The following is a 98,982-nucleotide window of genomic DNA, read 5'->3' on the forward strand; positions in this document are numbered from 1 at the left end:
TCCGGACGAGCAGCACGACGACGATCGGCACCTCGAACGTCACCCCGAACGCGATGAACATCCCCAGCACGAAGCTCAGGTAGTTGTCGATGTCGGTCGTCATCTCGGCCCCGAGCGGCGCGTTGTAGTGCGCCATCACGCGGAAGATCGTCGGGAACACGAGGAAGTACGCGAACGCCATCCCGCACAGGAACAGGAAGTAGCTGCTGCCGACGAGCGGCGCGACGAGCTTCTTCTCGTGCTGGTACAGCCCTGGCGCGACGAACGCCCAGATCTGGTACAGCACGACCGGCAGCGCGATCACGAGCGCGACGAGCATCGTGACCTTCATCGGCACGAAGAACGAGCCGGTGACGTCGGTGACGATCATCTTGCCGTCTTTCGGCAGGTTGTCCATCAGCGGCCGCGCGAGCAGCTTGAAGATGTCCGGCGCCCAGTAGACGAGCCCGAGGAACACGACGATCACCGCCAGCCCCGCGCGAATGATGCGATCGCGAAGCTCGACGAGATGGGAAATGAAAGTTTCTTCCGGGGCGTCGCCCGGGTTCTGCTGGGGGTCGCTCACACCGGCCCTCGGTAGGATTGACGAGCGAGCATGCGCTCGACTCAGAAGAAGCGCGTCGGCCGGCGCAGGCTGGCCGGCCGATGGCGCGCGACGCGCGCGGCGCCCGACTGCACGTGCGTGCGGCGGGTGGTCGCGCGCTTGTACCAGACAGGCGTGGCCGCCTGCTTGATGCGCCAGTTGCGACGCTTCGGCGCAAGCGCGGGCGTACTGCCGCGCCACGACGGCGCCGCGGGCGTATCGGAACCAAGGGCGCCGGCGTCGCCGGAAGCCCCGTCGAGACCGCCGACCGCGGAATGCCACGTGTCGTTCAGTTCCTTCTCGTGCTCGCGCAGGTTGTCGTGAATCGTCGTCTCGACATTGCGCGCGGCCGTTTCGAAATCGGTCTTCATCGTCCGCAGCGCGTCGAGTTCGATTTCGCGCGAGACCTCGGCCTTCACGTCGTTGATGTACCGCTGCGCGCGGCCGAACAGCGCGCCTGCCGTACGCGCGACGCGCGGCAGGCGCTCGGGGCCGAGCACCACGAGCGCGACGACGCCGATCAGCGCCATCTTCGAAAGACCGAGATCCAGCATCGCGAATGCCTGTCAGCGTGCCGGCGTTACGCCTTGTTCGAATCGGAACGCGTCGTTTCCTTCGCGTTGACGTCGACCGTGCCCGAACGCGGCAGTTGCTGCGCATCCGCCGGCGTTTCGCCTTCCTTCATGCCGTCCTTGAAACCCTTCACGGCGCTGCCGAGATCGTTGCCGATGTTGCGCAGCTTCTTCGTACCGAAAACCAGCGCGACGATCAGCAGCACGATCAGCCAGTGCCAAATGCTCAATCCACCCATGATGAAACCTCTCCTCAACCACGCCGCGTCGCGGCGCAAATCGCCGGCGGCGCGCCGGCTTCGACTATCGATGCGGGGAAACGCCCCGCTGCGTCAACCCATCCGCTGCCACGGGCGCGGGCCGGCCAGGATGTGCGCGTGCAGGTGGTAGACCTCCTGCCCGCCGCCGGGGCCCGTGTTGATCACCGTGCGAAAACCGGTTTCGCCGCCCGTGTACGCGACGCCCAACTGGTCGGCCAGACGCGCGACGAGCAGCATCAGCCGGCCGAGCATCGGCGCATCGGCGTCGTTCGCCGCCGACAGCGTCGGCACGTGCCGGCGCGGAATCACGAGCACGTGCGTCTCGGCCGCCGGGCGGATGTCGCGGAACGCGACGAATTCGTCGTCCTCGTGCACCTTGGTGCTCGGGATCTCGCCTGCCGCGATCTTGCAGAACAGGCAATTCGGATCGTGACTCATGTTGCTCCTGCGAAACGCCCGTGCGCGGCGATCAGAACCACGCCTGCGGATCGAGCGTCTTGTTGTCGTTCAGGTACAGCCAACCCTTGATGATACGGTACAGCGTCCAAATCCATGTGACAAACATCACGACGAATCCGATCGCGACGAACATCAGCGCGAAGCCGATCACGTAAGCGATCAGCGCGCGCCAGAACGTGCGGATCTGCCATTCGAAGTGATCGGCGTACGGCGTGCCGGCCACGTCGCCGCGCTTCACGTAGTTGATGATGATCGCGACGATGCCCGTGACGCCGCCCGTCAGCCAGTGAATCGCATAGAGGCCGTACAGCACGTGGGTCAGCGTGCGCAGCCCGTTCAGGCGTTCGGCATCCGCCGCGCCCGGTACCGCCGGCGTCGGGAACTGGTTCGACGTATCGTTCATGATGCTACCCCCGTCAGATGACAATTCTTACAGCTTACCGCACTGTTGCCACCGCGGCGGGCCTGCGTGTTACCCGCCGTTTTCCTCGCGCTCGCGGCGCTTGCGCAGCGCTTTTTCCTCGATGCCCGACAAGCCTTCGCGACGCTCGAGTTCGGCGATCACGTCGGCCGGGCTCAGGTCGAAATGCGACAGCATCACGAGGCAGTGGAACCACAGGTCGGCCACCTCGCCGACGAGCGCGGTCGGCGCGCCGCCCTGGCGCACGTCCTTCGCGGCCAGCACGACTTCCGTCGCCTCTTCGCCGATCTTCTTCAGCACCGCGTCGTCGCCCTTGTGGAACAGGCGCGACACGTACGATTGATCGGGATCGCCGCCCTTGCGGCTGTCGATCACGGCCGCGAGGCGCAGCAGCGTGTCTTCGGTCGATTGCGTCATTTGTAGATGTGTTCGGGGTCTTTCAGCACCGGCTCGACCGCGACCCAGTCGCCGTTGTCGACGGTGCCTTCGAATTTCTGGAAGAAGCACGAATGCCGGCCGGTGTGGCATGCGATGCCCGACACCTGCTCGACCTTCAGCAGCACGACGTCCTCGTCGCAGTCGAGCCGCACCTCGTGCACGTGCTGCACGTGGCCCGACTCCTCGCCCTTGAACCACAGGCGCTTGCGCGAACGCGAATAGTAGACCGCGCGCTGCGTCTCGATCGTCTTCGCGAGCGCGTCGCGGTTCATCCACGCGAACATCAGCACGTCGTTCGTCGACGCTTCCTGCGCGATCACCGGCACGAGGCCGTTGTCGTCCCAGCGGACCTTGTCGAGCCACGCGGGCAAGGATTTCGTTTCGGTATTCATCACAGCCTCACCGGGATGCCCTGGTCGGACATGAAGCGCTTCGCCTCGCCGACCGTGTGCTCGCCGTAGTGGAAGATGCTCGCGGCCAGCACCGCGTCGGCGCGGCCGTCCTTGATGCCGTCGGCCAGGTGCTGCAGCGAACCGACGCCGCCCGAGGCAATCACCGGCACCGGCACCGCGTCCGACACGCCGCGCGTGAGCGCGAGGTCGAAGCCCGACTTCGTGCCGTCGCGGTCCATGCTCGTGAGCAGGATCTCGCCGGCGCCGAGCTCGGCCATCTTGCGCGCCCATTCGATCGCGTCGAGGCCCGTGTTCTTGCGTCCGCCGTGCGTGAACACTTCCCAGCGCGGCGCTTCGCCGTCGGCCGACACGCGCTTCGCGTCGATCGCGACGACGATGCACTGCGAGCCGTACTTGTCGGCCGCGTCGCGCACGAGCTGCGGGTTCGCGACCGCCGACGAATTCATGCTGACCTTGTCCGCGCCCGCGTTCAGCAGGCGCCGCACGTCCTCGACGGCGCGCACGCCGCCGCCGACGGTCAGCGGAATGAACACCTGCGACGCAACGGCTTCGATGATCGGCAGGATCAGGTCGCGCTGGTCGGAGGTCGCGGTGATGTCGAGGAACGTGAGTTCGTCGGCACCTTGTTCGTCGTAGCGGCGGGCGATTTCGACGGGGTCGCCGGCGTCGCGCAGCTCGACGAAATTGACGCCCTTGACGACACGCCCGGCAGTCACGTCCAGGCAGGGGATGATGCGTTTAGCTAGAGCCATGATGTTGCGCCAAATGCCGCGCTGGGACGGCCGGTTGCGGAAGCCTCGCGCGAGGCTTCCGGTCGGGGCCGCCTGCTGGCAGCCCCGGCGAGCGGGACACCCGCGGTCACGCGTTGTCGAGCTCGCCGTTCAGTTCGTCCGCGCGCTTTTGCGCGGCCGCGAAATCGAGATCGCCGGAGTAGATCGCACGGCCGCAGATCACGCCTTCGACGCCGTGCTCTTCCACTTCGCACAGGCTCTCGATGTCCGTGAGGTTAGACAGGCCGCCGCTCGCGATCACCGGAATGCCGACCGCCTGCGCGAGCTTCACGGTCGCCTCGATGTTGATGCCCTGCAGCATCCCGTCGCGGCCGATGTCCGTGTAGACGATCGATTCGACACCGTAGTCCTCGAACTTCTTCGCGAGATCGATCACCTCGTGGCCGGTCAGCTTGCTCCAGCCATCGGTCGCGACCTTGCCGTCCTTCGCATCCAGCCCGACGATGATGTTGCCCGAGAACGCGGTGCATGCGTCCTGCAGGAAGCCCGGATTCTTCACGGCCGCGGTGCCGATGATCACGTAGGACAGGCCGGCGTCGAGATACTTCTCGATCGTCTCGAGGCTGCGGATGCCGCCGCCGAGCTGCACGGGAATTTCGTCGCCGACTTCGTCGAGGATCGCTTCGATCGCCTCGAGATTCTTCGGCTTGCCGGCGAATGCGCCGTTCAGGTCGACGAGATGGAGCCGCCGGGCGCCGAGATCGACCCACTTGCGGGCCATCGCCGCCGGGTCCTCGGAGAAAATCGTGGCCTGGTCCATATCGCCCTGTTTGAGGCGCACACACTGACCGTCTTTGAGATCGATGGCCGGAATCAGCAACATAGCAATCGGGTGTCGTCGTGGAAAATGAAAAGAATCAGGCGCGTACCGGCCAAACCGGTGCCGCGCCGTCTCGCTAGTTTAGTACAACTCTTTCGGCGCTTAGGCGGGAGCGCCCCGTGCGACAGGCCTTTCGGCCAGGTCGACTGTGGCTCGCGCACCACGTTTACGGTTTCCAGTGTACGAAGTTGCGATACAGACGCAACCCGACCCCCGCGCTTTTCTCCGGGTGGAATTGGGTCGCGAAGAGGTTGTCCCGCGCGACCGCGGACGTAAACGGCGCGCCGTAGGCCGTTTCGCCGACCGTGTGCGCCGGATTGTCCGGCGTGACGTAATAGCTGTGCACGAAGTAGAAATACGCGTCGTCGGGCACGCCGTCCCACAGCGGGTGCGGCTGCGCCTGGCGCACGCGGTTCCAGCCCATCTGCGGCACCTTGAAGCGCGAGCCGTCGTCCTGCAGCCGGCCGTCGAGCGCGAAGCGCACGACCTTGCCGGGCAGCAGGCCCAGGCCCTTCGTGTCGCCTTCCGCGCTCCAGTCGAACAGCATCTGCTCGCCGACGCACACGCCGAGCAACGGCTTCGTGCGCGACGCCTCGATCACGGCCTCCTGCAGGCCCGATTCGCCGAGGCAGCGCATGCAGTCGGGCATCGCGCCCTGGCCGGGCAGCACGACGCGATCGGCCGCGCGAATCGCGGCCGGCGTGTCGACGATCGCCACGTCGGCGGCCGGTTCGGCCTTCTTGAGCGCCTGCGCGACCGAGCGCAGGTTGCCCATCCCATAATCCACAATCGCAATCGAAGTTTTCATCTCAGTGCAGGCAGTAGCGCCCTCAGTCCATTGACGATGAATTCCACCGCCAGCGCCGACAGCATCAGACCCATCAGCCGCGTGGCGATGTTGATGCCGGTGCGGCCGATCCAGTTCGCGATCGGCTCGGCGAGCCGCATCGCGACGAAACACAGAAAAGCCAGGACCGCGCCGATCGCGACCAGTCCGGCCCGCTCATACCAGTGATGCGCGTTCGCCGCATAGATGATCACCGTGCTGATCGAGCCGGGGCCCGTGAGCAGCGGAATCGCCAGCGGCACGACCGCGATGTTGTCCTTCAGCTCGGCTTCGTCGCGCTCCTCGGGCGTCGATCGCGTGTTGCCGATCTGCGCGTTCAGCATGTTGATCGCCATCAGCAGCATGATGATCCCGCCGCCCACTTCGAGCGAGCCGACCGAAATGCCGAAGAAGTTGATGATCTGCTGCCCGAGCAGCGCGGTCACCGTCATCACGCAGAATACCGACACCGACGCGATCCGGATCGTGCGCCGCCGCTCGCCGTCCGTCTGCTGCGCCGTCAGGCTCAGGAAAAACGGCACCGCGCCGACCGGATTGATCAGCGCGAGCAGCGAAATGAACGATTTGAGCAGATCCATCGCACGCCGGCGCGCCGCGCCGAAGCCGTGAGGTTGTCCTTGGCGTCGCCCGTTCGGAAGTTAGAGGCTGCCCTTCGTCGACGGAATCTGCCCGGCCGCGCGCTCGTCGAGCTCCACCGCCGCGCGCAGTGCGCGGCCGAACGCCTTGAACACCGTTTCGAGCTGATGGTGCGCGTTGATCCCGCGCAGGTTGTCGACATGCAGCGTGACGCCCGCGTGGTTCACGAACCCGCGGAAGAATTCGATCGACAGGTCGACGTCGAACGTGCCGATCCGCGCGCGCGTGAACGGCACGTGGAATTCGAGGCCCGGCCGGCCCGAGAAGTCGATCACGACGCGCGACAGCGCCTCGTCGAGCGGCACGTACGAATGGCCGTAGCGGCGGATGCCCTTCTTGTCGCCGACAGCCTTCGCGACGGCCTGGCCAAGCGTGATGCCGACGTCCTCGACCGTGTGGTGATCGTCGATATGCGTATCGCCATGCGCTTCGACCTCGAGATCGATCAGACCATGCCGCGCGATCTGGTCGAGCATATGGTCGAGAAACGGCACGCCGGTGGCCAGCTTCTGCCGGCCCGTACCGTCGAGATCGAGCTTCACACGGATCTGCGTTTCGCTGGTATTGCGAACGACTTCCGCCACACGCATGGCAATTCCTTGATCGAGTCTGATGTAAATGGGGATTGATCGTCGCGCGCCGCCGCGCCCTGGGCTCAACCGGGCAGCGCGAGTTTCAAGGCGGCCAGCAGGCGGGCGTTTTCGTCGGGAGAACCGACGGTCAGCCGCACGCATTCGGCCAGTAATGGATGCATTTTACTCACGTTTTTGATCAGCACCCGCTCGGTGAGCAGCGCATCGAACACGGCAGCCGCGTCCGGCACGCGCACCAGCAGGAAATTGCCGGCGCTCGGGAACACCGTCGCGCCCGGCAGCGCGGCCACGGCCTGCGCGAGGCGCGCGCGTTCCGCGCGCAATTCGGCCGCCTGTGCGTCGAGCACGTCGAGGTGGTCGAGCAGGAAATCGGCGCTCGCCTGGGTCAGCACGTTGATGTTGTACGGCGGGCGCACCTTGTCGAATTCGTTCAGCCACGCGGGCGTGCCGACGAGATAGCCGAGGCGGATGCCCGCGAGGCCGAGCTTCGACACCGTGCGCATCACGACGACGTTGTCGAACTCGGCGGCGCGCGGTAGCCACGAACGCTCGGCGAACGGCTGGTACGCCTCGTCGATCACGACCAGGCTGTGCCGCGCGGCCGCGACGATCCGTTCGACGTCGGCATCGTCGTACAGCGTGCCGGTCGGGTTGTTCGGATACGCGAGATAGACGATCGCCGGCTGGTGCTCGGCGATCGCCGCGAGCAGCGCGTCGGCGTCGAGCGTCAGGTCCGCCTTCAGCGGCACGCCGACGAACTCGAGCTGCGCGAACTTCGCCGAGAGCTCGTACATCACGAAGCCCGGCACCGGTGCGAGCACCTTCGCGCCCGGCTTCGCGCATGCGACTGAGATCATGCTGATGATTTCGTCGGAGCCGTTGCCGAGCAGCACGTCGCAGCCGGCCGGCACGCCCATCGCACGACGCAGCTTGTCCAGCAGCGCGGCCGGGCGCGGCGCCGGATAGCGGTTCAGCGCGACCTGCGCGAGACGCTCGCCGAGCGCCGCGGCGAGCGGCTCCGGCAGCGGATACGGGTTCTCCATCGCGTCGAGCTTCACGAACCCGCTCGCGTCGGGCACCGGGTAGCTCGTCATCGCGAGCACGTCGCGGCGGATGATGTCTTGTGGCGTCGTCATGGTCTCAAGCCGGCGTGCATCGCGCCGGCATCAAATGGTCGGCAAGGCGGCGGCTGCCGCCCTGCCCTCGTCTCCTGCGTCGATCCGGGGTGCCGCCGTGGCGGTGCATCGGCGCCCGCCCCGGCCCCGCGCGAACCGCGCGGTCAACCCTTCATGCGGAACTCGGCGCTCCTGGCATGCGCCTGCAGCCCTTCGCCGTACGCGAGCTCGGACGCGATCTCGCCGAGCGTCTGCGCGCCTTCCGCGCTGACCTCGATCAGGCTCGAACGCTTGATGAAGTCGTACACGCCGAGCGGCGACGAGAAGCGCGCGGTGCGCGACGTCGGCAGCACGTGGTTCGGGCCCGCGCAGTAGTCGCCGAGGCTCTCGCTCGTGTAGCGGCCGAGGAAGATCGCGCCCGCGTGGCGGATCTGCTGGCCCCATTGCTGCGGCTCCAGCGCCGAGATTTCGAGGTGTTCCGGCGCGATGTCGTTCGCGATCCGGCACGCCTCGGCCATGTCGCGCACCTTGATCAGCGCGCCGCGGCCCTCGAGCGACGCACGGATCACGTCCTGGCGCGGCATCGTCGGCAGCAGCTCGTCGATCGCCTTTTCGACGCGATCGAGGAACGCGCCATCCGGGCACAGCAGGATCGACTGTGCGAGTTCGTCGTGCTCGGCCTGCGAGAACAGGTCCATCGCGACCCAGTTCGGATCGGTCGTGCCGTCGCACAGCACGAGGATTTCCGACGGCCCGGCGATCATGTCGATGCCCACCGTGCCGAACACGCGGCGCTTCGCCGACGCGACGTACGCGTTGCCGGGGCCGCAGATCTTGTCGACGGCCGGCACCGTCGCCGTGCCGTACGCGAGCGCGCCGACCGCCTGCGCGCCGCCGATCGTGAACACCCGATCGACGCCGCCGAGCAGCGCCGCGGCGAGCACGAGGTCGTTCTTCACGCCGTCCGGCGTCGGCACGACCATCACGATCTCGCCGACCCCCGCGACGCGCGCCGGAATCGCGTTCATCAGCACCGACGACGGATACGCGGCCTTGCCGCCCGGCACGTACAGGCCGACGCGGTCGAGCGGCGTGATCTTCTGGCCGAGCACCGTGCCGTCCGCCTCCGTGTACTGCCAGCTATGCGTGCCGCACTCGATCTTCTGCTTCTCGTGGTACGCGCGCACGCGGGCGGCGGCGGCTTCCAGCGCCGCGCGCGCCTTCGGCGCGAGGCCGTCGAGCGCGGTCTGCAGCGCGTCCTGCGGCAGCTCGAGCGCGGCGACGCTGTTCGCGCCCAGCCGGTCGAAGCGGTTCGTGTACTCGAGCACCGCGGCGTCGCCGCGCGACTTCACGTCGGCGAGAATCTTCGCGACCGACTGCTCGATCGCCTCGTCCTCGCTCGCCTCGAACGCGAGCAGCGCACGCAGCGCGGCGTCGAAGCCGTCGCTCGTCGAATCGAGTTTGCGGATGGTGATGGCCATGGGAGTTCCGTTACGGTGAGGCGCTCAACCGCCATTCTGCGACGCGCGTTCGAACGCGTCGAGGATCGGCTTGAGCGCGGCGCGCTTCAACTTCAGCGCGGCCTGGTTCACGACGAGGCGCGACGAGATCGCCATGATCTCCTCGACCTCGACCAGATTGTTCGCCTTCAGCGTGCCGCCCGAGCTGACGAGGTCGACGATCGCGTCGGCCAGCCCGACCAGCGGCGCGAGTTCCATCGAGCCGTACAGCTTGATCAGATCGACGTGCACGCCCTTCGCGGCGAAGTGCTCGCGCGCCGTTTCGACGTATTTCGTCGCGACCCGCAGGCGCGCGCCCTGGCGCACCGCGTTCGCGTAGTCGAAACCGGCCGGCACGGCCACCGACATCCGGCAGCGCGCAATGTTCAGATCGATCGGCTGGTACAGGCCCGAGCCGCCGTGCTCGACCAGCACGTCCTTGCCGGCCACGCCGAAATCGGCCGCGCCGTATTCCACGTAGGTCGGCACGTCGCTCGCGCGCACGATGATCACGCGCAGGTTCGGATCGGTCGTCGGCAGGATCAGCTTGCGCGACGTTTCGGGATCCTCGGCCACCTGCACGCCGGCGGCGGCCAGCAGCGGCAGGGTTTCCTCGAAAATCCGGCCCTTCGACAGGGCGAGGGTCAGCGGCGCGCTCATGCTTGGCTCCCGGAAAGGCGGCGCACGTTCGCGCCGACGGCGGTCAGTTTGGCTTCCATGCGGTCGTAGCCGCGGTCCAGGTGATAGATGCGGTCGACGAGCGTTTCGCCGTCGGCGCGCAGCCCGGCGATCACGAGGCTCGCCGACGCACGCAGGTCGGTCGCCATCACGTTCGCGCCCGACAGCTTCTCGACGCCCGTCACGAGCGCCGTGTTGCCGTCGATCGTGATGTTCGCGCCGAGCCGGTTCAGTTCCTGCACATGCATGAAGCGGTTCTCGAAAATGGTCTCGACGACCTGCGCGGTGCCCGTCGCGACCGTATTGAGGGCCATGAACTGCGCCTGCATGTCGGTCGGGAACGCCGGGTACTCGGACGTGCGGATCGTCACCGCCGACGGGCGGCGGTCCATCTTCACGCGCAGCCAGCTGTCACCTTCCTCGATCGACACGCCGGCTTCGCGCAGCTTGTCGATCACCGCGTCGAGGATGTGCGGGCGCACGCCCGTCAGCATCACGTCGCCGCCGGCCGCCGCGACCGCGCACAGGAACGTGCCGGCCTCGATACGGTCGGGAATCACCGAATGGCGCGCGCCGTGCAGCCGCTCGACGCCCTGGATCACGAGGCGGTCGGTGCCGATGCCGTCGATTTTCGCGCCCATCGCGACCAGCAAGTGTGCGAGATCGCTCACTTCCGGCTCGCGCGCGGCGTTTTCGATCACCGTCTCGCCGTCGGCGAGCGTCGCGGCCATCAGCAGGTTTTCGGTGCCCGTCACCGTGATCATGTCGGTCACGATGCGCGCGCCCTGCAGCCGCTTCGCGCGCGCCTCGATGAAGCCGTGTTCGATGCTGATCTCGGCGCCCATCGCCTGCAGGCCCTTGATGTGCTGGTCGACCGGCCGCGCGCCGATCGCGCAGCCGCCCGGCAGCGACACCTTCGCCTCGCCGAAGCGCGCGAGCAGCGGCCCGAGCACGAGGATCGACGCGCGCATCGTCTTCACGAGCTCGTACGGCGCGACGAGGTTGTCGACGCGCGACGCGTCGAGGTGCACGCGGCAGCCGTCGGTCTCGCTCTGCACGCCCATCTGGTTCAGCACCTTCAGCGTCGTGCGCACGTCCTTCAGGTTCGGTACGTTGTCGAGATCGACCGGCTCGGCGGTGAGCAGCCCCGCGCACAGGATCGGCAGCGCGGCGTTCTTCGCGCCCGACACGACGATCTCGCCGGACAGGCGGTTGCCGCCTTCGATCGCGAGCTTGTCCATCCCCTGCCCCTGCGCTTCCCCGTTGGCGGCCGGGTGTGCCGTGGCGACGCTCTGGACGGCGTCGCGCTCGTTGACGGTGACTTGCACTCAGTGATTTCCGTTTATGCGTTCTGCCATTCGGCGGGCGTCAGCGTCTTCATGCTGAGCGCGTGAATTTCCTGCTTCATGCGATCGCCGAGCGCCGCATAGACGAGCTGGTGCCGCTGGATCGGCCGCTTGCCCTCGAAGGCCGCCGACACGATCGTCGCGAAGAAATGCTGGCCGTCGCCTTCGACTTCCAGATGCGTGCAGGCGAGACCGCCGGCGATGTATTGCTTGACCTGTTCGGGAGTCGGCAACATGGTGTAAGGCTCCTGTCGGCGCGCGCCGCCTTGGGCGGCCGCGGCCTGTCGATATCAATGACGCAGTTTGTAGCCGGTCGCGAGCAGCCGCATCGCGATCAGCGCGAGCAGCACGAAGAAACCGGTGACGATCGCCAGGCTCGCGAACGGGTTGATGTCGGACGCGCCGAAGAACCCGAAACGAAAGCCGTCGATCATGTAGAAAAACGGGTTGAGACGCGACACTTCGCGCCATACGGGCGGCAGCGAATGCGTCGAATAGAACACGCCGGACAGGAACGTCAGCGGCATGATCAGGAAATTCTGGAACGCGGCGAGCTGGTCGAATTTCTCGGCCCAGATCCCGGCGATCAGGCCGAGCGTGCCGAGGATCGCCGAGCCGAGCAGCGCGAACGCCATGATGAACAGCGGCGCCGCGAAGTGCATCGGGATAAACCAGATCGTCACGACGAACACGCCGGCGCCGACCGCGAGCCCGCGCACGACGGACGCGAGCACGTACGCGCCGAAGATGTCGCGGTACGACAGCGGCGGCAGCAGCATGAACACGAGGTTGCCGGTGATCTTCGACTGGATCAGCGACGACGAGCTGTTCGCGAACGCGTTCTGCAGCACGCTCATCATCACGAGGCCCGGCACGAGGAAGCTCACGTACTCGACGCCCGGATACACCTCGACGCGGCCCGACAGCGCGTGGCCGAAGATCGTCAGATACAGCAGCGCCGTGACGATCGGCGCGAGCACCGTCTGGAACGACACTTTCCAGAAACGCAGCAGTTCCTTGTAGAACAGCGTTCGGAACCCGCTTCCCGGCACGCGCCGGGCCGTCCCCTCGGACGACAGCGAACGCAGTTCGCGTGGGGAGTGTTGATTCATGCCAGCCCCTCGATCACCTCGGCCCCGTTCATCACCTGGACGAACACATCCTCGAGGTCGGCCTTGCGGACCTCGATCTCGTCGAACGTGCAGCCCGCCGCGCGGCATTGCGCGAGGATGCGTTCGACCTCGTCGTAGCTCGCGAGGCGCAGCAGGTGCTCGCCCGGCGCGCGCGCGGCCGGGTCGGTCTCCAGCCCGCGCAGCTCGGCCGGCAGCGCGCCGGTCGCGAACCGCAGGTACAGCTGCAGCCCCGCGAAGCGGCGCAGCAGCGCGTCGGTGCGGTCGAGCGCGACGACTTCGCCCCGCCGCAGCATCGCGATGCGGTCGCACAGCGACTCGGCTTCCTCGAGGTAATGGGTGGTCAGCACGATCGTGTGACCCTCGCGGTTCAGCCGCGAGATGAATTTCCACAGCGTCTGGCGCAATTCGACGTCGACGCCGGCGGTCGGCTCGTCGAGCACGATCACGGGCGGCCGGTGCACGAGCGCCTGCGCGACGAGCACGCGGCGCTTCATCCCGCCCGACAGCGCGCGCATGTTCGCGTCAGCCTTCTCGGTCAGGTCGAGATTGGCCATCACTTCATCGATCCAGTCGTCGTTGCGGCGCAGCCCGAAATAGCCGGACTGGATCCGCAGCGTCTCGCGGACGGTGAAGAACGGGTCGAAAACGAGTTCCTGCGGAACGACGCCAAGCGCGCGGCGCGCGTTGCGGAAGTCCTGGACGACGTCGTGACCGCGCACCGAGATACTGCCTTCGTCGGCCCGGGCGAGCCCGGCGAGGATACTGATGAGCGTGGTCTTGCCTGCGCCGTTGGGGCCGAGCAGACCGAAAAACTCGCCTTCCTCGACCGACAGGCTGACGCCCTTGAGCGCCTGAAGCGACTTGTAGCGCTTCTTGACGTGACGGATTTCTATGGCTGACATGACTGTGCGCGACGCAAGGGCCGCGACGCCTATTCTGTGCTTGCTGCGAAAGAAAATGGGGGCCGGACGCCGATTGGCTGCCCCGCAAAACGCTTGATTATAGGGCAAACCGGCTGGTGGAGCCGGCGCCGGCGGCGCGCGGCCTGAAGCGTGCGCGCGCCGGCGGGCGCGGCAGGCTTCGGTCGGACAGGGTCAATGTCGCCCGGTGCCGTCGATGAGCGCGTCGACGCCGTAGGCGCGCGCGAGGCTGGCGAGCTTCGGGGGGAGATTGAGGATATCGAGGGCGGTGCCGCGCGCGTTGGCGGCACGTTGCCATGCGAGCAGCACGGCGAGCGCGGACGAGTCGAACTGCGTCAGCCCCGTGCAATCGACGGCGGTCGCGCCCGCGTCGATGCGTGCAAGACCGGCCGCGAGCGCGGACTTCGCGCTCGCGACGGTCAGCGAGGAACCGGCTTCGAAGCCGCTCACGACGCTTGCTTGCCGGCGGCAAGCTGCTGGTTGCGCTGCGTCAGGAACTGGATCAGGCCGTCCACGCCGCTTTGCTGGATCTTCTCGTTGAACTGCTGCTGGTACGTCTGGATCAGCCATGCGCCGAGCACGTTCAGGTCATACACCTTCCAGCCGTTCGCCGTCTTGTACAGGCGGTAATCGATCTGGACCGGCTGGCCGTTGTTCATCGCGACCGTCTTGACCACGACGTCGGTATCGGCCGGATCGGCGCGGAACGGCGGGTACTGGATCTGCTGGTCCGGCTTCAGCTGCGCGAGCGCGCCCGAATACGTACGGATCAGCAGCAGCTTGAACTGCTCCTGCACCTGCTGCTGCTGCTCGGGCGTCGCCGTGCGCCAGTTGCGGCCCATCGCGAGCTGCGTGGTACGGCGGAAATCGGTGTACGGCAGGATGTCCTTGTTGACGATCGAGATGATGCGGTTGGTGTCGCCCTGCTTGATCGTCTGCTGCTTGACTTCGTCGAGGACCTGCTGCGTCGCCGTCTTGATCAGCGCCTGCGGGTTCGACTGGTCGACTTGCGCGTGAGCTGCGCTGCCGAACGAGAACAGCGCCGCGAAAACGGGGATCAGGAACAGTTTTTTCATCATAGTGACCTGCATGAAGAGTCGATGCGAAGGTTGGAGCAGGTAGCTTACGCGCAAGTTCGCATACGCTACCGACTGAATCGTTTCCGGCTGTAACGAATGTAAATCCGTCAGTGCAGCCGGATGCTCGGGAACCGCAACCCGCCCGGCGACGGCGGCGCCACCTGCATCGCCGGCACGTTCGTCTCGCTGGCCGGGTTCGGCATGTCGGCCGCGCCCGAGGCCGGCGCAGCAACCGCCGCGCCCGATGCGCCCGCCGACGCCGCGCCGCCCACCGCGGCCGCACCCGCCGTCCCGGCCGCGCCGGCTGCCGCCGGTGCCGCGCCGTCTTCCGGCAGGTCGTACTTCGGCAGCGCGTCGTTGCTCGACGTCGTGGCAGCCTCGCCGCGCGCGTTGCTGATCAGCATCTGCCGACGCTGCAGGTACGCATTGCGCACGAACGAATACTTGTCGAGCGCCGCGGCGTCCAGCACGTCGCCCGCGCCGAGCAGGTTCGCGCGCGTGTTGACCAGATTCACGCCGAACAGGCCCCAGCTCAGGCCGTCCGGCTTCACGTAGGTGAGCGGGTTGCCGACGTAGTCGACGCCGAGGCCGGCCGTGTCGCGCAGCGTGCTCGGGCCGAGCAGCGGCAGCACGAGGTACGGGCCCGACGGCACGCCGTAGCGGCCCATCGTGATCCCGAAGTCGGCCGTGTGCTTCGGCAGCTTCGCGATCGTCGCGACGTCGAACAGGCCGCCGACGCCGAACACCGTGTTGATCACCACACGCATGATGTCGCCGACGCCGTCCGCGATCCGCAGCTGCACGATGTTGTTCGCCGCGATGTAGACGTCGCCGATGTTCGAGAAGAAGTTCGTCACGCTGTCGCGCACCGGCTGCGGCACCACGTACTGGTAGCCCTTCGCGACCGGCTTCAGCGCGTACGTGTCCACCGTGTCGTTGAACTTGTACATCGTCCGGTTGAAGCCTTCGAGCGGATCGCCCTTGGTCGGCGTCTGCACGGTCGCGCAGCCGCTCAACGCGGCGACTGCCGCTACCGCCAGCGCGGCGTGCCTGATGCGGATCGTGTGCATGTCATTACCCTCTTGTTTTCTCTCGTGTGGTTATTGGGCCGCCGAGCCGGACACCGCGGACGCCGGCACCGCCACCGGTGCGGGCGCGGCGGGTGCCGCCGATGCCCCGGATGCCGGCTTCGCACCGCCCGCATCGGCCGCCTTGCTGTACAGGAACTGGCCGATCAGGTTCTCGAGCACGATCGCCGACTGCGTCATCGTGATCGTGTCGCCGGCCTTCAGCATTTCGGTGTCGCCGCCCGGATCGAGGCCGATATATTGCTCGCCGAGCAGGCCCGACGTCAGGATCTTCGCCGACGAATCCTTCGGGAACTGGTACTGGCCGTCGACGTCGATCGTCACGACCGCCTGATAGGTGTTGGTGTCGAACCCGATCGATTTCACGCGGCCGACCACGACACCCGCGCTCTTCACGGCCGCGCGCGGCTTCAGCCCGCCGATGTTGTCGAATTTCATCCTGACCGAGTAGGTCGGCTGAAACGACAGCGAACTCATGTTGCCGACCTTGAGCGCCAGGAACAGCACCGCAAGGAAGCCTACCACCACGAACAGGCCGACCCAGAAGTCGAGAGCAGTCTTTTTCATCGTCATCCCAAAATTTGGCTTGGCTGAGGCTTAGCTGAACATCAGCGCGGTCAGCAGGAAATCGAGGCCGAGTACGGCGAGCGACGCGAACACGACCGTCTTGGTGGTCGCGCGCGACACGCCTTCGGGCGTGGGCTTCGCTTCATACCCCTGAAACAGTGCAATGAAGGTCACGGCGAAGCCGAACACGATGCTCTTGATCACGCCGTTGCCGACGTCGGCCCAGACCTGGACCCCGCCCTGCATCTGCGACCAGAACGCGCCCGGATCGACGCCGATCAGCACGACGCCGACGAAGTAACCGCCGAGCACGCCGACCGCGTTGAAGATCGCGGCCAGCAGCGGCATCGCGATGATGCCCGCCCACATGCGCGGCGCGATCACGTTCTTGATCGGGTCGACCGCCATCATCTCGAGCGCGGTGAGTTGCTCGCCGGCTTTCATCAGGCCGATCTCGGCCGTGAGCGACGTGCCCGCGCGGCCCGCGAACAGCAGCGCGGTGACGACGGGGCCGAGCTCGCGCACGAGCGACAGCGCGACCAGCAGGCCGAGCGCCTGCTCGGAACCGTAGCGGTTCAGCGTGTAATAGCCCTGCAGGCCGAGCACGAAGCCGACGAACAGCCCCGACACGGCGATGATCACGAACGAATAGTTGCCGAGGAAGTGGATCTGCTTCGTGACCAGCCGCGGCCGGCGCAGCAGCGGGAAGAATTCCAGCACGAGGCGCACGAACAGGCGCGTGCCGTAGCCCGCGCGCTCGAGGCCGCCGATGACGTAACGTCCGATCGCGCTGATCATGCGCGCCCTCCGCCGAGCCCGAAATCCGCTGCGAGCGGCGGGCTCGTGTAATGAAATTTGAACGGGCCGTCCGGCGCGCCGTCGATGAACTGTCGAACGCTCGGATCGGTCGACGCGCGCAGCTCGTCGGGCGTGCCCTGCGCGAGCACACCGCCATTGGCCAGAAAATACACGTAGTCGGCGATCGCGAACGATTCCGGCACGTCGTGCGTGACGAGGATCGACGTCGCGCCGAGCGCCTGGTTCAGCGTGCGGATCAGGTTCGCGGTGATGCCGAGCGAGATCGGATCGAGGCCCGCGAACGGCTCGTCGTACATGATGAGCTGCGGATCGAGCGCGATCGCGCGCGCGAGCGCGATGCGGCGCGCCATCCCGCCCGACACCTCGGACGGCATCAGGTCGCGCGCGCCGCGCAGCCCTACCGCGTTGAGCTTCATCAGCACGAGGTCGCGGATCAGGTCTTCGGGCAGGTCGGTATGCTCGCGCAGCGCGAACGCGACGTTCTCGAACACCGACATGTCGGTAAACAGCGCGCCGAACTGGAACAGCATGCCCATCTTGCGGCGCAGCGCGTACAGGCCGTCGCGCGTCTGCGCGCCGACATCGGCGCCGTCGAACAGCACCTGGCCGCGGCGCGCGCGCACGAGGCCGCCGATCAGGCGCAGCACGGTGGTCTTGCCGCAACCCGAGCCGCCCATGACCGCGACGACCTGCCCGCGCCCGAAGCGCAGGTTCAGGTTGGACAGGACGAGGCGGTCGCCGTAACCGAAGTCGACGTCGCGAAGTTCCAGCAGGGTCTCGGTAGGAGTGGGGCTCACGGAGCTGACAGTCCTTTTACGCAGAACGCCGAATTATAGGGCCTGCATGGGAATGATGTCGTGACGCCGTTCCGGGCCCTGCGGTCAATGATTGTCAAATTGTCCGGGAAAGCACTGCTGCAGTGCAATAAGCGCCGTCCGATAGTCGGCCGCGCCCGTGACCGCGCTGACCACCGCGACGCTGCCGACGCCCGTCGCCAGCACGGCCGGCAGCGTGTCGAGCCCCACCCCGCCGATCGCGACGAGCGGCGCCTGGCCGCCCGCGAAGCGCGCATAGCGGGCCATCCGCGCGAGGCCCTGCGGCGGCGCGGCGACGGCTTTGGTGGCGGTCGCGTACACGGGGCCGAGCGCGAGATAGCTCGGCCGCTCGTGCAGCGCCCGCAACATCTCGAAATAACCATGGCTCGAAAGTCCGAGCCGCAGGCCCGCGCGCGCGATCGCGGCCAGGTCGGCCGTTTCGAGATCCTCCTGGCCGAGATGTACGCCGTACGCCCCTTCTTCTGCGGCGATCTGCCAGTGATCGTTGATGAACACGCGCGCATCCGGATAGCGGCGCCCGGCCGCGACCGCCCGCGCGATTTCCCGGCGCAGCGCATCCGGTGTCGCATCTTTCACGCGCAATTGCACGGTTCGCGCGCCGCCGTCGAGCACGCGCTCGACCCATTCGGCACTCGGCACGACCGGATAGAGGCCGAGCCGCGCGGGGCATGGCGCAAACGCAGGCTCGGGCGCGGGCGGCAGCCCGGCGACGCGCGGGAATTGCGCGGCATCGACCGGCCATGCGTCGGCGGCGCGCGTCTCGTCGCCGTCGCGCCACGCCAGCGCGAGCACCAGCGCATCGACCGGCGCGAAACCGCAATCGAGGAATGCGGCGAGCGCCGCGATCCAGTCGTCCGCGAGCGGATGCGCGGCGTCGAGCGCGTGACGCACGCCGGCCGCATGCAGCACGGCGCCCTGCTCGTCGAATTCGATCGCCACCGCGTCCGGCGACGCGGGCCGCGACACGGCCGACGCGCGCGCCTGCGCGGCACGATCGCCGGCCGACACGATCAGCACGTCACCGTCGGCCGGTACGTCGGGCGCCGCCACGCAGAGCCGCCACGGCGCCGCGCCGTCCGGCCAGTCGCCGAGCCGCGCGCGGATCCGCTCGGCCGCTTCGGCCAGCTCGTCGGCCGGCGGCCAGAATGCATCGGCGAAGCGCGCGCTCATGCGCTGCCTCCGTCCTGATGCCAGAACGGCATCCCGACGACCGGCGTGCTCGCGTGCGCGGTTTCGCGCGCGTCCATCGGGCCGGCGAGGTAGGCCGCGCGGCCGGCCTCGACGCCCTGCGCGAACGCGCGCGCCATGATCTCCGGATGGGTGGCCTGCGACACGGCCGTGTTCAGCAGCACGCCGTCGAAGCCCCATTCCATCACCTGGCACGCATGCGACGGCACGCCGAGCCCCGCGTCGACGATCAGCGGCACGTCCGGCAGCCGTTCGCGCAGCACGCGCAGGCCGTACGGATTGACGACGCCCTTGCCGGTGCCGATCGGCGCGCCCCACGGCATCAGCGCCTCGCAGCCGACGTCGAGCAGGCGCCGGCCGATCACGAGATCCTCGGTGCAGTACGGCAGCACCTTGAAGCCGTCCTTGACCAGTTGCGCGGCGGCTTCGATCAACCCGACCGGGTCGGGCTGCAGCGTGTAGTCGTCGCCGATCAGCTCGAGCTTGATCCAGTCGGTGTCGAATACCTCGCGCGCCATGTGCGCGGTGGTCACCGCTTCGGCGACGGTCTGGCAGCCGGCCGTGTTCGGCAGCAGCGGCACCGCGTGACGCTTGAGCAGGTCGAAGAAGCCGGCTTCGGCCGTACCGCCCGTCATCTGGCGACGCAGCGCGACCGTCACCATCCCGGGGCGCGATGCGGCGATCGAATCGGACAGCGACTGCAGCGACGGATAGCGCGACGTGCCGAGCAGCACGCGGCTTGCGAACGTTACGCCGTACAGCGTGAGCGCGTCGGCGGAGGTGTGGGACGTCATGTCGTTTTCCTGAAAGAGCGGGGACGAACCGGCGGCGCTCAGCCGCCCGCGACGGGGTGCACGACGTCGAGCTTGTCGCCCGCCGCGAGCGCGCGCGCCGCATGCTGCGTGCGCGCGACGAAGCTGCCGTTCAGCGCGACCGCGTACGGCGGACGCGCGCCGTACGCGGCGAGCGCGTCGGCCACCGTCGCGCCGTCGGGCAGCGTCAGGGTCTGTTGATTGATCTGGATATCCATGAGACTGGGGCGGATTCGGTCGGCGGCGCGCGTCAGGCCGGCTGGCGCGCGTCGTGGTGGTGATGAAGCAGCGCCGGCCAGCGCGCGGCGTCGCGCCAGGCGGCGAACGCGTCGGCATCGCCGAGCGCGCCGCCGAGCGCGGCCTGCGCAACCTCGACGGCCGCCTGCGCGACTTCCGGCGCGATCATGAAGCCGTGCCGGTACAGGCCGTTGACGGCGAGCGTCGACGCGCCGTCCCAGATCACCGCCGGGCGATGATCGGGCAGCGTCGGGCGGCACTGCGCGTTGAGTTCGAGGATGCGCGCCTCGCCGAACGCCGGATGCACGGAAAACGCCGCGCTCAGCAGTTCGAGCGCCGAACGCACGCTGACGGGCGACATGTCCTCGCCCTCCACCTCGGTCGCGCCGATCACATAGAGATCGTCCTGCTTCGGCGCGATGTACAGCGGGTAGCGCGGATGCAGCAGCCGCACGGGCCGCGTGAGCCCGATGCCGGGCGCGTGCACGCGCGCGACTTCGCCGCGGATGCCGCGCAGCGCGGGCAGCGCGGGTTTCGCGCCGAGCCCGCGGCAATCGATCGTGACATGCGCGGCGGGCCGGTTCGCGTCGTCGATCGACGCGTGCCAGTGCAGCGCGACGCCGCGTTCGGCGAGGCCCGCCGCGAGCGCGCGCAGCGCCTGGCGGTTGTCGAGCTGCCCTTCGCGCGGCAGCATCAGCCCGCGCGCGAAGCGGCCCGCGAGCGCGGGTTCGGCCGCGTCGACCTGCGCGCCGGCGAGCGTCACGAAGCCGCCGTCGAACAGCTCGGCCGGCGCGTTCGCGCGGAGGCGCCGCTCGAACAGCGGCGCCTCCGCGCGGTCTGCGTGATGCCAGACGACGAGCGTGCCGCGATGCTGGAAGAAGACGGGTTCGGGCAGTTCCGCGAGCCATTGCGGCCAGCGCGCGAGCGATGCGGCGCCGAGCTCGGTGATCAGCAACTCCGCGCTCGCCGCTTCCGCGAGCGGCGCGAGCATCGCGGCCGCGACCCACGCGGCCGACTGCTCGCCGTCCGGGCCGCCGCGCTCGTAGAGCGCGACGCGATGCCCGTCGCCCGCGAGCCGCCACGCGATCAGGCGGCCGACGAGGCCGCCGCCGAGCACCGCGAAATCGGGCCGTGCATCCCGGACGTTCATCGCGTGCCCTCCGCGCGCTCACGCGCGACGAACGTCGACGCGCACGCGCCGCCGCAGGCGAACGCACGCGGCATCGGGCAGGCAACCGTGCAAAAGACTGAAGATTGTGCGGCCATCATTCCTTCCGTAACGCGCAACGCGCGTACCCAAAAGGACGAAACCGGCAGCAAAGGCCGGCCGGGCGGGACTCGGGCGCTGACCATGTGGGATGGCGGCCAGCGCGGCCCGGCGGGATCAGAAACTTCCCTCGCCGGTATTACCCGGATCGGGTGCGAAGGGTCTTTCTCAGCCTCGCCGCGCTGCCCGGAACATCCGCCGGCCGCACCACGAAGCACCCCTGTTTCGTCGTCGGCCATTAGACCATAAAAGCGGAAAGCGCCGCAAACTGTCCCCCTTGCGGCAAATTCGCCGGCGCGCCGCGCCGCTCTGGCACAATGCCCGCAGGCCGGCCGCGCGAGCGGCCGGTTGCCGCGTCACCGCCGGTTTTTAAGTGCCGTTTAAGACGCACGGGCGACCATCCGGACGCCCGCCGTCGGTCGGCACCGTCCCCGGCATGCCATATCGCGGCGCGCGCCCGGCTTCGCCCGGCCCGCGCGCCGGCTCATCATCAGGAAGCACATGACCCAATCGATCGATCCCGTCCGCTCCGCCTCCGACGCGCCGCAGGGCGAGCGCCCGGTATCCGCATGGAGCCTCATCAAGCCCTACTGGGTATCGTCCGAATGGAAAATCGCGTGGGGGTTGCTGGTCACGATTGTCGCGATCAACCTCTGCGTCGTCTGGATCAACGTCCGGCTGAACAAGTGGAACGCGCAGTTCTACAACGCGCTGCAGTCGAAGGACGTCCACGACTTCCCGAACCTGCTGATGCAGTTCTCCGCGCTCGCCTTCGCGTTCATCATCCTCGCCGTGTATGGCCGCTACCTGCGGCAGATGCTCGGTTTCCGCTGGCGCCAGTGGCTCACCGAACGCTTCCTCGGCCAGTGGCTCGGCGACCGCGCGTTCTACCGGATCGAGCGCGACCGCCTCGCGGACAACCCCGACCAGCGGATCACCGACGACCTCCAGTCGTTCGCGACCACGACGCTCGCGCTGTCGCTCGACCTGCTGTCGACGGTCGTCACGCTCGTGTCGTTCATCACGATCCTGTGGTCGCTCGCCGGCGCGCTGACGTTCACGCTCGGCGCGACGCCGATCGCGATTCCCGGCTACATGGTCTGGGCGGCCGCGCTGTACGCGGTGGTCGGCTCGCTGATCATCCAGAAGGTCGGCCATCCGCTCGTGTCGATCAACTACCAGCAGCAGCGCGTCGAGGCCGATTTCCGCTTCGGGCTGATCCGCGTGCGCGAGAACGCCGAGCAGATCGCGTTCTACGACGGCGAGAAGACCGAGACCGGCAACGCGCAGAACCTCTTCATGCGCATCCGCGACAACTGGTGGCGCGTGATGAAGTACACGAAGCGGCTCACGTTCGTGCTGAGCTTCTACGGACAGATCGCGATCATCTTCCCGCTCGTCGTCGCCGCACCGCGCTACTTTGCCGGCGCGTTCTCGTTCGGCGTGCTGATGCAGATCTCGTCCGCGTTCGGCACCGTCAGCGACTCGTTCTCGTGGTTCATCAACAGCTACTCGACCCTCGTCGAATGGCGCGCCACCGTCAATCGTCTGCGCGAATTCAAGCGCGTGATGAGCACGTCGCACCTGAAGGAAAGCCTGTCGCCCGCGACCGAGCACGGCGGCATCAACCTGCACTACATCGACGCCGCGAAGCTGTCCACGTCGTCACTCAAGCTCGCGCTGCCGAACGGCAACGCGCTCGCGAACATCGGCGACGTCACGATCGAGCCCGGCTCGCGCTGGCTCGTGGTCGGCAAGTCGGGCTCCGGCAAGAGCACGTTCATGCGCGCGCTCGCGGGCCTGTGGCCGTTCGGCGACGGCGCGATCGACGCACCCGTCGGCGCGCGGATGATGTTCGTGCCGCAAACCAGCTATTTGCCGATCGGCACGCTGAAGGCCGCGCTCACCTACCCGGCGACGCCCGACACGTTCAGCGACGAAGCGTGCCGCGATGCGCTGCGCGCGTGCCGCCTCGAGGATTACGTCGATCGCCTCGACGAAACCGCACACTGGACCCGCGTGCTGTCGCCGGGCGAGCAGCAGCGTCTGGCCGGCGCGCGCGTGCTGCTGCACAAGCCCGACTTCCTGTTCCTCGACGAAGCGACCAGCGCGCTCGACGCGGACAACGAAGCGCGCCTCTATCACCTGTTCGCCGAACGGCTGCCGAAGGCCGCGATCGTCAGCATCGCGCACCGCGAATCGCTGGCCGCGTTCCACGTCGGCACGATCAACGTCGAGCGCGTGAACGACGACGACAAGGTCGCCGCGTGAACGCACGCGCCGCGCACGTCGCCCGGATCGCGCTGATCACCGGCGCCGGGTCGGGGATCGGCGCGGCGCTCGCGCGGCGGCTCGCGGCGCCCGGTGCCGCGCTGGCGCTGCATGCGCGCGGCGCGGACGATGCGGCCCGCGCGCGGCTCGCCGACGTTGCGCAAGCATGCACGGCGGCCGGCGCGCAATGCCTGACGCTGACCGGCGATCTCGGCGAGCCGGGCGTGGCCGCCACGCTCGTCGATGCCGTCGCCACCCGCTTCGGCGCGCTCGACCAGCTCGTCGCGAACGCCGGCTTCGCCGCGCGGCAATCCTTTTCCGGTCTCTCAGCGGATGCGCTCGCGGCCGCCTTCACGGCCATGCCCGGTGCGTTCTCCGCGCTCGCGAGCCGCGCGCGGCCGCTGCTCGAAGCGTCGGCCGCGCCGCGGATCGTCGCGGTCAGTTCGTTCGTCGCGCACCGCTACCGCGCCGAGGCACCGTTCGCGGCGACCGCCGCCGCGAAGGCCGCGCTCGAATCGCTGGTGCGTACCGCCGCCGCCGAATTCGCCGCGCACGGTATCACCGTCAACGCGGTCGCACCGGGCTTCACGCGCAAGGACCACGGGCCGAGCGCCGGCAACGCCGCGGCGTGGGCGCAGGCCGAACAGGCGACGCCGCTCGGCCGGATCGCCGAGCCCGACGACGTCGCCGCGCTGATCGCGTTCCTGCTGTCGGACGCGGCGCGGCAGATCACCGGCCAGGTCATCCACGTCGACGGCGGCTTGACGCTCTGACGCGCCTTCCCGCCTTTCTGCTTCTCCTCACGAAGCCGCATCCGCCTTTTTGGCGGGCAGGATCGCGCCCGTAAAATAACCGCGGCGCGGCAGCGCGGGACGAGACAACACGAGAGGGGGCGGCAAGCATGCAGGCATTCCGGTGGTTCAACGCATTGTCGACGCGCGAGCGCCGGACGCTGTACGCCGGATTCGGCGGCTACGCGGTCGATGCGTTCGACTTCATGATGTATTCGTTCCTGATCCCGACGCTGATCGCCACCTGGGGCATGTCGAAGAGCGAGGCCGGGATGATCGCGACGAGCTCGCTGATCTCGTCGGCGATCGGCGGCTGGGTCGCCGGCATCCTCGCCGATCGCTACGGCCGCGTGCGCGTGCTGCAGTGGACCATCGCGACGTTCGCGCTGTTCACGTGCCTGTCGGGCTTCACGCATTCGTTCTGGCAGTTGCTCGCCACGCGCACGCTGCAGGGTTTCGGCTTCGGCGGCGAATGGTCGGTCGTGACGATCATGATGGCCGAGACGATCCGCTCGCCCGAGCATCGCGCGAAGGCCGTCGGCACCGTGCAGAGCAGCTGGTCGTTCGGCTGGGGCGCGGCCGCGATCCTCTACTGGGCGTTCTTCGCGCTGCTGCCCGAGCAACTCGCGTGGCGCGCGTGCTTCTGGATCGGCCTCGCGCCCGCGCTGTGGATTTTCTACATCCGCCGCAACGTAAGCGACCCCGACATCTACACGGCCACGCGCCGCGCCCGCGACGAAGGCCGCGTGTCGGGCCACTTCCTCGAGATCTTCTCGCCGCCGCACCTGCGCGCGACGCTGTTCGGCAGCGCGCTCTGCACCGGCATGCTCGGCGGCTACTACGCGATCACGACGTGGCTGCCCACCTACCTCAAAACCGTGCGCCACCTATCGGTGTTCAACACGAGCGGCTATCTCGTCGTGCTGATCGTCGGGTCGTTCGTCGGCTACGTGGTCGGCGCGATCCTGTCCGACCGGCTCGGCCGCCGCGCGTCGTTCATCCTGTTCGCGATCGGCTCGTTCTCGCTCGGCATGGCGTACACGATGCTGCCGATCACCGATACCGCGATGCTGCTGCTCGGCTTTCCGCTCGGCATCGTCGTGCAAGGGATCTTCGCGGGCGTCGGCGCGTATCTGTCGGAACTGTATCCGGGCGCGATCCGCGGCTCCGGCCAAGGTTTCTGCTACAACCTCGGCCGGGGGCTCGGCTCGTTCTTCCCGATCCTCGTCGGCGCGCTGTCGCAATCGATGTCGCTCGTGAAGGCGATCGGCCTCGTCGCGGGCGGCGGCTACCTGCTCGTGATCGTCGCGGCGCTCGTGCTGCCGGAAACGCGCGGCAAGTCGCTCGCCGACGATACGGCCGTCGCGTCGTGAGCCACCGCTTCGTCCCGGACACCGCATGCACGTGATCGTTCTCGGCGCCGGCGTGATCGGCGTCACCACTGCCTGGCACCTGCGCGAAGCAGGCTGCGACGTCACCGTGATCGAACGCGAGGCCGATGTCGCGCAAGCGACGAGCCTCGGCAACGCGGGCGTGATCGCGCCCGGCTACGTGACGCCGTGGGCCGCGCCCGGGATGCCCGGCAAGATCCTCAAATACCTGTTCAAACCCGCGTCGCCGCTGATCTTCCGGCCGACGCTCGACGCCGCGCAGTGGCGCTGGATCGCGCGCTGGCTGCGCGAATGCGAATTCGAGCGGTTCCGCGTGAACAAGCAGCGGATGCAGCGCATCGCGTATTACAGCCGCGCCTGCCTGCATGCGTTTCGCGAGCGTCATCCGTTCGACTACGGCGCGAGCCGCGGCTATCTGCAACTGCTGCGCGGCGCGTTCGACGTCGAGATGGTGCAACCCGCGCTGAAGGTGCTGCGCGATGCCGGCATCGCGTTTCGCGAACTCGACGCGGCCGGCTGCACCGCGATCGAACCGGGCCTGCGCTGGGCGCGGCAGGCGCCCGTCGGCGGCATCTACCTGCCCGACGATGAAGCCGGCGACTGCGCGCGCTTCACGCGCGAGCTGCGGGCGCTGTGCGAAGCGAACGGCGTGACGTTCCGGTTCCGCACCGCGATTCGCGCGCTCGACGTCGCAGGCGGCAAGGTGTGCGGCGTGCGGATCGAATCGCTCGAGGCAGGCGCCGCCGCCCGACGCGATACGCAGCTCGCCGCCGACGCGATCGTCGTCGCGCTCGGCGTCGACAGCGCAGGCCTGCTGCGGCCGCACGGCATCGACGTGCCGCTGTATCCGGTGAAGGGCTACTCGGCCACGCTCGCGATCGTCGACGAGGAAAAGGCGCCCTGCGCCGCACTGATGGACGAATCGCTGAAGACCGCGATCACGCGCTTCGGCCCGACGCTGCGCGTCGCCGGCACCGCGGAACTCGGCAACCGCCACGCGACGTTGCGGCAGCAGGCGCTCGACACGCTGATGAAGGTGCTCGACGACTGGTTCCCCCACGCGGCCGATCGCGCGTCGGCACGCTTCTGGGTCGGCCGCCGTCCGATGACGCCCGACGGGCCGCCGCTGCTCGGCGCGAGCGGGATCGACGGCCTCTGGCTCAACGTCGGCCACGGCTCGACGGGCTGGGCGATGTCGATGGGGTCGGGAAAAGTGATCGCGGACCTCGTCACCGGGCGCACGCCGGAGATCGATCTGGCCGGCCTGACGCTCGCGCGCTACGACGGGTAGTGCAGCCGGCGGGTCATACCGTCGAAGCGATGCGCGGTCGCGACCGGCGGCATGGCGCGCGGCCGTGTCGGCGCGTGTCGCTACCGCGGCGGCGTGCGGCCGTCGGCCGGGGCGATCGGCGCCGACACGATCGGCCGATGCGACACGCCTTCGTGCGACAGCCGGCTCTCGAACAACGTCAGCGCGTCGACGCGCACCTCGACGGGCCGCCCCGGCGCGCCGCCGTGCGCGGGCTGGCCAACCGCATCGTGCGGCAGCCGCGCGAGCGTCACGTGCGGCCGGAACGGCCGCCGGTCGGCCGGCACGCCGAGTTCGCGCAACAGCGCGGCCAGCCCCGCATTCAGCGCGACGCAAGCGGCGTCGGCCGCGAGCTCTGCGACGATCAGCCTTGCACGCGGCAGGCTCGGCCACCACGCGATCCGCTCGACCGGCAACGGCGGCCACGCGTGCGCGGCCGCGAGCGTGGGCAGGTGCGCGGCCAGCGCGTCGCACCGTTCCCGCTCGATAGCGCCGATGAACGCGAGCGTCATGTGCAGTTGCGCGGGCAGCGTGCGCCGCGCGCCGCGGGCGACCGGCAACGCGTGCAGCGCGTCGCGCGACGCCGCATCGGGCATCAGCGCGACGAACGCACGGAGCCGGTCGCCGTTCATGACTCGCGCACCGTCACGCGCACTTCGGCCACCGCGTCGGCCGACGGCGAACGCTGCGACAGCGGGCCGTGCTCGCCCCACACGTCGGCCGGCAGCACGCGCGCGAGTTCGGGGATCGTGTTGCGCGTGAACACCGGCTCGGCGACCCCTGCCGCGCGCTGGCGGCGATAGTCGGCCCAGGCGGCGTGCGCGTACTTGCCAAGCGCGAGGATCGCGACCAGGTTGATGATCGCCATCAGCCCCATGCTCGTATCGGCCATCGCCCACACGAGCGGCAGTTGCCCGACGCTGCCGAACATCACCATGCCGAGCACGGCGACGCGGAACAGCGGCAGCACGCCGCGCCGCTTCGTGACGAACTCGACATTGCCTTCCGCATACGCGTAGTTGCCGATCACCGACGAGTACGCGAAGAAGAAGATCGCGACGGCCATGTAGATCCCGCCCCAGTCGCCGACGTGGCTCGCGATCGCGCGTTGCGTGAGTGCCGCGCCTTCCATGCCGGTGCCGAGCGCGTACTGGCCCGACAGCAGGATCACGAACGCGGTCGCGCTGCAGATCACGATCGTGTCGACGAACACGCCGAGCATCTGGATCAGCCCCTGCACGACCGGATGCCGCACGCTCGCGGTCGCGGCCGCGTTCGGCGCGCTGCCCATGCCGGCCTCGTTCGAGAACAGCCCGCGCTTCACGCCCATCGCGACTGCCTGGCTGACCGCGTAGCCGGTCAGCCCGCCCGCCGCCTGCTCGAGGCCGAACGCGCTCTTCACGATCAGCGCGAGCACCTCGGGCACCAGCGCGATGTGCGTCGCGACCGCGTAGACCGCCAGCGCGAGGTAGCCGATCGCCATCACCGGCACGATCACCTGCGCGACCGACGCGATGCGGCGGATCCCGCCGAAGATGAGCGGCGCGGTGAGCAGCACGAGACCCAGGCCGACCGTCTCGCGGCGCCAGCCGAACGACGTATGGAATGCATCGGCGATCGCGTTGGCCTGCACCGCGTTGAACACGAAGCCGAACGCGAGGATCAGCGACAGCGAGAACAGCACGCCGAAGCCGCGCGAGCGCAGGCCCGTCTGGATGTAGTACGCGGGGCCGCCGCGATAGCTGCCGTCCGGGTGCGACACCTTGAAGATCTGCGCGAGCGTCGCTTCGACGAATGCGGACGACATCCCGACGAGCGCGGTCATCCACATCCAGAAGATCGCGCCCGGCCCGCCGACCGTCAGCGCGACCGCGACGCCGGCGATGTTGCCGGTGCCGACGCGGCTCGCGAGCCCGGTCGCGAACGCCTGGAACGACGAGATGCTGCCCGGCTCGCCCTTGCTGCCGACCAGCTTCATGCTGAGGAACAGTGCCTTCAGCTGGATCATCCGGAACCGCAACGTGAACCACGCACCGGCGCCGAGCAGCAGCGCGATCAGCACGTAGTTCCACAACACGCCGTTGACGGCGTCGATCAGCCCTTGCACGAATGCTTCCATCCAGAGTCCTTGTCAATAGGTCAGTCATGTGCGACGACCGCGAATGCGGCCCGAGGGGCGACATGATATGACAGTTTTCAAGAATTATTACAAACCGAAAGGATTTGAGATGATGAAAAATCGACGCCGGATGTCATCAGGTTAGACGACACTTCGCGAAAATGCGGCGGAAAGACGCGATGAGACTCCCGCGCCGAGCGACCGGACCGCACGCACCCGGCGTGAAAATCCGGACGTCGAGTGTCCGCCCGGGTTACTCCTCACGTCGTTCATCCCACATCGAGCGCCCCACGATTTCCAGCGTCATCCGCGGCTCGTTCCGGCTGCTTCTCTCGCCAGTGGTCGCAACGATCTGCATCTACGCATTGCTGTTCATCGTCGTCGCGACTTCCCGATATGAGCGGACCGAAGGCAGCTGCCCCGACATGTCTCTCGATGCGCTACGGGAAAAAGTCGAGGCCCGTCTTCTCGAAGCGCATGGAATACCGCCGGACAGCATCCGGTTCGACGGCGCGCCGCGGTATCACGCATGGAAACTCGGTGTGTGGGAATTCCCGCTACGCGTCGACGAAACGCGATACACCGCGATGATCGATTGCAACGGGCAGCTTGCGAGCTACGGGCGAACCATCGATCCGTTGGCCGCCCCAACCGGACGATCCCGCGATCGCCCGCCGCATCAGAAATAAAAAAACCGGGCGCCCTTTCGGACGCCCGGCTTTCGTCGAAACCCGCTCGCGCTTCAGCTCAGCGCGGCAGTTCCGAATGCCCCATCAGGTACGCATCGACCGAGCGCGCGCACTGGCGGCCTTCGCGGATCGCCCACACCACGAGCGACTGGCCGCGACGCATGTCGCCTGCCGCGAACACCTTGTCGACCGACGTGTAGTACGAGCGATCGCCTTCGGTCGCCGCGCGCGCATTGCCGCGCGCATCCTTCGCGACGCCGAACGCGTCGAGCACCGGCGCGGCCGGCTGCGTGAAGCCCATCGCGAGCAGCACGAGATCGGCTTTCATCTCGAACTCGGAACCCGGCACTTCCTGCATCTTGCCGTCCTTCCACTCGACACGCACCGCGATCAGCTTCTCGACCTTGCCGTTCTTGCCTTCGAGACGCTTCGTCGCGACCGCCCAGTCGCGCTCGCAGCCTTCCTCGTGCGACGACGACGTGCGCAGCTTGATCGGCCAGTACGGCCACACGAGCGGCTTGTTTTCCTCTTCCGGCGGCTGCGGCAGCAACTCGAACTGCGTGACCTGCTTCGCGCCGTGTCGGTTCGACGTGCCGACGCAGTCCGAACCCGTATCGCCGCCGCCGATCACGATCACGTGCTTGCCCTTCGCGAGCAGCTGGTCGGCGAGCTTGTCGCCCGCGTTCACGCGGTTCTGCTGCGGCAGGAAGTCCATCGCGAAATGAACGCCCGCGAGCTCGCGGCCCGGCACCGGCAGGTCGCGCGGCGTTTCCGAGCCGCCGGCGATCACGACCGCGTCGAATTCTTCCTTCAGCGTGTCCGGCGAGATCGTTTCCTTCGCGAGGCTGCCGATCGATTCGGGCAGCGGATCCTTGCCGATGAACACGCTGGTGCGGAACGTCACGCCTTCCGCTTCCATCTGGCGCATGCGGCGATCGATCAGCCACTTCTCGAGCTTGAAGTCGGGGATCCCGTAACGCAGCAGGCCGCCGATGCGGTCGTTCTTCTCGAACACCGTCACGTCGTGGCCCGCACGCGCGAGCTGCTGCGCGGCGGCGAGGCCCGCGGGGCCCGAACCGACGATCGCGACCTTCTTGCCCGTCTTGTGTTCGGCCGGCAGCGGTTTCACCCAGCCTTCCGCCCAGGCCTTGTCGATGATCGCGTGCTCGATCGACTTGATGCCGACCGGATCGTTGTTGATCCCGAGCGTGCAGGCCGCTTCGCACGGCGCCGGGCAGATGCGGCCCGTGAATTCCGGGAAGTTGTTGGTCGAGTGCAGGACTTCGATCGCCTGCTGCCAGTCCTGGCGGTAAACGAGATCGTTGAAATCCGGGATGATGTTGTTGACCGGGCAGCCGTTGTTGCAGAACGGGATGCCGCAATCCATGCAGCGCGCGCCCTGGACCTTCGCGTCCGCGTCGGTCAGCGCCGCGACGAATTCCTTGTAGTGCTTCACGCGCGTGAGCGGTGCTTCGTACGCCTCGTGGCGGCGTTCGAACTCCAGAAAACCGGTTGCCTTGCCCATAAGGTGCTCTTCTGTTCGGTGTATCGGGTGGGGGAGCCGCGCGCGGCCGTCAGGCGCGCGCGGCATTCGCTATGTCGTTCGTCGCTCAGGCGGCCAGCACTTCCTTCGCCGCCTTCTTCGCACCGATCTCGCCCAGCGCGCGCTTGTATTCGTGCGGGAACACCTTCACGAACTGGCGGCGCGCCGCGTCCCAGTTTTCCAGCAGCGACTTCGCGCGCGGCGAACCCGTGAACTGGAAATGACGCTCGACGAGCCCCTTGAGCAGCGCTTCGTCCGTCGTGCCGGCGTGCCAGAGTGCGCGGTCGACCGTGCGCTCCTGCTCGGCCTGCTGCAGCACCGGCTCGAGCGCGACCATCGACTTGTTGCACTTCGCCGCGAACGTGCCTTCCGGATCGTAGATGTACGCGAGGCCGCCCGACATGCCGGCCGCGAAGTTGCGCCCCGTCTCGCCGAGCACGACGACCGTGCCGCCCGTCATGTATTCGCAGCCGTGGTCGCCCGTGCCTTCGACGACCGCCGTCGCGCCCGAGTTGCGCACGCAGAAGCGCTCGCCCGCGACGCCGCGGAAGAAGGCTTCGCCTTCGATCGCGCCGTACATCACCGTGTTGCCGCAGATGATGTTTTCCTCGGACTTGCCGCGGAAGTCGTTGGTCGGACGGATGATGATCCGGCCGCCCGACAGGCCCTTGCCGACGTAGTCGTTGCCGTCGCCGACGAGGTCGAGCGTCACGCCCTTCGCGAGGAACGCGCCGAAGCTCTGGCCGGCCGTGCCCTTCAGCTGGATGTGCACCGCGTCGTCGGCCAGGCCGTCGTGGCCGTGCTTCTTCGCGATCACGCCCGACAGCATCGCGCCGACCGTCCGGTTCACGTTGCGCACCGGCTGGATGAACGACACATGCTCGCCGTTCTCGATCGCGGCCTTCGCCTTCTCGATCAGCACGTGGTCGAGCGCGCGTTCGAGGCCGTGATCCTGCACGTCGACGTGACGGCGCGCGACGTCCTCGCACTCTTCCGGCTGGTAGAACACGCGCGAGAAGTCGAGGCCCTTCGCCTTCCAGTGCTCGATGCCCTTGCGCGTATCGAGCAGGTCGGCGCGGCCGATCAGGTCGTCGAACTTCGCGACGCCGAGCTGCGCCATGATCTCGCGCACTTCCTCGGCGACGAAGAAGAAGTAGTTCACGACGTGCTCGGGCTGACCCTTGAACTTCGCACGCAGCACCGGGTCCTGCGTCGCGACGCCGACCGGGCACGTGTTCAGGTGGCACTTGCGCATCATGATGCAGCCCTCGACGACAAGCGGCGCCGTCGCGAAACCGAATTCGTCCGCGCCGAGCAGCGCGCCGATCACGACGTCGCGGCCCGTCTTCATCTGGCCGTCGGCCTGCACGCGGATGCGGCCGCGCAGGCGGTTCAGCACCAGCGTCTGCTGCGTTTCGGCGAGGCCGAGTTCCCACGGCGTGCCGGCGTGCTTGACCGACGACAGCGGCGATGCGCCCGTGCCGCCATCATGGCCGGCGATCACGACGTGATCGGCCTTCGCCTTCGCGACACCGGCCGCGACCGTGCCCACGCCCACTTCCGACACGAGCTTCACGGAAATGCTCGCGCTCGGGTTCACGTTCTTCAGGTCGTGAATCAGTTGCGCCAGATCCTCGATCGAATAGATGTCGTGGTGCGGCGGCGGCGAGATCAGCCCGACGCCCGGCACCGAGTAACGCAGCTTGCCGATGTACTCGGACACCTTGTGGCCCGGCAGCTGGCCGCCTTCGCCCGGCTTCGCGCCCTGCGCCATCTTGATCTGGATCTGGTCGGCCGATGCCAGGTACTCGGCGGTGACGCCGAAGCGGCCCGACGCGACCTGCTTGATCTTCGAGCGCAGCGAATCGCCGTCCTTCAGCGGAATGTCGCTGACGATCTCGTCGCCGATCACCGACTTCAGCGTCTCGCCCGACTTGATCGGAATGCCGCGCAGTTCGTTGCGGTAGCGCTTCTCGTCCTCGCCGCCTTCGCCGGTGTTCGACTTGCCGCCGATCCGGTTCATCGCGATCGCGAGCGTCGCATGCGCTTCGGTGCTGATCGAACCGAGCGACATCGCGCCGGTCGCGAAGCGCTTGACGATTTCCTTCGCCGGCTCGACGTCGTCGATCGGAATCGCCTTGGTCGGCTCGACCTTGAACTCGAACAGGCCGCGGAACGTCATGTGACGCTTGGTCTGGTCGTTGATCAGGTGCGCGTATTCCTTGTACGTCTGGTACGAGTTGCTGCGCGTCGCGTGCTGCAGCTTCGCGATCGAATCCGGCGTCCACATGTGGTCTTCACCGCGCACGCGATACGCGTACTCGCCGCCCGCGTCGAGCATGTCGCGCAGGACCGGGTTGTCGCCGAATGCGTCGCGGTGCAGGCGGATCGCTTCTTCCGCGACTTCGAACAGGCCGATGCCGCCGACCTTCGACGCCGTGCCCTTGAAATACTTCTCGACGAGGTCGCTCGACAGGCCGAGCGCTTCGAAGATCTGCGCGCCCGTGTACGACATGTACGTCGAGATGCCCATCTTCGACATCACCTTCTGCAGGCCCTTGCCGACCGCCTTCGTGAAGTTGTAGACGGCCTTCTCCGGCGACAGGTCGCCCGGCAGCCCTTCGGCCATCTTCGCGAGCGTTTCCATCGCGAGGTACGGGTGCACGGCTTCCGCGCCGTAGCCCGCGAGCAGCGCGAAGTGGTGCGTCTCACGTGCGGAGCCCGTCTCGACGACGAGGCCCGTGCTCGTGCGCAGCCCTTGCTGGACGAGGTGCGTGTGGATCGCCGACGTCGCGAGCAGCGCCGGAATCGCGACGTGCTCGGCGTCGGTCTTGCGGTCCGACACGATCAGGATGTTGTAGCCCGACTTCACCGCGTCGACGGCTTCCGCGCACAGCGACGCGAGGCGCGCCTCGATGCCTTCCTTGCCCCACGCGACCGGATAGCAGATGTTCAGCTCGTATGCGCTGAACTTGCCGCCCGTGTACTGGTCGATCGCGCGGATCTTCGCGATGTCCTTGAAGTCGAGCACCGGCTGCGACACTTCGAGACGCATCGGCGGGTTGATGTTGTTCGTGTCGAGCAGGTTCGGCTTCGGGCCGATGAACGACACGAGCGACATCACCATGTTCTCGCGGATCGGGTCGATCGGCGGGTTCGTGACCTGGGCGAACAGCTGCTTGAAGTAGTGATAGAGCGTCTTGTTCTTGTTCGACATCACCGCGAGCGGCGAGTCGTTGCCCATCGAGCCGACGGCCTCCTCGCCCTGCTGCGCCATCGGCGCCATCAGGAACTTCAGGTCTTCCTGCGTGTAGCCGAACGCCTGCTGGCGGTCCAGCAGCGCGGCGCCCTGCGTGCGGCCGGCCGCGACTTCCTCGGCCTTCGGCTCGATCTCGTCGAGCTTGATGCGCACCGCGTCGATCCAGCTCTTGTACGGCTTCGCGTTCGCGAGGTTGTCCTTCAGTTCCTTGTCGTCGATGATGCGGCCGTGTTCCATGTCGATCAGGAACATCTTGCCCGGCTGCAGGCGCCACTTCTTGACGATCTTCGATTCGGGAATCGGCAGCGTGCCGGCTTCCGACGCCATGATGACGAGGTCGTCGTCGGTCACGATGTAGCGTGCCGGGCGCAGGCCGTTGCGGTCCAGCGTCGCGCCGATCTGGCGGCCGTCGGTGAACGCGATCGCGGCCGGGCCGTCCCACGGCTCCATCATCGCGGCGTGGTATTCGTAGAACGCGCGGCGGTTCTCGTCCATCAGCGTGTGCTGTTCCCACGCTTCCGGGATCATCATCATCACCGCGTGCACGAGCGGGTAGCCGGCCATCACCAGCAGTTCGAGACAGTTGTCGAACGACGCGGTGTCCGACTGGCCCGGGTAGATCAGCGGCCACAGCTTCGGCAGATCGTCGGCGAGCACGTGCGACGCGATCGCGCCGGTACGCGCGTTCAGCCAGTTCACGTTGCCCTTCACGGTGTTGATCTCGCCGTTGTGCGCGATCATCCGGTACGGGTGAGCCAGTTCCCACGCCGGGAACGTGTTGGTCGAGAAGCGCTGGTGCACGAGCGCGAGCGCCGACACGACGCGCTCGTCCTGCAGGTCGCGGTAGTACACGCCGACCTGGCCGGCCAGCAGCAGCCCCTTGTAGACGACCGTGCGCGCCGACATCGACGGCACGAAGTATTCCTTGCCGTGCTTGAGCTTCAGCGCCTGGATGCGGTGGCTCGCCGTCTTGCGGATCACGTACAGCTTCCGCTCGAGCGCGTCCGTCACCATGATGTCCTTGCCGCGACCGATGAAGATCTGGCGGATCAGCGGCTCGCTCGCCTTGACCGTGGGCGAAATCGGCATCGCATGGTCGACCGGCACGTCGCGCCAGCCGAGCACGACCTGGCCTTCGGCCTTCACCGTACGCTCGAGCTCCTGCTCGCACGCGAGACGCGACGCGTTTTCCTTCGGCAGGAAGATCATCCCGACCCCATATTCGCCCGCAGGCGGCAGATTCACGCCCTGCTTGGCCATTTCCTCGCGATAGAACGCGTCCGGAATCTGGATCAGGATGCCCGCGCCGTCGCCCATCAGCGGATCGGCGCCGACCGCGCCGCGGTGATCGAGATTCTCGAGGATCTTCAGACCCTGCTGGATGATCTCGTGGCTCTTCTTGCCCTTGATGTGAGCGACGAAGCCGACGCCGCAGGCGTCGTGTTCGTTTTGCGGGTCGTACAGACCTTGTGCGGCGGGCACCGCGGCGAGCGGCTGCTGGTGGTCGTTCATGGGGACACCGTCGTAAAGGGGGCCTGGAGGCCGTTGAACCGTTTTCTTGTTGCCGTCGATCCCGCTTCCCGAGGGAGACGGCGCGGCCGACCGTGGTTGGGCAGGCTTCGCCCGGGCCACCGGAATTCGGAATATACGCGACGAATCAAGGGAATAGCAACAAAAACCGCTTGATAGAACCCCAATTAAACGAATGCCTTGATGTGGTGCCGTTTTATTGGGGACGTATCGTTTTGGTGCAAAAAGAAACGGCGCCCGCAGCGCCGCTTCCGGCCCGGCTTTCCGGCATTACTGCTGGATCGGCGGGGTGTTCTCGCGCACCTTTCTGGGGCGTCCGCGCGGCAACGGCGAGACGCGCCGGTTCGCGGTGCGCGCCGCCCACTCGCGATAATTCTCGCCGCCGAGCACCCAGCCCTTCAGCGTCGCCTGCTGCAGCTGATCGGCCTGCCGCTCGTCGAGCGGCTGCTCGCACAGCTCCTTGTACGCGCGCTGACGGTCGAACGGCGTATTGCCGAGCGCCCAGTAGAGCGGATGGTCGGTGATCAGGCTGTCGACGGTGAGCCCCACGTGATGCCGGTAGCTCGACCACCGATAGGCCTCGGGCGTCGCGACGAGCTGCGAACGCACCGGGCTCATCTCGACCACGCGGCTCGCGAGCAGGAAATAGCGCTCGCCTTCGATCACGGTCGCGCGATAGCGGCCTTCCCACAGAGTGCCGCGGCGCGAATAACGCCGGTTGAAATGCGCGACGTAGCGACGGCCGACGGCCTGCATCGCCTTCGGCAGGCTGGCCTCGTCGCTCGGCGTCACGAGGAGTTGCACCTGGCGCGGCAGCAGCACATAGGCATGCACCGACAGGTGATGATCGCGCGCGGCGGCCTTCAGACAATCGATGAAGAGTTCGTAGTCCTGGTCGTCGACGAACGCGGGTTGCTGATCCAGGCCGCGCAGTATCACGTGCTGCGGCTGGTCGGGAACGTAGAGTCGTGCTAACCGTGCCATGCTGAATGTCCGTTTGAACGCGTTAGGAAATACCCGGAGGTCCGAAAATGCGCACCTGCGTAGAATGCCTGCCCCAGCGGCGCGCGTAAGCGTACGGTCGTGCGAATCCTAGGGAGAAAACTCTAACTTACGAGCTTGTTTGGTTTTAAACGCAGTCGTCATAATGAGCACGCCTTTGATCGGAGGAGACACAATGAAACGAAAACTGGCCATTACGGGGGCCGCAGCGCTCGCATTCGCATTTGCGGGCGGTACGGCACACGCACAATCCGCAGGTGATTTCTACGTCAGCACCGGCTGGCTGCATCTTTCACCGCAGGACAGCAGCGACCCGCTGTTCGTCTATGGCGTAGGCGGCACGCCCATCAACCAATCGATTCCCAACACCGGCGCCGGCATCAACGACGCCGATACGCTCGGGCTCGCCGCGGGCTACTTCGTCACCGACCATATCTCCACCGAGCTCGTCATGGGGATACCGCCGAAGTTCGACATTACCGGCAAGGGTCAGTTCGAAAGATTCGGCGTACTCGGCCGTGCGTACCAGTGGAGCCCCGCCGTCCTGCTTCGCTACCACTTCAACGACGCCAACGCGAAGTTCCGTCCGTATGTCGGCATCGGCGCAACGTATATCTGGTTCACCGGCGCGAAGATCACGAACAGCAGCTTCGAGAACGGCGTGCTCGGCGGCCCGACCAGCGCGACGACCAGCAACCAGTGGGCGCCCGTCTTCAATGCCGGCTTCACGTACAACTTCACGAAACACTGGTTCGCGGGCCTGTCGCTCTCGTACATCCCTGTCAGCGTGACCGCGACCTTCACGACGGCCCGCCGGACGCCGGTCGGGACGCTGACGGAAACGTCGAAGGCCCACATCTCGCTGAACCCGATCGTCACGTACCTGAACGTCGGCTACCGCTTCTAAGCGTAGTCGAATATTTGGGGAATGGTTAATCCTGCTGCAATTTGTAGCGGAATTTTCCTGGCGTAACGTCTCCACGATGCAAAACGCCCCGGCGGAAATCCCGTCGGGGCGTCGTTTTTTCGCGTCGGGCACGTTTCGGGCGAGGGTTTTACCGGAGGCCGCCGCGACCGTGGCCGTCGCGCTGACCGTCAGACGACGTCGATGTCGTCCAGCGCGTCGGGCGCGATCAGGTCGATGCGGTCCGTGCAGACGGCGTCGACGCCCCAGCGGGCGAGTTCGCGCGCCCGTTCGAGGTCGTTGACCGTGTAAACCAGGATGCGCAGCCCGGCGGCCTTGATCGCGCGCACGAGCGGTTCGTCGAGTCGGCTGTGGTCCGCATGCAACGATACGCAGTCGAGCGCGTCGATGACCTGCGCACGCCAGTCGTCCGGTACGGCTTCGTAGAGCATCCCGCGCGGCAGCGCCGGCGCGGTCGCGCGCGCCTGTCGCAGCGCGTCGAACGAGAACGACGACAGTAGCGGCGCAACGGCGGCATCGCGCCAGTACGCAGCCGCATCGGCCGCCACGCGCCGCCCGGTTTCGCGCTCGCGCCCCGGGCACGGCTTGATCTCGACGTTCGCGGCCAGCCCGTGCGCGATGCAGCGCGCCGCCGCGGCCTCGAGCGTCGGCATCCGTTCGCCCGCGAAGCGCGCGTCGCGCCACGCGCCCGCATCGAGCGCGGCCAGCGCCGCATAACGCATGCCCGCCGCCGCTCCGTGGCCGTTCGAGGTCCGGTCGACCGTGTCGTCGTGCAGCAGGAAGGTCACGTCGTCGGCCGACAGCTTCGCGTCGAACTCGACCATCCGGTGACCGCGCCGCGCGCCCTCGTCGAGCGCGGCAAGCGTGTTCTCCGGCGCGAGCGTGCCGCCCCCGCGATGGGCGACGACGCGCGGATAGGGCCAGTCGGTACGGATCGTCATCGTCGGTCTCCCGGCAGTCCAACGGTGTCAGCCGGCACGCTTGCCGGTTTCGGGATCGAAGAAATGCAGCCGGTGCGCGGGCAGCGCAGCGGCCAGCGCCGTGCCGCGCGCGGGACGGTCCGCGTGCGGCAGGCGCACCGCGACGTCGTGATTGCCCCAGCGGCCGTGCGCGAGATTGTCCGCGCCGAGCAGCTCGCACGAATCGACCGGCAGCGTCGCCTGCGCGACGCCCGGCTGCGGCGTCATGTGTTCGGGACGCACGCCGAGCACCCAGTCGCGCCCGGTGGCGATCTCGCCGCCGATGCCGGGCGCGCCGGCAACCGGCAAGGCCGGGCCGCCGCCCGCGACCGTGAAGGTCGCGCCGTCTTCCGACAGCCGGCCGTGCATCAGGTTCATCGCGGGCGAGCCGATGAAGCCCGCGACGAACACCGTCGCCGGCTTCTCGTAGACGTCGACCGGCGCGCCGATCTGCTCCGCGTAGCCGCGGTTCATCACGATCACCCGCTGCGCGAGCGTCATCGCCTCGATCTGGTCGTGCGTCACATACACGCTCGTCGTCGCGAGCCGCGCGTGCAGCCGCTGGATCTCGAGGCGCATCTGCACGCGCAGCTTCGCGTCGAGGTTCGACAACGGCTCGTCGAACAGGAACACCGACGGCTCGCGCACGATCGCGCGTCCCATCGCGACGCGCTGCCGCTGGCCGCCCGACAGCTCGCGCGGCCGCCGCGCGAGCAGCGGCTCGAGCTCGAGGATCTTCGCGGCCGCGGCCACCCGCGCATCGATCGTCGCGCGCTCGATCCCGCGGATCTTCAGCCCGTAGCCCATGTTCTGCGCGACCGTCATGTGCGGATACAGCGCATAGTTCTGGAACACCATCGCGATGTCGCGGTCCTTCGGCTCCAGCGTGTTGACGACCCGGTCGCCGATCGCGATCTCGCCGTCCGTCACGCTCTCGAGCCCCGCGATCATCCGCAGCAACGTCGACTTGCCGCAGCCCGACGGGCCGACCAGCACGATGAATTCGCCGTCGGCGATCTCCACGTCGATGCCGTGCAGCACGTGCTGCTTGCCGTCGTAGGATTTCCTGACGCCCTTCAAGCTCAGCGCAGCCATACCTGGTCCTTCTCCCGGTTACCGTCGGTCGTTCATTTCTCGGAATCGACGAGGCCGCGCACGAACCAGCGCTGCATCGCCAGCACGACGACGAGCGGCGGGATCATCGCCAGCAGCGTCGCCGCCATCACGTATTGCCATTCGGTCGCGGCGTCGCCGCTCGCGATCATCGTCTTGATGCCCACCACCGCCGTCGACAGCGACGCCTCCGTCGTGATCAGGATCGGCCACAGATACTGGTTCCAGCCGTAGATGAACGTGATCACGAACAGCGCGGCGATGCTCGTCTTCGACAGCGGCAGCACGACGTCCCAGAAAAAGCGCAGCGGCCCCGCGCCGTCGATGCGCGCCGCATCCATCAGCTCGTCGGGCAGCGTCATGAAGAACTGGCGGAACAGGAACGTCGCGGTCGCCGATGCGATCAGCGGCAGCGTGAGCCCCGCGTAGGTGTTCGTCAGGTGCAGCGTCGACACGACCTGCACGGTCGGAAAGATCCGCACTTCCACCGGCAGCATCAGCGTGACGAAGATCAGCCAGAACGCCGTGTTGCGAAACGGAAAGCGGAAATAGACGATCGCGTACGCGGACAGGATCGACACCGCGATCTTGCCGACCGCGATGCCGAGCGCCATCGCGAAGCTGTTCACGAGCAGGCGGCCGAACGGCGCCGTCGTGCCGCCGCTGCCGTGCCCCCAGATGTACGCGACGTTCTCGAACAGGTGCGTGCTCGGCACGAGCGACAGCGGCACCGTGAACACTTCCTGCGCGTTCATCGTCGCCGCGCAGAACGCGACGTAGACGGGAAACACGATCAGCACGACGCCCGCGATCAGCACCGCGTGGCAGAACAGGTCGAAGCCCTTGCGATTTTCGATCATGCGTATTGCACCCTGCGTTCGACGAAGCGGAACTGGATCACCGTGAGCGCCACGACGATGATCATCAGCACGACCGACTGCGCGCCCGAGCTGCCGATGTCGAGCCCCTGGAAGCCCTCCGCGAAGATCTTGTAGATCAGCGTCTTGGTGCTCTGCGCCGGGCCGCCGCCGGTGGCCGCGTCGATCACCGGGAAGGTGTCGAAGAACGCGTAGACGAGGTTCACGACCAGCAGGAAGAAACTCGTCGGCGACAGCAGCGGCAGCACGATGTTGAAGAAGCGCCGCACCGGGCCGGCGCCGTCGATCGCCGCCGCCTCGATCAGGGAGCGCGGGATCGCCTGCAGCCCCGCGTAGAAGAACAGGAAGTTGTAGCTCACCTGCTTCCACACCGACGCCAGCACGACGAGGAACATCGCCTGCCCGCCGTTCAGCGCGTGGTTCCACACGATGCCGCCCTTCGCGAGCGCATACGTGATCAGGCCGATGCTCGGGTTGAACAGGAACGCCCACAGCACGGCCGCGATCGTCGGCGCGACCGCGTACGGCCAGATCAGCAGCGTGCGGTACACGCGCGCGCCGCGGATCACGCGGTCGGCGCACGCGGCGAGCAGCAGCGACACGACGAGCCCGCTCACCGTGACGAGCGCGCTGAACACGAGCGTCGTGCGGAACGAATCGAGATACAGCGGATCGGCGAACAGGTGCGTGAAGTTCGCGAAGCCGACGAATTCGCTCGACGTGCCGAACGCGTCCTGCGTCTGCGTGGACTGCCACAGCGCGACGCCGGCCGGCCACAGGAAGAACACGGCGGTGATCGCGAGCTGCGGCGCGATCAGCAGGTACGGCACCGGGCTCGTACCGAAACGGGAACGGGATTGCATCGCGGATATCCGGTCAGACGAAACGGAAGGGAAACCGCGCCGCCGGACGGCGCGCGCTGACGCGCGGCACCACCGGCGGCACGAAGCGATGCGCGCTCAGCCGCCCGACTTCTCGAAGCGGCGCAGCAGTTCGTCGCCGCGCGACGCGGCCGCATCGAGCGCGTCCTTCGGCGCCTTCTTCTGCGCCCAGACCTGTTCGAACTCCTCGTCGACGACCGTGCGGATCTGCGGCATGTTGCCCAGACGCAGCCCCTTCGTGTACGGCAGCGGCGGCTTGTTCAGCATCTGCTTGATCGCCGTTTCGGCGCTCGGGTTCTTCGCATAGAAGCCCTGCTGGCGCGTCAGGTCGTACGCGGCGGTCGTGACCGGCAGGTAGCCCGTGTCCTGGTGCCACTTCGCGGCGACGGCAGGCGTCGCCAGGTACGCGAGGAATTTCGCGACGCCCTTGTAGGTCGCCGGATCCTTGCCGGCCAGCACCCACAGGCTCGCGCCGCCGATGATCGCGTTCTGCGGCGCGCCCTTCACGTTCGCGTCGTACGGCATCATGCCCGTGCCGTAGCTGAACTTCGCGAACTTCTGCACGTTCGCGAGCGCGCCGGACGACGTCGTCAGGATCCCGCAGTCGCCGCTGTAGAACTTCGCCGACGCTTCATCCTTGCGGCCCGCGTACGTGAACGTGCCGTCCTTCGCCATCTGCTGCAGGAACGACAGATGCGCGATCTGCTGCGGCTTGTTGAACTCGAGCACGGCGTCGGTACCGTCGAAGCCGTTGTTGCGGCTCGCGAACGGCAGCCCGTGCCACGCGCTGTAGTTCTCGAGCTGGATCCAGCCTTGCCAGCCGGTCGTGAAGCCGCACGCCATCCCCGACTTGCGCAGCGCCTCGGCATCGGCCTTCACGTCGGCCCACGTCTTCGGCGGCTGGTTCGGGTCGAGGCCCGCCTTCTTGAACGCGTCCTTGTTGTAGTACAGCACCGGCGTCGAGCTGTTGAACGGCATCGAGACGAGGTGGCCCGTCTTCGCGTCGCTGTAGTAGCTCGCGATGGTCGGCACGAACGCCTTTTCGTCGAGCGTCACGCCGGCCTGCTTGAACACGTCGTACACCGGTACGACGGCCTTCTTCGCCTGCATCATCGTCGCCGTGCCGACTTCATAGACCTGGAGGATCGCCGGCGCGTTGCCGCTGCGATAGGCCGCGATGCCGGCCGCGAGCGCCTGGTCGTAGGTGCCCTTGAAGACCGGCACGATCTTGTAGTCGCTTTGCGACGCGTTGAACTGGTCGGCGATCGCGTTGACCCGCTCGCCGAGCGCAGCTTCCATCGCATGCCAGAACTGGATTTCCGTCGCGGCGAGCGCGACGTGCTGCGCCCCGAACAGCAGCGCGCCGCCGAGCGCGATCGAACGAACCAGTGTCCCCGCAGGCTTCTTCTTCATCGACCTCTCTCCTATGAAAACGTTACCAACAGCGTGTGCAACATTCCCGTCGCCATTGAACCGGCGAAGTCTAGTGATCGTTTGTGACAGTCAGTTGTCGCTGATGACGAACAGGCGCTGATATTCCTTCAGCGCGAAGCGGTCGGTCATGCCGGCGATGTAGTGCGCGACGAGACGCGGCTGCTGCGCGGCGTCGTCGGTCTGGTACGGCGGCGGCAGCAGGCGCGGATCGTCGATGAACGCGTCGAACAACCCCGTGACGACGCGTTGCGCCTTGCTCGCCATGCGCATCACCTTGTAATGGCGATACAGGTTCTTGAAGAGGAAGCGCTTGAGGGCGGCCGCCTGCGCGGCGACCTCGGGGCTGTGCGACACGAGCGGCGGCGCGGCGCGCACGTCGTCGAGCGACGCGGGCGCGACGCGCGCGAGATTGCGCGTCGTCTCGTCGATCAGGTCGACGATCAGCGTGTTGATGATGCGGCGCACCGTCTCGTGCACGAGACGGCGGCCTTCGAGGTGCGGGAATTCGGCGAGCGCCGCTTCGTAGTGACGCTGCCACAGCTCGACTTCGGCGAGCTGCTCGATCGTGATCAGGCCGGAGCGCAGGCCGTCGTCGACGTCGTGGTTGTTGTACGCGATTTCGTCGGCGATGTTCGCGAGCTGCGCTTCGAGCGACGGCTGGCGGCCCTGCAGGAAGCGCTCGCCGAGCGCGCCGAGCTTGCGCGCATTCTCGCGCGAGCAGTGCTTCAGGATGCCTTCGCGTGTCTCGAAGCACAGGTTCAACCCGTTGAACGCACCGTAGTGCTCCTCGAGCTCGTCGACCACCGCGAGGCTTTGCAGGTTGTGCTCGAAGCCGCCATGCTCGCGCATGCACGCATTCAGCGCGTCCTGCCCGGCATGGCCGAACGGCGTATGGCCGAGATCGTGCGCGAGCGAGATCGCTTCGACGAGATCCTCGTTCAGGCGCAGGTTGCGCGCGACCGAGCGCGCGATCTGCGCGACTTCGAGGCTGTGCGTGAGGCGTGTGCGGAACAGGTCGCCTTCGTGATTGACGAAAACCTGCGTCTTGTATTCGAGCCGGCGAAACGCGGTCGAATGGACGATGCGGTCGCGATCGCGCTGGAATTCGGTGCGCGCCGCCGGCGGCGTTTCCGGATGGCGGCGGCCGCGCGACTGCGACGCATGCGCGGCATACGGAGCGAGATGGGCTTCCAGCGCCGCCAGCGTCGGCGGTTCGGCCACCGGCGCAGTGGATGCGCGGCTGGCTTCGGGCAGTGTGCGGCTGGATGTCTCGCTCACGTCTCCTCCATGTCAGGGGCGCCGGCGGATCCGGGCGCCGTTAGCCGGTCGTCTGCGCCAGTGTAGCGAATACCGCTTCGTCCGGCGCCTGCGTGATCAGCGTATCGCCGAATCGCTTCAGCAGGATGAACTTGATCGCGCCGGCCTCGGCCTTCTTGTCGACGCGCATCAGGTCCATGTAGCGCGCGCCACCGAGCGCGGGGCCGCGGGTCGGCAGGTGCGCGGCGGCGATCACCGCGTCGAGGCGTTGCCGCGATGCTTCGTCGAAAAGGCCGAGCCGCACCGACAGGTCGCCCGCCATCACCATCCCGCAGCCCACCGCCTCGCCGTGCAGCCATTCGCCGTAGCCGAGCCCGGCCTCGATCGCATGGCCGAACGTGTGGCCGAAATTCAGGATCGCGCGCAGGCCGCCTTCGCGCTCGTCGGCCGCGACGACGCTCGCCTTGATCTCGCACGAACGCTTCACCGCATGCGCGAGCGCCGCGGGCTCGCGACGGTTCAGCGCGTCGACGTTCGCCTCGATCCAGTCGAAGAATGCCGCATCGGCGATCGCGCCGGTCTTGATGATCTCGGCCACGCCGGCCGCCAGCTCGCGATCGGGCAGCGTCGTCAGCGCGCCGATGTCCGCGATCACGGCCTGCGGCTGGTAGAACGCGCCGATCATGTTCTTGCCGAGCGGATGATTGATGCCCGTCTTGCCGCCGACCGACGAATCGACCTGCGACAGCAGCGTCGTCGGCACCTGGATGAACGGCACGCCGCGCATGTAGCACGCGGCGGCAAAGCCCGTCATGTCGCCGACCACGCCGCCGCCGAGCGCGACGAGCGTCGTCTTGCGATCCGCGTGATCCGTCAGCAGACCGTCGAAGATCAGGTTCAGCGTTTCCCAGTTCTTGTACGCCTCGCCGTCCGGCAGCACGACCGTCGACACGCGCTTGCCGAGCGGCGCGAGCGCCGCGCGCAGCGCGTCGCCGTAGAGCGGATCGACCGTCGTGTTCGTGACGATCGTGACCGACGAGCCGTTGATGTGGGGCGCGAACAGCTCGGTGCGGCCGATCAGGCCGGCGCCAATATGAATCGGATAGGCGCGGTCGCCCAGATCGACGTTGACAGTAATCATGCTTGTAGCGGCTTGGCGATGACGCCGGCCAGTTCGAGTTGCATCAGCACCATGTTGACGAGACCGTTGACCGACGGACGGCCGGTCTCGATGACGAAATCCGCGCATTCGCGGTACAGCGGGTCGCGCACTTCGTACAGCGCTTCGAGACGCCCCTTCGGATCGTCCGTCTGCAACAGCGGGCGATTCTTGTCCTTGCGCGTGCGCAGCCACAGATCGTGCGGATTGGCGCGCAGGTAGACGACGATGCCGTGGGTTTTCAGGCTGTCGCGATTTTCCGGGCGCAGCACCGCGCCGCCGCCCGTCGCGAGCACGATGTTCTCGCGCTGCGTGAGATCGGCGATCACCTGCGTCTCGCGATCGCGAAACCCGGCCTCGCCCTCCAGCTCGAAGATCACCGGAATGCGCGCGCCCGTACGGGCCTCGATTTCGTGGTCGGAGTCGAAGAACGTCCTGTCGAGACGACGCGCGACCGCACGGCCCACGGTGGTCTTACCCGCTCCCATAAGGCCGACGAAAAATACGTTTGCATGTGGGTCCCGCGCTTGCAACGGCTTCCTCTGCTTCAATCTTGCTGGTGTGTGGCGCAGCTTACTGGCAAAGCGGCTGCCTTGTCGAGCCTGCGTCGGCGGCTTCCGGCCCCGTTTTCTCGGCATCCGTGTCGCCCGTGCCGGGTGCGCGGCAACGCGCGTCGACGACGGTCGGCGTGATGAAGACCACGAGTTCGTTGCGCTGGTCGCGCTGCGCCCGGTGCCGGAAAAGCGCGCCCAGAAGCGGTATTTTGCCCAAGAGCGGCACCCGCGTCACATCGTTCCGGTTCAGTTGTTCATAGATGCCGCCGATGGCAACCGTCCCGCCATTCTCGACCTCGACGCGCGTCTGCACATGCTTCGTATGGATGGCGGGGCCGGCCGCGGTCGGCTCGCCGACGCTGTCCTTCGTCACGTCGAGATCGAGCACGACGCGCCCGTCCGGCGTGATCTGCGGCTCGACCTCCAGCTTGAGCGTCGCGCGGCGGAACTGCACGCCGCTCATGCCATTGCCGACCTTCGCCTGGTACGGCAGCTCGGAACCCTGTTCGACGATGGCCTTGACGCGGTCGGCCGTCACCACCCGCGGACGCGAAACGATCTGGCCCTGACCCTGCGCCTCGAGCGCGCTCAGCTCGATGTCGAGCACGCGGCTGAGCGGCGCGGCGAACAGCGTGAAGCCCGCGGTCGCCGCGTCGAAGCCGCCGAGCGGCCGCGCGGCGAGATCGAGCGCGTTGCGCGCGTCCGCCGTGAAGGACGCGCCCTCGGCCGACGACGGCCGCCCCTGCGCACGCAGCGCGACACGCGCGCCGAGGTTGCGCGAGAAACCCTGCTCGCCTTCGACGATGCGGGCCTCGATCCGGACCTGCCGCGACGGGCGGTCGATCGCGTCGATCAGGCCCGCGATCTGAGTGATGCGCGGCGCGAGATCGGTGACGAACAGCAGGTTCGTGCGCGGATCGGCCGCCGCGGCGCCGCGCTTCGACAGCAGGCGCTGGCCGGTCGCGCCGGCCAGCAGCCGCTGCACGTCCTGCGCGCGCGGATAGTGCAGCACGAACGTCCGGCTGTCGAGCGGCTCCAGATCGGCGGCGCGCGCATGCATTTCGAAGCGCTCGCGTTCGCGCGCAGCCAGTTCGGCTGCCGGCGTGACCCATATCACGTTGCCGCGCCGGAACATCGCGAGCCCGTGCGTGTCGAGCAGCGTGTCGAACGCCTCGCGCCAGCGGACATTGTTCAGACGTAACGTCACCGTGCCGCGCACCTGTTCGCCGACGACGATATTGAGCCCCGTGAACCGCGCGATCGCGTCGAATGCAGCCGCGAGCCCGACGCCCTGCAGATTGAGCGAGATCCGCCGTGCGTCGTCCGCATCGCCCGGTTGCCGCGCCGTGGCGTCGCTCATCCGGGCCGGCGGCGCAAGCGGGATCGGCGGTCCCTCCAGCGCCGGAACCGGTGCGACGGTTTCCGTCTGGCGTGCCGCGCGTGCCGCCTGATCGAACGGCGGCGGGCCGGCGTCTTGCGCCACCGCGCCGTCCGTGCCGTCGGTCGCCCGCAGCGGTTGCGGCAGGCCCGGCATCGACACATCCATCGATCCGGCGGGCCAGACCGCCGGTAGCGGCGGCAGCGCCGCGCTCGCGCCAGCCGCCGTCACGCCGGCCCAGAGGACGAACACCCAATAGCCGTGTTTCCTCATGGCCGGCCTCCTTCGTCCAGGACGAGCCGCTGCGATCCGTCCGCCGTCGCAAGCGTCACGGCCGCGCGCTCGACGCGCACCACGCGCGCGGCCCCGAGCGCGTCGCCAGGTCCGACGGCCGTGAACGTGCCATCGCCGTCGTCGAACATCGCGAGACCGGTACGCGCGTCGCGAATCGTGCCGGCAAGGCGCGACGCGCGGCCCGCCGCTTCGGCCGGGCCGATCTCGCCGAACGGACCGGCGCCGGGCGCAGCGGCGCGAACCGGCGTGTCGTCCGCCGCGGCTCTCGCCGCCCGCAGCGCCGGAAACACGTCGACGGACATGTCCACCCGTGGCGCCGACAGGCCGCGCTCGATACGCAGCGCCGACGGGACGGCCAGCACCGGAAAACGCGCCAGCCCGCCGACCATATTCAGCAGCGCGCCAAAACCGCCATCCGCGGCGATGTGCACGGTGCGCCGGGCGTCCGGTGCCGCACCATCGACGCGCTGCGGGTCGATCGATACGCCGTGCAGCCCGCTCGACGCGGCGAGATCGGCCAGCTCCAGCATCAGCGCCGCCCATTCCGGCGCCTGCGGCGAGCGATCGTCGCGCATCGACGCACGAGGCCCGTCGCGCCGTTGCCCCGCGGAAGCGAGCAGGCGTTGCGCATCGGCCGCACGCGCGTGCGCTGCGGCCAGCAACGCGCGACCATGCGCGAGCCCGCTCCAGTCGGCCGCACTCGCCAGATGAATGCCGCCTGCCAGCACGGCAACGAATGCGAGCACGCAACCCGTGGCATGCGCGGCCGCCGGCGACACGCGCGGCACGCCGCCCGGCCCGGCACCTCCGCTCGGCGCCGGCCGATGCACGAGCGCCGTCATGCGCCACCTCCCGACACGTTCCGCGACGACATCGCGTCGTGCCAGCGGAGTTGCACCGAGAACCGGAACGGCATCCCGGCCGGGGAAGCCGGTGTATCCGACGCAGGCTTCAACGTCTCTATATCGATCCGCCAGTCGCGCTGCTCGCGCGCCATCGCCGCGAGCCAGCGCGCGGCCGCCCGGTAACTCGCCGCACGCGCATCGAGCACGGCGCCGGTCGACGTCATGCGCAGCGCGTCGAGCCGGACAGGATCGGCATGCACCTGCGTCAGGGTCGCCAGCAACCCGGCCATGCGCCGGTACGGCGCGGCCAGCGTAGCCGCCTGCGCGTCGCGTTGCGCGACGGCCGCAGCGGCGCGGGCGGACTGCGTCGCAGCAGCCACCTGTGGCTGCAACTGCCGCAGCCGGGCCTCCACGCTGACGCGCTCGGCGTCCACCCGCCATCGCGACAGCACGGCAGCGCCTGTCCACAGGCCGGTGCCGAACCCGCCGAGCAGGATCGCCACACCGCACTGCACGGCCCGGCGACGCCGCACGGCCCGCGCCAACCGCTCGCGGTACGGCAGCAGGTTGAAGTCGCCGAGTACGGCCTGCTCGACCGCCACCGCCGCGCCCCCGCTCGCCGCCACGTGACCGGCCATCATTCCCACACCCCGCGCAACGCGAGCCCGAACGCGACGGCAAACGCGGGGCCGCCCGCCATGCCGGTGCGCGCGCACGGCTGCCCGTCCCAGCCCGTGCAGTCGAACGGGACCACCGCCGTGCCGAGCACGTCGCCGATCTCGGCGACAGACGTATCGAAGCGGGCGATACATCGCTCGTCCCCGGCGACGAGTACGCAACGAACCGCCCCGAGCGCGCGCCGGCGCAACGCATCGGGAAGCGCTTCCGGCAGCGTGCCGGACAGCGTCAGCACCGGGACGGCCGACGAGCCGTCGATTCGCCAGCCGCGCACGCCCGCATCGCAAAACCACAGCACGGCGTAGGTATCGTGCGCGTCGAGTTCGAACCGCGCGGCATAGCGTAGCGCGCGCAGCACGGCGGCCGACTCGCCGTCGATCACCGTGAGGTCGATACCGGCCTGCGCGGCCACGTCGATCCGTCGCTCGAGCAACGCCAGCGGGGCCACCGCCACCGCGATCTCGCCGGACCGCACGCCGCCGTAGTGCCGCCAGTCGAAAGCCAGACTGTCCGGCGCCAGCCCCGAGATGCGTTCGGCCGCCTGCCGCGCGGCGTCCGGAATGTCGCCGCGCCCGGCCAGATCGAGCGTCGCGGTGCGCATCTCGTCATCGTGCAGCGCCATCACGCCGCGCGCATCGCACCGCACATCGGACGCCGACAGCCGCGACACGGCTGCCGCGAGCGACCGCGCGACCGCCGCCCAGCGCGCGTCTTCCGGCCCGCCCGCCAACCCCACAGGCTCCCGCTCGAGCCCCTCGACGCGCACATCGGCGCCTCTGCCGCGCCGGCTCAGCACGGCCACCCTCACCTCATGCGCGCCGACGTCGATTCCCGTCGACCGGTGCCTGCCCTGTGCAAACCGCGCCACCCATCGTCCTGCCATCCCAGCCTCCCGAGATCGTCGCGGCCCACGCCGCGTTTCCGAGACCTGATTCTGCAAAGCGACGCGTGCGGCCGACAGTCGGCCGAACGGCCAGCATCTGCTCGCGGCGGCCGTGCCCGGACTATGCTGACGGCACGCCGACCCGCGGCTTTCCGACGGGCGGCCCCCGCGTCAAGACCGGTCTTACCGGGCAGCTATAATCGCGGGACTGTTTTCCGGTATGCCTATGCAATCCACGACTCCTACGTCCCCGCCTCCTGCCCCGGAGCCGAAGAAGCGGCCCTGGTGGCTGAAAGTCCTGCTCGGCTTCGCCGCGATGTGCGTGGCCCTCGTCGTGGCCGGCGGCCTCGTGCTCGGCTACGCGCTCGTCGTGGCCTGGCCCAACATGCCGTCGCTCGACGCGCTGACCGACTATCGTCCCAAGGTGCCGCTGCGCATCTATACGTCCGATCACGTGCTGATCGGCGAATTCGGCGAGGAGCGCCGCGACGTCGTCCATTTCAAGGACGTGCCCGACTCGCTGAAGAAGGCGATCCTCGCGATCGAGGACGCGCGCTTCTACGACCACGGCGGCGTCGATCTCACGGGCATCATCCGCGCCGGCTTCGTCGCGCTGACGAACGGCCATGCGTCGCAGGGCGCGAGCACGATCACGATGCAGGTCGCGCGCAACTTCTTCCTGTCGAGCGAGAAGACCTACACGCGCAAGATCTACGAGATGCTGCTCGCGTACCGGATCGAGCGCGCGCTGACGAAGGATCAGATTCTCGAGGTGTACATGAATCAGATCTATCTCGGCCAGCGCGCGTACGGCTTCGCGAGCGCCGCGCGCGTGTATTTCGGCAAGGACCTGAAGGACATCACGCTCGCCGAAGCGGCGATGCTCGCGGGGCTGCCGAAGGCGCCGTCCGCGTACAACCCGGTCGTCAATCCGAAGCGCGCGAAGGTGCGCCAGGAATACATCCTGCAGCGGATGCTCGAACTGAACTTCATCACGCGCGAACAGTACGACGAAGCCTCCGCGCAGCCGCTCGTCGTCAAGGGGCCGGGCCGCGATTTCAGCGTGCATGCCGAGTACGTCGCGGAAATGGTCAGACAGATGATGTACGCGCAGTATCGCGAGGAAACCTACACGCGCGGCTTCAACGTCGTCACGACGATCGATTCCGCGGACCAGCAGGTCGCGTACACCGCGCTGCGCAAGGGCATCATGGATTACGAGCGCCGCCACGGCTATCGCGGGCCGGAAGGCTTCATCGAGCTGCCGGCCGGTGCCGACGATCGCGAACAAGCGATCGACGACGCGCTGCTCGAGCATCCCGACAACGGCGAGCTGATCGCGGCGGTCGTGACGGCCGCGAACCCGCGCCAGATCACGGTGGCGTTCATCGACGGCAGCACCGCGACGATCGAGGGCGACAACCTGCGCTTCGCGTCGGGCGCGCTGTCGGCCAACGCGCAGCCGAATCGCCGCATCCGCCCGGGCGCGATCGTCCGCGTCGTGAAGAACGACGCCGGCAAGTGGTCGATCACGCAGTTGCCGCAGGTCGAAGGCGCGTTCCTGTCGATCGTTCCGCAGGACGGGGCGATCCGCTCGCTCGTCGGCGGCTTCGACTACAACAAGAACAAGTTCAATCACGTCACGCAGGCGTGGCGGCAGCCCGGTTCGTCGTTCAAGCCGTTCATCTACTCGGCGTCGCTCGACAAGGGCCTCGGGCCGGCCACCGTGATCAACGACGGCCCGCTGTATTTCAGCGCCGCGGAAACGGGCGGCCAGCCGTGGGAGCCGAAGAACTACGGCGGCGGCTTCGAGGGCCCGATGTCGATGCGCACCGCGCTGCAGCGCTCGCGCAACCTCGTGTCGATCCGGATCCTGAACCACATCGGCACGAAATACGCGCAGCAATACATCACGCGCTTCGGCTTCGACGCCGACCGCCATCCCGCCTACCTGCCGATGGCGCTCGGCGCCGGCCAGGTCACGCCGCTGCAGATGGCCGGCGCGTACTCGGTCTTCGCGAACGGCGGCTACCGCGTCAATCCGTACCTGATCGCCGAAGTCACCGATCCGAACGGCGCGATCGTCGCACGCGCGCAGCCGCTCGTCGCCGAGCAGAACGCGCCGCGCGCGATCGACGCGCGCAACGCCTACGTGATGAACAGCCTGCTGCAGAGCGTCGCGCAGCGCGGCACCGGCGCGCGGACCAACGTGCTGAAGCGCACCGACCTCGCGGGCAAGACCGGCACGACGAACGATTCGCACGACGCGTGGTTCGCCGGCTACCAGCACACGCTCGCGGCGATCGCATGGATCGGCTACGACAATCCGCGCAGCCTCGGCGATCGCGAAACCGGCGGCGGCCTGTCGCTGCCGGTCTGGATCGACTACATGGGCGCCGCGCTGAAGGGCGTGCCGGAGTTCAAGCCGGCGGTACCGGACGGCGTCGAATCGCTCGGCGGCGAACTGTATTTCACCGAGTTCACGCCCGGTCACGGCTTCGTGTCGACGGTCGGCGTGCCGCAGGCGCCGGCCGCGCAGAACGTCGACGAGGCCGTGCCGCACGTCGACGAACAGGAAAAGCAGGACATCATGAACCTGTTCCGCGGCCACTGACCCGCGGCCACGGCCATGAAAAAAGCGCCCCGCGGGGCGCTTTTACTTTGGGTGCGACGTATGGGGCGCAGCGCCCCGGCCGTCACGCGCTGAACGTGATCGGCAGGCCGGCCTGCTGGGTCGCGTACTCGGTGAGCGCCGAGAAGAACTCGGTGCCCGTGCGCGTATCGCGCCATGCGCCGTCGACGAAACGGTAGTGGAATCCGCCCGCCTTCGCGGCGATCCACACTTCCTTCATCGGCGGCTGCAGATTGACGATGATCTTCGAGCCGTTCTCGAACGTCAGCGTGAGCACGCTGCCGTTGCGCTCCAGATCGATGTCGTGATCGCCGTCGTTCGCGACGTCCACGGTACGCTCGACGGCCGCCAGCACGGCCTCTGCACGGGCCAGGTATTCAGTATCGGACATGCTAAACTCTATCGGTTAAATTGTTCAGGGACGATCATGCGAGTCGTTTTCCGGATGAGCGCGATTGTAGCGGCTTTGGCGATTCTTGCCGGCTGCGGTCAAAGCGGCGCGCTCTATCTGCCCACCGTGCCCCCGATGCCCAAGCCGATCCACCAGCAGGACACGCCGCCGTCGGACGTGAAACCGACCGACGAAAACGCGTCGTCCGACGAGTCGCCCGACACGTCCGGTTCGCCGCTCACGCTGTCGCCCGAGCTGTCGAGCAGTGCATCGACCATGCCCGCCCCGGCATCGGGCCCGACCGCCACGAAGTAACGACGCGAGGCCGCCCGCGCGGCGCTCGAAACGAGGCGATGACTCCCCGGTCATCGCCTTTTGTTTTGCGCGGCCGCCTCGTCACGCGCGCACGCGCCGCCATCCCCACGCAACCAGCCGCCAGCCGAGCAGCGCGGCGACGATCGCCGCGTAGAGCTTCGGCTGCGCGAGATCGTGCTTGCCGGCCCGCATCCACCAGAAGTGCAGCACGCCGAACAGCGCGATCGCGTAGATCGCGCTGTGCAGCGTCGCCCAGTGGCGACCGAGCCGGCGCACCATCGCGCGCGGCGACGTCGCGGCAAGCGGAATCAGCAGCACGAACGCCGCGAAACCGACCGTGATGAACGGGCGCTTGCCGACGTCCTTCAGGATCGCGACGACGTCGAACCACTTGTCGAACCACAGATAGGTCGTGAAATGCAGCATCGCGTAAAAGAACGCGAACAGCCCGATCATCCGGCGAAAGCGCAGCAGCGGCGCGAAGCCTGTCATGCGCCTGAGCGGCGTGACGGCAAGCGTGATGCACAACAGCACGAGCGTCCACAGGCCCGTCGAGCGCGTGATGAATTCGATCGGGTTCGCGCCGAGCCGGTCGGTCAGCCCGAACAGCACGAGGCGCGCGAGCGGATAAAGGCCGGCCGCGAATACCAGCACCTTGGCCGGTGCGAGCCAGCGCGGCGCGGCGCGGGCCGCACCGGCCCGCGCCGTACGTGCGTCCGGTCCGGCGCCTGCAGCACGCGCAGGCGTGAGCGTCGAAGGCGGCATGTCGTTTCTCACGGTCGCGCTCAGAAATTCTTCTTCAGGTCCATGCCCTGATACATCGATGCGACCAGGTCGCCGTAGCCGTTGAACATCAGCGTCTTGCGCTTCGGCGTGAAGAAGCCGTCCTCGCCGATGCGCCGCTCGGTCGCCTGGCTCCAGCGCGGATGGTCGACGTTCGGGTTCACGTTCGAATAAAAGCCGTATTCGTTCGCCGCGTACGTGTTCCAGCTCGTCTTCGGCTGCTTGTCGACGAAGCGGATCTTCACGAGCGACTTCGCACTCTTGAAGCCGTACTTCCACGGCACGACGATCCGCACCGGCGCGCCGTTCTGGTTCGGCAGCACCTGCCCGTAGACGCCCATCGTCAGCAGCGTCAGCGGATTCATCGCCTCGTCCATCCGCAGCCCTTCCGAGTATGGCCAGTCGAGCACGGGCGTCGACAGGCCCGGCATCTGCGACGGATCGGCCAGCGTGACGAACTGCACGTACTTCGCGTTACCGGTCGGCTGCACGCGCTTGATCAGCTCGGACAGCGGCACGCCGATCCAGGGAATCACCATCGACCAGCCCTCGACGCAGCGCAGCCGGTACACGCGCTCCTCGAGCGGCGCGAGCTTCAGCAGCTCGTCGAGATCGAACACTTTCGGGTGCTGCACCTCGCCCTCGACGCTCACGCGCCACGGGCGCGGCCGCAGCGTGCCCGCGTTCTGCGCCGGGTCGCTCTTGTCGGTGCCGAACTCGTAGAAGTTGTTGTAGGACGTGATGTCCTTGAACGGCGTGACCTTGTCGATGGCGACGAACTTCGGGTTCGTTTTTGCCGCGAGCTTCGCCGCCCGCGCGTCGGGCGACGCATACGCGGCGAGCGCCGCGCCGCTGGTGCCGAACAGGCCGCCCGCGGCCGCGACGCCGGCCGCCTGCAACACGCGCCGCCGATTCTCGAATACCGCGCGCGGCGTGATCTCGCTCGGCGCGATATCCGCGCCGGTCAGTACGTTACGCAAAGGGCGTTTGATCCACATCGTGCAGCTCCTCCTGCATGCGTGGCACGCATGCTTCATCAGCGTTCGACCCGGCCCATCGTGCGCCGTTCGACGCCCGGTTCGCCCGCCCCGTTACAAAAGAAAACCGCCGGGCACGCAGTGCACCGGCGGTCGATAGTCGGACGAGCGGCGGAAATCTTACAGCTTGCCGTAGCTGTGCAGCCCGGACAGGAACATGTTGACGCCGAGGAACGCGAACGTCGTGACCAGCAGGCCGGTGAGCGCCCACCATGCGGCCACCGCGCCGCGCAGGCCCTTCATCAACCGCATGTGCAGCCAGGCCGCGTAATTCAGCCACACGATCAGCGCCCAGGTTTCCTTCGGGTCCCAGCTCCAGTAGCCGCCCCATGCCTCGGCCGCCCACAGCGCGCCGAGGATCGTCGCGATCGTGAAGAACGCGAAACCGACCGCGATCGACTTGTACATCACGTCGTCGAGCACGTCGAGCGTCGGCAGGCGATCGGCGAGGATTCCGCGTTCCTTCATCAGGTACGCGACCGACACCATCGCCGACAGCGCGAAGCTGCCGTAGCCGATGAAGTTCGCCGGCACGTGGATCTTCATCCACCAGCTTTGCAGCGCCGGCACGAGCGGCTGGATCTGCTGCGCATCGCGCGCGACCGAGTACCACATCAGGAACCCGACCGCCGCGCTGATGACCAGCAGCACGAACGCGCCGAGCGAACGCGTGCCGTAGTGGCCTTCGTAATACAGATAAAGCAGCGCGGTGATCAGGCTGAACAGGACGAACACCTCATAGAGGTTCGACACGGGGATATGCCCGACGTCCGCTCCGATCAGGTAGGACTCGTACCAGCGCACCATCAGCCCCGTGAAACCCATCAGCACCGCGACCCACGTGAGCTTCTGGCCGATCGCGGCGCCCGTTTCGGCGCGCGCGAGCAGGCCGATCCAGTAGAAGATCGTCGCGAGCACGAACAGCGCGCTCATCCACAGGATCGCCGACTGGCTCGACAGGAAGTACTTGAGGAAGAACGCCGAATCGGCGCGGGCAAGATCGCCCTGGTAGATCTGGATCGACAGCAGCGACAGCACGGCGATCGACGCCATCATCAGCCGCGCGGGCTTCCAGCGCCAGCCGAGCGCGACGAGCGCCGGCACGGTGCCGATCATCACCGCCTTGTCGTAGTAATCCATGTGCGCGTTGTAGTGCACGAGCGCATAGCCCGCGCCCGCCACCAGCGCCAGTGCGAACAGCCAGTCGAACACCGACAGGCGCGCGAGGAACGGACGGTCGTCGAACAGCGGCGACGATGCCGGCGCCGGGGCCGACGCCGTACGGGAAGAGGAAACTTGCGTGAGATCCATGATGTTACCGGGTGGAATTCTCGGAATCGGAACCGCCGCCGGCAGGCGGGCGGGCCGTCGACGCCGCACCGGCGGGCGCGGCATCGCGAGGTGCGGCGCGCAATGCGGCGCCGGCCGCGTCGCGCGTCTGCACGAATTCTTTCTCGAAATCGAAGGTCTTGCGGGCCGTGGACATTGCCATCACCACATCGACGCCCGAACCGGCGTCCTTCAGCCAGAACCAGAGTCGCCGCTCGCGCACGTAGAACATCGAGAAGATGCCGGCGACCAGCAGCAGGCTGCCAAGATACACCAGATTCTTGCCGGGTGCGCGCGTCAGCTGAAATACCGAAGCTTGCACCTGCTTGAAGGAGTCAAGCTGCAAGTAGACCGGCGATCCATACAAGAAGCTGTCGGATAGCGCGTTGATCGCGTTCTGCACGAAGCGGATCGTGTCGGTGCCCTGCTGCGCGGCCGGCTCGCCGGCACGCTCGCGCGCGATCTGCCAGACTTCCCACATCGAGCCCTCGAGCATCCGCAGCAGCAGGCTCGCGGCCTTCTCCTGCTCGCCCTTCGGCACCGAGCGGTCGATGAAGGTCGCCACCGCCTGGAAGCCGCCGACCGGCTGGCCGTCCGCGCCGCGGCCGACGCTGTCGTCGCTCGCCGCAAAAAGGGTCAGCACCTTCGACGCGCTGTCCTGCAGGCGGCCGCGCAGCGATGCGTCGCCCGGCAGCGAGCGCTGCGCGAAGCGCGCGGCGGCCTCGGTGCGCACGGCCGGATCCTCGAGCGCGGCGCGCAGGCGCATCCATTCGCCGATCGAGTCCTGACTGTCGGCCGGAATCCGCATGTAGCGGAACGGATCGTTCGGGCTCGCGCGCACGCCGGCGAGGAACACGCGCTCGCCGTTCATGTCGACGGGCAGCATGTAGTTGTTGAATTCGCGCGCCTGGCCGTCCTTGCCGCGGATCTTGTACTGCACCGACGGGCCGATGTTGTGGAGCTGCGTCGGCTTCGACGTCTTCGCGCCCGAGCCGAGCCGCTCGTCGAACACCTCCTTCAGCGAGCTCGTCGTCGCGACGCCGCGCACGTCCGGCTTGCCGTTCGCATCGGCCATGTTCTCGACGTTGATCGCGCGGAAATCGGAGAACTCGATCGTGTCGCCGTCGGCACCCGGGACCTGCAGCGGCGCTGAACTGCCGATCGTGCCCTTCACGGGGACGGTCGCCGCATTGCTGCCGGTCATCGGATAGGCCGTCATCTGCATCTGCGAGCCGCCGTCCTGGAAGCTCGACTGGTAGATCGACACGCCCTTGTACGTGAACGGCTTGTTGACCTCGACCCGCGCCGGGATCTTCCGGCCGGTCTCGCGATCGATCACGACGATGTCGCTCGCGAACAGCTTCGGCATGCCCGTCGTGTAGTAATCGACGATGAACTTGTCGAGCTGGATCGAGAACGGCAGATCCTGGATCAGCGAGCCGCTCGGCTGGTTCAGGATCGCGGTCGACACGAACTGGCCCTCCGGCACCCACGCGTAGCCGCGGAAGGTCGGGTTCGACGCGGACAGCCGATGGTCGGGCGAGATCTCGCTGATCGTCGCGCTCGTGTTGACCGGGCTCTTGCCGAACATCCACATCTGGAATTTGATCGGCAGGTTGCTGTCGAGCAAGCCGCCGATACAGATCACGACGATCGCGAGGTGCGCGGAGATATAGCCCCACTTGGTCATCGCGCCGCGCTTCGCGGAGATCAGCGTCGCGCCGTCGGTTTCACGCACGACGTGCTTGTAGCCGGCCTTCGCGACGAACGTGGCGAGCGTCGCCGCGACGCTCGCACGCGTGCCGGACGCCGTGTATTCGGCCTTGTGGTGGAAGGCGCGCAGGCTGCCTTCGCGGACCTTGTCCTTCCAGCTCTTCGCGTCGGCGAGCATCTTCGGCGCGTTGCGGATCACGCACAGCGAGATCGACGCGACGAGGAAGATCAGGATCAGCATGAACCACCACGCGCTGTACACGTTGTACAGGCCGAGCGAGCGGAAGATGTCCGCCCAGAACGGCCCGAACTGGTTCACGTAGTTCGGATACGGATCGTCCTGGGTCAGGACCGTGCCGATGATGCTCGCAATGGACAGCACCACGAGCAACGCGATCGCGAAGCGCATCGAGCTCAGCAGCTCCACCGCACGTTTCGACGCACCCTGACTCGACTTCGACTGCAACCCCGACGTGGTAACGCTCATTCAAACTCCGACTAAGGGGACCCAGCCCCACGCTCACTATGTTCGCCGTGGGGGGCGCAGCCCCCCATCGCCTGCAAGCCTTTCCATCCCGGCTCGGCCCGGCGAGTGCCGACAAAAAAGAAGGGCGAGGCAACCGCAACGGCGCGGCGCCCCACCCTTTTCTTGTTCTGACGCCGGCCGCCCTTCGGGCGCCCGGTCATGCCATTCGCGGCCGACCGCTCAGCGCAGGCCCGCGATGTAATCCGCGACGGCCTTGATCTCGGTATCCGACAGCCGCGACGCGATCTGATGCATCGCCTCGTTGTTGTTGCGCGCGCCGGCACCCTGCTGGAACGCGGTCAACTGCGCGACCGTGTAATCGGCCCACTGCCCCGACAGACGCGGGTACTGGACCGGGATCCCCTGCCCCGTCGGCCCGTGGCAGCTCGCGCAGGCCGGTACGCCCTTTTCCGCGATGCCGCCGCGATAGATCTTCTGGCCGACCGGCACGGTCGCCGCATCGCGTGCGGTACCGAGCTTCGTCGTCTGCGACCCGTAGTACGCGGCGACGTTGCGCATGTCGTCCGCGCTCAACGCGCTCGCGAATCCGACCATCACCGCGTTGTTACGCACCGGCCCCTTCGCGCCCGGCTGCGTCTTGAAGTCGTTCAACTGCTTGACCAGATATTCGGGATGCTGGCCGGCGAGCTTCGGGAAACTGCCCGACGCGCTATTGCCGTCGGCGCCGTGACACGACGCGCAGACCTGCCCGGCAATCGCCTTGCCGCGGTCCAGATCCGGCTTGGCCGCATCTGCCGCGTTTGCCTCCGCTACGAAACCTACGAACCCTGCTGCAACCTGAAGCACCATCAGAGACTTGCACAGTCGATTCATTCGCACACCCTGTTTCGTCTTGTGGGAATTTGAGGTTCTGCAAAAAACGACGGCGTCCAGTCTACCGCAGAAGCCACATAAAAGCGCGAGGCAGGCGCCCGGTGGCCTTCGGTAAAACCGTCGTATTGTACAATATCGTGCTGAAAGCTCCCGCGCCTATCGGGGCTACCCCGCCTCCACCAAGCGGCTCGCGCCGCCCGTCCTTCCGGTTCCCATGGCCTTTCTGCTCCATCAAGCCCGCTTCTACACGACCGTCAACCATCTGCGCGACCTGCCGCCGACGGTCCAGCCGGAAATCGCGTTCGCGGGCCGCTCGAATGCCGGCAAGTCGACGGCGATCAACGTGCTGTGCAACCAGAAGCGGCTGGCCTTCGCGTCGAAGACGCCCGGCCGCACGCAGCATATCAACTACTTCTCCGTCGGCCCGGCCGCCGAGCCCGTCGCGAACCTCGTCGACCTGCCCGGCTACGGCTACGCGGAAGTGCCCGGTGCCGCGAAGGCGCACTGGGAAATGCTGCTGTCGTCCTATCTCGCGACGCGCTCGCAGCTCTGCGGCCTGATCCTGATGATGGACTCGCGCCGTCCGCTGACCGATCTCGATCGACGGATGATCGAGTGGTTCGCGCCGACCGGCAAGCCGATCCACACGCTGCTGACCAAGTGCGACAAATTGACGCGCCAGGAAAGCATCAACGCGCTGCGGACCACGCAAAAGGGGCTCGATGCGTATCGCGACCAGGGCGTCCAGGGCAAGCTGACCGTCCAGCTGTTCTCCGCACTGAAGCGCACGGGGCTCGACGAAGCGCACGAGCTGATCGAGAGCTGGGTGCGGCCGTCTGCCGCCGACGAAAAAAACGCGCCTGTAGCACAATGATCGGGCAACGCGCGGCCGGGCTCGGCGGCGCGCACCTGACGGCGCCTGCGGATTCGGCCGGCTCATAAAAAAACCCGCCGTTTAACGGCGGGTCAAACAGCCTAATCGAAAAACGACAGGCACCCGCTCAGGGAGGAGAAGCGGGGAGCTGCACGCAACGCGTGCCGCTCGATCGCTATCATATACCAACGATCTCGAAAATGACCTAAGGGTTCCGTAAGGCCCTTCTTGCCCTGATTTCTGCCCAATCGCCATGAGCTTCCATCCGCTTCACCGTCCGCGCCGGATGCGCCGCGACGACTTCTCCCGCCGCCTGATGCGCGAAAACCGCCTGACCACCGACGATCTGATCTACCCGGTGTTCGTCGTCGAGGGCACCCACCAACGTCAGCCCATCCCGTCGATGCCCGGCGTCGAGCGCGTGTCGGTCGATCTGCTGATGCACGTCGCCGAGCAATGCGTCGAACTCGGCGTGCCCGTGCTGTCGCTGTTCCCGGCCATCGAGCCGTCGCTCAAGACGCCTGACGGCCGCGAAGCGGCCAATCCGGAAGGCCTGATCCCGCGCGCGGTGCGCGAGCTGAAGAAGCACTTCCCCGAACTCGGCGTGCTGACCGACGTCGCGCTCGATCCGTACACGAGCCACGGCCAGGACGGCGTGCTCGACGAGCGCGGCTACGTGATCAACGACGACACGATCGAGATCCTGGTCGACCAGGCGCGCGCGCAGGCTGAAGCCGGTGTCGACATCGTCGCGCCGTCGGACATGATGGACGGCCGCATCGGCGCGATCCGCGAGATGCTGGAAAGCGACGGCCATATCCATACGCGGATCATGGCCTATTCGGCGAAGTTCGCGTCGGCGTTCTACGGCCCGTTCCGCGACGCGGTCGGCTCGGCCTCCAACCTGGGCAAGGGCAACAAGATGACCTACCAGATGGATCCCGCGAACAGCGACGAAGCGCTGCGCGAAGTGCGTCTCGACATCGACGAAGGCGCCGACATGGTGATGGTCAAGCCCGGCATGCCGTATCTCGACATCGTGCGCCGCGTGAAGGACGAGTTCCGCTTCCCGACCTACGTGTACCAGGTGAGCGGCGAATACGCGATGCTGAAGGCGGCCGCGATGAACGGCTGGCTCGACCACGACAAGGTCGTGCTCGAATCGCTGCTCGCGTTCAAGCGCGCGGGCGCCGATGGCGTGCTCACGTACTTCGCGCTCGATGCCGCGCGTCTGCTGAAAGCGCAACGCTGATCGCGCCGCCAAGCGCCAGCAAAAACGGCGGCACACCTCGGTGTGCCGCCGTTTTTTTGTTTACCGTCGATCGACTCAATCAACCGGCCCGCCTTCTCCGTTCGCCGGTTCGCGCCGGCGGCCCACCGTCATACCGTCGGAACGGCCGCCCGGTCGAGGCTGCGCAGGAACGTGTCGGCCGCCTGATAGCCGACCACGCGGCCGATCTCGTTGCCGTTGCGATCGAAGAAGATGATGCCGGGCGGCCCGAACAGGTTGAAGCGCTTGAGCAGCGCCTGATCGTCCGCGTTGTTCGCGGTGACGTCCGCACGCACGAGGTGAAGCTGCGCGAGCCGCGCCTGCACACGCGCGTCGGTGAACGTCAGATGCTCCATCTCCTTGCAGCTCACGCACCAGTCGGCGTAGAAGTCGAGCATCACGGGCCGGCCCGACGTCTTCAGCAGCGCGTCGAGTTCGCCGCTGGAGCGCACCGCGGCGAACGCGGGGCCTTCCTGCGCGGCAGCCGCGCCGGCCGTCGCCGCACCGCCGGACGCGGCCGTACGCGCGGCCAGCACGGCGAGCGGCTTGACGGGATCGGTCGAGCCCGCAGCCAGGCCCACGAGCAGCGTCGCGGCCCAGATCGCGAGCGCGGCGCCCACGCCGCGGCCCAGGCGACGCCAGATCGACGCAGCGCCGGCATGCGGCGTGAACAGGCCGAGCGCCGCGGCCGCGATCAGCAGCCACAACGCCGCGAGCACCATCTTCAGCGCGCCCGCCAGCACCGGCCACACGATCCACAGCGCGGCCGCGAGCAACACGATGCCGAAGAACACCTTCACGCCGTCCATCCACGCGCCCGCGCGCGGCAGCACCGTCCCGGCCCCGACCCCGACGACCAGCAGCGGCACGCCGAGCCCGAGCCCCATCGCGAACAGCGCCGCGCCGCCGAGCAACGCATTACCGGTGTGCGCGATGAAAGCGAGCACGGCGAACAGCGGCGCGGTCATGCACGCGCCGACGACCAGCGCCGACAACGCGCCCATCGCCGCAACCGCGACGAAGTGGCCGCCCTGGCGCGCGCCCGATGCCGCGGCCGCGCCGTTCTGCCAGCGCTCCGGCAATGCGATGTCCCTGCCCGAGATCAACGACACCGCGAACGCGGTCAACAGCACGCCGAACGCGCCGAGCACCCACGGGTTCTGCAACCATGCGCCGAGGCTCTGGCCGACCAGCGCTGCGGCAATGCCGAGCACCGTGTAGACCAGCGCCATGCCGACCACGTAGGTCAGCGACAGCGCGAAGCCGCGTGCATGCGTCGCGCGCGTGCCTTGGCCGATGATGATCGCGGACACGATCGGAATCATCGGGTACGAACAGGGCAGCAGGCTCAGCACGACGCCCGCGACGAAATAGAGCGCGACGATCGTGAAGAAGCCATGACCTTCGAGCAGCGACTGCGCGAAATCGGCGCTCGTGACCTTGTCGAACCAGCTGCCCGCGGCAGCCGTGTCGCCGGACGACGATGCAGCGCCGAGCGCGGCGCCGTCGACCTTCATCACGTGCTCGGCGGGCGGATAACAGATCCCTTCGTCCGCACATCCCTGGGACGTCACCGCGAGTTCGAACGGCCCGGCCGCCTGCTTCACCGGCACGTGGACGACGACTTCATCGCGATACGTTTCGACGTTCTTCTGGAACGTCTGGTCGAACTTCACGTGGCCGGCCGGGAATTGCGGCTCGCCAAGCGTCGCCTGGCCGCTCTTCACCGCGAACGCGAACCGCTCGCGATACATGTAATAGCCGTTGGCGATCTTGAAGCGGACGTCCACCTGCCCCGGCGATTCGCTCGCGCTGAACTTGAACGCGACCGACGGATCGAGGAAATCGTCGGCCGCGCGCGCGACGGACAGGCCGCCCAGCACGAGCACCAACGACAACAGGGCCGCAAGAAACCGCAGCGCGCGCACGCGCACCGAAAGCGCCATACCGTTAAACATGAAATAGACGTTGAGTTTCGCCGGTCACCCACTGGCCATACGCGGCCGAGGCCGTCGTCTGCCACGAAACGATTTCGGGTGTCTCGTAAGGATGATGCGCGGCAATAAATCGCTCCAGTTCGAGCGCCCGCACGGGGCTCGTCTTGAACAGCAACTGGATCTCGTCGGCCGTTTCGACCTTGCCCTGCCAGTGATAGCGCGACTTGATCGTGCCGAGCTCGGACACGCATGCAGCGAGCCGCGCGTCGAGCGCGCCGTCGGCAAGCGCCGCCGCCGTCGCCGCATCGGGGACTGTCGTCAGCATCAGCACCACTATCATTCGCGCCCTCCTAACCGTTCTACCGGCTCCTGCCGGCGCCGGTTACCCGTTCAGGGACCGCGCCGGTTGCCCCGTATCGTAGCGCAGCGCGCGCGACACTGCCGGCACCGGCCTGCGACAATCGATCGCAGCCTGCCTGCATCTCGAAAACAAAAAGGGCCAAGCAATCGCTCGGCCCCTTTCAGATACTGCTGCGTACCGGAAGCTTACTCAGCTTCTTGCACGTTTTCCGTTTCGTCGACTTCCGGACGGTCGAGCAGCTCGACCAGTGCCATCGGTGCGTTGTCGCCGACGCGGAAGCCGAACTTCAGCACGCGCAGGTAGCCGCCCGGACGGTTCGCGAAACGCGGACCGAGCACGTCGAACAGCTTCGCGACCGAGTCACGATCGCGCAGGCGGTTGAACGCGAGGCGACGGTTTGCCAGCGACGGCTTCTTGCCGAGCGTGATCAGCGGCTCGACGACCTTACGGAGTTCCTTCGCCTTCGGCAGCGTCGTCTTGATGACTTCGTGCTCGATCAGCGAGTTGGACATGTTACGGAGCATAGCCAGACGGTGGCTGCTCGTGCGGTTCAGTTTCCGCAGACCATGACGATGGCGCATTTCAGTTTCCTTGATTCAAAGTTTTGATCCAGCTCTTCTATCGCACCTCGGAGGGTGCACGGGCCGGTAGCGAAAAAAAAGCAAGATGCGGATTTTAAAGGAAAATCCGCATCTTTGCCAACTACAGCAACAACCGGGCTTACTTGTCGAGACCAGCCGGCGGCCAGTTCTCGAGCTTCATGCCCAGCGTGAGACCGCGCGAAGCGAGCACTTCCTTGATCTCGTTGAGCGACTTGCGACCGAGGTTCGGCGTCTTCAGCAGCTCGTTTTCCGTGCGCTGGATCAGATCGCCGATGTAGTAGATGTTCTCGGCCTTCAGGCAGTTCGCCGAACGAACCGTCAGTTCGAGATCGTCCACCGGACGCAGCAGGATCGGGTCGATCTGCGGTGCACGCGACGGCGCTTCGGCTGCCGTTTCCGTGCCTTCCAGCGCCGCGAACACGGACAGCTGGTCGACCAGGATGCGGGCCGACTGGCGGATCGCTTCTTCCGGCGTGATCACGCCGCTCGTCTCGATGTTCATCACGAGCTTGTCGAGGTCGGTACGCTGCTCGACCCGTGCGCTTTCGACTGCGTAGCTCACGCGGCGAACCGGCGAGAACGATGCGTCGAGCACGATGCGGCCGATGATCTTGGCCGTGTCTTCGCCATAGCGACGGACGTTGCCCGGAACATAGCCGCGACCCTTTTCGATCTTGATCTGGACGTCGAGCTTGCCGCCCTTCGACAGATGCGCGATCACGTGATTCGGGTTGATGACTTCGCAATCGTGAGCCAGCTCGATATCGCCGGCCGTCACGACGCCTTCACCTTCCTTGCGCAGCGTAACCGTCACTTCGTCACGGTTATGCAGCTTGAACACCACGCCCTTCAGGTTCAGCAGCAGGTTGACGACGTCTTCCTGCACGCCATCCAGCGTCGAGTACTCGTGCACCACGCCCGCGATCGTGACTTCGGTCGGCGCGTAGCCCACCATCGACGACAGCAGCACGCGGCGAAGCGCATTGCCCAAGGTGTGGCCGTAACCGCGTTCGAACGGTTCCATGACCACCCTCGCGTGGTTCTCGCCCAGCGATTCCACGGCGATGATCTTGGGTTTCAGCAAACTGGTTTGCATGGGCTTTCCTTTTCAATACCCTCGGCTCGTTACACCGATAAGGCTGACCGGTAACAACCAGAAAATAAACAGCCGAGGCCCCTCCTTGCGCAACGCAATCGGGGTACCTCGGCCGTCAATCGGATTAACGCGAATACAATTCGACGATCAGGCTTTCGTTGATGTCGCCTGCGATTTCAGCGCGTTCCGGCATTTGCTTGAACGTGCCTTCGAACTTCTTCGCATCGACTGCAACCCAGCTCGGCATGCCGCCTTGCTCGGCCAGCGACAGCGCTTCGACGATACGCGCCTGCTTCTTCGCCTTTTCGCGGATCGCGATGACGTCACCCGCCTTCACTTGCTGCGAAGGGACGTTTGCGACGACGCCGTTCACGGTGATCGACTTGTGGCTCACCAGCTGACGCGCTTCAGCGCGGGTCGAGCCGAAGCCCATGCGATACACGACGTTGTCGAGGCGCGACTCGAGCAGTTGCAGCAGGTTTTCACCCGTGTTGCCCTTGCGGCGATCGGCTTCAGCGAAGTAGCGACGGAACTGACGCTCCAGCACGCCGTAGATACGCTTGACCTTCTGCTTTTCGCGCAGCTGCGTGCCGTAGTCGGACGTACGTGCGCCCGAGGTACGGCCGTGCTGACCCGGCTTGCTGTCGAGCTTGCACTTGTCGGCGAGCGAGCGGCGTGCGCTCTTCAGGAACAGGTCGGTGCCTTCACGGCGGGACAGCTTGGCTTTGGGGCCGATATAACGTGCCACTTTGCATTCCTTTATCAATCAGTCACGCGGATCGGAATCCGCGCTAGTCCGCTCCCTTTGGGGCGAACGGTGGGCTTAGTCAATCAAAAAAGCAACGCCCGTCGACGCTGAGCGGCGACAGGCAATGCGCTAGCACGAACGTGCCAGCACATCCTTAGATACGACGACGCTTCGGCGGACGGCAGCCGTTGTGCGGAATCGGGGTGACGTCCGAAATCGCGGTGATCTTGATGCCGAGGCCGTGCAGTGCGCGCACTGCCGACTCGCGACCCGGGCCCGGGCCCTTGATCCGCACTTCCAGATTCTTCACGCCGTATTCCATCGCGACGCGGCCAGCCGACTCGGCTGCGACCTGAGCAGCGAACGGCGTCGATTTGCGCGAGCCCTTGAAGCCCTGACCGCCCGACGTCGCCCATGCCAGAGCGTTGCCTTGGCGATCGGTGATCGTGATGATCGTGTTGTTGAACGACGCGTGAACGTGAACCACGCCTTCAGCGACGTTCTTCTTAACCTTCTTGCGAACGCGTTGCGCCGCGGTGTTCGAAGCCTTAGCCATTACGTTTTCCTGTAACTGTCAGTTCCGCTTACTTCTTCAGCGCTTGCGCTGCACGACGCGGACCCTTGCGGGTACGTGCGTTCGTACGCGTACGCTGACCGCGCATCGGCAGGCCCTTGCGATGACGGACGCCGCGGTAGCAACCGAGGTCCATCAGGCGCTTGATGTTCATCGTCACTTCACGGCGCAGATCGCCTTCGACGACAAACTTGCCTACTTCTTCACGCAGCTTTTCCAGGTCTGCGTCGGTCAGATCCTTGACCTTCTTCGAAAAATCGACGCCAGCTGCCACGCAGATGCTGCGCGAACGGGTGCGGCCGATACCGAAGATAGCCGTCAGGCCGATCTCGGTATGCTGGTGATTCGGGATGTTAACCCCTGCGATACGAGCCATTGTTTTTCCTCAAACAAAAAGCGCAAACAAACGCGCGGTCAGCCTTGGCGCTGCTTGTGGCGCGGATCCGAGCTGCAGATCACGCGAACGACGCCTTTGCGCTTGATGATCTTGCAATTGCGGCAAATGCGCTTAACCGATGCCATCACTTTCATGATAATACCCTTTTTTCAAATCACTTCGCCCGGAACACGATCCGCGCACGAGACAGATCGTAAGGCGTCAATTCAACCGTCACCTTGTCGCCCGGCAGGATGCGGATGTAGTGCATCCGCATCTTCCCGGAAATATGCCCCAACACGACATGGCCGTTTTCCAGCTTCACGCGGAAGGTCGCATTCGGGAGGTTTTCAATCACCTCACCCTGCATCTGGATTACATCGTCTTTGGCCATAGTCCTTTCAACGCATCGGGATGTTGCCGCCCTTGAAGTTCGCCTTCTTGAGCAGTGATTCATACTGTTGCGACATAACGTACGACTGCACCTGCGCCATAAAGTCCATCGTGACGACGACAATGATCAGCAGCGACGTTCCACCAAAATAAAACGGCACGTTCCAGCGCAGCACCAGGAATTCCGGCAGCAGACACACGAAGACGATGTAGATCGCACCGGCCAGCGTCAGACGCGTGAGGATGCGGTCGATATATCGTGCGGTCTGATCGCCCGGACGGATGCCCGGAACAAACGCGCCGCTCTTCTTCAGGTTGTCCGCGGTCTCCCTGCTGTTGAACACCAGTGCGGTGTAGAAGAAGCAGAAAAACACGATTGCCAGCGTGTACAGCAGCACATAGACCGGCTGGCCCGGCTTCAGCGCTTCCGCAACGTTATGCAACGTATTGGAAATCCAGCTTCCTGTCGGCTGACCGGTACTGAACCAGCCGAGAATCGTTGCCGGGAACAGAATGATCGACGATGCAAAGATCGGCGGAATCACGCCCGACATGTTCAGCTTCAGCGGCAGATGCGACGACTGCCCACCGTAGATCTTGTTGCCGACCTGACGCTTCGCGTAGTTCACGAGGATCTTGCGCTGACCGCGTTCGATGAACACGACCAGGTAAGTCACCGCGGCGATCAGAACGACGATGATGATCGCCGAAATGATGCTCATCGAACCCGTACGCACCAGCTCGAACAACCCACCCACGGCATTCGGGAACCCTGCTGCGATCCCGCCGAAGATGATGATCGAGATACCGTTGCCCAGACCGCGCTCGGTAATCTGCTCGCCGAGCCACATCAGGAACATCGTGCCCGTCACCAGCGTCACGACCGTCGTCAGACGGAACAGCATGCCGGGATCGGTGACGAGGCCCGGCTGGTTTTCCAGCGCAGCCGCGATACCGAACGCCTGGAAGGTCGCGAGCACCACGGTGAAATACCGCGTGTACTGCGTGATCTTCCGTTGCCCTGCCTGCCCTTCCTTCTTCAGCGCCTCGAGCTGCGGCGAAACGATCGCCAGCAACTGCATGATGATCGACGCCGAGATGTACGGCATGATCCCCAGCGCAAAGATCGTGAAGCGGGACAGCGCGCCACCCGAGAACATGTTGAACATGCCCAGGATGCCGCCCGCCTGGCTCTGGAACAGCTTGGCCAGTTGATCCGGATCGATGCCCGGCACGGGAATGTGCGCGCCGATGCGATAGACGATCAGCGCCAGGAGCAGGAACATCGCTCGCCGGCGCAGATCGCCGAATTTCGCCGTGCTTCGACCGGGTTTTGCAAGACTCGGGCTGTTAGCCAAGTACCTTCTCCGATGAATGCAAGTGACGACGCGCTACGCGTGTCACTCGGCGAACGAACCGCCAGCCGCTTCGATCGCAGCGCGCGCACCCTTGGTGGCGCCGAGACCCTTCACGACGATCTTGCGCTTCAGTTCGCCCGTCGCGATGATCTTTGCGCTCTTCGTCAGTTCGCCGACCAGGCCGGCTTGCTTCAGTGCGAGCAGATCGATCTCGTCGACCGGCAGCTTCTCGAGGTCGCCCAGGCGCACTTCGCCGACGAATTCCTTCGTCAGCGACGTGAAGCCGCGCTTCGGCAGACGACGTTGCAGCGGCATCTGACCGCCTTCGAAACCGACTTTGTGGAAGCCGCCCGAACGCGATTTCTGACCCTTGTGACCACGGCCAGCCGTCTTGCCGAGGCCCGAACCGATGCCACGACCGACGCGACGCTTGGCGTGCTTGGCGCCAGCGGCCGGCTTCAGGTTATTCAATTCCATATCAACTCCTTGATCCGTAGGGCCGCTTACGCGATGACCTTAACGAGGTACGAGACCTTGTTGATCATGCCGCGGACCGCCGGCGTGTCCTGCAGCTCGCTAACCGAGTTGAGTCGGCGCAGGCCCAGGCCACGCACGGTCGCACGGTGCGATTCGCGGGTCCCGATCAGGCTCTTGACGAGCTGAACCTTGACAGTTTTTTCAGACATGGTGACCACCCGGGCTTAGCCCAAAATTTCTTCGACGGACTTGCCGCGCTTCGCCGCGATGTCTGCCGGGGTCGACTGCTTGCGCAGGCCGTCCAGCGTGGCGCGAACGAGGTTGTACGGGTTCGTCGAACCGTGGCTCTTCGCCACGACGTTCTGAACGCCCATCACGTCGAACACTGCGCGCATCGGGCCACCGGCGATCACGCCCGTACCTGCCTTCGCCGGAGCGAGGAGGACGGCCGATGCGCCGTGCTTGCCGTGCACTTCGTGTTGCAGCGTGCCGTTCTTGAGCGGCACCTTGAACATGTTGCGGCGAGCTTGTTCCATTGCCTTCTGGACAGCGACCGGCACTTCCTTCGCCTTGCCCTTGCCCATACCGATGCGGCCATCGCCGTCGCCGACTACGGTCAGTGCGGCGAAGCCGAGAATACGGCCACCCTTCACGACCTTGGTCACGCGGTTGACCGAAATCATCTTTTCGCGAAGGCCGTCGTCGCGCTCGTCAGCCTGAACTTTCGCTTGCATCTTTGCCATGACGAATTCCTTCCCTTAGAACTTGAGCCCAGCTTCGCGAGCTGCCTCAGCCAGCGCCTTGACGCGGCCGTGGTAGCGGAAGCCCGAGCGGTCGAAGGCGACGGATTCGATGCCGGCAGCCTTTGCCTTCTCGGCAATACGCTTGCCGATCAGCGTCGCGGCATTAACGTTGCCGCCCTTGCCCGACTTGTCGGCCAGTTCAGCGCGCACTTCCGCTTCGAGCGTCGACGCGCTGGCGAGCACCTTGGTGCCGCAGGGCGAGAACACTTGAGCGTAGATGTGCGTGTTCGTGCGATGCACGGCGAGACGCGCGACCTGCAGCTCAGCGATCTTGATACGCGTCTGGCGAGCGCGGCGCAGGCGAGATTGAGTCTTATCCATGATTGCGCACCCTTACTTCTTCTTCGTTTCTTTGAGGATCACAACCTCGTCGGCATAACGCACGCCCTTGCCCTTGTACGGCTCCGGCGGACGGTAACCGCGGACTTCCGCAGCCACTTGACCGACTTGTTGCTTGTTGATCCCCTTGATCACGATTTCGGTTTGCGTCGGGGTTTCAGCCTTGACGCCTTCCGGCATCTGGTGCACCACCGGGTGCGAGAAACCCAGCGACAGGTTCAGCTTGTCGCCTTGCGCTTGCGCACGGTAACCGACGCCAACCAGCGTCAGCTTGCGCTCGAAACCCTTGGTCACGCCGTGCACGGCATTCGCGATGATCGCGCGCATCGTGCCCGACAGTGCATTTGCTTCGCGGCTTTCGTCGACCGGCGACAGATTCAGCGTGCCGTCGTTGTTCGCCACGTTCACGAGCGGATTGATCGCTTGCGTGATGGTGCCCAGCGGGCCCTTGACGGTGATTGCACCGTCGGCCAGCTTGACTTCCGCGCCTTGCAGCGCGATCGGGCTCTTACCTACTCGAGACATGTTTCTCTCTCCTCGGCTTTAAGCGACGTAGCAGATGACTTCGCCGCCGACGCCGGTAGCGCGCGCCTTGCGGTCGGTCATCACGCCCTTCGGCGTCGACACGATTGCCACACCGAGGCCGTTCATGACCTGCGGAATGTCGTTGCGGCCGCGGTACACGCGCAGACCAGGCTTCGACACGCGCTCGAGGCGTTCGATGACCGGGCGACCTGCGTAGTACTTCAGCGCGATATTCAGTTCGGACTTCGCACCTTCCGCCTTCACGGCGAAATCGTCGATATAACCTTCGTCCTTCAGTACTTGCGCGATTGCAACCTTGACCTTCGACGAGGGCATCGCGACCGATACCTTCTCGACCATCTGCGCGTTGCGGATGCGAGTCAGCATATCGGCGATAGGATCACTCATGCTCATTTACGTTTCTCCTATTACCAGCTCGCCTTGGTCAGGCCAGGAATCTCGCCACGGAATGCGATTTCACGAATCTTGTTACGCGCGAGGCCGAATTTACGGAACGTGCCACGCGGACGGCCCGTGATCGCGCAGCGGTTACGCTGGCGGGTCGGGTTTGCGTTGCGGGGCAGTTGCTGCAGCTCCAGGCGTGCTTCGTAGCGCTCTTCTTCCGACTTGCTTTGGTCTTCGACGATCGCCTTCAGCGCTTCGCGCTTTGCTGCGAACTTCGCGACCAGGCGGGCGCGCTTCTTTTCACGTTCGATCAGTGCCAGTTTAGCCACGGTAACCTCAGTTTCTGAACGGGAACTTGAAGCTGGCGAGCAGAGCCTTTGCTTCGTCGTCGGTCTTCGCAGTCGTCGTGATGCTGATGTTCAGCCCACGCAGTGCGTCGATCTTGTCGTAATCGATTTCGGGGAAAATGATCTGCTCTTTCACACCGATGTTGTAGTTGCCACGGCCATCGAAAGCACGACCCGACACGCCGCGGAAGTCACGCACGCGGGGCAGGGCAACCGTCACGAAACGGTCGAGGAATTCGTACATCGCGCGGCCACGCAGCGTCACCATCGCGCCGATCGGGTAACCCTGGCGGATCTTGAAGCCTGCGATTGCCTTGCGAGCCTTCGTGACGACCGGCTTCTGGCCGGCGATCTTCGTGAGGTCGCCAACGGCGTTCTCGATGATCTTCTTGTCAGCGATCGCTTCGCCAAGACCCATGTTCAGCGTGATCTTGGTGATGCGCGGCACTTCCATGACCGACTTGTAACCGAACTTCTCGATCAGGCCGGGCACAACCTTTTCTTTGTAAAACTCTTGAAAACGAGCCATTTTTTACTCCGCTGCGTCAGGCGCTCAGTACGGCACCGGTCGTCTTCAGGAAGCGAACCTTCTTGCCTTCCTCGACCTTGATGCCAACACGCGACGCCTTGCCATTCGCGTCGACCAGTGCGACGTTCGAAATATGCAGGGGCATCGTCTTCGCTTCCACGCCGCCCGTCGTACCCTTCATCGGGTTCGGCTTCACATGCTTCTTGACGAGGTTGATACCTTCAACCGTCACATGTTCTGCACCGACAGCCAGCACGACGCCGCGCTTGCCCTTGTCCTTGCCAGTGACGACGATGACTTCGTCACCTTTGCGAATCTTGTTCATCGCGACTCCTTACAGCACTTCCGGCGCCAGCGAAACGATCTTCATGAATCGTTCGCTACGCAGCTCACGCGTCACCGGCCCGAAGATACGGGTGCCGATCGGCTCGAGCTTGTTATTCAAAAGCACAGCGGCGTTGCCGTCGAACTTGATCAGCGAGCCGTCTTGACGGCGCACGCCCTTGGCGGTGCGGACCACCACGGCGTTGTAAATTTCGCCTTTCTTCACGCGCCCGCGCGGCGTTGCCTCTTTGACGCTCACCTTGATGATGTCGCCAATGCCGGCATAACGACGCTTCGAGCCGCCGAGCACCTTGATGCACAGGACTTCACGTGCACCCGTGTTGTCGGCTACTTCGAGCCGAGATTCGGTCTGGATCATGGTTTGTCTTTCCCAACTTAATCCGGATGCACCACCATGATGCATTCGGTCAGTCTTGGTCCCGTCAGCCAATCGGCTGCTTGGGTTGGAACAGCAGCGACGGCAAACGAAACCCGCCATCGCAATTCGGTGAATCTTTCGGACAGGCAGGCGCCAGTCCGCTTCCCCCACCAACTTCGCCCGCGACGGGGCTCCCATAAAGAGGGAAGACCGGGATTATAACAAATAATCCCGGTCACGCAAGCAAAAACTTTGCGATTTCAAGCACTTCGTGGCGAAGTGCCCGTTACTGCCTACTGCGCTGCCCGCTTAGATGACGCGAGCGGCTTCGACGAGGCGCGACACCGTCCAGGCCTTCGTCCTCGAAACAGGACGCGTTTCCTGGATTTCGACGAGATCGCCTTCGTTGTAGGTGTTCGCTTCATCGTGCGCGTGGTACTTCTTCGAACGCACGACATACTTGCCGTAGATCGGGTGCTTGACGCGGTGCTCGATCAGCACGGTGACGGTCTTGTCCATCTTGTTGCTGACGACCCGACCGACCAGCGTCCGCTTCAGCGAGGTTTTCACGCTATCGTTCATTTCTGGTTCGCCTTCTGAGTCATGACGGTCCGCACACGTGCGATGTCGCGACGAACCTTCTTCAGCTGGCTCGTGTTCGTGAGCTGCTGGGTCGCGAGTTGCATGCGCAGGCCGAATTGCGCCTTCAGCAGGTCCGCCAGCTCCTTGTTGAGCGCGGCCTGGTCTTTCTGGAGAAGTTCGGAAGCCTTCATGTTTTCTCCTTAGGCGCCGAGCTGGCGCACGATGAATGCCGTCTTCAGCGGCAGCTTGGCTGCAGCCAGACGGAACGCTTCGCGTGCCAGTTCTTCGGTTACGCCGTCCATTTCATAGAGCATCTTGCCCGGCTGAATCTCGGCGACGTAGTACTCCGGGTTACCCTTACCGTTACCCATACGCACTTCGGCCGGCTTCTGCGAAATCGGCTTGTCCGGGAAGATCCGGATCCAGATGCGGCCGCCACGCTTGATGTGACGCGTCATTGCACGACGCGCCGCTTCAATCTGACGTGCGGTCAAACGACCGCGACCGATCGCCTTCAGGCCGAATTCACCGAACGACACGGCGTTGCCGCGCGTCGCCTTGCCGGTGTTACGACCCTTCTGCTCTTTACGATACTTTCTGCGTTTCGGTTGCAGCATCGTTATTCTCCAGTCTTGCCGTCTTCGGGCTTGCCGGCGCCGCGGCGCGGTGCGCCACGACGAGCACCCGGAGCGCCGCCTTCGCCGTCACGGCGCGGACGACGGTCGCCCGGACGCGCATTGCGACGCGGACGCTTGTCTTCGGCTACTTCTTCCACCACCGGTGCGTCGTTGCGGCCGAGCGTATCGCCCTTGTAGACCCACACCTTGACGCCGATGATCCCGTAAGTCGTCTTCGCTTCCGAAGTCGCGTAGTCGATATCAGCACGCAGCGTGTGAAGCGGCACGCGACCTTCGCGATACCACTCCGTACGAGCGATTTCGATACCGTTCAGACGGCCTGCGCTCATGATCTTGATGCCTTGGGCACCCAGACGCATCGCGTTCTGCATCGCACGCTTCATCGCGCGACGGAACATGATCCGGCGCTCGAGCTGTTGCGTGATCGAGTCAGCGATCAGCTGAGCATCGGTTTCCGGCTTGCGGATTTCTTCGATGTTGACGTGAACCGGCACGCCCATGCGGCGTTGCAGTTCCGTCTTCAGCTGTTCGATATCCTCGCCCTTCTTGCCGATGACCACGCCCGGACGCGAGCTGTAAATCGTGATGCGCGCGTTCTTCGCCGGTCGCTCGATGACGACCCGACCGACCGAAGCGTTCTTCAGCTTCTTCTTCAGGTATTCACGAACACCGATGTCTTCCTGCAGCATCGCCGCGAAATTGTTGTTGTTCGCGTACCAACGCGAAGCCCAATTGCGGCTGACAGCCAGGCGGAAGCCAGTCGGATGAATTTTCTGTCCCATCGTATGGCTCCTTAATTCCCGACCGTCACAGTGATGTGACAGGATTGCTTCTCGATGCGGTTACCGCGGCCCTTTGCGCGCGCGGTGAAACGCTTGAGCGATGCAGCCTTGTCGACGTAGATGCTCTTGATCTTGAGCTCGTCGATATCAGCGCCTTCGTTGTGCTCCGCATTCGCGATTGCCGACAGCACAACCTTCTTCACGATGCCAGCCGCCTTCTTCGGCGAGAACGTCAGAACGTTCAGCGCCTTGTCGACCGGCAAACCGCGGATCTGGTCAGCCACAAGGCGCGTTTTCTGCGCCGAGATGCGGGCACCGCGATGAATTGCTTTCACTTCCATCTTGATTGCCCCTTATTTCTTGGCCTTCTTGTCGGCTGCGTGACCCTTGAACGTACGGGTCAGTGCGAACTCGCCAAGCTTGTGGCCGACCATGTTTTCCGAGATGTACACCGGAACGTGTTGACGGCCGTTGTGAACAGCGATCGTCAGGCCGATGAAATCCGGCAGAATCGTCGAGCGACGCGACCAGGTCTTGATCGGCTTTTTGTCGCGCGAAGCTGCAGCCGCCTCAACTTTCTTCAGCAAATGGGCGTCGCAGAACGGACCTTTTTTAACAGAACGTGCCATTGCCTACTCCTTAACGCTTGTGACGGCGCTGGACGATCATCGTCGTCGTGCGCTTGTTGCTGCGGGTGCGGTAACCCTTGGCCGGCGTACCCCACGGGCTCACCGGGTCGCGACCTGCAGCCGTCTTGCCCTCACCACCACCGTGCGGGTGATCGACCGGGTTCATCGCAACGCCACGCACCGTCGGGCGGATACCGCGCCAGCGGTTCGCGCCAGCCTTGCCGATCTGGCGCAGGCTATGCTCTTCGTTGCCGACTTCACCGATCGTTGCACGGCACTCGATGTGCACGCGGCGGATTTCGCCCGAACGCAGACGAACCTGCGCGTAGACGCCTTCACGTGCGAGCAGCATGGCCGACGTACCAGCCGAACGCGCCATTTGCGCGCCCTTGCCCGGCAGCATCTCGATGCAGTGGATCGTCGTACCGACCGGAATGTTGCGGATCGGCAGCGTGTTGCCTGCACGGATCGGCGCTTCCGAACCCGACATCAGCTGTTGGCCGACGGTCAGGCCCTTCGGGGCGATGATGTAGCGACGCTCGCCGTCCGCGTACAGCACCAGCGCGATGTTCGCGCTGCGGTTCGGGTCGTACTCGAGACGCTCGACCTTTGCCGGGATGCCATCCTTCGTGCGACGGAAATCGACGATACGGTAGTGCTGCTTGTGACCACCACCCTTGTGACGCGTGGTGATACGACCGTTGTTGTTACGGCCGGCGGTCGAGCTCTGCGAGTCGAGCAGTGCCGCGTACGGCTTGCCCTGGTGCAGGTTCTTGTTGACCACCTTGACCATCGCGCGGCGACCCGGCGAAGTCGGTTTAACTTTCACGATTGCCATGATTACTTGGCCTCCGCTTCAAAGTTGATTTCCTGGCCGGGCTTCAGGCAAACGTACGCCTTCTTCACGTCCTTGCGGCGGCCCATCGAACGGCCGAAGCGCTTTTGCTTGCCCTTCTGAACCAGCACGTTGACGGAATCAACTTCAACCTTGAACAGCAGCTCGACAGCCGCCTTCACTTCCTGCTTCGTGGCATCCGGTGCGACTTCGAACACGACTTGCTCGTTCTTGTCGGCAACCAGCGTCGCCTTTTCCGAGATCACCGGTGCGAGCAGGACCTGCATCAAACGATGATCGTTCTTGCGAATCTCGCTCATGACAGCAACTCCTCGATCTGGGCGACCGCAGCCTTCGTGACCAGCACTTTCTTGAAGTAGATCAGCGACAGCGGGTCAGCGTAGCGCGGCTCGACAATCGCCACGTGCGGCAGGTTGCGCGAAGCCAGGTACAGGTTCTCGTCGACCGTATCCGTGATGATCAGAACGGAGTCGAGACCCATGGTCTTGAATTTGTCGGCCAGCAGCTTGGTCTTCGGCGCTTCGAGGACGATGTCTTCGACGACCGACAGACGGCCTTCACGGGCCAGCTGCGAGAAGATCGAGCAGAGACCTGCGCGATGCATCTTCTTGTTGACCTTGTGCGAGAAGTTTTCTTCCGGGGAGTTCGGGAAGATACGACCACCGCCACGCCACAGCGGGCTCGACGACATACCGGCACGAGCGCGGCCCGTACCCTTCTGGCGCCACGGCTTCTTGGTCGTGTGCTTGACTTGCTCGCGGTCCTTCTGTGCGCGGTTACCCTGGCGAGCATTCGCCTGGTAAGCGACGACGACCTGGTGGATCAGCGCTTCGTTGTAGTCACGACCGAACACGACGTCCGATGCGTTGACCACTGCACCTTCCTGACCATTTTCGTTCAGGAGCTTGAGTTCCATTATTTCGCCCCCTTGGTCTTGACGGCCGGCGTCACGAAAACCTTGCCGCCCTTCGCGCCCGGAATCGCGCCCTTCACGAGCAGCAGCTTGCGCTCTGCGTCGATACGAGCGATTTCGAGGTTCTGCACCGTCACCGTCACGTCACCCATGTGACCCGTCATGCGCTTACCCGGGAAAACACGACCCGGATCCTGCGCCATACCGATCGAGCCCGGCACGTTGTGCGAGCGCGAGTTACCGTGCGTGGCACGGCCGGAGGAGAAGTTGTAACGCTTGATCGTACCGGCGTAGCCCTTACCGATCGACACGCCTTGCACGTCGACCTTCTGGCCCACTTCGAAAAGATCGGCACCGACGACGGCGCCATTCGACAGCTCGGCTGCCTTGGCCGCATCAATGCGGAATTCCTTGAGGATTTCACCGGCTTCGACACCGGCTTTGGCGAGATGACCTGCCAGCGGCTTCGTCACGCGCGATGCACGACGGGAGCCGAATGCAACCTGCACGGCCGTGTAGCCGTCGGTTTCAACAGTCTTGATCTGCGTCACGCGGTTGTCCGACACGTCCAGCACGGTGACGGGAATCGAATCCCCTTCCGCCGTGAAGATACGGGTCATGCCAACCTTGCGACCTACGAGTCCAAGGCTCATCATTTTCTCCATTCCCGACTGCGATTGGTCGGGGCTGATTTACAAAATGCCGGGCACGCAAGGCCCAACTTTTTTACGCGAATACGCGAAAAGCCAAGCAGTATAGCCCGACTTCCCGATTTCCGCAAGCAATACAAAGACTTAGCACCGCCCGGCGAGCCGGCCGGCGCCGAAAGCCTTACTGCAGCTTGATTTCCACGTCGACGCCAGCCGGCAGGTCGAGCTTCATCAGCGCGTCAACGGTCTTGTCCGTCGGGTCGACGATGTCCATCAGGCGCTGGTGGGTACGGATTTCGAGCTGATCGCGCGACGTCTTGTTGACGTGCGGCGAACGCAGGATGTCAAAACGCTGAATGCGCGTCGGCAGCGGCACCGGGCCACGGACGATTGCGCCAGTCCGCTTCGCGGTATCGACGATTTCGGCAGCCGATTGATCGATCAGACGATAGTCGAAAGCCTTCAGGCGAATGCGGATTTTCTGTTGCTGCATGACGATTCCTTGAAAAGAGCGAGGCGATGTTGCATCGCCGGACACTAAAAGAACGCGAAACCTGTTGCCTGCGGGGAGCGAAGCGCCCGGTTCCGAACGGTACTTCCACTGCTAAGCCCGCGATTCTACACGAAAATTCACAGCGGTGGTGGGCGTTTGTCAATACGGCGATTCGCACACCACAAAGAAAAACCGGGTGCCAGATCGAACTGGACACCCGGTTTCGACGGTACAACGGCGTACCGCGGGAATCGCGGGCCCCGTCGGAGCCCGCGGATCGTCGATATTACTCGATGATCTTGGCGACGACGCCTGCGCCGACGGTACGGCCGCCTTCGCGGATTGCGAAGCGCAGACCTTCTTCCATCGCGATCGGCGCGATCAGCTTCACCGTGATCGACACGTTGTCGCCCGGCATCACCATTTCCTTGTCCTTCGGCAGCTCGATCGAGCCCGTCACGTCCGTCGTACGGAAGTAGAACTGCGGACGGTAGTTGTTGAAGAACGGCGTGTGACGGCCGCCTTCGTCCTTGCTCAGCACGTACACTTCTGCCGTGAAGTGCGTGTGCGGCGTGATCGAACCCGGCTTCGCCAGAACCTGGCCGCGCTCCACGTCTTCACGCTTCGTGCCGCGCAGCAGGATACCCACGTTGTCGCCTGCCTGACCTTGGTCCAGCAGCTTGCGGAACATTTCAACGCCCGTGCAGGTCGTCTTCACCGTCGGCTTGATACCGACGATTTCGATTTCCTCGCCGACCTTGATGATGCCGCGCTCGACACGACCGGTCACCACCGTACCGCGGCCCGAGATCGAGAACACGTCTTCCACCGGCATCAGGAACGCGCCGTCAACCGCACGCTCCGGCGTCGGGATGTACGTGTCCAGTGCGTCCGCCAGGTTCATGATCGCCACTTCGCCCAGCTCGCCCGTGTCGCCTTCCAGCGCCAGCTTTGCCGAACCCTTCACGATCGGCGTGTCGTCGCCCGGGAAGTCGTACTTCGACAGCAGCTCGCGAACTTCCATCTCGACCAGCTCGAGCAGTTCTGCGTCGTCCACCATGTCGCACTTGTTCAGGAACACGATGATGTACGGAACGCCAACCTGACGTGCCAGCAGGATGTGCTCACGCGTTTGCGGCATCGGGCCGTCTGCTGCCGAGCAAACCAGGATCGCGCCGTCCATCTGCGCTGCGCCCGTGATCATGTTCTTCACATAGTCAGCGTGGCCCGGGCAGTCGACGTGTGCGTAGTGGCGGTTCGCCGTTTCGTACTCGACGTGTGCCGTGTTGATCGTGATGCCGCGCGCCTTTTCTTCCGGTGCCGCGTCGATCTGGTCGTACGCCTTCGCTTCGCCGCCGAACTTCTTCGTCAGAACCGTCGTGATCGCTGCCGTCAGCGTCGTCTTGCCGTGGTCAACGTGACCAATCGTACCAACGTTCACGTGCGGCTTGGTCCGCTCAAACTTTTCTTTTGCCATGATTCTCTTCTTTCAAAAAATAATCAGTTGGTAGCTACAGAATTTACTTCGACTTCGCGCTGATGATCGCGTCGGCAACGTTGCGCGGAGCTTCGGCGTAGTGCTTGAACTCCATCGTGTACGTTGCGCGACCTTGCGTCAGCGAGCGCAGCGACGTCGAGTAACCGAACATTTCCGACAGCGGCACTTCGGCGCGCACGATCTTGCCGCCGCCAACCATGTCTTCCATGCCCTGGACGATACCGCGACGGCCCGACAGGTCGCCCATCACGTTGCCCATGTAGTCTTCCGGCGTCTCGACTTCGACAGCCATCATCGGCTCGAGGACGACCGGGTTCGCCTTGCGCATCGCTTCCTTGAACGCCATCGAACCGGCCATGCGGAACGCATTTTCGTTCGAGTCGACGTCGTGGTACGAACCGAACGTCAGGTGAACCTTCACGTCGACGACCGGGAAGCCAGCCAGCACGCCCGACTTCAGCGTGTCCTGGATACCCTTGTCGACCGCAGGGATGTATTCACGCGGAATCACACCACCCTTGATCTCGTCGAAGAACTCGTAGCCCTTGCCTTGTTCGTTCGGCTCGAGCGTGATGACCGCGTGACCGTACTGGCCGCGACCACCCGACTGCTTGACGAACTTGCCGTCGACATCCTTCGCCGTCGAACGGATCGTTTCGCGGTATGCAACCTGCGGCTTGCCGACGGTTGCTTCCACGCCGAATTCGCGCTTCATCCGGTCGACCAGAATTTCGAGGTGGAGCTCGCCCATGCCCGAAATGATGGTCTGGCCCGACTCTTCGTCGGTCTGCACGCGGAACGACGGGTCTTCCTGAGCCAGACGGTTCAGTGCGAGGCCCATCTTTTCCTGGTCGGCCTTGGTCTTCGGCTCGACCGCCTGCGAAATCACCGGCTCCGGGAACACCATGCGTTCGAGAACGATCGGGTTCGCCGGGTCGCACAGCGTGTCGCCCGTGGTGGCTTCCTTCAGGCCGACTGCTGCGGCGATGTCGCCTGCGCGGACTTCCTTGATTTCTTCACGCTGGTTCGCGTGCATCTGCAGAATACGGCCGAGGCGCTCCTTCTTGCCCTTGGTCGAGTTCAGCAGCGTGTCGCCCGAGTTGACGACGCCCGAGTACACACGGAAGAAGATCAGCTGGCCGACGAACGGGTCGGTCATGATCTTGAACGCGAGCGACGAGAACTTCTCGTCGTCCGACGCCTTGCGCTCGGCTTCTTCGCCGTTTTCGAGTTCGCCCTTGACCGGCGGGATGTCGACCGGCGACGGCAGGAAGTCGATCACGGCGTCGAGCATGCGCTGCACGCCCTTGTTCTTGAACGCGGTACCGCACAGCATCGGCTGGATTTCGCACGCGATCGTACGATCACGCAGCGCCTTGACGATGTCGGCTTCCGGCAGATCGCCTTCTTCCAGGTACTTGTTCATCAGGTCTTCGCTGGCTTCGGCAGCCGCTTCGACCATCTTTTCGCGCCATTCCTTGCAGGTCTCCGCGAGCTCGGCCGGGATGTCGACGTAGTCGAACTTCGTGCCTTGCGACGCTTCGTCCCAAATGATCGCCTTCATCTTGAGCAGGTCGACCACGCCCTTGAAGTTTTCTTCCGAGCCGATCGGCACCACGACCGGAACCGGATTCGCCTTCAGGCGCAGACGGAGCTGGTCGTAGACCTTGAAGAAGTTCGCGCCGGTACGGTCCATCTTGTTGACGAACGCGAGACGCGGCACCTTGTACTTGTTCGCCTGGCGCCACACCGTTTCCGACTGCGGCTGCACGCCGCCCACTGCGCAGTACACCATGCACGCGCCGTCGAGCACGCGCATCGAACGCTCCACTTCGATCGTGAAGTCGACGTGGCCCGGGGTGTCGATGATGTTGATGCGGTGTTCCGGATAGTTGCCGCCCATGCCCTTCCAGAAGGCCGTGGTAGCAGCGGACGTGATCGTGATGCCACGTTCCTGTTCCTGCTCCATCCAGTCCATCGTGGCTGCGCCGTCGTGGACTTCACCGATCTTGTGGTTCACACCGGTGTAAAACAGAATGCGCTCGGTCGTCGTCGTCTTGCCGGCGTCGATGTGAGCGCTAATACCGATATTGCGGTAGCGCTCGATAGGAGTCTTGCGAGCCACTTTGATCCTCTACTGGGATGACGTGATGCAGCCCTGCTGCATCACGCCTCAACACAAACGGGCGAGGCGCCTGAAAAGCGCACCCGCCCGGAATTTATTTCCGCAAACAGCCCAGCCAGGCGCTTAGAAACGGAAATGCGAGAACGCGCGGTTGGCTTCTGCCATGCGGTGAACTTCATCGCGCTTCTTCATCGCGCCGCCACGGCCTTCGGCCGCTTCGGTGAGTTCGCCTGCCAGACGCAGAGCCATCGACTTCTCGCTGCGCTTCTTCGCAGCCTCACGCAGCCAGCGCATCGCCAATGCCATACGACGCGACGGGCGCACTTCGACCGGAACTTGATAGTTGGCACCACCAACGCGGCGGCTCTTCACTTCGACCACCGGCTTCACGTTGTTGAGCGCAACCGTGAACACTTCCAGCGGGTCCTTGCCACCCTTAGTCTGGATTTGTTCGAATGCGCCATAAACGATGCGCTCTGCGACCGACTTCTTGCCGGACAGCATCAGCATGTTCATGAACTTGGCTACATCAACGTTGCCGAACTTCGGATCCGGCAACACTTCCCGCTTGGGGACTTCGCGACGACGCGGCATGATTCTTCCTTTACTTGTTCAGTTGGAGCTGCATCCAGCTCCGCGGCCACCAACAAACCCGATCACATCTTCACGACTAACCAGCTTGGCCGGGTGACCACTTACTCGACAGCACCGGCAATCCGGCACTCCCGCCTTGACCGCCCTGCGGCGATCCCTGATCAAAAACTGCTTACTTGGCAGCCTTTGCACGCTTCGCGCCGTACTTCGAGCGCGCTTGCTTACGGTCCTTGACGCCCTGGGTATCCAGCGAGCCGCGAACCATGTGGTAACGCACACCCGGCAAGTCCTTCACACGGCCGCCGCGGATCAGCACAACCGAGTGTTCCTGCAGGTTGTGGCCTTCACCGCCGATGTACGAAATCACTTCGAAGCCGTTCGTCAGACGAACCTTGGCGACCTTACGGAGTGCCGAGTTCGGCTTCTTCGGCGTCGTCGTGTACACACGGGTGCACACGCCGCGACGCTGGGGGCAGTCCTGCAGGGCCGGGCTCTTGCTCTTCGTCGTTTCCGACTGACGGCCTTTGCGAACCAGTTGGTTGATGGTTGGCATTGTTTATTCCTGAAATTGAACAAAATCTGCACGCCGATTTCGGGCAAAGCGAGAATCGACGCACAGTTGACTTCCGAACCGGCGAATCGGGCGCGAACTTTCGAACGCGACTCGGCCCACCGAATACCGGAACCCAGCATGATATTCCGGAAATGCCAACTAAGTCAACGGCTTGCGTGATTTGCCGGCTGATCGCGCGGTTTTCACGAGGGGTCGGAACGCTGTGTCAAGCCGATTCGATGACGTCGATGATCTCGTCGCCGAAACGCTCCAGCTTGCGCACGCCCATGCCGGGGATGTGGCGCAGGTCGTCGATCGTCTCCGGCGCATTGCGTGCGATTTCGGCGAGCGTCGCGTCGTGGAAGATCACGTAGGCCGGCACACCGTCCGTCTTCGCGGTTTCCGCGCGCCACGCGCGCAGCGCATCCCAGCGCGCGCGTTCGCGGGCGCCCATGCCGGCCGTCGGGTCGACGCGCGTGCCGCTGCGACTCGACGACTGGCGAGAGCGCTGCGGCTTCACGTAGCGGCGCAGCGTGACCTTTTCCTCGTTCTTCAGCACGGGCTTCGCGGCCTCGGTCAGCATCAGCGCGCCGAAGCCGCCATGGTCGACCGCCAGGTAGCCGTACGCGACCAGCTGCCGGAAAATCGCCCGCCACTCCGGTTCGGACAGCGCGGCGCCGATGCCGAACGTGCTGAGCTGGTCGTGGCCGCGCTGCAACACCTTCTCGGTGCGCCCGCCGCGCAGGATCTCGATCAGGTGGCTCGAGCCGAAATTGAAGCCGCTCGCGCGCTGCGCGCGGAACACGCACGACAGCGCCATCTGCGCCTCGCGCGTCGCGTCCCACGACGCGGGCGGCTCGAGGCACGTGTCGCAGTTGCCGCACGGCTGGCTCGCCTCGCCGAAGTAGTTCAAGAGCCGCACGCGGCGGCACGAGATCGTCTCGCACAACCCGAGCAGCGCATCGAGCTTCGACGTCTGCACGCGCTTGTGCGCGTCGTCCGCATCGGATTCGTCGATCATCTTGCGCTGCTGGACGACGTCGCCGAGGCCGTACGCCATCCACGCGTTCGCCGGCAAGCCGTCGCGGCCCGCGCGGCCGGTTTCCTGGTAATAGCCTTCGACGCTCTTCGGCAGATCGAGGTGCGCGACGAAGCGCACGTCGGGCTTGTCGATGCCCATGCCGAACGCGATCGTCGCGCACATCACGATGCCTTCCTCGCGCTGGAACATTTCCTGGTGCTTCTGCCGCACCTCGAACTCCATCCCCGCGTGATACGGCAGCGCGCGCACGCCCTGCGCCTTCAGCCATTCGGCCGTTTCCTCGACCTTGCGGCGCGACAGGCAATAGACGACACCCGCGTCCGTCGTACCGTCGGCATTCGTGTGTTCGGCGCGGATGAAGTCGAGCAGCTGCGAGCGCGCGTTGTCCTTCTCGACGATCCGGTAGCGAATGTTCGGGCGGTCGAAGCTCGACACGAACACGCGTGCATCGTCGAGCGCGAGACGATGGATGATCTCGTCGCGCGTGATCGCATCGGCCGTGGCGGTCAGCGCGATGCGCGGCACCGACGGGAAGCGCTCGTGCAGCACCGACAGCTGGATGTATTCCGGGCGGAAATCGTGCCCCCATTGCGACACGCAGTGCGCTTCGTCGATCGCGAACAGGCCGATCTTCGCGCGCTCGAGCAGCTCGAGGAAGCGGCCCGTCATCAACCGCTCCGGCGCGACGTACAGCAAATCGATTTCGCCTTCGCGCAGCGCGCGCTCGGTAGCCGCGGCCTCGGCGCCCGACAGCGTCGAATTCAGGTAGGCCGCGCGCACACCGACTTCGCTCAACGCGGCGACCTGGTCCTGCATCAGCGCGATCAGCGGCGAAACGACGATGCCGGCGCCCTGCCCGGCCTCGCGGCGCAGCAGCGCGGGAATCTGGTAGCACAGCGACTTGCCGCCGCCGGTCGGCATCAGCACGAGACAATCGCCGCCGCCGGCGACGTGCTCGACGATCTCGCCCTGCTGGCCGCGAAAGGCGGAATAACCAAAGACTTCGTCGAGTATTTCGAGGGCGCGGGACATGAATGAGAACTGGGACGGCTAAGCGATGACCGCAATTTTAACAACCCGCTCGCGCGACGCGTGGCGAATCGCGCGGCGTTGGCCGTTCGGTCAGGGTTCGTTCGCGTGCATCACGGGCCTGCCGCGGCCGTACCGGACGCGAGCGCGGGGCATCATGCGCCGGCGCCGCGCAGGCACGTGATGCGCGTGAACGAGGGATAAAAAAAACCGCCCGGCAGAACCGGGCGGTTTCGGTGACAGCGATGATAGCAAGGCAAGGCGGCTTGCGCCGCCTCGCGCTTACTCGGCTGCCGGGTGTTGCGGCTCTTCCGCCGGCGCGCTCGGCGTGCCGAAGTCGAATGCCTCTTCCGCTGCGATCTGGTCGAAACGCTCGCGATCCGACGATTCCTTCGCCTTGCGTGCCTTGTGGAACGCGAGACCCGTACCGGCCGGAATCAGACGGCCGACGATCACGTTTTCCTTCAGGCCGCGCAGATCGTCGCGCTTGCCCATGATCGCCGCTTCGGTCAGCACGCGGGTCGTTTCCTGGAACGATGCCGCGGAGATGAACGAGTCGGTCGACAGCGATGCCTTCGTGATACCGAGCAGCACGTTATCGTACGAAGCCGGGCGCTTGCCCTCGGCGATCATGCGATCGTTCTCGTCCAGCATGTCGGAACGCTCGACCTGTTCGCCCGGGATGAAGCGCGTATCGCCGTTGTCGGTGATCTGCACACGACGCAGCATCTGGCGAACGATCACCTCGATGTGCTTGTCGTTGATCTTCACGCCCTGCAGACGGTACACGTCCTGCACTTCGTCGACGATGTAGCGCGACAGCGCCTCGATACCCTGCAGACGCAGGATATCGTGCGGATCGGCCGGACCGTCCACGATCATTTCGCCCTTGTTGACGACCTGCGCATCGTGAACCAGAACCTGCTTTTCCTTCGCGATCAGGAACTCGTGCTGGTTGCCCTCGAGGTCCGTGATGACGAGACGCTGCTTGCCCTTCGTGTCCTTGCCGAACGACGTCGTGCCGGTGACTTCCGCGAGAATGCCGGCATCCTTCGGCGAACGCGCTTCGAACAGTTCCGCCACCCGCGGCAGACCGCCGGTAATGTCACGCGTCTTCTGCGCTTCCGTCGGGATACGTGCGAGCACTTCACCGACCTGCACCTGCTGGCCGTCCTTCACGGTGATCAGTGCGCCGACCTGGAAGCCGATCTGCACCGCATGCTCCGTGCCCGGGATCTTCACTTCCTCGCCGTTCGCGTCGAGCAGCTTCACCTGCGGACGCACGCTCTTCGAAGCCTGCGAACCGCGGCGCTTCACGTCGATCACGACCAGCGTCGACAGGCCGGTCACGTCGTCGATCTGCTTCGCGACGGTCACGCCTTCCTCGACGTTCTCGAACTTCACCGTACCACCGTACTCGGTGATGATCGGACGCGTCAGCGGATCCCACGTGGCGAGCTGCGTGCCGGCCTTGATGGTCGCGCCGTCGAGCTGCAGCAGCGTCGCGCCGTACGGCACTTTGTGACGCTCGCGCTCGCGACCGAAGTCGTCGGTGATCATCGCTTCGCCCGAACGCGAGATGACGATCTGCTCGCCCTTCGCATTCGTCACGTAGCGCATCGTGGCCGTGAAGCGCACGATACCGTTGCTCTTCGCTTCGACCGACGACGCCACTGCCGCACGCGATGCCGCACCACCGATGTGGAACGTACGCATCGTCAGCTGCGTGCCCGGCTCACCGATCGACTGCGCCGCGATCACGCCGACGGCTTCGCCGACGTTCACGAGCGAGCCGCGGCCGAGGTCGCGGCCATAGCAGGCTGCGCACAGGCCGTAACGCGTTTCGCAGGTGAGCGGCGTGCGCACGCGCACTTCGTCGATGCCGAGGCGTTCGATCTCCTCGACCGCCGTTTCGTCGAGCAGCGTGCCCGACTCGTACAGCGTTTCCTGCGTTTCCGGATTCACGACGTCCGCCACCGCGACGCGGCCGAGGATACGGTCGCGCAGCGCTTCGACGACTTCACCGCCTTCGACGAGCGCCTTCATCGCGACGCCGTTCGACGTGCCGCAATCGTCTTCCACCACGACCAGATCCTGCGTGACGTCGACCAGACGACGCGTCAGGTAACCCGAGTTCGCGGTCTTCAGTGCCGTATCAGCCAGACCCTTACGTGCACCGTGGGTCGAGATGAAGTACTGCAACACGTTCAGACCTTCGCGGAAGTTCGCGGTAATCGGCGTCTCGATAATCGAGCCGTCCGGCTTCGCCATCAGGCCTCGCATACCGGCCAGCTGACGAATCTGAACCGCCGAACCCCGGGCGCCCGAGTCGGCCATCATGTAGATCGAGTTGAACGACTCCTGGCGCGTCTCGTTGCCGTCGCGATCGATCACCGGCTCCGTCGACAGCTGCTCCATCATCGCCTTGCCGACCGCTTCCGACGTCGCCGACCAGATGTCGACCACGTTGTTGTAGCGTTCCTGCGCGGTGACGAGACCCGACATGTACTGGCGGTCGTACTCCTTCACCTTCTTCGCGGCGTCGCCGACGATCGTTTCCTTCTGCGGCGGCACGAGCATGTCGTCCACGCAGATCGAGATGCCGGCGCGCGTCGCGAGACGGAAACCCGACTGCATCAGCTGGTCGGCGAACACGACCGTCGCACGCAGACCGCACTTGCGGAACGCGGTGTTGATCAGGCGCGAGATTTCCTTCTTCTTCAGCGGCTTGTTCAGCACCGAGAACGGCAGGCCGTGCGGCAGGATCTCCGACAGGATCGCGCGGCCGACGGTCGTCGCGTACAGCGTGATCTTCGGCACGAATTCCGGCGCACCTTCCGACGTGTCCTCGTTGCGGACCATTTCGGTAATCCGGACGTTGACGCGCGAGGCCAGCTCGACTTCCTTGTTCTCGTACGCGCGGATGACTTCCGACACGCCCGTGAACGACAGGCCTTCGCCCTTGCCGTTGATCGCTTCGCGGGTCGCGTAGTACAGACCCAGCACGATATCCTGCGACGGCACGATCGACGGATCGCCGTTGGCCGGGAACAGCACGTTGTTCGACGCCAGCATCAGCGTGCGCGCTTCCATCTGCGCTTCGAGCGACAGCGGCACGTGAACGGCCATCTGGTCACCGTCGAAGTCGGCGTTGAACGCCGCGCAGACGAGCGGGTGCAGCTGGATCGCCTTGCCTTCGATCAGCACCGGCTCGAACGCCTGGATACCGAGACGGTGCAGCGTCGGCGCACGGTTCAGCATCACCGGGTGTTCGCGGATCACCTCTTCGAGGATGTCCCACACCACCGGCGTCTGGTTCTCGACTTCCTTCTTCGCCGCCTTGATGGTCGTCGCAACGCCCATCACTTCCAGCTTGTTGAAGATGAACGGCTTGAACAGCTCGAGCGCCATCAGCTTCGGCAGACCGCACTGGTGCAGCTTCAGCGTCGGGCCGACCACGATGACCGAACGGCCCGAGTAGTCGACGCGCTTGCCCAGCAGGTTCTGACGGAAACGACCGCCCTTGCCCTTGATCATGTCGGCGAGCGACTTCAGCGGACGCTTGTTCGCGCCCGTCATCGCCTTGCCGCGACGACCGTTGTCGAGCAGCGAGTCGACGGCTTCCTGCAGCATCCGCTTTTCGTTGCGGACGATGATTTCAGGCGCCTTCAGCTCGAGCAGACGCTTCAACCGGTTGTTACGGTTGATCACGCGGCGATACAGGTCGTTCAGGTCCGACGTCGCGAAACGGCCGCCGTCCAGCGGCACGAGCGGACGCAGTTCCGGCGGCAGCACCGGCAGCACTTCGAGAATCATCCACTCGGGCTTGATGCCCGAGCGCTGGAATGCCTCGAGGACCTTCAGGCGCTTCGCGTACTTCTTGATCTTCGCTTCCGAGCCGGTGTTCTTCAGCTCGGTGCGCAGCGTCTCGACCTGCTCGTCGATGTTGATCGCGCGCAGCAGTTCACGCACGCCTTCCGCGCCCATCTCGGCACGGAATTCGTCGCCGTATTCCTCGACCTTGTTGTAGTAATCCTCTTCGGTCATGATCTGCCGCGCCTTCAGCGGCGTCATGCCCGGTTCGATCACCACGTACGCTTCGAAGTACAGCACGCGTTCGATGTCGCGCAGCGTCATGTCGAGCACCATGCCCAGACGCGACGGCAGCGACTTCAGGAACCAGATGTGCGCGACCGGCGAGGCCAGCTCGATGTGGCCCATCCGTTCGCGACGCACCTTCGCCAGCGTCACTTCGACGCCGCACTTCTCGCAGATCACGCCGCGATGCTTCAGGCGCTTGTACTTGCCGCACAGGCACTCGTAGTCCTTGATCGGCCCGAAGATCTTCGCGCAGAACAGACCATCGCGTTCCGGCTTGAACGTACGGTAGTTGATGGTCTCCGGCTTCTTCACTTCACCGAACGACCACGAACGGATCTTGTCCGGCGAGGCCAGACCGATCTTGATCGCGTCGAAAACTTCTTCCTGTTGGACTTGCTTGAATAGATCGAGCAGAGCTTTCATTGCCTTCTCTCCGTAGTCCGATTAATTGCGGTCGAGATCGATATCGATACCGAGCGAGCGGATTTCCTTCACGAGCACGTTGAAGGATTCCGGCATGCCTGCATCGATCACGTGATCGCCCTTGACGAGGTTTTCGTACACCTTCGTCCGGCCGGTCACGTCGTCCGACTTCACCGTCAGCATTTCCTGCAGCACGTAGGACGCGCCGTACGCTTCGAGTGCCCACACTTCCATTTCACCGAAACGCTGGCCACCGAACTGCGCCTTACCACCCAGCGGCTGCTGCGTGACGAGCGAGTACGGGCCCGTCGAACGCGCGTGCATCTTGTCGTCGACCAGGTGGTGCAGCTTCAGGTAGTGCATGTAGCCGAGCGTCACGCGGCGTTCGAACGGCTCGCCCGTGCGACCGTCGTACAGGCGGACCTGGTTCTTCGACGGGTTCATGTCGAGCTGCTGCGCGATGTCGTCCGGGAACGCGAGGTCGAGCATCTTGCCCATTTCTTCCTCGGTTGCGCCATCGAACACCGGCGTCGCGAACGGTACGCCTTCGCGCAGGTTCTTCGCGAGTTCGAGGATCTCTTCGTCGGTGAAGCTTTCCAGATCTTCCTGGCGGCCCGACTCGTTGTAGATCTTCGTCAGGAACACGCGCAGTTCCTCGATCTTCGCCTGACGCTGCAGCATTTCGCCGATACGCCAGCCGAGGCCCTTCGCGGCCCAGCCGAGGTGGACCTCCAGAACCTGACCCACGTTCATCCGCGACGGCACGCCGAGCGGGTTCAGCACGACGTCTGCCGGACGGCCGTCGGCCATGTACGGCATGTCTTCGATCGGGACGATCTTCGACACGACACCCTTGTTACCGTGACGGCCTGCCATCTTGTCGCCAGGCTGCAGGCGGCGCTTCACCGCGAGGTACACCTTGACCATCTTCAGCACGCCCGGCGGCAGTTCGTCGCCCTGCGTGAGCTTCTTGCGCTTCTCTTCGAACGCGAGGTCGAATTGGTGACGCTTCTCTTCGATCGAGTTCTTGATCGCTTCGAGCTGCGCCGCGGCTTCGTCGTCCGCGAGGCGGATGTCGAACCAGTGGTAGTGGTCGAGGTCTTCCAGGTAAGCCTGGTCGATCTTCGTGCCCTTCGCGAGTTTCTTCGGACCGCCGTTCGCGACCTTGCCCACGAGCATGCGCGCGAGACGCTGGAACGCGTCGCCTTCCACGATGCGCAGCTGGTCGTTCAGGTCGAGACGGTAGCGCTTCAGTTCGTCGTCGATGATCTGTTGCGCACGCTTGTCGCGCTGGATGCCTTCACGCGTGAACACCTGGACGTCGATCACGGTACCGCTCATGCCCGACGGCACGCGCAGCGACGTGTCCTTCACGTCCGAAGCCTTCTCGCCGAAGATCGCGCGCAGGAGCTTCTCTTCCGGCGTCAGCTGGGTCTCGCCCTTCGGCGTGACCTTGCCGACCAGCACGTCGCCTGCTTCGACTTCGGCACCGATGTACACGATGCCCGATTCGTCGAGACGGCCGAGCTGGACTTCCGCCAGGTTCGAGATGTCGCGCGTGATTTCTTCCGGCCCGAGCTTCGTGTCGCGTGCAACGACGTTCAGCTCTTCGATGTGGATCGACGTGTAGCGATCGTCCGCGACCACCTTCTCCGAGATCAGGATCGAGTCCTCGAAGTTGTAGCCGTTCCACGGCATGAACGCGATCAGCATGTTCTGGCCGAGCGCGAGCTCGCCCAGGTCCGTCGACGCGCCGTCGGCCAGCACGTCGCCGCGCGAGACCTTGTCGCCCATCTTCACGATCGGACGCTGGTTGATGTTCGTGTTCTGGTTCGAACGCGTGTACTTGATCAGGTTGTAGATGTCGACACCGACTTCACCTGCGACCGCTTCTTCGTCGTTCACGCGAATCACGATACGGCCTGCGTCGACGTAGTCGACGACACCGCCGCGGAACGCCTGGACCGTCGTGCCCGAGTCGACCGCGCAGGTGCGCTCGATACCCGTACCGACGACCGGCTTCTCCGGACGCAGACACGGCACGGCCTGACGCTGCATGTTCGAACCCATCAACGCGCGGTTCGCGTCGTCGTGCTCGAGGAACGGGATCAGCGATGCTGCCACCGACACGATCTGCGACGGCGCGACGTCCATGTACTGGATACGGTCCGGCGTGACCATCATCGTTTCGCCCGCTTCACGCGACGACACGAGTTCGTCGATCAGTCGGCCGTCCTCGTCGATCGCGGCGTTCGCCTGGGCGATCATGTAGCGACCTTCCTCGATCGCCGACAGGTAGTCGATCTGGTCGGTCACCTCGCCGTCCACGACCTTGCGGTACGGCGTCTCGAGGAAGCCATACTCGTTCAGGTGCGCGTACAGTGCGAGCGAGTTGATCAGGCCGATGTTCGGACCTTCCGGCGTTTCGATCGGGCACACGCGGCCGTAGTGGGTCGGATGCACGTCGCGGACTTCGAAGCCTGCGCGCTCGCGCGTCAGACCGCCCGGGCCCAGTGCGGAAACGCGACGCTTGTGCGTGATTTCCGACAGCGGGTTGGTCTGGTCCATGAACTGCGACAGCTGCGACGAACCGAAGAACTCGCGGATCGCCGACGAAATCGGCTTCGAGTTGATCAGGTCGTGCGGCATCAGGTTTTCGCTTTCGGCCTGGCCGAGGCGCTCCTTGACCGCGCGCTCGACACGCACGAGACCCGCGCGGAACTGGTTTTCCGCCAGTTCGCCGACGCAGCGCACGCGACGGTTGCCGAGGTGGTCGATGTCGTCCACTTCGCCCTTGCCGTTGCGCAGTTCGACGAGGATCTTGATCGTCGCGAGGATGTCGTCGTCCTGCAGCGTCATCGGGCCGGTGATCTCGTCACGGCCGACGCGGCGGTTGAACTTCATGCGGCCGACCTTCGACAGGTCGTACGCTTCTTCGCTGTAGAACAGACGGTTGAACAGTGCCTCGACCGCTTCTTCGGTCGGCGGCTCGCCCGGACGCATCATGCGGTAGATCGCGATGCGCGCGGCCGTCTTGTCGGTCGTTTCGTCGACACGCAGCGTCGACGAAATGTACGGGCCCTGGTCCAGATCGTTCGTGTAGAGCGTCTGGATGTCCTTGATGCCCGCTTCGCGCAGCTTCTCGAGCACGCTTTCGGTGATTTCGTCGTTCGCGCTCGCGATCACTTCGCCGGTATCGCCGTCGACGACGTTCTTCGCCAGCACGCGGCCGAGCAGATAGTCTTCCGGCACCGAGATGAACTTGGTCTTCGCGGCTTCGAGGTCGCGAATGTGCTTCGCGTTGATCCGCTTGTCCTTCTGGACGATCACCTTGCCATCACGATCCGTGATGTCGAAACGCGCGACTTCACCACGCAGGCGCTCGGGCACGAACTCGAGCTGCGCGCCTTCGTCCATCAGCGTGAAGTTGTCGAACACGAAGAAGTTCGCGAGGATCTGTTCCGGCGTCAGGCCGATGGCCTTCAGCAGGATCGTGACCGGCATCTTGCGGCGACGGTCGACGCGGAAGTACAGGATGTCCTTCGGATCGAATTCGAAGTCGAGCCACGAGCCGCGGTACGGAATGATCCGTGCCGAGAACAGCAGCTTGCCCGAGCTGTGCGTCTTGCCCTTGTCGTGTTCGAAGAACACGCCCGGCGAACGGTGCAGCTGCGAGACGATGACACGCTCGGTGCCGTTGATGACGAACGAGCCCGTCGGCGTCATGAGCGGAATTTCGCCCATGTACACTTCCTGCTCCTTCACTTCCTTGACGACCGGCTTGTTCGGCGATTCCTTGTCGAGGATGACGAGGCGGACCTTCGCGCGCAGCGCGGAGCAGTACGTCAGGCCACGCTGCTGGCATTCCTTGATGTTGAATGCCGGCGAGGACAGCGCATAGCTCACGAACTCGAGGCGCGCGAAACCGTTGTGCGAAACAATGGGAAATACCGACGTGAACGCGGCCTGCAAACCCTCGGGCTTACGTTGCGTCGCGGGCACATCGGCTTGCAGAAACGTGCTGAATGATTCAAGCTGAGTAGCCAGCAAGAACGGAACTTGGTGAACGATGGGGCGCTTCGCGAAACTCTTGCGAATGCGCTTCTTCTCGGTGAAGGAATATTGCATACGATCTCCGAATCACGGCGGGTGCTATCGAGGCGGAATACCTGGACGTTTCAAACCCGAGTGTTCACCGACTGAGACCCGATGGCCGTTCGACGGCTTGAACGAGCCGAGAAGCTTGGTGGTTGGCCGCTACCAACCGCTGGCTGACGGCAGCGGATGCCTGTGTTGCCCGCTACCCGACCAAACTTGCCTTCTGCAGTCGCTTCAGAAGACAAAGAGAACCGCCAATCGTGCGTGATTCACCACAACGATCAGGCGGTTTTCTTTGGCTTCTGGGGCCGATTATTCGTGCTCCCGAATGAGTGCCAGAATAACGTCCCCACAAAGCACAAAAAGGCCGGCGGTGAAAATACCGCCAGCCTTCGCACAGCGCGTCGAAACTTACTTGACTTCGACCTTCGCGCCAGCTTCTTCCAGCTTCTTCTTGGCTTCTTCAGCAGCAGCCTTGTCGACGCCTTCCTTGATGGGCTTCGGTGCACCGTCAACCAGGTCCTTCGCTTCCTTCAGGCCCAGGCCCGTCAGTTCGCGAACGGCCTTGATGACCGAAACCTTGTTGGCGCCGGCTTCAGCCAGGACGACCGTGAATTCGGTCTTCTCTTCTGCAGCGGCAGCAGCGCCGCCGCCTGCCGGGCCAGCGACTGCCACTGCAGCTGCCGACACGCCAAACTTCTCTTCGAACGCCTTGACCAGTTCGTTCAGTTCCAGAACGGTCATCCCTTCGACTGCTGCCAGGATGTCTTCTTTTGCGATTGCCATTTGAAATACTCCTAAATTGAATTCGGATACAGCCAGCGATCAATAACGCTGATGCACGTTCGCTTATGCAGCTTCCGCTTGCTTCTTCTCGGCCAGCGCGGCCAGGGCACGCGCGAAGCCCGAAACAGGCGCTTGCATAACGAACAGCAGCTTCGAGAGCAGTTCTTCGCGGCTCGGGATGCTTGCCAGCGCTTGCACGCCAGCCTTGTCCATCACCTTGCCATCGAACGAACCAGCCTTGATGACCAACTTGTCATTGCTCTTGCTGAAGTCGTTGACGACCTTAGCAGCAGCAATTGCATCTTCCGAGATGCCGTAGATCAGCGGACCAGTCATCTGCTCTGCCAGCGGAGCAAACGGCGTACCTTCGACGGCGCGACGCGCCAGCGTGTTCTTCAACACGCGCAGGTAAACCTTTTGCTCACGCGCTTGCGCGCGCAGCTTGGTCAGATCGCCAACCGCAATTCCACGATACTCAGCCAGCACAACGGTCTGGGCCTTCGCGACTTGCGCGGAAACCTCAGCGACGACGGCTTGCTTGTCTTCTCTATTAAGCGGCACGGTTAGCCTCCAGAAACGATACGTTCGGCCTGCCGGTATGGCGAAACCTCACGTACCTCGTTCAACAACGGCGTCCGACCTCGTTAGGAGTATTTCCACCTCACGCCGCGAATCGCTTCGCGGCCTGCGGCTTCACCACTGCAAAACTTTTTCGGGTTCGCCATCTGCGTTGGCTTGAATTAAGGGGATCACCCGACTGCTGCGCCCCACCAACGGTCTTTGATAACCGGTTGTTCGCCATGCAGCACGAACAACCGCCCAAAGCCCATGTAGGCCGCCTCGCGAGCGAAGCGGCCCGAATACTTGCTTACTGTGCTGCCAGCGTAGCCTGGTCGACACGCACGCCGACGCCCATCGTGCTCGACAGTGCGATCTTGCGCAGGTACACGCCCTTGCTCGTTGCCGGCTTTGCCTTCTGCAGCGCGTCGATCAGCGCCGACAGGTTCGAACGCAGCGCGGTCGGCTCGAACGATGCACGGCCGATGGTCGCGTGAATGATACCGGCCTTGTCGACACGGAATTGCACCTGACCGGCCTTCGCGTTCTTGACGGCGGTTGCGACGTCCGGCGTGACCGTACCGACCTTCGGGTTCGGCATCAGGCCGCGCGGGCCCAGGATCTGGCCGAGCGTACCGACGATACGCATCGTGTCCGGCGAAGCGATCACGATGTCGAAATCCATCTGACCAGCCTTGATCTGCTCGGCGAGGTCTTCCATACCGACGATTTCCGCGCCTGCTGCACGCGCCTGCTCGGCCTTTTCACCTTGCGCGAACACGGCAACGCGAACCGACTTGCCCGTACCTGCCGGCAGAACGACCGAACCACGAACGACCTGGTCCGACTTCTTCGCGTCGATGCCGAGCTGGACTGCGACGTCGATCGACTCGTCGAACTTCGCGCTCGCGCATTCCTTCACGAGGCTCAGTGCGTCTTCGATCGCGTACAGCTTCTGACGGTCGACCTTGGCGGCAAATGCCTGACGGCGCTTGGAGATCTTAGCCATTTACACGCCCTCCACAGTGATACCCATCGAGCGTGCGCTACCAGCGATGGTGCGAACGGCTGCGTCCAGATCAGCTGCCGTAAGGTCCGGCATCTTGGTCTTCGCGATTTCTTCGGCTTGAGCGCGCGTGATCGAACCGACCTTGTCGGTGTGCGGCTTGCTCGAGCCCTTGTCCACCTTCGCCGCCTTCTTGATCAGGACGGTCGCCGGCGGCGTCTTCATCACGAACGTGAAGCTCTTGTCAGCGAATGCCGTGATGACCACCGGCACCGGCAGACCCGGCTCCATGCCTTGAGTCTGCGCGTTGAACGCCTTGCAGAACTCCATGATGTTCAGGCCGCGCTGGCCCAGTGCCGGACCGACCGGCGGCGACGGGTTGGCTTTACCTGCAGGGATCTGCAGCTTGATAAAGCCGATAATCTTCTTTGCCATTTGAAACCTCATTGGAACGCCGGGAAGGCGTTCGGTGAGTGATAACGCGCTTTCGCCTTTGGCTACTGACGCTCCTCAACGGCCATGACGCGGGCCGTAAGCGCGAAGGTGGGCAGCCGAGGCTGCCCACCGAATCGGGATCAAACTTTTTCGACCTGACCGAACTCGAGTTCGACCGGGGTGGAGCGGCCAAAAATGGTGACCGACACACGCACGCGCGATTTCTCGTAGTTGACTTCTTCGACGGTGCCGTTGAAGTCCGTGAACGGGCCTTCCTTGACACGCACCATCTCGCCGACTTCGAACAGGGTCTTCGGGCGCGGTTTTTCGACGCCTTCCTGCATCTGCGACATGATCTTCTCGACTTCCTTCGGGGAAATCGGGGTCGGACGGTTACGCGCACCGCCGACGAAACCGGTGACCTTCGCGGTATTCTTCACGAGGTGCCACGTTTCGTCCGTCATTTCCATTTCCACCAGCACGTAGCCGGGGAAGAAACGACGCTCAGTCACTGCCTTGTGGCCACCCTTGACTTCGACCACTTCTTCGGTCGGGACCAGGATCTGACCGAATTTGTCCTGCATGCCAGCACGTTCGATGCGCTCTTGAAGCGCACGTTGCACGCTCTTCTCCATACCGGAGTAGGCGTGCACGACGTACCAACGCTTTCCGCTCGGGGATGCCGGAGTATCGCTCATATCATTTCCAACCCAGAATCGCCGAGAAAATCACCCATTCGATCGATTTGTCGCTCAACCAGAGGAAAATCGCCATCACGAGCACGAAACCGAACACGACGAGTGTGGTTTGCGTTGCTTCCTTGCGGGTGGGCCATACGACCTTCCGGACTTCCTTGTACGAATCCTTGGCAAATGCAATGAGGCTCTTGCCAGGGGGGGACATCAGCCCGACGGCCACGCCGGCGATGATACCTACCGCCAACGCGGCACCGCGGACATACCACTGCTGATTGGCCAGCCAGAAGAAGCCCACGAATCCGGCCAACACCAGCAATACGCCCAGGGCCAGCATCAGCTTATCGCCGGAGGTATTTACAGTTTCGACGGATGGATTCGCCATAACACCTTAAAACAAATGCCACGTGGGACACGTGGCGATTTTTGGCAGGGGCAGAGGGAATCGAACCCCCAACCTTCGGTTTTGGAGACCGACGCTCTGCCAGTTGAGCTATACCCCTAAACCATGTTGGGGCCGGCTGCTGCCAGCCCCAAAACTGTCGATCAACGAATAACTGGCTTACTCGATGATCTTGGCGACGACGCCTGCGCCGACGGTACGGCCGCCTTCGCGGATTGCGAAGCGCAGACCTTCTTCCATCGCGATCGGCGCGATCA

At 65.3% G+C, this 98,982-nt stretch carries 106 protein-coding genes, 1 tRNA gene, 1 pseudogene and 1 riboswitch (1 of these 109 cut by a window edge); of the genes and pseudogenes, 10 read left to right on the plus strand and 98 right to left on the minus strand.

All coding sequences use genetic code 11. From position 1 onward, the window contains the following. The 29 genes from tatC to HWX62_RS29635 form a co-directional block, all read right to left on the minus strand. Positions 1 to 565, minus strand: the 5' portion of a protein-coding gene (tatC, locus tag HWX62_RS29495) for a twin-arginine translocase subunit TatC (protein ID WP_175932008.1). It extends 224 nt beyond the left edge of the window; 565 of the gene's 789 nt are visible here — the first part of the coding sequence; its start codon is at positions 563 to 565; its stop codon lies beyond the left edge, outside the window. A gap of 41 nt (positions 566 to 606) precedes the next feature. Next, entirely contained in the window at positions 607 to 1,137 is a 531-nt protein-coding gene (gene tatB, locus HWX62_RS29500) for a Sec-independent protein translocase protein TatB (RefSeq protein ID WP_175932009.1), read from the minus strand. A gap of 26 nt (positions 1,138 to 1,163) precedes the next feature. Then, a complete protein-coding gene (gene tatA / locus HWX62_RS29505) occupies positions 1,164 to 1,394 on the minus strand; it encodes a Sec-independent protein translocase subunit TatA (protein WP_034209780.1) in 231 nt (76 codons plus the stop codon). A gap of 93 nt (positions 1,395 to 1,487) precedes the next feature. After that, positions 1,488 to 1,853: a histidine triad nucleotide-binding protein gene (locus tag HWX62_RS29510; RefSeq protein ID WP_175932010.1), complete on the minus strand. Its 366-nt coding sequence runs from the start codon at positions 1,851 to 1,853 to the stop codon at positions 1,488 to 1,490. Between the two features lie 31 nt (positions 1,854 to 1,884). After that, the gene (locus HWX62_RS29515) at positions 1,885 to 2,277 is read right to left on the minus strand and encodes a hypothetical protein (protein WP_175932011.1); all 393 of its coding nucleotides are present in this window, start codon (positions 2,275 to 2,277) and stop codon (positions 1,885 to 1,887) included. Between the two features lie 69 nt (positions 2,278 to 2,346). Further along, the gene (locus HWX62_RS29520; protein WP_006485344.1) at positions 2,347 to 2,712 is read right to left on the minus strand and encodes a phosphoribosyl-ATP diphosphatase; all 366 of its coding nucleotides are present in this window, start codon (positions 2,710 to 2,712) and stop codon (positions 2,347 to 2,349) included. Continuing rightward, entirely contained in the window at positions 2,709 to 3,125 is a 417-nt protein-coding gene (hisI, locus tag HWX62_RS29525; protein WP_175932012.1) for a phosphoribosyl-AMP cyclohydrolase, read from the minus strand. The genes HWX62_RS29520 and hisI overlap by 4 nt, the downstream gene beginning before the upstream one ends. Next, positions 3,125 to 3,898 carry an imidazole glycerol phosphate synthase subunit HisF gene (hisF, locus tag HWX62_RS29530; protein ID WP_175932013.1) on the minus strand — a complete coding sequence of 258 codons (774 nt, stop codon included), beginning with the start codon at positions 3,896 to 3,898 and terminating at the stop codon, positions 3,125 to 3,127. Before hisF ends, hisI begins: the two co-directional genes overlap by 1 nt. Before the next feature lie 106 nt (positions 3,899 to 4,004). Next, the gene (hisA, locus tag HWX62_RS29535) at positions 4,005 to 4,760 is read right to left on the minus strand and encodes a 1-(5-phosphoribosyl)-5-[(5-phosphoribosylamino)methylideneamino]imidazole-4-carboxamide isomerase (RefSeq protein ID WP_175932014.1); all 756 of its coding nucleotides are present in this window, start codon (positions 4,758 to 4,760) and stop codon (positions 4,005 to 4,007) included. 163 nt (positions 4,761 to 4,923) lie between these two features. Further along, complete coding sequence (hisH, locus tag HWX62_RS29540) at positions 4,924 to 5,565, minus strand: imidazole glycerol phosphate synthase subunit HisH (RefSeq protein WP_175932015.1); 642 nt, start codon at positions 5,563 to 5,565, stop codon at positions 4,924 to 4,926. Continuing rightward, positions 5,562 to 6,182 (minus strand): YchE family NAAT transporter, encoded by a 621-nt coding sequence (locus tag HWX62_RS29545; protein ID WP_175932016.1) that lies wholly within the window; start codon positions 6,180 to 6,182, stop codon positions 5,562 to 5,564. Before HWX62_RS29545 ends, hisH begins: the two co-directional genes overlap by 4 nt. A 60-nt stretch (positions 6,183 to 6,242) precedes the next feature. Beyond that, entirely contained in the window at positions 6,243 to 6,830 is a 588-nt protein-coding gene (gene hisB / locus HWX62_RS29550) for an imidazoleglycerol-phosphate dehydratase HisB (RefSeq protein WP_151064228.1), read from the minus strand. 65 nt (positions 6,831 to 6,895) lie between these two features. Continuing rightward, complete coding sequence (gene hisC / locus HWX62_RS29555) at positions 6,896 to 7,969, minus strand: histidinol-phosphate transaminase (protein WP_175932017.1); 1,074 nt, start codon at positions 7,967 to 7,969, stop codon at positions 6,896 to 6,898. Between the two features lie 143 nt (positions 7,970 to 8,112). After that, on the minus strand, positions 8,113 to 9,429 hold the full coding sequence (gene hisD / locus HWX62_RS29560; RefSeq protein ID WP_175932018.1) for a histidinol dehydrogenase: 1,317 nt from the start codon (positions 9,427 to 9,429) through the stop codon (positions 8,113 to 8,115). Between the two features lie 24 nt (positions 9,430 to 9,453). Continuing rightward, on the minus strand, positions 9,454 to 10,107 hold the full coding sequence (hisG, locus tag HWX62_RS29565; protein ID WP_034209773.1) for an ATP phosphoribosyltransferase: 654 nt from the start codon (positions 10,105 to 10,107) through the stop codon (positions 9,454 to 9,456). Next, the gene (murA, locus tag HWX62_RS29570; RefSeq protein ID WP_175932019.1) at positions 10,104 to 11,453 is read right to left on the minus strand and encodes a UDP-N-acetylglucosamine 1-carboxyvinyltransferase; all 1,350 of its coding nucleotides are present in this window, start codon (positions 11,451 to 11,453) and stop codon (positions 10,104 to 10,106) included. Before murA ends, hisG begins: the two co-directional genes overlap by 4 nt. 14 nt (positions 11,454 to 11,467) lie before the next feature. Next, a complete protein-coding gene (locus HWX62_RS29575) occupies positions 11,468 to 11,707 on the minus strand; it encodes a BolA family protein (protein WP_006477131.1) in 240 nt (79 codons plus the stop codon). 54 nt (positions 11,708 to 11,761) lie between these two features. After that, positions 11,762 to 12,583, minus strand: coding sequence for an ABC transporter permease (locus HWX62_RS29580; protein WP_244136111.1), 822 nt, complete (start codon positions 12,581 to 12,583; stop codon positions 11,762 to 11,764). Further along, positions 12,580 to 13,506: an ABC transporter ATP-binding protein gene (locus tag HWX62_RS29585; RefSeq protein WP_060315500.1), complete on the minus strand. Its 927-nt coding sequence runs from the start codon at positions 13,504 to 13,506 to the stop codon at positions 12,580 to 12,582. The genes HWX62_RS29580 and HWX62_RS29585 overlap by 4 nt, the downstream gene beginning before the upstream one ends. 192 nt (positions 13,507 to 13,698) lie before the next feature. Continuing rightward, a complete protein-coding gene (locus HWX62_RS29590; protein WP_175932020.1) occupies positions 13,699 to 13,974 on the minus strand; it encodes an STAS domain-containing protein in 276 nt (91 codons plus the stop codon). Then, positions 13,971 to 14,600 (minus strand): ABC transporter substrate-binding protein, encoded by a 630-nt coding sequence (locus tag HWX62_RS29595; RefSeq protein WP_175932021.1) that lies wholly within the window; start codon positions 14,598 to 14,600, stop codon positions 13,971 to 13,973. Before HWX62_RS29595 ends, HWX62_RS29590 begins: the two co-directional genes overlap by 4 nt. A gap of 110 nt (positions 14,601 to 14,710) precedes the next feature. Then, positions 14,711 to 15,673, minus strand: coding sequence for a VacJ family lipoprotein (locus HWX62_RS29600; protein WP_175932022.1), 963 nt, complete (start codon positions 15,671 to 15,673; stop codon positions 14,711 to 14,713). Positions 15,674 to 15,703: 30 nt separating this feature from the next. Further along, a complete protein-coding gene (gene mlaD, locus HWX62_RS29605) occupies positions 15,704 to 16,264 on the minus strand; it encodes an outer membrane lipid asymmetry maintenance protein MlaD (RefSeq protein WP_175932023.1) in 561 nt (186 codons plus the stop codon). A 24-nt stretch (positions 16,265 to 16,288) separates the two neighbouring features. Further along, positions 16,289 to 17,056, minus strand: a complete 768-nt coding sequence (mlaE, locus tag HWX62_RS29610; protein WP_050013133.1) for a lipid asymmetry maintenance ABC transporter permease subunit MlaE — start codon at positions 17,054 to 17,056, stop codon at positions 16,289 to 16,291. Next, positions 17,053 to 17,874 carry an ABC transporter ATP-binding protein gene (locus HWX62_RS29615; protein WP_006477138.1) on the minus strand — a complete coding sequence of 274 codons (822 nt, stop codon included), beginning with the start codon at positions 17,872 to 17,874 and terminating at the stop codon, positions 17,053 to 17,055. Before HWX62_RS29615 ends, mlaE begins: the two co-directional genes overlap by 4 nt. A gap of 84 nt (positions 17,875 to 17,958) precedes the next feature. Further along, positions 17,959 to 19,083 (minus strand): thiamine phosphate synthase, encoded by a 1,125-nt coding sequence (gene thiE / locus HWX62_RS29620; RefSeq protein ID WP_175932024.1) that lies wholly within the window; start codon positions 19,081 to 19,083, stop codon positions 17,959 to 17,961. Beyond that, positions 19,080 to 19,895 (minus strand): thiazole synthase, encoded by an 816-nt coding sequence (locus tag HWX62_RS29625; RefSeq protein ID WP_175932025.1) that lies wholly within the window; start codon positions 19,893 to 19,895, stop codon positions 19,080 to 19,082. The genes thiE and HWX62_RS29625 overlap by 4 nt, the downstream gene beginning before the upstream one ends. Positions 19,896 to 19,933: 38 nt before the next feature. Then, on the minus strand, positions 19,934 to 20,131 hold the full coding sequence (thiS, locus tag HWX62_RS29630) for a sulfur carrier protein ThiS (protein WP_059567644.1): 198 nt from the start codon (positions 20,129 to 20,131) through the stop codon (positions 19,934 to 19,936). 32 nt (positions 20,132 to 20,163) lie between these two features. After that, the gene (locus tag HWX62_RS29635; protein ID WP_175932026.1) at positions 20,164 to 21,300 is read right to left on the minus strand and encodes an FAD-dependent oxidoreductase; all 1,137 of its coding nucleotides are present in this window, start codon (positions 21,298 to 21,300) and stop codon (positions 20,164 to 20,166) included. A gap of 225 nt (positions 21,301 to 21,525) precedes the next feature. Then, a riboswitch (TPP riboswitch) is annotated at positions 21,526 to 21,649 on the minus strand. 269 nt (positions 21,650 to 21,918) lie between these two features. On the opposite strand from HWX62_RS29635, the gene HWX62_RS29640 reads away from it, so the two are divergent. From HWX62_RS29640 to HWX62_RS29655, 4 genes are all read left to right on the plus strand, one after another. Next, entirely contained in the window at positions 21,919 to 23,688 is a 1,770-nt protein-coding gene (locus HWX62_RS29640) for an ABC transporter ATP-binding protein/permease (protein WP_175932027.1), read from the plus strand. Next, positions 23,685 to 24,461, plus strand: coding sequence for an SDR family oxidoreductase (locus HWX62_RS29645; protein WP_175932028.1), 777 nt, complete (start codon positions 23,685 to 23,687; stop codon positions 24,459 to 24,461). The genes HWX62_RS29640 and HWX62_RS29645 overlap by 4 nt, the downstream gene beginning before the upstream one ends. A 128-nt stretch (positions 24,462 to 24,589) precedes the next feature. After that, complete coding sequence (locus tag HWX62_RS29650; RefSeq protein ID WP_175932029.1) at positions 24,590 to 25,852, plus strand: MFS transporter; 1,263 nt, start codon at positions 24,590 to 24,592, stop codon at positions 25,850 to 25,852. Positions 25,853 to 25,877: 25 nt separating this feature from the next. Next, positions 25,878 to 27,161 (plus strand): D-amino acid dehydrogenase, encoded by a 1,284-nt coding sequence (locus HWX62_RS29655; RefSeq protein WP_175932030.1) that lies wholly within the window; start codon positions 25,878 to 25,880, stop codon positions 27,159 to 27,161. Positions 27,162 to 27,241: 80 nt separating this feature from the next. On the opposite strand, the gene thpR is transcribed toward HWX62_RS29655, so the two are convergent. Together thpR and HWX62_RS29665 are read right to left on the minus strand one after the other, a co-directional pair. Further along, a complete protein-coding gene (thpR, locus tag HWX62_RS29660; protein WP_175932031.1) occupies positions 27,242 to 27,811 on the minus strand; it encodes an RNA 2',3'-cyclic phosphodiesterase in 570 nt (189 codons plus the stop codon). Further along, a complete protein-coding gene (locus HWX62_RS29665) occupies positions 27,808 to 29,298 on the minus strand; it encodes an alanine/glycine:cation symporter family protein (protein ID WP_175932032.1) in 1,491 nt (496 codons plus the stop codon). The genes thpR and HWX62_RS29665 overlap by 4 nt, the downstream gene beginning before the upstream one ends. 179 nt (positions 29,299 to 29,477) lie before the next feature. Between HWX62_RS29665 and HWX62_RS29670 the strand changes: the two genes are divergently transcribed. Then, positions 29,478 to 29,987 (plus strand): hypothetical protein, encoded by a 510-nt coding sequence (locus HWX62_RS29670; RefSeq protein WP_244136112.1) that lies wholly within the window; start codon positions 29,478 to 29,480, stop codon positions 29,985 to 29,987. A 58-nt stretch (positions 29,988 to 30,045) separates the two neighbouring features. On the opposite strand, the gene HWX62_RS29675 is transcribed toward HWX62_RS29670, so the two are convergent. The 3 genes from HWX62_RS29675 to HWX62_RS29685 all read right to left on the minus strand — a co-directional run bounded on the left by HWX62_RS29675 (position 30,046) and on the right by HWX62_RS29685 (position 37,303). After that, positions 30,046 to 31,512, minus strand: coding sequence for a glutamate synthase subunit beta (locus HWX62_RS29675; protein ID WP_175932033.1), 1,467 nt, complete (start codon positions 31,510 to 31,512; stop codon positions 30,046 to 30,048). An 85-nt stretch (positions 31,513 to 31,597) separates the two neighbouring features. Beyond that, positions 31,598 to 36,301, minus strand: a complete 4,704-nt coding sequence (locus HWX62_RS29680; protein WP_175932034.1) for a glutamate synthase-related protein — start codon at positions 36,299 to 36,301, stop codon at positions 31,598 to 31,600. A gap of 288 nt (positions 36,302 to 36,589) precedes the next feature. Beyond that, positions 36,590 to 37,303 carry a transposase gene (locus HWX62_RS29685; protein ID WP_027783329.1) on the minus strand — a complete coding sequence of 238 codons (714 nt, stop codon included), beginning with the start codon at positions 37,301 to 37,303 and terminating at the stop codon, positions 36,590 to 36,592. A 193-nt stretch (positions 37,304 to 37,496) separates the two neighbouring features. Here HWX62_RS29685 and HWX62_RS29690 point away from each other — a divergent pair, with 193 nt between their 5' ends. Further along, positions 37,497 to 38,228 (plus strand): OmpW family outer membrane protein, encoded by a 732-nt coding sequence (locus HWX62_RS29690; protein ID WP_175932035.1) that lies wholly within the window; start codon positions 37,497 to 37,499, stop codon positions 38,226 to 38,228. Positions 38,229 to 38,416: 188 nt separating this feature from the next. Here HWX62_RS29690 and ugpQ read toward each other — a convergent pair whose 3' ends face one another. From ugpQ to HWX62_RS29750, 12 genes are all read right to left on the minus strand, one after another. Then, positions 38,417 to 39,187 (minus strand): glycerophosphodiester phosphodiesterase, encoded by a 771-nt coding sequence (ugpQ, locus tag HWX62_RS29695; protein WP_175932036.1) that lies wholly within the window; start codon positions 39,185 to 39,187, stop codon positions 38,417 to 38,419. Positions 39,188 to 39,214: 27 nt separating this feature from the next. Then, complete coding sequence (locus tag HWX62_RS29700; RefSeq protein ID WP_175932037.1) at positions 39,215 to 40,300, minus strand: sn-glycerol-3-phosphate import ATP-binding protein UgpC; 1,086 nt, start codon at positions 40,298 to 40,300, stop codon at positions 39,215 to 39,217. A gap of 32 nt (positions 40,301 to 40,332) precedes the next feature. Further along, complete coding sequence (ugpE, locus tag HWX62_RS29705; RefSeq protein WP_175932038.1) at positions 40,333 to 41,178, minus strand: sn-glycerol-3-phosphate ABC transporter permease UgpE; 846 nt, start codon at positions 41,176 to 41,178, stop codon at positions 40,333 to 40,335. Further along, the gene (ugpA, locus tag HWX62_RS29710; protein ID WP_175932039.1) at positions 41,175 to 42,059 is read right to left on the minus strand and encodes a sn-glycerol-3-phosphate ABC transporter permease UgpA; all 885 of its coding nucleotides are present in this window, start codon (positions 42,057 to 42,059) and stop codon (positions 41,175 to 41,177) included. The genes ugpE and ugpA overlap by 4 nt, the downstream gene beginning before the upstream one ends. Before the next feature lie 96 nt (positions 42,060 to 42,155). Next, on the minus strand, positions 42,156 to 43,490 hold the full coding sequence (gene ugpB, locus HWX62_RS29715) for a sn-glycerol-3-phosphate ABC transporter substrate-binding protein UgpB (protein ID WP_175932040.1): 1,335 nt from the start codon (positions 43,488 to 43,490) through the stop codon (positions 42,156 to 42,158). Positions 43,491 to 43,580: 90 nt separating this feature from the next. Further along, positions 43,581 to 44,765 (minus strand): deoxyguanosinetriphosphate triphosphohydrolase, encoded by a 1,185-nt coding sequence (locus HWX62_RS29720; RefSeq protein ID WP_244136113.1) that lies wholly within the window; start codon positions 44,763 to 44,765, stop codon positions 43,581 to 43,583. Between the two features lie 64 nt (positions 44,766 to 44,829). Beyond that, positions 44,830 to 45,909, minus strand: coding sequence for a 3-dehydroquinate synthase (gene aroB, locus HWX62_RS29725; RefSeq protein ID WP_175932042.1), 1,080 nt, complete (start codon positions 45,907 to 45,909; stop codon positions 44,830 to 44,832). Next, a complete protein-coding gene (gene aroK, locus HWX62_RS29730; protein ID WP_175932063.1) occupies positions 45,906 to 46,460 on the minus strand; it encodes a shikimate kinase AroK in 555 nt (184 codons plus the stop codon). Before aroK ends, aroB begins: the two co-directional genes overlap by 4 nt. A gap of 40 nt (positions 46,461 to 46,500) precedes the next feature. Next, positions 46,501 to 48,132, minus strand: a complete 1,632-nt coding sequence (gene pilQ / locus HWX62_RS29735; RefSeq protein WP_175932043.1) for a type IV pilus secretin PilQ — start codon at positions 48,130 to 48,132, stop codon at positions 46,501 to 46,503. Then, positions 48,129 to 48,995, minus strand: coding sequence for a pilus assembly protein (locus HWX62_RS29740; protein WP_175932044.1), 867 nt, complete (start codon positions 48,993 to 48,995; stop codon positions 48,129 to 48,131). The genes pilQ and HWX62_RS29740 overlap by 4 nt, the downstream gene beginning before the upstream one ends. Continuing rightward, the gene (locus tag HWX62_RS29745) at positions 48,992 to 49,636 is read right to left on the minus strand and encodes a fimbrial protein (protein WP_175932064.1); all 645 of its coding nucleotides are present in this window, start codon (positions 49,634 to 49,636) and stop codon (positions 48,992 to 48,994) included. The genes HWX62_RS29740 and HWX62_RS29745 overlap by 4 nt, the downstream gene beginning before the upstream one ends. Continuing rightward, positions 49,636 to 50,559: a competence protein ComA gene (locus tag HWX62_RS29750; protein WP_175932045.1), complete on the minus strand. Its 924-nt coding sequence runs from the start codon at positions 50,557 to 50,559 to the stop codon at positions 49,636 to 49,638. The genes HWX62_RS29745 and HWX62_RS29750 overlap by 1 nt, the downstream gene beginning before the upstream one ends. A gap of 220 nt (positions 50,560 to 50,779) precedes the next feature. Here HWX62_RS29750 and HWX62_RS29755 point away from each other — a divergent pair, with 220 nt between their 5' ends. Continuing rightward, positions 50,780 to 53,173 (plus strand): penicillin-binding protein 1A, encoded by a 2,394-nt coding sequence (locus HWX62_RS29755; RefSeq protein ID WP_175932046.1) that lies wholly within the window; start codon positions 50,780 to 50,782, stop codon positions 53,171 to 53,173. An 82-nt stretch (positions 53,174 to 53,255) separates the two neighbouring features. Here the strand turns inward: HWX62_RS29755 and cyaY are convergent, their stop codons facing one another. Then, positions 53,256 to 53,582, minus strand: coding sequence for an iron donor protein CyaY (gene cyaY, locus HWX62_RS29760; RefSeq protein ID WP_059577339.1), 327 nt, complete (start codon positions 53,580 to 53,582; stop codon positions 53,256 to 53,258). A gap of 36 nt (positions 53,583 to 53,618) precedes the next feature. Here cyaY and HWX62_RS29765 point away from each other — a divergent pair, with 36 nt between their 5' ends. Beyond that, positions 53,619 to 53,897: a lipoprotein gene (locus tag HWX62_RS29765; protein ID WP_175932047.1), complete on the plus strand. Its 279-nt coding sequence runs from the start codon at positions 53,619 to 53,621 to the stop codon at positions 53,895 to 53,897. A gap of 81 nt (positions 53,898 to 53,978) precedes the next feature. On the opposite strand, the gene msrQ is transcribed toward HWX62_RS29765, so the two are convergent. From msrQ to HWX62_RS29790, 5 genes are all read right to left on the minus strand, one after another. Further along, positions 53,979 to 54,662: a protein-methionine-sulfoxide reductase heme-binding subunit MsrQ gene (gene msrQ, locus HWX62_RS29770; protein WP_175932048.1), complete on the minus strand. Its 684-nt coding sequence runs from the start codon at positions 54,660 to 54,662 to the stop codon at positions 53,979 to 53,981. Between the two features lie 20 nt (positions 54,663 to 54,682). Next, positions 54,683 to 55,678, minus strand: coding sequence for a protein-methionine-sulfoxide reductase catalytic subunit MsrP (gene msrP, locus HWX62_RS29775; protein ID WP_175932049.1), 996 nt, complete (start codon positions 55,676 to 55,678; stop codon positions 54,683 to 54,685). Positions 55,679 to 55,837: 159 nt separating this feature from the next. Beyond that, positions 55,838 to 57,028: a c-type cytochrome biogenesis protein CcsB gene (gene ccsB, locus HWX62_RS29780; RefSeq protein ID WP_175932050.1), complete on the minus strand. Its 1,191-nt coding sequence runs from the start codon at positions 57,026 to 57,028 to the stop codon at positions 55,838 to 55,840. A gap of 4 nt (positions 57,029 to 57,032) precedes the next feature. Further along, positions 57,033 to 59,246 (minus strand): cytochrome c biogenesis protein ResB, encoded by a 2,214-nt coding sequence (locus HWX62_RS29785; RefSeq protein ID WP_175932051.1) that lies wholly within the window; start codon positions 59,244 to 59,246, stop codon positions 57,033 to 57,035. 219 nt (positions 59,247 to 59,465) lie between these two features. Then, positions 59,466 to 60,119, minus strand: coding sequence for a c-type cytochrome (locus tag HWX62_RS29790; protein ID WP_011546640.1), 654 nt, complete (start codon positions 60,117 to 60,119; stop codon positions 59,466 to 59,468). Between the two features lie 214 nt (positions 60,120 to 60,333). On the opposite strand from HWX62_RS29790, the gene yihA reads away from it, so the two are divergent. Then, complete coding sequence (yihA, locus tag HWX62_RS29795; RefSeq protein ID WP_175932052.1) at positions 60,334 to 60,993, plus strand: ribosome biogenesis GTP-binding protein YihA/YsxC; 660 nt, start codon at positions 60,334 to 60,336, stop codon at positions 60,991 to 60,993. A 253-nt stretch (positions 60,994 to 61,246) separates the two neighbouring features. Beyond that, entirely contained in the window at positions 61,247 to 62,245 is a 999-nt protein-coding gene (gene hemB / locus HWX62_RS29800) for a porphobilinogen synthase (protein WP_175932053.1), read from the plus strand. A gap of 128 nt (positions 62,246 to 62,373) precedes the next feature. On the opposite strand, the gene dsbD is transcribed toward hemB, so the two are convergent. The 46 genes and pseudogenes from dsbD to HWX62_RS30030 form a co-directional block, all read right to left on the minus strand. Continuing rightward, a complete protein-coding gene (gene dsbD, locus HWX62_RS29805) occupies positions 62,374 to 64,221 on the minus strand; it encodes a protein-disulfide reductase DsbD (RefSeq protein WP_175932054.1) in 1,848 nt (615 codons plus the stop codon). Continuing rightward, on the minus strand, positions 64,214 to 64,540 hold the full coding sequence (cutA, locus tag HWX62_RS29810) for a divalent-cation tolerance protein CutA (RefSeq protein ID WP_175932055.1): 327 nt from the start codon (positions 64,538 to 64,540) through the stop codon (positions 64,214 to 64,216). Before cutA ends, dsbD begins: the two co-directional genes overlap by 8 nt. Before the next feature lie 206 nt (positions 64,541 to 64,746). Then, positions 64,747 to 65,142 carry a 50S ribosomal protein L17 gene (gene rplQ / locus HWX62_RS29815; RefSeq protein WP_006477175.1) on the minus strand — a complete coding sequence of 132 codons (396 nt, stop codon included), beginning with the start codon at positions 65,140 to 65,142 and terminating at the stop codon, positions 64,747 to 64,749. A 139-nt stretch (positions 65,143 to 65,281) separates the two neighbouring features. Then, the gene (gene rpoA / locus HWX62_RS29820) at positions 65,282 to 66,259 is read right to left on the minus strand and encodes a DNA-directed RNA polymerase subunit alpha (protein ID WP_006477176.1); all 978 of its coding nucleotides are present in this window, start codon (positions 66,257 to 66,259) and stop codon (positions 65,282 to 65,284) included. Positions 66,260 to 66,383: 124 nt separating this feature from the next. After that, complete coding sequence (gene rpsD / locus HWX62_RS29825) at positions 66,384 to 67,007, minus strand: 30S ribosomal protein S4 (protein WP_059577365.1); 624 nt, start codon at positions 67,005 to 67,007, stop codon at positions 66,384 to 66,386. A gap of 154 nt (positions 67,008 to 67,161) precedes the next feature. Further along, on the minus strand, positions 67,162 to 67,563 hold the full coding sequence (gene rpsK / locus HWX62_RS29830) for a 30S ribosomal protein S11 (protein WP_004197937.1): 402 nt from the start codon (positions 67,561 to 67,563) through the stop codon (positions 67,162 to 67,164). 28 nt (positions 67,564 to 67,591) lie between these two features. After that, a complete protein-coding gene (gene rpsM / locus HWX62_RS29835; protein WP_006400641.1) occupies positions 67,592 to 67,957 on the minus strand; it encodes a 30S ribosomal protein S13 in 366 nt (121 codons plus the stop codon). Between the two features lie 38 nt (positions 67,958 to 67,995). Further along, positions 67,996 to 68,112: a 50S ribosomal protein L36 gene (gene rpmJ, locus HWX62_RS29840; RefSeq protein WP_004199844.1), complete on the minus strand. Its 117-nt coding sequence runs from the start codon at positions 68,110 to 68,112 to the stop codon at positions 67,996 to 67,998. Positions 68,113 to 68,132: 20 nt separating this feature from the next. Then, on the minus strand, positions 68,133 to 68,351 hold the full coding sequence (gene infA / locus HWX62_RS29845; protein ID WP_004521905.1) for a translation initiation factor IF-1: 219 nt from the start codon (positions 68,349 to 68,351) through the stop codon (positions 68,133 to 68,135). 7 nt (positions 68,352 to 68,358) lie between these two features. Continuing rightward, positions 68,359 to 69,708, minus strand: coding sequence for a preprotein translocase subunit SecY (gene secY / locus HWX62_RS29850; RefSeq protein WP_006482915.1), 1,350 nt, complete (start codon positions 69,706 to 69,708; stop codon positions 68,359 to 68,361). Between the two features lie 42 nt (positions 69,709 to 69,750). Further along, positions 69,751 to 70,185: a 50S ribosomal protein L15 gene (gene rplO / locus HWX62_RS29855; RefSeq protein ID WP_006482880.1), complete on the minus strand. Its 435-nt coding sequence runs from the start codon at positions 70,183 to 70,185 to the stop codon at positions 69,751 to 69,753. Positions 70,186 to 70,211: 26 nt separating this feature from the next. Then, the gene (gene rpmD, locus HWX62_RS29860; protein ID WP_006400644.1) at positions 70,212 to 70,394 is read right to left on the minus strand and encodes a 50S ribosomal protein L30; all 183 of its coding nucleotides are present in this window, start codon (positions 70,392 to 70,394) and stop codon (positions 70,212 to 70,214) included. A 15-nt stretch (positions 70,395 to 70,409) separates the two neighbouring features. Next, the gene (gene rpsE, locus HWX62_RS29865) at positions 70,410 to 70,928 is read right to left on the minus strand and encodes a 30S ribosomal protein S5 (RefSeq protein WP_006482895.1); all 519 of its coding nucleotides are present in this window, start codon (positions 70,926 to 70,928) and stop codon (positions 70,410 to 70,412) included. A 15-nt stretch (positions 70,929 to 70,943) separates the two neighbouring features. Further along, entirely contained in the window at positions 70,944 to 71,309 is a 366-nt protein-coding gene (gene rplR, locus HWX62_RS29870; RefSeq protein ID WP_006477183.1) for a 50S ribosomal protein L18, read from the minus strand. Positions 71,310 to 71,321: 12 nt separating this feature from the next. Then, complete coding sequence (rplF, locus tag HWX62_RS29875; RefSeq protein WP_006477184.1) at positions 71,322 to 71,852, minus strand: 50S ribosomal protein L6; 531 nt, start codon at positions 71,850 to 71,852, stop codon at positions 71,322 to 71,324. An 18-nt stretch (positions 71,853 to 71,870) separates the two neighbouring features. Further along, positions 71,871 to 72,266, minus strand: coding sequence for a 30S ribosomal protein S8 (rpsH, locus tag HWX62_RS29880; RefSeq protein ID WP_006477185.1), 396 nt, complete (start codon positions 72,264 to 72,266; stop codon positions 71,871 to 71,873). A 14-nt stretch (positions 72,267 to 72,280) separates the two neighbouring features. After that, a complete protein-coding gene (rpsN, locus tag HWX62_RS29885; RefSeq protein ID WP_006482884.1) occupies positions 72,281 to 72,586 on the minus strand; it encodes a 30S ribosomal protein S14 in 306 nt (101 codons plus the stop codon). Between the two features lie 7 nt (positions 72,587 to 72,593). After that, positions 72,594 to 73,133 (minus strand): 50S ribosomal protein L5, encoded by a 540-nt coding sequence (gene rplE, locus HWX62_RS29890; protein WP_006482882.1) that lies wholly within the window; start codon positions 73,131 to 73,133, stop codon positions 72,594 to 72,596. 16 nt (positions 73,134 to 73,149) lie between these two features. Then, positions 73,150 to 73,458, minus strand: a complete 309-nt coding sequence (gene rplX, locus HWX62_RS29895) for a 50S ribosomal protein L24 (protein ID WP_006477187.1) — start codon at positions 73,456 to 73,458, stop codon at positions 73,150 to 73,152. Positions 73,459 to 73,467: 9 nt separating this feature from the next. Further along, complete coding sequence (gene rplN, locus HWX62_RS29900) at positions 73,468 to 73,836, minus strand: 50S ribosomal protein L14 (protein WP_006482918.1); 369 nt, start codon at positions 73,834 to 73,836, stop codon at positions 73,468 to 73,470. 309 nt (positions 73,837 to 74,145) lie between these two features. Continuing rightward, positions 74,146 to 74,418 (minus strand): 30S ribosomal protein S17, encoded by a 273-nt coding sequence (gene rpsQ / locus HWX62_RS29905; protein WP_175932056.1) that lies wholly within the window; start codon positions 74,416 to 74,418, stop codon positions 74,146 to 74,148. Continuing rightward, positions 74,415 to 74,609 carry a 50S ribosomal protein L29 gene (gene rpmC / locus HWX62_RS29910; protein WP_006400652.1) on the minus strand — a complete coding sequence of 65 codons (195 nt, stop codon included), beginning with the start codon at positions 74,607 to 74,609 and terminating at the stop codon, positions 74,415 to 74,417. The genes rpsQ and rpmC overlap by 4 nt, the downstream gene beginning before the upstream one ends. Before the next feature lie 9 nt (positions 74,610 to 74,618). Then, positions 74,619 to 75,035: a 50S ribosomal protein L16 gene (gene rplP / locus HWX62_RS29915; protein ID WP_006482873.1), complete on the minus strand. Its 417-nt coding sequence runs from the start codon at positions 75,033 to 75,035 to the stop codon at positions 74,619 to 74,621. A gap of 2 nt (positions 75,036 to 75,037) precedes the next feature. After that, a complete protein-coding gene (rpsC, locus tag HWX62_RS29920) occupies positions 75,038 to 75,838 on the minus strand; it encodes a 30S ribosomal protein S3 (RefSeq protein ID WP_006482899.1) in 801 nt (266 codons plus the stop codon). Between the two features lie 11 nt (positions 75,839 to 75,849). Next, positions 75,850 to 76,179 carry a 50S ribosomal protein L22 gene (gene rplV, locus HWX62_RS29925; RefSeq protein WP_004199272.1) on the minus strand — a complete coding sequence of 110 codons (330 nt, stop codon included), beginning with the start codon at positions 76,177 to 76,179 and terminating at the stop codon, positions 75,850 to 75,852. Between the two features lie 12 nt (positions 76,180 to 76,191). After that, on the minus strand, positions 76,192 to 76,467 hold the full coding sequence (rpsS, locus tag HWX62_RS29930; protein ID WP_004199273.1) for a 30S ribosomal protein S19: 276 nt from the start codon (positions 76,465 to 76,467) through the stop codon (positions 76,192 to 76,194). Positions 76,468 to 76,477: 10 nt separating this feature from the next. Beyond that, entirely contained in the window at positions 76,478 to 77,305 is an 828-nt protein-coding gene (gene rplB, locus HWX62_RS29935) for a 50S ribosomal protein L2 (RefSeq protein ID WP_034209733.1), read from the minus strand. Between the two features lie 2 nt (positions 77,306 to 77,307). Further along, positions 77,308 to 77,622 carry a 50S ribosomal protein L23 gene (rplW, locus tag HWX62_RS29940; RefSeq protein WP_004199275.1) on the minus strand — a complete coding sequence of 105 codons (315 nt, stop codon included), beginning with the start codon at positions 77,620 to 77,622 and terminating at the stop codon, positions 77,308 to 77,310. Next, positions 77,619 to 78,239 carry a 50S ribosomal protein L4 gene (gene rplD / locus HWX62_RS29945; protein ID WP_040143046.1) on the minus strand — a complete coding sequence of 207 codons (621 nt, stop codon included), beginning with the start codon at positions 78,237 to 78,239 and terminating at the stop codon, positions 77,619 to 77,621. Before rplD ends, rplW begins: the two co-directional genes overlap by 4 nt. Continuing rightward, positions 78,239 to 78,889, minus strand: coding sequence for a 50S ribosomal protein L3 (rplC, locus tag HWX62_RS29950; RefSeq protein WP_006482922.1), 651 nt, complete (start codon positions 78,887 to 78,889; stop codon positions 78,239 to 78,241). Before rplC ends, rplD begins: the two co-directional genes overlap by 1 nt. Before the next feature lie 178 nt (positions 78,890 to 79,067). Next, positions 79,068 to 79,379, minus strand: coding sequence for a 30S ribosomal protein S10 (gene rpsJ, locus HWX62_RS29955; RefSeq protein ID WP_004199280.1), 312 nt, complete (start codon positions 79,377 to 79,379; stop codon positions 79,068 to 79,070). Between the two features lie 286 nt (positions 79,380 to 79,665). After that, positions 79,666 to 80,856: an elongation factor Tu gene (gene tuf / locus HWX62_RS29960; RefSeq protein WP_034209732.1), complete on the minus strand. Its 1,191-nt coding sequence runs from the start codon at positions 80,854 to 80,856 to the stop codon at positions 79,666 to 79,668. A gap of 43 nt (positions 80,857 to 80,899) precedes the next feature. Beyond that, positions 80,900 to 83,002 (minus strand): elongation factor G, encoded by a 2,103-nt coding sequence (fusA, locus tag HWX62_RS29965; RefSeq protein ID WP_175932057.1) that lies wholly within the window; start codon positions 83,000 to 83,002, stop codon positions 80,900 to 80,902. 123 nt (positions 83,003 to 83,125) lie between these two features. Further along, entirely contained in the window at positions 83,126 to 83,596 is a 471-nt protein-coding gene (gene rpsG / locus HWX62_RS29970; RefSeq protein WP_034209730.1) for a 30S ribosomal protein S7, read from the minus strand. A 172-nt stretch (positions 83,597 to 83,768) separates the two neighbouring features. After that, the gene (rpsL, locus tag HWX62_RS29975) at positions 83,769 to 84,149 is read right to left on the minus strand and encodes a 30S ribosomal protein S12 (protein WP_006400662.1); all 381 of its coding nucleotides are present in this window, start codon (positions 84,147 to 84,149) and stop codon (positions 83,769 to 83,771) included. 226 nt (positions 84,150 to 84,375) lie between these two features. Further along, positions 84,376 to 86,223, minus strand: a complete 1,848-nt coding sequence (gene recQ / locus HWX62_RS29980) for a DNA helicase RecQ (protein ID WP_175932058.1) — start codon at positions 86,221 to 86,223, stop codon at positions 84,376 to 84,378. Positions 86,224 to 86,502: 279 nt separating this feature from the next. Further along, positions 86,503 to 90,744, minus strand: coding sequence for a DNA-directed RNA polymerase subunit beta' (gene rpoC, locus HWX62_RS29985; RefSeq protein WP_006482896.1), 4,242 nt, complete (start codon positions 90,742 to 90,744; stop codon positions 86,503 to 86,505). Positions 90,745 to 90,765: 21 nt separating this feature from the next. Then, complete coding sequence (rpoB, locus tag HWX62_RS29990; RefSeq protein ID WP_175932059.1) at positions 90,766 to 94,872, minus strand: DNA-directed RNA polymerase subunit beta; 4,107 nt, start codon at positions 94,870 to 94,872, stop codon at positions 90,766 to 90,768. Positions 94,873 to 95,253: 381 nt separating this feature from the next. Beyond that, positions 95,254 to 95,628: a 50S ribosomal protein L7/L12 gene (gene rplL, locus HWX62_RS29995; protein ID WP_006482911.1), complete on the minus strand. Its 375-nt coding sequence runs from the start codon at positions 95,626 to 95,628 to the stop codon at positions 95,254 to 95,256. A gap of 63 nt (positions 95,629 to 95,691) precedes the next feature. After that, a complete protein-coding gene (gene rplJ, locus HWX62_RS30000) occupies positions 95,692 to 96,189 on the minus strand; it encodes a 50S ribosomal protein L10 (protein ID WP_006482916.1) in 498 nt (165 codons plus the stop codon). 307 nt (positions 96,190 to 96,496) lie between these two features. Continuing rightward, on the minus strand, positions 96,497 to 97,195 hold the full coding sequence (gene rplA, locus HWX62_RS30005; RefSeq protein WP_034209724.1) for a 50S ribosomal protein L1: 699 nt from the start codon (positions 97,193 to 97,195) through the stop codon (positions 96,497 to 96,499). Continuing rightward, positions 97,196 to 97,627 carry a 50S ribosomal protein L11 gene (gene rplK / locus HWX62_RS30010; protein ID WP_006477201.1) on the minus strand — a complete coding sequence of 144 codons (432 nt, stop codon included), beginning with the start codon at positions 97,625 to 97,627 and terminating at the stop codon, positions 97,196 to 97,198. 140 nt (positions 97,628 to 97,767) lie between these two features. Then, complete coding sequence (nusG, locus tag HWX62_RS30015) at positions 97,768 to 98,325, minus strand: transcription termination/antitermination protein NusG (protein ID WP_006400672.1); 558 nt, start codon at positions 98,323 to 98,325, stop codon at positions 97,768 to 97,770. A gap of 1 nt (position 98,326) precedes the next feature. Beyond that, positions 98,327 to 98,707: a preprotein translocase subunit SecE gene (secE, locus tag HWX62_RS30020; protein ID WP_175932060.1), complete on the minus strand. Its 381-nt coding sequence runs from the start codon at positions 98,705 to 98,707 to the stop codon at positions 98,327 to 98,329. A gap of 42 nt (positions 98,708 to 98,749) precedes the next feature. Further along, positions 98,750 to 98,825: transfer RNA gene (locus HWX62_RS30025), tRNA-Trp, on the minus strand. Between the two features lie 59 nt (positions 98,826 to 98,884). Next, a pseudogene (locus tag HWX62_RS30030) lies at positions 98,885 to 98,982 on the minus strand (elongation factor Tu); the annotation flags it as partial.

This window comes from Burkholderia sp. BCC0506 (genome assembly GCF_902833145.1).
GTDB lineage: Bacteria > Pseudomonadota > Gammaproteobacteria > Burkholderiales > Burkholderiaceae > Burkholderia.

What these genes read in the sequence shown, in the direction of transcription:
- tatB (WP_175932009.1), bottom strand. Translation starts at nt 1,137, where the DNA reads ATGCTGGATCTCGGTCTTTCGAAGATGGCGCTGATCGGCGTCGTCGCG.
- tatA (WP_034209780.1), bottom strand. Translation starts at nt 1,394, where the DNA reads ATGGGTGGATTGAGCATTTGGCACTGGCTGATCGTGCTGCTGATCGTC.
- HWX62_RS29510 (WP_175932010.1), bottom strand. Translation starts at nt 1,853, where the DNA reads ATGAGTCACGATCCGAATTGCCTGTTCTGCAAGATCGCGGCAGGCGAG.
- HWX62_RS29515 (WP_175932011.1), bottom strand. Translation starts at nt 2,277, where the DNA reads ATGAACGATACGTCGAACCAGTTCCCGACGCCGGCGGTACCGGGCGCG.
- HWX62_RS29520 (WP_006485344.1), bottom strand. Translation starts at nt 2,712, where the DNA reads ATGACGCAATCGACCGAAGACACGCTGCTGCGCCTCGCGGCCGTGATC.
- hisI (WP_175932012.1), bottom strand. Translation starts at nt 3,125, where the DNA reads ATGAATACCGAAACGAAATCCTTGCCCGCGTGGCTCGACAAGGTCCGC.
- hisF (WP_175932013.1), bottom strand. Translation starts at nt 3,898, where the DNA reads ATGGCTCTAGCTAAACGCATCATCCCCTGCCTGGACGTGACTGCCGGG.
- hisA (WP_175932014.1), bottom strand. Translation starts at nt 4,760, where the DNA reads ATGTTGCTGATTCCGGCCATCGATCTCAAAGACGGTCAGTGTGTGCGC.
- hisH (WP_175932015.1), bottom strand. Translation starts at nt 5,565, where the DNA reads ATGAAAACTTCGATTGCGATTGTGGATTATGGGATGGGCAACCTGCGC.
- HWX62_RS29545 (WP_175932016.1), bottom strand. Translation starts at nt 6,182, where the DNA reads ATGGATCTGCTCAAATCGTTCATTTCGCTGCTCGCGCTGATCAATCCG.
- hisB (WP_151064228.1), bottom strand. Translation starts at nt 6,830, where the DNA reads ATGCGTGTGGCGGAAGTCGTTCGCAATACCAGCGAAACGCAGATCCGT.
- hisC (WP_175932017.1), bottom strand. Translation starts at nt 7,969, where the DNA reads ATGACGACGCCACAAGACATCATCCGCCGCGACGTGCTCGCGATGACG.
- hisD (WP_175932018.1), bottom strand. Translation starts at nt 9,429, where the DNA reads ATGGCCATCACCATCCGCAAACTCGATTCGACGAGCGACGGCTTCGAC.
- hisG (WP_034209773.1), bottom strand. Translation starts at nt 10,107, where the DNA reads ATGAGCGCGCCGCTGACCCTCGCCCTGTCGAAGGGCCGGATTTTCGAG.
- HWX62_RS29575 (WP_006477131.1), bottom strand. Translation starts at nt 11,707, where the DNA reads ATGTTGCCGACTCCCGAACAGGTCAAGCAATACATCGCCGGCGGTCTC.
- HWX62_RS29580 (WP_244136111.1), bottom strand. Translation starts at nt 12,583, where the DNA reads ATGAATCAACACTCCCCACGCGAACTGCGTTCGCTGTCGTCCGAGGGG.
- HWX62_RS29585 (WP_060315500.1), bottom strand. Translation starts at nt 13,506, where the DNA reads ATGTCAGCCATAGAAATCCGTCACGTCAAGAAGCGCTACAAGTCGCTT.
- HWX62_RS29595 (WP_175932021.1), bottom strand. Translation starts at nt 14,600, where the DNA reads ATGAAAAAACTGTTCCTGATCCCCGTTTTCGCGGCGCTGTTCTCGTTC.
- HWX62_RS29600 (WP_175932022.1), bottom strand. Translation starts at nt 15,673, where the DNA reads ATGCACACGATCCGCATCAGGCACGCCGCGCTGGCGGTAGCGGCAGTC.
- mlaD (WP_175932023.1), bottom strand. Translation starts at nt 16,264, where the DNA reads ATGACGATGAAAAAGACTGCTCTCGACTTCTGGGTCGGCCTGTTCGTG.
- mlaE (WP_050013133.1), bottom strand. Translation starts at nt 17,056, where the DNA reads ATGATCAGCGCGATCGGACGTTACGTCATCGGCGGCCTCGAGCGCGCG.
- thiE (WP_175932024.1), bottom strand. Translation starts at nt 19,083, where the DNA reads ATGAGCGCGCGCTTCGCCGATGCATTCTGGCCGCCGGCCGACGAGCTG.
- HWX62_RS29625 (WP_175932025.1), bottom strand. Translation starts at nt 19,895, where the DNA reads ATGACGTCCCACACCTCCGCCGACGCGCTCACGCTGTACGGCGTAACG.
- thiS (WP_059567644.1), bottom strand. Translation starts at nt 20,131, where the DNA reads ATGGATATCCAGATCAATCAACAGACCCTGACGCTGCCCGACGGCGCG.
- HWX62_RS29635 (WP_175932026.1), bottom strand. Translation starts at nt 21,300, where the DNA reads ATGAACGTCCGGGATGCACGGCCCGATTTCGCGGTGCTCGGCGGCGGC.
- HWX62_RS29640 (WP_175932027.1), top strand. Translation starts at nt 21,919, where the DNA reads ATGACCCAATCGATCGATCCCGTCCGCTCCGCCTCCGACGCGCCGCAG.
- HWX62_RS29650 (WP_175932029.1), top strand. Translation starts at nt 24,590, where the DNA reads ATGCAGGCATTCCGGTGGTTCAACGCATTGTCGACGCGCGAGCGCCGG.
- HWX62_RS29655 (WP_175932030.1), top strand. Translation starts at nt 25,878, where the DNA reads ATGCACGTGATCGTTCTCGGCGCCGGCGTGATCGGCGTCACCACTGCC.
- thpR (WP_175932031.1), bottom strand. Translation starts at nt 27,811, where the DNA reads ATGAACGGCGACCGGCTCCGTGCGTTCGTCGCGCTGATGCCCGATGCG.
- HWX62_RS29665 (WP_175932032.1), bottom strand. Translation starts at nt 29,298, where the DNA reads ATGGAAGCATTCGTGCAAGGGCTGATCGACGCCGTCAACGGCGTGTTG.
- HWX62_RS29670 (WP_244136112.1), top strand. Translation starts at nt 29,478, where the DNA reads ATGAGACTCCCGCGCCGAGCGACCGGACCGCACGCACCCGGCGTGAAA.
- HWX62_RS29675 (WP_175932033.1), bottom strand. Translation starts at nt 31,512, where the DNA reads ATGGGCAAGGCAACCGGTTTTCTGGAGTTCGAACGCCGCCACGAGGCG.
- HWX62_RS29680 (WP_175932034.1), bottom strand. Translation starts at nt 36,301, where the DNA reads ATGAACGACCACCAGCAGCCGCTCGCCGCGGTGCCCGCCGCACAAGGT.
- HWX62_RS29685 (WP_027783329.1), bottom strand. Translation starts at nt 37,303, where the DNA reads ATGGCACGGTTAGCACGACTCTACGTTCCCGACCAGCCGCAGCACGTG.
- HWX62_RS29690 (WP_175932035.1), top strand. Translation starts at nt 37,497, where the DNA reads ATGAAACGAAAACTGGCCATTACGGGGGCCGCAGCGCTCGCATTCGCA.
- ugpQ (WP_175932036.1), bottom strand. Translation starts at nt 39,187, where the DNA reads ATGACGATCCGTACCGACTGGCCCTATCCGCGCGTCGTCGCCCATCGC.
- HWX62_RS29700 (WP_175932037.1), bottom strand. Translation starts at nt 40,300, where the DNA reads ATGGCTGCGCTGAGCTTGAAGGGCGTCAGGAAATCCTACGACGGCAAG.
- ugpE (WP_175932038.1), bottom strand. Translation starts at nt 41,178, where the DNA reads ATGATCGAAAATCGCAAGGGCTTCGACCTGTTCTGCCACGCGGTGCTG.
- ugpA (WP_175932039.1), bottom strand. Translation starts at nt 42,059, where the DNA reads ATGCAATCCCGTTCCCGTTTCGGTACGAGCCCGGTGCCGTACCTGCTG.
- ugpB (WP_175932040.1), bottom strand. Translation starts at nt 43,490, where the DNA reads ATGAAGAAGAAGCCTGCGGGGACACTGGTTCGTTCGATCGCGCTCGGC.
- aroB (WP_175932042.1), bottom strand. Translation starts at nt 45,909, where the DNA reads ATGATTACTGTCAACGTCGATCTGGGCGACCGCGCCTATCCGATTCAT.
- pilQ (WP_175932043.1), bottom strand. Translation starts at nt 48,132, where the DNA reads ATGAGGAAACACGGCTATTGGGTGTTCGTCCTCTGGGCCGGCGTGACG.
- HWX62_RS29740 (WP_175932044.1), bottom strand. Translation starts at nt 48,995, where the DNA reads ATGACGGCGCTCGTGCATCGGCCGGCGCCGAGCGGAGGTGCCGGGCCG.
- HWX62_RS29745 (WP_175932064.1), bottom strand. Translation starts at nt 49,636, where the DNA reads ATGGCCGGTCACGTGGCGGCGAGCGGGGGCGCGGCGGTGGCGGTCGAG.
- HWX62_RS29750 (WP_175932045.1), bottom strand. Translation starts at nt 50,559, where the DNA reads ATGGCAGGACGATGGGTGGCGCGGTTTGCACAGGGCAGGCACCGGTCG.
- HWX62_RS29755 (WP_175932046.1), top strand. Translation starts at nt 50,780, where the DNA reads ATGCCTATGCAATCCACGACTCCTACGTCCCCGCCTCCTGCCCCGGAG.
- cyaY (WP_059577339.1), bottom strand. Translation starts at nt 53,582, where the DNA reads ATGTCCGATACTGAATACCTGGCCCGTGCAGAGGCCGTGCTGGCGGCC.
- HWX62_RS29765 (WP_175932047.1), top strand. Translation starts at nt 53,619, where the DNA reads ATGCGAGTCGTTTTCCGGATGAGCGCGATTGTAGCGGCTTTGGCGATT.
- msrQ (WP_175932048.1), bottom strand. Translation starts at nt 54,662, where the DNA reads ATGCCGCCTTCGACGCTCACGCCTGCGCGTGCTGCAGGCGCCGGACCG.
- msrP (WP_175932049.1), bottom strand. Translation starts at nt 55,678, where the DNA reads ATGTGGATCAAACGCCCTTTGCGTAACGTACTGACCGGCGCGGATATC.
- ccsB (WP_175932050.1), bottom strand. Translation starts at nt 57,028, where the DNA reads ATGGATCTCACGCAAGTTTCCTCTTCCCGTACGGCGTCGGCCCCGGCG.
- HWX62_RS29785 (WP_175932051.1), bottom strand. Translation starts at nt 59,246, where the DNA reads ATGAGCGTTACCACGTCGGGGTTGCAGTCGAAGTCGAGTCAGGGTGCG.
- HWX62_RS29790 (WP_011546640.1), bottom strand. Translation starts at nt 60,119, where the DNA reads ATGAATCGACTGTGCAAGTCTCTGATGGTGCTTCAGGTTGCAGCAGGG.
- yihA (WP_175932052.1), top strand. Translation starts at nt 60,334, where the DNA reads ATGGCCTTTCTGCTCCATCAAGCCCGCTTCTACACGACCGTCAACCAT.
- hemB (WP_175932053.1), top strand. Translation starts at nt 61,247, where the DNA reads ATGAGCTTCCATCCGCTTCACCGTCCGCGCCGGATGCGCCGCGACGAC.
- dsbD (WP_175932054.1), bottom strand. Translation starts at nt 64,221, where the DNA reads ATGTTTAACGGTATGGCGCTTTCGGTGCGCGTGCGCGCGCTGCGGTTT.
- cutA (WP_175932055.1), bottom strand. Translation starts at nt 64,540, where the DNA reads ATGATAGTGGTGCTGATGCTGACGACAGTCCCCGATGCGGCGACGGCG.
- rplQ (WP_006477175.1), bottom strand. Translation starts at nt 65,142, where the DNA reads ATGCGCCATCGTCATGGTCTGCGGAAACTGAACCGCACGAGCAGCCAC.
- rpoA (WP_006477176.1), bottom strand. Translation starts at nt 66,259, where the DNA reads ATGCAAACCAGTTTGCTGAAACCCAAGATCATCGCCGTGGAATCGCTG.
- rpsK (WP_004197937.1), bottom strand. Translation starts at nt 67,563, where the DNA reads ATGGCTAAGGCTTCGAACACCGCGGCGCAACGCGTTCGCAAGAAGGTT.
- rpsM (WP_006400641.1), bottom strand. Translation starts at nt 67,957, where the DNA reads ATGGCTCGTATCGCAGGGGTTAACATCCCGAATCACCAGCATACCGAG.
- rpmJ (WP_004199844.1), bottom strand. Translation starts at nt 68,112, where the DNA reads ATGAAAGTGATGGCATCGGTTAAGCGCATTTGCCGCAATTGCAAGATC.
- infA (WP_004521905.1), bottom strand. Translation starts at nt 68,351, where the DNA reads ATGGCCAAAGACGATGTAATCCAGATGCAGGGTGAGGTGATTGAAAAC.
- rplO (WP_006482880.1), bottom strand. Translation starts at nt 70,185, where the DNA reads ATGGAATTGAATAACCTGAAGCCGGCCGCTGGCGCCAAGCACGCCAAG.
- rpmD (WP_006400644.1), bottom strand. Translation starts at nt 70,394, where the DNA reads ATGTCTGAAAAAACTGTCAAGGTTCAGCTCGTCAAGAGCCTGATCGGG.
- rpsE (WP_006482895.1), bottom strand. Translation starts at nt 70,928, where the DNA reads ATGGCAAAGATGCAAGCGAAAGTTCAGGCTGACGAGCGCGACGACGGC.
- rplR (WP_006477183.1), bottom strand. Translation starts at nt 71,309, where the DNA reads ATGGATAAGACTCAATCTCGCCTGCGCCGCGCTCGCCAGACGCGTATC.
- rplF (WP_006477184.1), bottom strand. Translation starts at nt 71,852, where the DNA reads ATGTCTCGAGTAGGTAAGAGCCCGATCGCGCTGCAAGGCGCGGAAGTC.
- rpsH (WP_006477185.1), bottom strand. Translation starts at nt 72,266, where the DNA reads ATGAGCATGAGTGATCCTATCGCCGATATGCTGACTCGCATCCGCAAC.
- rplE (WP_006482882.1), bottom strand. Translation starts at nt 73,133, where the DNA reads ATGGCTCGTTTTCAAGAGTTTTACAAAGAAAAGGTTGTGCCCGGCCTG.
- rplX (WP_006477187.1), bottom strand. Translation starts at nt 73,458, where the DNA reads ATGAACAAGATTCGCAAAGGTGACGAAGTCATCGTCGTCACTGGCAAG.
- rplN (WP_006482918.1), bottom strand. Translation starts at nt 73,836, where the DNA reads ATGATCCAGACCGAATCTCGGCTCGAAGTAGCCGACAACACGGGTGCA.
- rpsQ (WP_175932056.1), bottom strand. Translation starts at nt 74,418, where the DNA reads ATGAACGATAGCGTGAAAACCTCGCTGAAGCGGACGCTGGTCGGTCGG.
- rpmC (WP_006400652.1), bottom strand. Translation starts at nt 74,609, where the DNA reads ATGAAGGCTTCCGAACTTCTCCAGAAAGACCAGGCCGCGCTCAACAAG.
- rplP (WP_006482873.1), bottom strand. Translation starts at nt 75,035, where the DNA reads ATGCTGCAACCGAAACGCAGAAAGTATCGTAAAGAGCAGAAGGGTCGT.
- rpsC (WP_006482899.1), bottom strand. Translation starts at nt 75,838, where the DNA reads ATGGGACAGAAAATTCATCCGACTGGCTTCCGCCTGGCTGTCAGCCGC.
- rplV (WP_004199272.1), bottom strand. Translation starts at nt 76,179, where the DNA reads ATGGAAGTGAAAGCAATTCATCGCGGTGCCCGCATCTCGGCGCAGAAA.
- rpsS (WP_004199273.1), bottom strand. Translation starts at nt 76,467, where the DNA reads ATGGCACGTTCTGTTAAAAAAGGTCCGTTCTGCGACGCCCATTTGCTG.
- rplB (WP_034209733.1), bottom strand. Translation starts at nt 77,305, where the DNA reads ATGGCAATCGTGAAAGTTAAACCGACTTCGCCGGGTCGCCGCGCGATG.
- rplW (WP_004199275.1), bottom strand. Translation starts at nt 77,622, where the DNA reads ATGAGCGAGATTCGCAAGAACGATCATCGTTTGATGCAGGTCCTGCTC.
- rplD (WP_040143046.1), bottom strand. Translation starts at nt 78,239, where the DNA reads ATGGAACTCAAGCTCCTGAACGAAAATGGTCAGGAAGGTGCAGTGGTC.
- rplC (WP_006482922.1), bottom strand. Translation starts at nt 78,889, where the DNA reads ATGAGCCTTGGACTCGTAGGTCGCAAGGTTGGCATGACCCGTATCTTC.
- rpsJ (WP_004199280.1), bottom strand. Translation starts at nt 79,379, where the DNA reads ATGCAGCAACAGAAAATCCGCATTCGCCTGAAGGCTTTCGACTATCGT.
- tuf (WP_034209732.1), bottom strand. Translation starts at nt 80,856, where the DNA reads ATGGCAAAAGAAAAGTTTGAGCGGACCAAGCCGCACGTGAACGTTGGT.
- rpsG (WP_034209730.1), bottom strand. Translation starts at nt 83,596, where the DNA reads ATGCCGCGTCGTCGCGAAGTCCCCAAGCGGGAAGTGTTGCCGGATCCG.
- rpsL (WP_006400662.1), bottom strand. Translation starts at nt 84,149, where the DNA reads ATGCCAACCATCAACCAACTGGTTCGCAAAGGCCGTCAGTCGGAAACG.
- recQ (WP_175932058.1), bottom strand. Translation starts at nt 86,223, where the DNA reads ATGTCCCGCGCCCTCGAAATACTCGACGAAGTCTTTGGTTATTCCGCC.
- rpoC (WP_006482896.1), bottom strand. Translation starts at nt 90,744, where the DNA reads ATGAAAGCTCTGCTCGATCTATTCAAGCAAGTCCAACAGGAAGAAGTT.
- rpoB (WP_175932059.1), bottom strand. Translation starts at nt 94,872, where the DNA reads ATGCAATATTCCTTCACCGAGAAGAAGCGCATTCGCAAGAGTTTCGCG.
- rplL (WP_006482911.1), bottom strand. Translation starts at nt 95,628, where the DNA reads ATGGCAATCGCAAAAGAAGACATCCTGGCAGCAGTCGAAGGGATGACC.
- rplA (WP_034209724.1), bottom strand. Translation starts at nt 97,195, where the DNA reads ATGGCTAAGATCTCCAAGCGCCGTCAGGCATTTGCCGCCAAGGTCGAC.
- rplK (WP_006477201.1), bottom strand. Translation starts at nt 97,627, where the DNA reads ATGGCAAAGAAGATTATCGGCTTTATCAAGCTGCAGATCCCTGCAGGT.
- nusG (WP_006400672.1), bottom strand. Translation starts at nt 98,325, where the DNA reads ATGAGCGATACTCCGGCATCCCCGAGCGGAAAGCGTTGGTACGTCGTG.
- secE (WP_175932060.1), bottom strand. Translation starts at nt 98,707, where the DNA reads ATGGCGAATCCATCCGTCGAAACTGTAAATACCTCCGGCGATAAGCTG.